We start from the raw sequence: 112,628 nt of genomic DNA, 5'->3' as shown, positions 1-112,628 counted from the left end.
TCCGGCAAAACCGGCGCCCAACAGGTTTTACGAGGGTTTCGTAAAACTCGGCTACGCTGCGGATTCAGCCGCAGTGGCTGCTACAGGAGAAAGGGCATGCCAAATATCAGAGTTACCGCACGGATTGTGAATGGAGACCAGTGGGACCCGCTTGGTGGCGAGACCACCTGCGGTGAGGTGGTTGGCTTGATATGCGGGGACGACCTGCGACCGCCGCCGACCAGCGTTACGATCGAGCTGACCACCAACAGCGGTAGGCGGGTCGAGGTGTATATCTCAAACTCAGCAGAGGCCGCCGCCATAGTCCGCATTGACGGCGAGACGGTGTAGAGGAAACGGGGGAACAAACGGGGAAGATTTTGTACCGGAAAAGACAAAGACTTACGCTGTTGGGCGTAAGCCTTTGATTTATTTGGTGGGCCCACACGGACTCGAACCGTGGACCAAAGGATTATGAGTCCTCTGCTCTAACCAACTGAGCTATAGGCCCCAGGAGGTGGCCGGATTATAACGAGGGTTTCGAGACGGTGCCATCTGAAAGATCCGATAGTGCTATGCGCAGGCAGGTAGCGGCGAACTCCTCGGGCGGTAGAGGCAGGCTGACGATGTAGCCCTGGATCTGCTCGCAGCCTTCGGCGGCGAGGAAGCGTTGTTGTGCCTGGTTCTCCACGCCCTCGGCGATGATGGTCAGCTGCATGCTGCGGCCAAGGGCGATGATGGCGCGGGTGATGGCGGCGTCGTGGGGGTCGTCGGGGAGGCCGCGGATGAAGGACTGGTCGATCTTGAGGATGTCCAGGGGCAGGCGCTTGAGGTAGCTCAGGGACGAATAGCCGGTGCCGAAGTCGTCGATGGCCAGCTGTACGCCAAGGGCCTTGAGCTGGTGAAGAATGGCCAGAGCCTCTTCGGCCTGGCTCATGATGAAGTTCTCGGTGATTTCCAACTGCAAGTCGCCCGCCTTGAGCTGGTAGGCCTTGAGCAGGTGCTCGATGCGCCTGGCCAGGTTGGGTTGGCGCAGTTGGGCGCCGGCGAGGTTGATCGACAAGGGGCCGAACGGTTGATGGGTGCGCTTCCAGGCGTGCATCTGCCGGCAGGCCTGCTCCAGTACCCAGTCGCCCAGTTGGAGAATGGTGCCGTTCTCCTCGGCGAGGTGAATGAAGTGCTCCGGCGGGACTTCGCCGAAGGTCGGGTGGCGCCAGCGGATCAGGGCTTCGGCGCCGACCAGGCTCTGGGTCTTGAGGCTGAACTTGGGCTGGTAGCACAGGCTCATCTCGTTGCGCTCGATGGCGCGGCGCAGTTCATGCTCCAGGGCGATGCGTTCGCTGGCCTGGGCGGTGAGGTCGCGGGTGTAGGCTTCGACACGGTTGCGGCCCTTGGCCTTGGAGCGGTACATGGCGGCGTCGGCGTTGCGGATCAGGCTGGCAACGTCGCTGCCATCCTGTGGATAAAGGCTGATGCCGATGCTGGCGCTGGTGAAGAACTCGTGTTCACCGGCCTGGAATGGGGCGTGGAAGCAGGCCAGCAGCTTGTTGGCGATGGCGCTGGCGTCGCTGGGCCTGTGCAGGCCGGGCAGGAGGATGATGAATTCGTCGCCGCCCAGGCGGGCCACGGTGTCGACGTCGCGCACCTGCTCCTTGAGGCGCTGGGCGATGCCTTTGAGCAGCAGGTCGCCGACCGGGTGGCCGAGGCTGTCGTTGATGTGCTTGAAGCGGTCCAGGTCAAGGAACAGCACCGCGCCCTGGCGATTGGAGATCTGTGCGCAGGTGAGGGCGGCTTGCAGGCGGTTCTCGAACAGCGCGCGATTGGGCAGGCCGGTGAGCGGGTCGTGGTGAGCCTGGTAGTCGAGCTTGGCCTGGGCGTGCTTGAGGCTGGAAATGTCGGCGAACACGGCGACGAAGTGGGTGATGCCACGCTCGCTGTTGCGCACGGTGCTGATAGTCAGCCAGCCGGGGTAGAGTTCGCCGTTCTTGCGCTTGTTGTAGATTTCGCCTTGCCAGTGGCCCTCAGCGGTCAGTTGGTGCCACATGGCGGCGTAGAAGGCGCTGTCGTGCTGGCCGGAGGCGAGCAGGCGCGGGGTCTGGCCGAGGGCCTCGATCTCGCTGTAGCCGGTGATCTCGCTGAAGGCGCGGTTGACCGCGCTGATGCGCTGGTCGGGGTCGGTGATCAGTACGCCTTCGGCGGTGTTCTCGAACACCGTGGCGGCCAGCTGCAGTTTTTCCTGCATCAGGTGGCGTTCGGTGATGTCGCGGGCGATCGTCAGCATGCAGTCGACCCCGGCGATCGGCAGTGGCCGAGCGGACAGTTCGCACAGGCGGATCTGCCCGTCGCTGCGGCGGATGTGGCAGCTGAAGTCGCGCACGAAACCGTCGCGCTTGAGTTGCTCGACCAGGCGACTGCGCTCGTTGAGGTCGACCCAGATGCCCAGGTCCAGGGAAGTCTGGTCGATGGCTGGGTTGATGTCGTAGCCGGTCAGGCGGCAGAAGCCTTCGTTAACCTCGATGAGCAGGCCATCGCTCTGGCGTGACAGCAGCAGGCCGTCGGGCGAGGCGTGGAAGGCCTTGGCGAACTTCTCCTCGGAGGTCTGCAACTGCTGTTGCGTTTCCTTGAGCTGGCTGATGTCGCGCACGGCGACCACCAGGGCCGGGATGCCGTCCAGGTCGAAGGTCTCGGCTGAGGTCAGGCCGGTGAACAGCTGGCCATTGCTGCGCCGGAAGCTCATTTCCAGGTTGCGGATGCCGCCGCTGTGCAGGCGTTCGAGCAAGGCCGGGCCGGCACCGGCGACGGCCCACAGGTCCAGCTCGGTGGCGGTGCGGCCGATCACCTGGGCCGCGCTCAGGCCGATCTGCTCCTCGAAGGCCTCGTTGACTTCCAGCAGGCAGCCGTCGCTGTGCCTGGCGATCAACAGGATGTCCGGGCATTGCTGGAACACCGAGGCGAACTTCTGCTCCGACAGGCGCAGGGCGTCTTCGGTGCGTTTGGTCTCGCTGATGTCGATCATCAGGCCGCGCATCAGCGGACGGTGGCCGTGCTCGATCATGCTGACGATATTGCGTACCCACAGGGTGTGGCCATCGGCGCGGATCACCCGGTAGTCGAGGTTGTGGTCACGCCCGGCGGCGGTTTCGCTGTCGCAGTAGGCCTGGGCCCAGAGCGCATCTTCGGGGTGCAGGATGCTGCGCCAGAAGCCTGGCTTGAGCCACTCGTTGAGCGGGTAGCCGAGCAGGTCCTCGGCATGGGGCGAGACGTAGCTGTAGGTGAAGTCGTTGGCGTCGGCTTCCCAGGCGATGGCAGACAGGCTTTCGACCAGGCTGCGGTAGTGGTACTCGCTGCTGCGCAGTTCCTGTTCGAGGGCGATGCGCCGGGATATTTCCGAGCTCAGGCGCCGGTTGATGCGGATCACCACGGCGAGAATGGCCACCAGCAGCAGGACGGCGGGCAGGCCGTAGAGCAGCATGTCTTGCCAGAAGGTTCGTTGATCCACGACGTTGCCGACCCAGCGTTGCTGGATCTGGTTGATTTCGCCACTGCTCATGTCGGCCATGACTTTGTCGAGGATGCCGACCAGCAGCTTGTTCTCCCGTGGGGCAGCCATGGCCAGTTGATAGCGGTAGGGCGTCTCGCCGCTCACGTAGAGGCCTTCGAGCTTGAGCTGGCGCAGGCTCCAGATGCTCGAGGCGAGGTCGCCGACCACGGCATCCACCTCGTCGATGGCCAGTGCCTGGAGGGCTGAGCTGACATTGGGCAGGGCCACCAGGTTGAGGTCGGGGTGGTGGCTGCGCAGTAGTTCGTGGGGGGCGTAGTTTTCCACCACGGCGATCTTGAGGCCGTACAGGTCTTTCAGTGTGCGTGGTTGCGGGCCGCCTTCGTGGGCGAGGATAACGATGGGGAAATCGAGGTAGGGGCGGGTGAAGGCCAGGTAGGTCTGGCGCTCCGGCGTCGACATGATGCCTGGCAGCAGGTCGATGCGGTTCTGCCGGGCCTGTTCCAGCACCTGGGTCCAATTGCTGGGCTCGACGGGTTTGAGCGTGACGCCCAGGCGTTCCTGGATCAGGGTGATGTAGTCGGCGGCCAATCCCTGGTAGCGGCCTTCCTGGTCGCGGAACTCGAAAGGGGGCCAGGACGCGTCGATGCCCAGGCGCAGCTGTGGATGGGCGCTGAGCCAGGCTTTCTCCTCGTCGGTCAGGGTCAGGGCGCCGGCCGTTGTGTTCCAGATGAGCAGGATCAGCAACAGAAGGGCCGGCATAAAGGGCATAGCGGCCTCTCGTTCAGGGGGTCTGAATTCGAGTGTAGACGGGCATTGGGTGGGCGGTGGGAGATTGTCCGGCCTGCCGGGGCCCGTGGGAGCGGGCTTGCCCGCGAATCGGCTGGCTCGCCGGTGCGGGCAAGAGCCTACCCCAATGCCATTGCCCCAAAAGAAAAACCCCGGCCTGGGCCGGGGTTCGTCATCACTCGTCGAGGAACGATCGCAGGTGTTCGCTGCGAGTCGGGTGGCGCAGCTTGCGCAGCGCCTTGGCTTCGATCTGACGGATCCGCTCGCGGGTCACGTCGAACTGCTTGCCCACTTCTTCGAGGGTGTGGTCGGTGTTCATGTCGATGCCGAAACGCATGCGCAGCACCTTGGCTTCGCGTGCGGTCAGGCCCGAGAGCACGTCGCGGGTGGCTTCCTTCAGGCTTTCGACCGTGGCTACGTCGATCGGGGACTGCATGGTCGAGTCCTCGATGAAGTCGCCCAGGTGCGAATCTTCGTCGTCACCGATCGGGGTCTCCATGGAGATCGGTTCCTTGGCGATCTTCAGCACCTTGCGGATCTTGTCCTCTGGCATCTCCATGCGCTCGCCGAGCTCTTCCGGCGTCGGTTCGCGACCCATCTCCTGCAGCATCTGCCGGGAAATACGGTTGAGCTTGTTGATCGTCTCGATCATGTGCACCGGAATACGGATGGTGCGCGCCTGGTCGGCGATCGAGCGGGTGATCGCCTGGCGAATCCACCAGGTGGCATAGGTCGAGAACTTGTAGCCGCGACGGTATTCGAACTTGTCCACCGCCTTCATCAGGCCGATGTTGCCTTCCTGGATCAGGTCGAGGAACTGCAGGCCGCGGTTGGTGTACTTCTTGGCGATGGAAATCACCAGACGCAGGTTCGCCTCGACCATTTCCTTCTTGGCACGGCGGGCCTTGGCCTCGCCAATGGACATGCGGCGGTTGATTTCCTTGATCTCGGCGACGGTCAGGCCGGTCTCGTTCTCGAGGTCGATCAGTTTCTGCTGGCAGGCGACGATGGCAGCGTTCTTCTCACCCAGGGCGGCAGCCCACTTGGTGTTGCGCTTGGACAGGTCGCCGCTCCAGGTCTGGTCGGTTTCGTTGCTTGGGAACAGGCGCAGGAAGTCGGCACGTGGCATGCGCGCATCACGTACGCACAGCTGCATGATGGCCCGCTCCTGGGCGCGCAGACGCTCCAGGGCGCTGCGTACGCGCTCGACCAGGACGTCGAACTGCTTGGGCACCAGCTTGATCGGCATGAACAGCTCGGCCAGGGCCTGCAGGGCGGTGATCCCCTCATCGCTGCCGCGACCGTGCTTCTTCAGCGCCTTGACGGTGACGTCCAACTGGTCGGACACCGCGCCGAAACGCTGGCGAGCGACTTCCGGATCCGGGCCGCTTTCGCCTTCGTCCTCGCTGTCGTCAGCGTTTTCTTCGCTTTCTTCGTCCTCTTCTTCCTCTTCCTTGGCGGCCGCGGCCTTGGCGCCGAGCTGAGGGGTTTCCTCGGAAGGCGTGGCGATGCTGTCATCGGGGTCGATGTAGCCGCTGAGGACGTCGGACAGGCGGCCACCTTCGGTGGTGACGCGGTCGTATTCGCCGAGGATGTAGTCGACGGTACCCGGGAAGTGGGCGATGGCGCCCATCACTTCACGAATGCCTTCCTCGATGCGCTTGGCGATTTCGATCTCGCCTTCGCGGGTCAGCAGCTCGACGGTACCCATCTCACGCATGTACATGCGCACCGGGTCGGTCGTGCGGCCGATATCGGTTTCAACCGCCGCCAACGCGGCGGCGGCTTCTTCGGCTGCGGCTTCGTCGGTGTCGGCTTCCGCCAACAGCAGGGCATCCGCATCCGGAGCACTCTCGAATACGTTGATCCCCATGTCGTTGATCATGCGGATGATGTCTTCCACCTGTTCAGGATCTGAAATATCCTCAGGCAGGTGGTCGTTGACCTCCGCGTAAGTCAGGTAGCCCTGCTCACGACCGCGGGTGATCAACTCTTTGATACGAGACTGCTGTTGCGCTTTTCCGGACATAACACCCTATCCACTGAAGGTCTTGGCGGGCAAAAAACAAGCCGAGGATTATACCCGAGCATGGACCTCACGCGCCAGATGAGGTCGGGGTTTGTGCGGGAACATTGCGGCTCAGCAGTGCGAGCAGCTGAGATTTTTCCTCGGCGCTCAACTCACTTTGACGTGCTTTCCTGAGCAGATGTTCCAGGCTGCGCTCGCGTTGGCGGGCGGACAAGCTAGTTATAGTGTCGAAAAACTGTTGTTCAAGGTTGTCGGCATCGATCAACCATTCCTTTTCCGCCAGGGCGCGCAGCAGGCGGCCTTGTTCAGTGCCGTGCCAGCGTGCGATCAACTGCATTGAGCTTAGCCCAGGATTCTTCTGTGCGGCCTCGATCAGGGCCACCAGCAGTTGGCTGTAGAGATGCTCTTCGTCGGCGAAGTGGCTGGCGTCCTCGACCTTGCCGGCCAGCAAGGGGTGGTGCAGCAGGGTGCGCAAGGCCGACAGCGTCGGCGGCTCCACCGGGGCCGGCACGCGGGGTGGCGCTTCGCCGCGCTGGCCGTCGCGCTGCCAGGGCTTGCCGCCTTTCTTGTCCCAGGGCTTGCCGTCCCATTGCTTCTTGCCGCCGCCTTTGTTTTGCGTCCAAGGGCGCTGCTCCTGGTGGGCGGGGGCGTAGTCGGGCTGGTGCGTATCGCCATAGTCGGGCGTGTAGCTGGCCATGGCGTCGTAGTCGTAGCCAGGGTCGTAGTCCGGCGTGCTGGTCGCGGGCGCGCTCTGTGCCAGTTGTTCCACCTGCTGGGGGTCCAGTCCGGTGATTTCCTTCAGGCGATTGCGCATCAGCTGACGAAGGTTGGCGCCGGGGATCTTTTCGATCAACGGCGCGGCCAGGGTCGCCATGTGCGCCTTGCCTTCCAGCGAGCGTGGATCGGCCTCGTTGCCCAGTTGCTCGAAGAAATAGTCGGCCAGGGGCTGGGCGTGCTGATTGATGCGCGCCAGGAAAGCGTCGGTGCCCTCGGCGCGGACCAGGCTGTCCGGGTCTTCGCCTTCGGGCAGGAACAGGAAGCGCGCGCGGCGGCCGTCCTGCAGGCTCGCCAACGTGGACTCCAGGGCGCGCCAGGCGGCCTTGCGGCCGGCCTGGTCGCCGTCGAAGCAGAACAGCACGCTGGGGACTACGCGGAACAGGCGCTTGAGGTGCTCCTCGCTGGTGGCCGTGCCCAGGGTCGCCACCGCATTGCGCAGGCCCTGCTGGGCCAGGGCGATGACGTCCATGTAGCCCTCGACGACGATGATCTCGTCGAGGTTGCGGTTGTGCTTGCGCGCCTCGAACAGGCCGTAGAGCTCCTGGCCCTTGTGGAACACCGGGGTTTCCGGGGAGTTCAGGTACTTGGGCTTGTCGTCGCCCAGGACTCGTCCGCCGAAGGCGATGACCCGGCCACGGCTGTCGCGGATCGGGAACATCACCCGGTCGCGGAAGCGGTCGTAGCGCTTGCCGGTCTCGGCGTTCTCGATCAGCAGGCCTGCGTCGATCATGACCTTCTGCTGCAGGGTGTCGGCGCCCAGGTGCTTGAGCAGGTTGTCCCAGCCCGGCGGGGCGAAACCCAGGCCGAAATCGCGGGCGATCTCGCCGGACAGCCCGCGGCCCTTGAGGTAGCCCACCGCCGCCTTGCGGGTCGGGTGGCTGCGCAGGGCCTGGCGGTAGAACTCGGCGGCGGTTTCGAGCAGCGGGTAGAGCGGCGAGTCGGTGGGCTGGCGGGGTTTCTGCCCGCGCCGGCCCTCCTCCCGCGGGACTTCCATGCCTGCGGCCCTGGCCAGCTCTTCGACGGCCTGGGGGAAGTCCAGGTTGTCGTGGTCCATGATGAAGCCGAGCGCGTTGCCACCGGCGCCACAGCCGAAGCAGTAGTAGAACTGCTTGTCGGGGCTGACGGTGAAGGACGGGGTCTTTTCCTTATGGAACGGGCAGCAGGCAGAGAGGTTCTTGCCGGTCTTCTTCAGCTGGACGCGCGAGCTCACCACGTCGACAATGTCGGTGCGGTTGAGAAGGTCGTCGATGAAGCTCTGGGGAATCAGCCCGGCCATGGCAGTCTCGTCATCTGGCAACTGGCAAGTCTAATCGCTACGCGCGGGTTCGGGGCGAGTGGTGCTACTTGGAGGGTGCGAGGAAAAAATGTGCTCGTCAGCCACGGAGGGCTCGTCAGTCACGACGTGCACGACTGGCCATTGACCAGCTCTGACGTGTTCAGGCGGATTGCCCGCAAGCTGCTGCAAGGGGCACCTCAGGCTTGGCGCCAAAGGTTTGAAGCTACCGCTGCCATCAGCCCGGCACAAGGCCGGGCGGGGCAGAAGCTTTGCGTAGAACGCCTGTATCAGTACAGACGAACGGCGCGGCGCTGTTCGCGCTGGACCTTCTTGGCGTGACGCTTGACAGCGGCAGCGGCCTTGCGCTTGCGCTCGGCAGTCGGCTTCTCGTAAAACTCGCGGCTACGAACTTCAGCCAGTACACCGGCTTTTTCGCAGGAGCGCTTGAAACGACGCAGAGCTACGTCGAAGGGTTCGTTCTCTTTAACTTTGACGGCTGGCATCCAGGGCTACCTTCATTCATTACCGGGGTGGACGCGCTCCTGGCAAAACAAGGGTGTGCTGGAGAACGTCGGTTTTCAAGGGCTGCGGATGTTAACCCTTAGACGGCCGGAATGCAAAGCCTCTGATCGAAAACCGCTGGTCGGCATCGGGTACGGGGACTATCATGCGCGCCTTCGAATTCAGCCTCGACAAGGCACAGACCCATGCTAGTACTGGGATTGGAAACATCCTGCGACGAAACTGGCGTCGCATTATACGACAGCGAGCGCGGCCTGCTGGCCGATGCCCTGTTCAGCCAGATCGACCTGCACCGCATCTATGGCGGGGTGGTACCGGAGCTGGCGTCGCGTGACCACGTCAAGCGCATGCTGCCGCTGATCCGCCAGGTGCTGGGCGAAGCCGGCTGCGTCGCCACCGAGATCGATGCGATCGCCTATACCGCCGGCCCCGGCCTGGTGGGGGCCCTGCTGGTCGGTGCCTCGTGCGCCCAGGCACTGGCGTTCGCCTGGGACATTCCGGCGATCGGCGTGCACCACATGGAGGGCCACCTGCTGGCGCCCATGCTCGAAGAACAGCCCCCTGAGTTTCCGTTCGTCGCCCTGCTGGTCTCCGGTGGCCATACCCAGTTGGTGCGGGTCGATGGCGTCGGCCAGTACCAGTTGCTTGGCGAGAGCCTGGACGACGCGGCGGGTGAAGCCTTCGACAAGACCGCCAAGCTGATTGGCCTGAATTATCCCGGCGGGCCTGAAATCGCCCGCCTGGCCGAGCGCGGTGTACCCGGGCGCTTCGTCTTCCCCCGGCCGATGACCGATCGGCCTGGCCTGGAGTTCAGCTTCAGCGGCCTCAAGACGTTCGCCCTGAATACCTGGCAGCAATGCCGCGATGCCGGGGACGACAGCGAGCAGACCCGGTGCGACCTGTCCCTGGCATTCCAGCAGGCGGTGGTGGAGACTTTGACCATCAAGTGCAAGCGTGCCCTCAAGCAGACCGGGCTCAAGCGCCTGGTGATCGCCGGGGGGGTGAGCGCCAACAAGGCCCTGCGGGCCTCGCTGGAGGCCATGCTGTCCAGCATCAAGGGCAATGTGTATTACGCCCGGCCCCGGTTCTGCACCGACAACGGCGCCATGATCGCCTATGCCGGCTGCCAGCGCCTGCTCGCCGGGCAGCGCCAGGACCTGGCGATCAGCGTGCAGGCACGCTGGCCGATGGAGCAGCTACCGGCGGTATGAAGGTGAATGCCGTTCAGGCTGGCGATTCAGAAATGTCGTTCGCGCCCGGCGAACAGGTCGCGTAGATTGCTGCGGTGGCGCCAGACGATCAGCAGGGTGAGCGCGGCCATCGGCAGCAGTGCCTCGGGCTCGCGCCAGGCCAGCAATGGCAGGGTCAGCGGTGTGGCGATCAGCGCCGCCAGGGAGCTGGTGCGGGTGAGGTAGAAGGTCAGCAGCCAGGCGACGATGGCCAGCAGCGCGGCCGGCAGGTACAGGCCCATGAGCATGCCGGCGGCCGTCGCCACGCCTTTGCCACCCTGGAAGCGGAAGTACAGGGGGAACATATGGCCGACCACCGCACAGAGGCCGATCCAGGCCTGCTCCTGCAGGCCGAGCCCGAGCAGTTGGGCCAGCAGCACGGGCAACAGGCCCTTGCACAGGTCGCCCAGGAGGGTCAGGATCGCCAGCTTGCGGCCCGCCAGGCGCAGCATGTTGGTGGCGCCGGCGTTGCCCGAGCCACTGGAGCGCGGGTCGGGGCTGCCGCTGAGGCGGCTGAGGACGATGGCGAAGGACAGAGAGCCAAGCAGGTAGGCGAGCAGCGCCAATAACCAAAACATGCTAACTATTCCGGGCGGGGATGCCCTGATTCTAACGGCGCCAGTCGCCCTTGTCGTGCTGTGGAGAGAAGTGCTTGGACAGAGTGTTCATCGAAGGCCTGGAAGTCGATACCGTCATCGGTGCCTATGACTGGGAGCGGGATATTCGCCAGTGCCTGCGCCTGGACCTGAGTTTCGCCTGGGACAACCGTCCGGCCGCCGCCGGTGACGATCTGCGCCTGGCGCTGGATTACGCCAGCGTTTCGGCGCGTGTCCAGGCGTTCGCCGAGCAGGCCCGCTTCGAATTGGTCGAAACCTTTGCCGAGCGCCTGGTGGCGGAGCTGATGGAGACGTTCGGCATTCCCTGGATGCGTCTGAAACTGACCAAACCGGGCGCCGTACCAGCGGCCCGTGGCGGCGTTGGCGTGGAGATCGAGCGCGGATGTCTCTGAGCACGGTATACCTGGGGCTGGGCAGCAACATCGAGCGCGAGGCGCACCTGTGCGCCGGGCTCGACGCCCTGGCCGGCTTTCTGCGCGACATGCGTTGTTCGCCGGTGTTCGAGAGCCAGGCGGTGGGCATCAAGAGCGGGCCTTTCTTCAACCTGGTGGTGACCGGGCAGACCGATCTGCCGCTGCTCGAGCTGGATCGCCGGCTGAAGTTCATCGAGGCGGACAATGGCCGTTATGCCCCTGAGCGCAAGGGGTTGCCGCTGGACATCGATGTGCTGATGTTCGATGACTTGCTGGGCACCTTCAATGGCCTGGTGCTGCCGCGGGCGGAAATCCTGAAGAATGCGTTCGTGCTCTGGCCCTTGTCGTTGCTGGCGCCGGAGCTGGTGCATCCGGGCGTGGGCAAGCGCATGGCGCAACTGTGGCAGGAGGCGGATATCGAGCAGGTGCTGGCGCCGGTGTCGTTCGAGTGGCGTGGGTTGCAGCTGACCCGGATGTGAGGCGGGAGAGCCTCGGTGCTGGTCAGTCAAGGCATTGAGCGGCCCAATGCAGGCTGGCATCGAGGCACGTCCCACAAGGCGTGCAGGGCCCTGTGGCAGCGGGCTTGCCCGTGCATGGGCAAGCATGAGTGCCTAGGGTTTCTACGCTTCGTATTGTCGTTTGTAGGCTTCCAGCGCCTTCAGTCGCTCTCCCTTGAGCGCCTCGCCCAGCGCTTGCCCGGTCAGGCCTCGCTCCACCAGGCACTTCACATCGACCTCCTTGGCCACCGCCGCGGCGCCACGCAGGTAACCGGCCTGTGGATAATCCCCGCTTTCCAGCCCCAGGCGTGCACCTGCATCCATCTCGCAGGCCGCGATGAAGTCCTCGAAGCGTTGCGGGCGGCGGTATACGTCGAACGTGTGCAGCAGTTCCAACAGCGCCCCAGCGGGTAATTCAAGGGCTCGTTGGAAAGAGGTGTGGCACTTGCCAACCAACTGCGCCAGTTCCTGGCATTCCCGGGGGGCCTTGAAGCGCTGATTCATCGCTTCGATCTGCGCCAGGCCCAGAGCGTGCAACAGGCAAGCCCAGCGTACATTCAGCGGTTGCCGGTGCCGAGCGGCCTGTTGCAGGACCGCGAGGGTATGGCTGCCGCTGTCGAGCCCGGTTGGTTGTTCGAACAGCGCATCGACCTCGGGCATCAGTTCCGCCAGGGCGTCACACGCACGCAATACCTGGATGAACACCTGTGGCTGGTCTTCCATCAGCGCTCGCTCGATTTCCTTCCAGCTACGCTCGGCGGTCAGCGCCTGCAGCTCGCCCGAGGCGCTGATCTGGCGCATCAGCTCGAGGGTTTCCTCGGCCACGCGAAAACCCAGCGAGGCATAGCGCGCGGCAAAGCGGGCCACCCGCAGAACGCGCAAGGGATCTTCGGCGAACGCCGGGGAAACGTGGCGTAATATGCGCCGTTCCAGGTCTTCCTTGCCATGGTAGGGGTCGCACAGCGTGCCCTGCTCGTCCTCGGCCATGGCGTTGATGGTCAGGTCGCGGCGGATCAGGTCCTCTTCGAGAGTCACCTCGGGGCTGGCATGGAAGGTGAATCCGCCATAGCCACGTCCGCTCTTGCGTTCGGTGCGCGCCAGGGCGTACTCCTCGCCGGTCCTGGGATGGATGAATACCGGGAAATCAGCACCGACCGGGCGAAAGCCCTGGGCCTGCATCTGTTCGACCGTGGCGCCGACCACCAGCCAGTCGATATCGCTGACCGGGCGCCCGAGCAAGCGGTCGCGCACCGCGCCACCGACTTTGTAGATCTGCATGAGAAACCTCCATTACTGCCCACAGGATACCCTGTCGACAGCAATGGAGGTGCGCCTGCTAGAGGTGATGCACCACGGCCAGGTCCATGCGGCCGTATTCGCTCGCTTCGCCTTGTTCGCCACGCGGCGGCATGTGGTGGGTCTTCATCACCTGGTCGCCCTGAACGGTTTCCAGGTGGATGTCGAAGCCCCAGAGGCGATGCAGGTGCTTGAGCACTTCCTCGGTGGAGTCGCCCAGCGGCTTGCGGTTGTGCTGTTGATGGCGCAGGGTCAGGGAGCGGTCGCCGCGACGGTCGATGCTCCAGATCTGCACGTTGGGCTCGCGGTTGCCCAGGTTGTACTGGGCGGCCAGTTGTTCGCGGATCAGCCGGTAGCCGGCCTCGTCGTGGATCGCTGGGACCAGCAGGTCGTCGCGTTGGTCGTCGTCGAGGATGCTGAACAGCTTGAGGTCGCGGATCACCTTGGGTGACAGGTATTGCAGGATGAAGCTCTCGTCCTTGAAGCTGCTCATGGCGAACTTGAGGGTAGAAAGCCAATCGCTGCCAGCAATGTCGGGGAACCAGCGGCGATCTTCCTCGGTGGGGTTCTCGCACATGCGACGGATGTCGGTGTACATGGCAAAACCCAGGGCATAAGGGTTGATACCGCTGTAGTAGGGGCTGTCGAAGCCTGGCTGGAACACCACGCTGGTGTGTGACTGCAGGAACTCCATGATGAACCCGTCGGTCACCAGCCCTTCGTCGTACAGGTCGTTCATCAGGGTGTAGTGCCAGAACGTGGCCCAGCCTTCGTTCATCACCTGGGTCTGGCGCTGTGGGTAGAAGTACTGGGCGATCTTGCGCACGATGCGCACCACTTCACGTTGCCAGGGTTCGAGCAGCGGGGCGTGCTTTTCGATGAAGTAGAGGATGTTTTCCTGTGGTTCGGCGGGGAAGCGTACGTCATCCCGTTCGCCGCCCTTTTCCGCACCCTTGGGAATGGTGCGCCACAGGTCATTGATCTGCCGTTGCAGGTGTTCCTCACGCTCTTTCTGCCGACGGCGCTCTTCCTCGGCCGAGATCGGGTAGGGGCGCTTGTAGCGGTCGACCCCGTAGTTCATCAGGGCATGGCAGGAGTCGATCAGGTCCTCGACGGCATCGATGCCGTGGCGCTCCTCGCATTGGGCGATGTACTGCTTGGCGAAGACCAGGTAATCGATGATCGAGCTGGCGTCGGTCCAGGTGCGGAACAGGTAGTTGCCCTTGAAGAAACTGTTGTGGCCATAGCAGGCATGGGCGATCACCAGCGCCTGCATGCACATGGTGTTCTCTTCCATGAGGTAGGCGATGCAGGGGTCGGAGTTGATCACGATCTCGTACGCCAGGCCCATCTGGCCGCGGCTATAGGACTTTTCCGTGCTGAGGAACTGCTTGCCATAGGACCAATGGTGATAACCGAGGGGCATGCCGACGGAGGCATAGGCGTCCATCATCTGCTCGGCGGTGATCACCTCGATCTGGTTGGGGTAGGTGTCCAGGGCGTAACGCTCGGCCAGGCGGCTGATTTCCCGGTCGTAGGCCTGGATCAACTCGAACGTCCACTCCGAGCCGGTGGAAATGGGTTGGCGTCTCTGTGCTCTGGCGGTCATGTGGCTAACCTGCGCTGGAAGAGTTCACGGAAGACCGGGTAGATGTCGCCGGCCGATACCAACTGCTGCTGGGCGAACGTGTCGGGATAGGCCTCGCCGATGCGCTCGTATTCGTACCATAGCGCCTGATGCTCGCGAGGGGTGATCTCGACATAAGTGTAGTACTGCACATGCGGCATGATCTGATTGGCGAGGATGTCGCGGCAGATCGGCGAGTCATCGTTCCAGTTATCGCCGTCCGAGGCCTGGGCGGCATAGATGTTCCATTCATTGGCCGGGTAGCGGTCGGCCATGATTTCCTGCATCAGCTTGAGCGCGCTGGAAACGATGGTGCCGCCGGTCTCCCGGGAGTAGAAGAATTCTTCCTCGTCGACCTCGCGGGCGCTGGTGTGGTGGCGGATGAATACCACCTCGATGCGATCGTAGTTTCGCTTGAGGAACAGGTAGAGCAGGATGAAGAAGCGCTTGGCGATGTCCTTGGTGGCCTGGGTCATGGAGCCGGAGACGTCCATCAGGCAGAACATCACCGCCTTGGAGCTGGGGTTGGGCTGCTTGACCAGCAGGTTGTACTTGAGGTCGAAGGTGTCGAGAAAGGGCAGGCGGTTGATGCGCGCCTTGAGGCGTTCGATTTCCGCTTCGGTTGCCTGGATATCGGTGAAGTTGTCGGGCTCCTCGACCTTCAGGCGAGCCAGCTCGGCCTGGGCCTCGCGCAACAGGGCGCGGCTGCTGCCGGTCAGGGCGATGCGCCGGGCATGGGCCGAGCGCAGGGTGCGCACGATGTTGATGCGCGACGGGTTGCCTTCGTTGGCGATGCCTGCGCGCACGGTCTTGAAGGTGTCGGCGCCGGTCAGGTGGCGCTTGACCAGGTTGGGCAGCTCCAGGTCCTCGAACATGAACTCGAGGAATTCCTCCTGGGTGATCTGGAAGACGAAGTCGTCCATGCCTTCGCCGGAGTTGCCGGCCTTGCCACGCCCGCCGCCACCTCCGCCACCCTGGGGGCGCGGGATGTGTTCGCCGGCGGTGAATTCCTTGTTGCCCGGGTGGACGATGGTCTGCTTGCCGCCACGACCATGGTGCAGCACCGGCTCGTCGATATCCCGCGCCGGGATGCTGATCTGCTCGCCATGCTCCATGTCCATGATGGAACGGCGGCTTACGGCCTCTTCGACGGCTTTCTTGATGTGCTCACGGTAACGCCGCAGGAAACGCTGGCGGTTGACCGTGCTCTTGTTCTTGCCGTTCAGGCGTCGGTCGATTACGTAGCTCATGGGCCCTCCGGTAGCTGGAAGCAGCTGCGAGCTTCAAGCGACAAGCTGCAAGACAAAGCAGCCCCCGCTGCCGCAAGCTGTCGCGCCTGTAGCAGGTTCGGCGCTGGACAGCTTGCAGCCCGCGGCTTGTAGCTTGCCGCTTTATTGCGATTTCCTGACCCGCAGATACCATTCCGACAGCAGGCGTACCTGTTTGTCGGTGTAGCCACGCTCCACCATCCGGGTGACGAAGTCGTTGTGTTTCTGTTGGTCCTCCTTGCTGGCCTTGGCGTTGAAGCTGATGACCGGCAGCAGGTCCTCGGTGTTGGAGAACATTTTCTTCTCGATCACCACCCGCAGCTTCTCATAGCTCAGCCAGCTCGGGTTCTTGCCATTGTTGTTGGCACGGGCACGCAGCACGAAGTTGACGATCTCGTTGCGGAAATCCTTCGGGTTGCTGATGCCGGCTGGTTTCTCGATCTTCTCCAGCTCCTCGTTGAGGGCGATGCGGTTGAGGATCTCGCCGGTTTCCGGGTCGCGGTATTCCTGGTCCTGGATCCAGAAGTCGGCGTACAGCACGTAGCGGTCGAAGATGTTCTGGCCGTATTCGCTGTAGGACTCCAGGTAGGCGGTCTGGATCTCCTTGCCGATGAACTCGATGTAGCGCGGTGCCAGGTATTCCTTGAGATAGCGCAGGTAGCGCTCACGCACTTCGGCAGGGAACTGCTCCTGTTCGATCTGCTGTTCCAGCACGTAGAGCAAGTGCACCGGGTTGGCTGCCACTTCGTGGGGGTCGAAGTTGAAGACCTTGGAGAGGATCTTGAAGGCGAAACGGGTCGACAGGCCGTTCATGCCTTCGTCGACGCCCGCGGCATCGCGGTATTCCTGGATCGACTTGGCCTTCGGATCGGTGTCCTTGAGGTTCTCGCCGTCGTACACGCGCATCTTCGAGTAGATGTTGGAGTTCTCCGGCTCCTTGAGGCGCGACAGCACGGTGAACTGGGCGAGCATCTTGAGGGTGTCCGGTGCGCAGTGGGCCTTGGCCAGCGAGCTGTTGACCAGCAGTTTGTCGTAGATCTTGACCTCGTCGCTGACGCGCAGGCAGTACGGCACCTTGACGATGTAGATCCGGTCGATGAATGCCTCGTTGTTCTTGTTGTTCCGGAAGGTGTGCCACTCCGACTCGTTGGAGTGGGCCAGCAGGATCCCGGAGTAGGGGATCGCGCCCAGGCCTTCGGTGCTGTTGTAGTTGCCCTCTTGCGTGGCGGTCAGCAGCGGGTGCAGGACCTTGATCGGCGCCTTGAACATCTCGACGAATTCCATCAGGCCCTGGTTGGCCCGGCACAGGGCGCCCGAATAGCTGTAGGCGTCGGCGTCGTTCTGCGGGAATTCCTCGAGCTTGCGGATATCCACCTTGCCCACCAGCGCGGAGATGTCCTGGTTGTTCTCGTCGCCTGGTTCGGTCTTGGCGATGGCGATCTGGTTAAGGATGGAAGGGTAGAGCTTGACCACCCGGAACTTGGAGATGTCGCCGCCGAACTCCTGCAGGCGCTTGGTGGCCCAAGGCGACATGATGGTATTCAGGTAGCGCCGTGGGATGCCGAACTCTTCCTCGAGAATGGCGCCGTCTTCGGCCGCATTGAACAGGCCCAGGGGGGATTCGAACACCGGCGAGCCCTTGATGGCATAGAAGGGCACCTTTTCCATCAGTTGCTTGAGCTTCTCGGCCAGGGACGATTTACCGCCACCCACCGGGCCCAGCAGGTACAGGATCTGTTTCTTCTCCTCCAGGCCCTGTGCGGCGTGGCGGAAGTAGGACACGATCTGGTCGATGCACTCTTCCATGCCATGGAAGTCGGCAAAGGCCGGATAGCGACGGATCACCTTGTTGGAGAAGATTCTCGACAGCCTGGAGTTCGTTGAGGTATCGACCAGCTCCGGTTCGCCGATGGCCAGCAACAGCCGTTCGGCCGCCGAAGCGTAGGCGCTGCGATCCTCTTTGCACAGCTCGAGGTACTCCTGCAGCGAGAGTTCTTCCTGGCGGGTTGACTCGAAACGTTGTTGGAAGTGGCTAAAAATGCTCATGACGTCACCTCGCTCGATACGTGGAGCCGACGCCGGATCAGTCAGCTGATGCTGGCATGCAACCGGGCTGGCCGATTGCTGTATACCCCCCAGAACACCCGTAGAAACGCTACCGATGACCCGCACGCCGGTGTACCGGCTCTCCCCTTTTTTGGATGGCCTGGGCTTAAGGATAGTTGGTTATACGCAAGGTCAAGGGCACGAGGTCGAGAAGATGCCCACGACCGTTCGTCAGCTGATGCCCGAGCCCGCATGGGGCGCGGGCTGCAGGAAAAATAAAAAAATTATTCGGCAGTGCCCTGGGCCGTTTCGGCCGGGTAGGTGCTGCGCCACAGCTCGAAGCCGCCATCGAGGCTGTAGACATCGGAGAAGCCCTGGCCGACCAGATAGGCGGCGGCGCTCTGGCTGGAATTGCCGTGGTAGCAGACCACCAGGGTCGGTGCATCGAGGTCGGCATTGCGAATGAACTCGGCGACCGAATGGTTATCCAGATGTGTGGCGCCGGCGATGTGCCCGGCGGCGAAAGACTGCGGGTCGCGGATGTCGACGACCACCGCACCTTGCTCACGCAGGGCCTGGGCCTGCTCGGGAGGGATGCGCTTGAATTCGCTCATGGGACGGTTTCCTTCAGGACTGGTCATTGATTCTAGCCGGTTGTGCCGGCGGGCGCGGGGTGCCGTCGTCGGCGCAGTCGCAGCGGTGGAATTCGCCGCTGTCGACGTTGTACAGGGTCATCGCGCCGCCCCACACGCAGCCGGTGTCCAGGCCGATGACGTCGGGCACGTCGACACGCCCCTCGAGGGCGGCCCAATGGCCGAAGATGATCTTCACGTGGCGTGAACGGCGATCCTTGTGGGCGAACCAGGGCTTGTAGCCCTTGGGCGCGCTGCCTGGGCCTTCCTTGCTCTTGAGGTCGAGCTTGCCTTCGGCGGTGCAGAAGCGCATGCGGGTGAAGTAGTTGGTGATGACCCGCAGGCGTTCTATGCCGGTCAGGCTCTTGCTCCACTTGTTCGGCTCGTTGCCGTACATGCCATCCAGGTACAGTTTCAGGCGGCTGTCGTCGCGCAGGACTTCCTCCACCTCGGCGGCCAGCTCCAGCGCCTTGCCCAAGGTCCACTGGGGCGGGATGCCGGCATGAACCATGGCGATGCCTCGGGGCTCGTCGTAGTGCAGCAGTTTCTGCCGGCGCAGCCAGTCGAACAATTGGTCGGCGTCCGGTGCCTCGATGATTTCGCGCAGGGTATCGCTTTTCTTCAGGCGTTCGACGTTGTGCCAGGCGGCCAGCAGGTGCAGGTCATGGTTGCCGAGCACGCAGACCAGCGAATCGCGGATGCCATAGAGAAAGCGCAAGGTTTCCAGCGACTCGGGGCCACGGTTGACCAGGTCGCCGACCAGCCAGAGACGATCGACCGTTGGGTCGAAGCGTACCCGTTCGAGCAGGCACTTCAGTGGCTGCAGGCAGCCTTGCAGGTCGCCGACCGCATACACCGCCATCAGTGCAAGGCTCCCGGTACGGCCAGGCGGAAGGGGGCGATGAGGGCATCGAAGTGCTGACCGTCCTCGGCGAGCATCTGGTAGCTGCCCTGCATGGTGCCGACGCGGGTGGTGATCACCGCGCCGCTGCTGTAGGTGTGGCTCTGGCCCGGCTCGATGAGTGGCTGCTGGCCGACCACGCCGGCGCCGCGTACTTCCTCGACCTCGCCGTCGCCGTTGGTGATCAGCCAATGGCGTGACATCAATCGGGCCTTGACCGAGCCGTTGTTCTGCACCGTGATGGTGTAGGCGAAGGCGAAACGGTCGTTGTCGGGGTCGGATTGTTCTGTGAGATAGCGGGTGACGACGCTGACGTCGATCTGGTAGCGGGGGTCGGACATGCAAAGGCCTTGGACGAACGGACGCAAATACGGCAATGGGTGCAGTCTAGGCCATTGGCGGGGGTGTAGGCCAGTTGTGCGGGCGGTCGGTGACTGCCGGGGCCCATTTGCAGGCAAGCCCGCTCTCACAGGTGGCAGCGGTGTTGACGCGTCATGTGCCGTGCAGGGCACCTGTGGGGCTTGCCGGCGATGGGCTGCAACGCAGCCCCATGATTACAAGGCGCTGCCCTGCTGCTCTGCCAGCTGGTCAGCCAGGCGCACGAAGGCGGCCAGGTCGAGTTGCTCCGGTCGCAGGCTGCCATCGACGCCCGCCGCTTCGATGGCCTGGCTGTCGAGCAGCCCCTTGAGGGTATTGCGCAGCGTCTTGCGGCGCTGGTTGAAGGCTTCGCGGACGATACGCTCGAGCAGGCGCGGGTCCTTGGCAGGATGGGGCAGGGTCTCGTGGGGGACCAGGCGCACGATGGCCGAATCCACCTTCGGCGGCGGGTTGAAGGCGCCCGGGCCGACATTGAACAGGTGCTCGACCCGGCAGTGGTACTGCACCATGATCGACAGGCGGCCCCAGTCTCCACCGCCGGGGCCCGCAGCCAGGCGCTCGACCACTTCCTTCTGCAGCATGAAATGCATGTCGCGGATCAGCTCGGCATGCTCCAGCAAGTGGAAGATCAGCGGCGTGGAGATGTTGTAGGGCAGGTTGCCCACGACCTTGAGGCTGCGTGGCGGCACGCCCAACTGGTTGAAGTCGAACTTCAGGGCGTCGCCCTGGTGCAGGCGGAAGTTGGGGTTGCCTGCGAACTTGTGCTGGAGGATCGGCACCAAGTCCTTGTCCAGCTCCACGACGTCCAGCTGTGCGCCGCTGCCCAGCAGGCCCTCGGTGAGGGCGCCCTGGCCTGGGCCGATCTCCAGCAGGTGCTCGCCGGCCTTGGCGTTGATCGCCCGCAGGATGCGGTCGATGATCCCGGCGTCATGCAGGAAGTTCTGGCCGAAGCGCTTGCGCGCCCGGTGTTGGTATTGCTCGTTCATGGTCGGTTCTCGGCCATCTGGTAGGCGGTTTCCAGGGCGACGCGCAGGCTGCCGGTGTCGACCTTGCCGGTGCCGGCCAGGTCCAGGGCGGTGCCGTGATCGACCGACGTGCGGATGATCGGCAGGCCCAGGGTTACGTTGACGGCGGCGCCGAAGCCTTTGTACTTGAGTACGGGCAGGCCCTGGTCGTGGTACATCGCCAGCACTGCGTCGCAGTGCTCCAGGTATTTGGGGGTGAACAGGGTATCGGCCGGCAGCGGGCCGCGCAGGTCCATGCCTTCGTTGCGCAGGCGCTGCAGTGTGGGCTCGATGATGTCGATTTCTTCGCGGCCCAGATGGCCGCCCTCACCGGCATGCGGGTTGAGGCCGCAGACCAGGATGCGCGGATTGGCGATGCCGAACTTGTCGCGCAGGTCGGCATGCAGGATGCGCGTGACACGCTCCAGGCGCTCGGCGCTGATGGCGTCGGCGATCTCGCGCAGGGGCAGGTGGGTGGTCACCAGGGCCACGCGCAAGCCGTGGGTGGCGAGCATCATCACCACCTGGGCGGTGTGGGTCAGGTCGGCAAGGAATTCGGTGTGGCCGGAGAAGGCGATGCCGCTTTCGTTGATCACGCCCTTGTGCACGGGGGCGGTGATCATGCCGGCGAAATGCCCGTCCAGGCAGCCTTGGCCGGCCCGGGTCAGGGTTTCCAGGACGAAGGCAGCGTTGGCCTTGTCCAGTTGCCCCGGCACCACCTTTGCGGCCAGCGGCGTATCCCAGACGTACAGGCTGCCGGCGGGAGCCGGCTGGTCGGGCCAGGCGTCTACCGAGACGGGCAGCAGGTTGACGGCCAGCCCCAGTTGAGTGGCCCGCTCGGCGAGCAGGTCACGGCTGGTGATGGCGATCAGGGGGTGGGGCTGGGCCTCGGCGGCGAGCAGCAGGCACAGGTCGGGACCTATGCCGGCCGGCTCGCCGGGCGTGACGGCGAAGCGCAGGGGCTTCACTGGGCGGCCTGGTCGGCGCCAGGCAGCTTGATTTCAACGTAGGCTTCGTCGCGGATCTGGCGCAGCCAGGTCTGCAGCTCTTCGTCGTACTTGCGGTTGCGCAGGACGTTCATGGCCTGCTGCTCGCGGGCCTGTTCGGTGCTGTCGGTGGCGCGGCGGCCCAGTACTTCGAGCACATGCCAGCCGTATTGGCTGCGGAACGGACGGGACACCTCGCCCTGGGGGGCGCTGGTCATCACTTCGCGGAACTCCGGCACCAGGCTGTTGGGGTCGACCCAGTTGAGGTCGCCGCCGTTGAGCGCCGAACCCGGGTCTTCCGAGAAGCTCTTCGCCAGCTCGGCGAAGTCTTCGCCGTTCCTGATGCGCTCGTACAGGCGTTCGGCCAGCTGTTGGGTAGCCGCTTCGCTACGGATCTCACTGGGCTTGATCAGGATGTGACGGACATGCACCTCGTCACGCAGGACGTTGCCACCGCCACGCTTCTCCTCGAGCTTGAGGATGATGAAGCCGTTGGGGATGCGGATCGGCTGGGTGATGTCACCCACGGCCATGCTGCTGAGCAGGCCGGCGAAGTCTGGCGGCAACTGGCCGGCCTTGCGCCAGCCCATCTCGCCGCCTTCCAGGGCGTTCTCGCTGGCCGAGCGGGCGATGGCCATCTGGCCGAAGTCGGCACCCTGCTTGAGCTGCTGGTAGACCTCGCCAGCCTGCTGGGCAGCCGCCTGGATGGCGCTGGAATTGGCGCTTTCCGGGGTGGGGATGAGGATGTTGGCCAGGCGGTATTCCTCGGACAGCTGCATCTTGCCCAGGTCGGAGTTGAGGAAGTTCTTCACTTCCTGCTCCGAGACCTGGATGCGCTCGGCCACGCGGCGCTGGCGCACGCGGCTGATGATCATCTCGCGCTTGACCTGGTCGCGGGCGTCGTCGAACGACAGGCCGTCCTGGGCCAGGGCGGCGCGGAACTGCTCCAGAGTCATGCCGTTGCGCTGGGCAATGGTGGCGATGGCCTGGTTGAGTTCCTCGTCGGTGATGCGGATGCCCGAGCGCTCGCCGATCTGCAGTTGCAGGTTCTCGACGATCAGGCGCTCCAGGACCTGCTGCTCCAGGGCTCCGGGCGGTGGCGTGCCACCGCCGCGCTTGGCGATGGTCTGCTGCACTTCACGGATACGCTGGTCCAGCTGGCTCTGCATGACTACGTCGTTGTCGACGATAGCCACGACCCGGTCCAGGGGTTGCACCGCGGCATGCACCGCGCCACTCAGCAATACAGCGCCCAGCATCAGCGGGCGCAGTCGATCAATAAGCTTGCTCTTCACGTGTACGGTAACCTTGAATGCCTTCGTCGAGGAACGACTCGACCTTGTTGCCCACTACGCCACCGAGGCCCTTGAGCACGATTTGCAGGAAGACGCCGTGGTCGCCTTTTTCATTCTGCGGAACGGCCTGGCTGAAGTCGTCGTAGTCGAGCCAGTAGCGGTTGATCAAGCGCAGTTTCCAGCAGCAGTTGTCGTACTCGAAGCCACCCATGGCTTCCAGGGTACGGTTGCGGTTGTAATCGTGCTGCCAGCGACCGATCACGCTCCACTGCGGCACGATTGGCCAGATGACCGAGAAGTCGTGTTGCTCGATCTTGTAGTAGTCCTTGATGTAGTTCGGGCTGCCTGGAGTGCCGTAATCGTCGCCGCCCACCTGCCAACGTCCGGTCAGCGAGTCGTAGCGGACCAGGTCGTTGCGGTAGCGGTAGCCCAGGTTGACGATCTTGTTCGGATTGTCCTCAGGCTGGTAGTGGAACATGGCGCTGCCCGAGCGAGGGCTGCGGCTGTCCGGGTCCCAGTTGTAGTCGGAGTTGAAGCGCCAGTCGCGGTTGAAGGCGTACTGGTACTCCAGGGCGTAAGGTGACACGTCCGATTGCGAGTCGTCGCGGGTACGCCAGTCGATGCCTGGCATCTGTACCTTGCGGTCCTTGAAGTAAAGCGCCTGGCCGATGCTGATGCGTTGACGTTCGAAACCGTTTTCCTCGATCCAACGACTGGTCACGCCCAGCGACAGTTTGTTCTCGTCGCCGATGCGGTCGGAACCACTGAAGCGGTTGTCGCGGAACAGTGAGGAGTAGCTGAAGTAGCTCTCGCTGGTGTCGAAGACCGGGATGTCCTTCTGGTCCTCATACGGTACATAGAGATAGAACAGCCGGGGCTCCAGGGTTTGGCGATAGTTCTTGCCGAACCATTGAGTGTTGCGGTCGAAATACAGGCCACTGTCGACGCTGAAGACTGGAACGCTGCGGTTCTGGTTACTGGAGAAATCACCGCGCAGGTCAAGTTGTGCAGGGTCTCTGACTGCAAGCGTTGCAATGTCACTTTTGCCTTTGCTGTCCAGATCCAGGTCGTAGTGAGTGTATACGTACTTAAGCTTCGGCTTGATGAAGCCGTAGCTGGCCTCCATGGGCAGGCTGATTGCCGGGGCCACGTTCAGGCGGGTGCCGTTGGCACGTGCTAGGCCGAAGACGTTTTCATCCAGTCGCCGTCCTGCTGCGCCGGCGGAAAAGTCCGGGTTGCCATCCTCGTCGCGGACGAAGTCGTCCTTCAGGTCACGATCGAAGCGAACTGCTTCGGTCTGATAGCTGAAGTCGAACCCGCCCGGATGATAAGGCAGCATGCCATTGAAGGTAATCTGCGGCAGTTTGTCGTACGGCGTGATGCGGGAAATGGTCGCCATCTCGTAGGCATGCACGTTCAGCCGTGCGGTATAACTGTCGCCACGGTAGGTCAGGGCACCCTGCTGGTCGACGACATCCTTACTCTCGACACCAATCTGATCCGACTCCAGATCCTGGAAGTAGAACGGATCGCTGATGTCGGTGTAGTCCACCTCGGTCATCAACCGCGAATCCAGGCCGCCCTTGTGCTGCCAGTTGACCATCCAGCGCTGGTCCTTGTAGTCGGTCTGGTCCTTGCGGTCATCGTCCTGGTCGTTCAGGTACGCGCCGCCGAACTGGCCTTCGCTGGACTTGGTCAGGTAGCGGAACTCGCCTTCCATCAGCAGGCCACGCTTGGTCATGTAGCGTGGGTACAACGTGGCGTCGTAGTTCGGCGCCAGGTTGAAGTAGTACGGTGTGACCAGCATGAAGCCGGTGTCGCTGCTGGTGCTGAACGACGGTGGCAGGAAGCCGGACTGGCGACGGTCGTCGATCGGGAAATAGATGTACGGTGTATAGAACACCGGGAAATCCTTGACCCGCAGGGTGACGTTGGTCGCGGTACCGAAGCCGGTGGCCGGGTTCAGGGTGATGTTGTTGCCCTTGAGCTGCCAGGCGTTGCTGTTCGGCTCACAGGTGGTGTAGGTGCCGTCCTTGAGGCGAATGATGGCATTCTCGCCACGCTTGGCGTACAGGGCATTACCGCGGATGCGCGATTTGTGCATCACGTACTCGGCGTTGTCGACCTGGGCTTCGCCGGTGTCCAGCTGGATTTCTGCCTGGTCGCCAACGACCAGCGAGCCGTTGTCGCGCAGCTTGACGTTACCCTTGAGCTCGCCCCGGTTTTCGGCCTGGTACAGGTTGGCCTCGTCGGCCTCGACCTGCATGCTGCCCTGGCGCATGACCACGTCGCCGGCGAGCGTGGCGATCTGCTGTTCCTGCTGGTAGCGGGACACCTTGGCGTTCAGGTAGGTCGGCGACTCGTCCTTGGGCGTGGTGTCGTTCATGCCCGGGCGTTCCGGCTCGATGTACGCACCGGCGCAGTACGGGCCGGTCTCGGCCAACTGGGCAGGGGTGAGCTTCTCGCGCGGGACCCAGTCCAGGTGGCTATAGTCTTCGCTGCGCGACTTCAGGCCACGGCCCTTGCTCTCGGTGACCAGGACCGGCTTGGGTTCGGCGCTGGCCTCGGCGACCTGCGCCTCGGTACCCTCGCTGCTGGAGCTGGGGGCGGCGCCTTCGTGCACCGGACGCGGTGGCAGGTTGCTGGCAGCGGTCTTGGGCTTGCAGTCCCAGCCACCGGAGGCGGACACTTGGCAGTCGAACTGCTCGGCTGCCACCACATAGGGGGTGGCCAGAGGTTGCAGGGCCAGCAAGCCGCCAGTCACCAGCAGCGGGAACTTTCTACGAAACGCGGGGGATTTCAATGCCATCTTATTAGTCCGGGCTTCCTTCGTGCCATCTGCCCGCGTGTGGGGCCGCACGCCTCTCGATGGTCTGGAAAAGATGCTGGATAATAAAGCATGACCCGCTTGACGGCTAGGGCCGTCGGAGACCCTTGTAATGCCCGATCACGATGTACGCCTGCAGCAACTGACCGCCTGGCTCGATGAGCAGCTCCACCCTCTTTTCCATGACAACGCCTGGGGCGAAGTGCCCGAAGGCACCTTGACCGCTGCCAGTAGCGATGCGAGTTTCCGTCGCTATTTCCGCTGGCAGGGCGGCGATCATAGCTTCGTGATCATGGACGCGCCTCCACCTCAGGAGAACTGCCGCCCCTTCGTCGATATCGACCACCTGCTGGCCAGCGCCGGTGTGCACGTGCCGATCATCCATGCCCAGGACCTGGAGCGTGGCTTCCTGCTGCTGGGGGATCTTGGCCGCCAGACCTACCTGGATATCATCGACGCCGACAACGCCAATGCACTGTTCGCCGATGCCATCGACGCCTTGCTGGCATTCCAGCGCCTGCCGATGACAGCACCGCTGCCGAGCTACGATGTTGCCTTGCTGCGTCGCGAACTGGAGCTGTTCCCGCAGTGGTACGTCGGCCATGCCCTGGGCCTGGCGCTTTCCGAGGCCCAGCAGGCGGCCTGGGAGCGGGTCAGCCAACTGCTGATCGACAGCGCCCTGGCCCAGCCCAAGGTGTTGGTGCACCGCGACTATATGCCGCGCAACCTGATGCGCAGCGAGCCCAACCCAGGCGTGCTGGACTTCCAGGACGCGGTCTACGGCCCGGTGACCTATGACATCACCTGCCTGTTCAAGGATGCCTTCGTCAGTTGGCCCCAAACCCGTGTCGAGGGCTGGCTGCGCGACTACTGGCAGAAGGCGCGCGAGGCGGGTATCCCGGTGCAGGACGACTTCGAGGCATTCCACTGCGCCAGCGATCTGATGGGCGTGCAGCGCCACCTCAAGGTGATCGGCATCTTCGCCCGTATCTGCCACCGTGATGGCAAGCCCCGCTACCTTGCCGACGTGCCACGCTTCTTCGCCTACATCGTAGAGGTCATCGGTCGTCGGCCCGAGCTGGCCGAGTTGGGCCAACTGATCGCTGAGCTGCAGACCGGGGCGCGCCCATGAAGGCGATGATCCTGGCGGCGGGCAAGGGCGAGCGCATGCGCCCCCTGACCCTGCACACCCCCAAGCCACTGGTGCCTGTCGCTGGCCAGCCCTTGATCGAGTACCACCTGCGCGCACTGGCCAGGGCAGGTTTCACCGAGGTGGTGATCAACCATGCCTGGCTCGGCCAGCAGATCGAGGACCACCTGGGCGATGGTTCACGCTTCGGCCTGAGCATCCGTTATTCGCCCGAGGGCGAGCCGCTCGAGACCGGTGGCGGGATCTTCAAGGCGCTGCCGTTGCTGGGCACGGCGCCGTTCCTGCTGGTCAATGGCGATATCTGGACCGACTACGACTTCACCCGCCTGCGCACTCCGCTGGAGGGGCTCGCGCACCTGGTGCTGGTGGACAACCCCGGGCATCACGGGCGCGGTGACTTCCGCCTGGAAGGCGAGCGAGTCCTCGACGGTGACGAGGCCGCCGATACCCTGACGTTCAGCGGCATCTCGGTGCTCGCCCCGGCACTGTTCGAAGGCTGCCAGCCCGGTGCCTTCAAGCTGGCGCCACTGCTGCGCAAGGCCATCGGCGAGGGGCGGGTGAGCGGCGAGCACTACCGTGGCCGCTGGGTCGATGTCGGGACCCTGGAGCGCCTGGCCGAGGCCGAGCGCCTGATCGTCGGGTGCGACTGACATGTGGTGGCCGAGCACGGTGATAGGCGCCGGCGCCGGCTTTGCCCTGGCCAGCATCCCAGGTGCCCTGCTGGGTGCCCTGCTAGGCCAGGCCATGGACCGTCGCCTGCGCCTGCAGGGCTGGGAGGATGTGCGAGAGCGCCTGGGCGGGCGCCCGGCGCTGCGGGACGAAGAACTGCTGTTCGTGTTGCTCGGGCGCTTGGCCAAGAGCGATGGCCGGGTTGGCGAAGGGCATATCCAGCAGGCGCGTCAAGAGATGGCGCGCCTGCACATGGCCGAGCCTGCGCGGCTCCGGGCGATTGCCGCCTTCAACCGTGGCAAGTCGGGCAAGGATTCTCTGGCGCGTCACCTGCAACGGATCAGCCAGCAGCCCCATGCCGCGGAAGGGACGGTGCGCGCCTGTTGGCGGATGGTCTGGGCCGACGGCAAGGCAGGCCTGCGCGAGCGTGAGCTGTTGCTGGAGTGGGGGCGGGCGATGGGCCTGACGCGACCCCAGGTGCAGGCCCTGTCCCTTGAATACGAACCCCGTAGGGGCGCACCGGAAGGTGGCGCGATGACCTATGCGGCGGCCTTGCGCCTGCTTGGCGTCGAGGTCGACACCGATGTCGACGCGGTGAAGCAGGCCTACCGCCGTCTGCTCAGCCGGCATCACCCGGACAAGCTGGTCGGTAGTGGCGCGAGCGAAGCGCGGGTGCGTGAGGCGACCGAGCGTACTCGTGAGTTGCACCAAGCCTATGCCCTGGTGCGCAAGCGGCGGGGGTTTTGAGCAGCTGCAAGCTTTAGCGGCAAGCTGCAAGATGAGCCGGGTAGATAGCTCCACTCCATACGACTGAAAAGCCGCAAGTAGGCGCCTTTACACAGGACCTGCTTGCGGCTTATTGACGGGACAAGCGCCATGAGCCTGCTGGTCGACTCGAAACGGCAATCACTCCTGCGGCATCAACCACCCTCGAACCCGGCGGAACAGTTGCTCTTGCTCCGCCGCCGCGTTACCCGGCATGGCGATCAGCGACAGTTGCCGGTACTGGCTGTCCTTCTGCCGCTTGCTGGCCTGCAGGCGCAGCTCGGCGGCCTGGCGGTCGCGGGGGCGCGTGGCGTAGTAGAGGTCGGCGGTGGGCAGCTTGAGGGTCGGCGCCAGGCTCTGCAGGTCGTGCTCCACCCGTGCTGGCGTCTGCGCCGCGATCATCACCAGCTTCTGTACCTGGGGCGGTTGCCGCTCACCCAGGTAGCGCGCTGCCCAGTAGGCGCCGCTGCCATGGCCGAGCAGGACGATGCTGCGAGGGTTGTGCCGCTGGGCATAGGCCAGCGCTGCGTCGAGGCGGGCGAAGATGCGCTCGGCATCGGCTTGGTCGCCTTGCTCTCCGGCTTCACTGGCGTCAGTGCCTTGTGCACTGTCGGCCTCGGCAGCGGTGGCTTGGGCGACGTTGGCGTTGGCGTCGGCCGGGGTGTCCTGGGCTGGCGCGGTCTCGCCCTGGTTGTCTGTCGGCTCTGCTTCCGGCGTGCGCTCGGCGCGTGCCTGCGGGCTGTCGACGACCAGGTCGGGAAGGCTGACGCTCAGGCTATGCCAGCCGACATCGGGAAACTTGTGGCGCAGCGGGCCGACCACCTTGGGCCAGTCAGCATTTTCTCCCGCACCCGGGACGATGATTACCGCCCCCTTCGGGTCACTGTCGTTGGCCGGTTTCCACAAGGCCAGGAAGCTCTCGCCGCCGGCCTGCAAGGTCTGCTGTTCGGCTTTGGGCACCAGGCGCTCGAGCGCCTGGGCGTCTTCTTCGCTGCGTTCGGCCAGGGGCGGGCGTGGCGCGGGGGCGGTTGCTGTCTTGGCGGCAGCTTGTGGTTGCTCGGCCTCGGCGGCCTGTGCGCCGAGCGGTAGGATCGAAGCCAGGCAGAACAGGGCCAGCGTCGTGCGATAAAGTGTGAACATGAATCAACCCAAGGCCAGAATGATACCGGCAGCCTAATAGTATTTGTCCGTGACGACCAAGCAGATGGCCGCCCTTGCCAAGACGAGCGTATAGATGAAGCGAGTGCGTCGCCTGTTGGTTATCGGCTGTTTGTGGCTGCCCTTGATCGCCTTGGCCAGGCCTGAGCCTGCGCCGTCGGTAGTGCTGGAGCCGGCCCAGCAGCAATGGCTGGACAACCACCGCAGCCTGCGGGTCGGTGTGGTGCTGCAGGCGCCCTATGCCCAGTTCGATCGCCGCCTGCAGCAGTTGTATGGCGCTAACGTCGAGTTGGTGAACTGGCTGGCGAGGGCGCTCCGGCTGGACCTCACCTGGCGCAACTTCAGCGACCAGGCGGCCCTCGAGCATGCCTTGCAGGCCGGCGAGATCGATTTCGCGCCAGGGCTGATGCAAACGCCGGCCAGCCTGCGCCTGTGGCTGTTCAGCGACCCCTACATGCGCATACCACAGCTGGTGGTCGGTGCCCGCACCGGCGCGGTGGCGGTCGAGTTGGAGAAACTGGGTGCCAATGACCGGGTCGCGGTGCGCATGCCCAGTGCCCTGGCCGATTACCTGCGAAGCAACTATGGCAACCTGAACCTGCAAGGCGTTCCCGATGAGCGCGAGGCCTTGCAGCTGGTGTTGGGTGCGCAGGCAAGCTACGCAGTGCTCGACGAAGCCCAGCTCAGCCGGCTGTCCCGGGAGGGGGAGTTCGGTGACCTGGCGGTGGTCGGCGACATTGGCCTGCCACAGTTGCTGCGGGTCGGCTCGCGGCGCGACTGGCCCTTGCTGGCCGATGTCCTGGAGCGCGGCCTGCAGGCGATGCCGGCCAAGGAGTTGGAGCAGCTGCACCAGCGCTGGCTGCAACCCAAGTACCCGCGCCTGAGCGAGACCACTGGTTTTTGGCAGAACCTCGCCCTGCTGTTCGGTCTGTTGTTGCTCTGTGCCATGGCCACGCTGGTCTGGCAGCGCCGCCAGCAGCGTCAGCTGGAGCGCAACCTGCTGGCGGCACGGGAAAACCTGGCCGAACGGCAGATGCGCGAAGAGGCGCTGCGCCTGAGCCAGTTCTCCATCGACCAGAGCACCGTGGGTATCCTCTGGGTCAACTGGGATAGCCATATCCGCTACGCCAACCATGCCGCCGAACGCATGCTCGGCTGTGGCGAGGGCGAGCTGCTGGAGCGGCCGCTGATCGACTTCGAGCCGGCCTTGCACATGGACCGCTGGCTGGAGCTGTGGAGGCGCGTGCGCACCGGCGAGGGTGGCGTCGAACAGTTCGAGACCCATTGCCTGCGTGCCGATGGCAACCTGCTGCCGGTGGACCTGTCGCTGAGTTTCCTGCGCTTTCGTGATGCCGAATACCTGGTGGTGTTCATCACCGATGTCACCGAGCGCCGCCGCGCCCTGGCTGCTCTGCGCGAGAGCGAGGCGCGGCTCAAGGGGATCGCCGGCAACGTGCCGGGGCTGGTGTTCCGCCTGGAGCGCGACCCCGCCGAGGGCGACCTGGAGTTCCCCTACATCAGCGAAGGCAGCGAGGCGTTGGTCGGCTACGCGCCCGCCGACATCCAGCACCCCGACATGGGGTTGCGCAATCTGGTCCACCCGCAGGACCGCGTCGACTACCATCGCGTCCAGGACTTGGCCCTGGCCAGCGACCAGGACTGGTCCTGGCAAGGGCGCATCCTCACGCGCCAGGGCGAGGAGCGCTGGGCCGACATCAAGGCCAGTACCCGACGCCTGCCCGATGGCCGAGTGGTGTGGGATGGCATTGTCTGGGACATTACCCAGAGCAAGCGGGTCGAGCATGCGCTGGCGCGCTCGCAGGAACAGTTGCGCGAGCTGTCGGCGCACCTGGAAAGCGTGCGCGAGGAAGAGAAGGCGCGTATCGCCCGGGAGGTGCATGACGAACTGGGGCAGATGCTCACGGTGCTCAAGCTCGAAGTCTCCATGTGCGAACTGGCCTACGCCGAACTCGACCCAGGCCTGAACGAACGCCTGGCCAGCATGAAACGCCTGATCGCCCAGTTGTTCCAGCTGGTGCGCGATGTGGCGAGCGCCTTGCGTCCGCCGATTCTCGATGCGGGCATTGCCTCGGCCGTCGAATGGCAGGCCCGGCGTTTCGAGGCACGCACGCAGATCCCCTGCCTGGTACAGGTGCCGGAGAATCTGCCACCATTGAGCGATGCCAAGGCCACCGGGCTGTTTCGCATCCTGCAGGAGGCGCTGACCAACGTCATGCGCCATGCCCAGGCGCATACCGTGCAGATCGAGCTGGCGCGCGAAAACGGCTCGCTGCGGATGACCGTCATCGATGATGGCGTGGGGTTTCGCACCGACCAGTCCCGGCCGGCGTCGTTCGGCCTGGTGGGCGTACGCGAGCGGGTGCTGATGCTGGGCGGCAGCATGACCCTGGACAGCGAGCCGGGCGAGGGCAGCAGCCTGAGCGTGGCCATACCATTGGATTAGGAGAGCGACCGTGATTCGAGTGCTGGTGGCCGAAGACCACACCATCGTCCGCGAGGGCATCAAGCAGTTGATCGGCCTGGCCAAGGACATGCAGGTGGTGGGGGAGGCCGGCAACGGTGAGCAATTGCTCGAGACCCTGCGCCATACGCCCTGCGAGGTGGTGTTGCTGGATATCTCCATGCCGGGGGTGAACGGCCTGGAGGCGATTGCGCGGATCCGGGCGCAGGGCAATCCGCCGGCAATCCTGGTGCTGTCGATGCACGACGAGGCGCAGATGGCCGCTCGTGCCCTGAAGGCTGGCGCCGCTGGCTACGCCACCAAGGACAGCGATCCTGCCCTGCTGCTGACGGCCATCCGCCGCGTGGCAGGCGGTGGGCGCTACATCGACCCGGCGCTGGCCGACCGCATGGTCTTCGAGGTCGGCCTGACCGAGACCCGCCCCCTGCATACCCTGCTCTCGGAGCGTGAGTTCTCGGTGTTCGAGCGCCTGGCCCAGGGCGCCAACGTCAACGACATCGCCCAGCAACTGGCGCTCTCCAGCAAGACCATCAGCACCCACAAGGCGCGCCTGATGCAGAAGCTCAAGGTCAACTCACTGGCGGAACTGGTGAAGTACGCCATGGAGCACAAGCTGGTGTGAGTGTCCCGTTTGCGACATGGGGTGAGCCCGGGGGGCTCCCGGCCTGTGCGAGCAAGCCCGGCCTTCGATTGGGGCTGGGCTGCGGCGCAGAGCACCTTCGGTTGGCGCAAGCCCTATGGGGGCGGGCCGCTGGAATGTCTGAAACCGTCACGCTTGTAGGGCAATCCCTACAGCAAATCTTCCATCCGGATGATGGCATTCTCTCAGCACCCCCGATTTCCGGGGGCTTGCCGCTTCTCTAGTCTTGGCTCACGCAGTCATTCCAAGAAGAAGGTGCAGGCATGAGCGAGGTGAATTCGAACGCTGCCGGTGGCGAGACGCTGGTAGCTTTCCGGGGTGTGCAGAAGAGCTACGACGGCGAATCGCTGATCGTCAAGGACCTCAACCTGGACATCCGCAAGGGCGAGTTCCTCACCTTGCTCGGCCCGTCCGGCTCGGGCAAGACCACCAGCCTGATGATGCTGGCCGGCTTCGAGACCCCCACCGCCGGCGAGATCCAGCTGGCCGGGCGTTCGATCAACAACGTGCCGCCGCACAAACGCGACATCGGCATGGTGTTCCAGAACTACGCGCTGTTCCCGCACATGACCGTGGAAGAGAACCTGGCCTTCCCCTTGAGCGTGCGCAACCTGAGCAAGACCGACATCAGCGAGCGGGTCAAGCGGGTACTGGCCATGGTCCAGCTCGATGCCTTCGCCAAGCGCTACCCGGGCCAGCTCTCCGGTGGCCAGCAGCAGCGGGTGGCCCTGGCCCGCGCCCTGGTGTTCGAGCCGCAGCTGGTGCTGATGGACGAGCCGCTCGGCGCGCTCGACAAGCAGTTGCGCGAGCACATGCAGATGGAGATCAAGCACATCCACCAGCGCCTGGGCGTGACCGTGGTCTATGTGACCCACGACCAGGGCGAGGCGCTGACCATGTCCGACCGGGTGGCGGTGTTCCACCAGGGCGAGATCCAGCAGATCGCCGACCCGCGCACCCTCTATGAAGAGCCGCGCAACACCTTCGTCGCCAACTTCATCGGCGAGAACAACCGCCTCAACGGCACCTTGCTGTCGCACGATGGCGACCGCTGTCAGGTGCAGCTGCCCCGCGGCGAGCGGGTCGAGGCGCTGGCGGTGAACGTGGGGGCGGCGGGCGAGCCGGTGACCCTGTCGATCCGCCCGGAGCGGGTGCGCCTCAACGGCCACAGCGAGCGCTGCGTCAACCGTTTCTCCGGCCGGGTGGCCGAGTTCATCTACCTGGGCGACCACGTGCGGGTGCGCCTGGAAGTCTGCGGCAAGGCCGACTTCTTCGTGAAGCAGCCGATTGCCGAGCTCGACCCGGCCCTGGCCGTGGGCGATGTGGTACCGCTTGGCTGGGAGGTGGAGCACGCCCGCGCGCTCGATCCGATTGCCGAAGCCCACTGATGGTTTGCTTCACCAACCCTGTACTGTGGAGAGAATAATAATGCGCAAGCAGTTGAAACTGACCGCCCTGGCCCTTGGCCTGTTCGCCGCCGGCCAGGCCCTGGCCGCCGACCTGACCGTGGTGTCTTTCGGCGGTGCGAACAAGGCCGCCCAGGTCAAGGCGTTCTACGAGCCATGGGAGAAGGCGGGCAAGGGCAAGATCATCGCCGGTGAGTACAACGGCGAAATGGCCAAGGTCAAGGCCATGGTCGACACCAAGAGCGTGTCCTGGAACCTGGTGGAGGTGGAGTCGCCAGAGCTGGCCCGTGGTTGCGACGAGGGCATGTTCGAGGAGCTCGACCCAGCCCTGTTCGGCGATGAGGCCGACTACGTGCCTGGCGCCATCCAACCCTGTGGCGTGGGCTTCTTCGTCTGGTCCACCGTGCTGGCCTACAACGCCGACAAGCTCAAGACCGCGCCCACCAGCTGGGCGGATTTCTGGGACACCAAGCAGTTCCCGGGCAAGCGCGGCCTGCGCAAGGGGGCCAAGTACACCCTGGAGTTCGCCCTGATGGCCGACGGTGTGGCGCCGAAGGATGTGTACAAGGTGCTGGCCACCAAGGAAGGCCAGGACCGTGCCTTCAAGAAGCTCGACGAGATCAAGCCGAGCATCCAGTGGTGGGAGGCCGGTGCCCAGCCGCCCCAGTACCTGGCCTCGGGTGACGTGGTCATGAGCTCGGCCTACAACGGCCGCATCGCCGCGGTGCAGAAGGAGAGCAACCTCAAGGTGGTGTGGAACGGCGGTATCTACGACTTCGACGCCTGGGCCATTCCGAGGGGCGCCAAGGATACCGACGAAGCGAAGAAGTTCATCGCCTTCAGCGTGCAGCCCGAGCAGCAGAAGATCTACTCCGAGAACATCGCCTATGGCCCGGCCAACGCCAAGGCGGTCAGCCTGCTCTCGGACGAGGTGAAGAAGGACATGCCGACCACGCCTGAGAACATCGCCAACCAGGTGCAGATCGACGTGGCCTTCTGGGCCGACAACAGCGAGCAGCTGGAACAACGCTTCAACGCTTGGGCGGCGAGGAAGTAAGCCGCACCGAAGGAGCGCCGGGGAACGGCCCGGCGCTCCTCGTTCCCCAGATTTTTCGGAGTTCGCCATGGCCATTGCAGTGCCCCTGAACGAAGGCGCAGGTAAAAGCCTCAAGCAGCGTCTCAAGCATGCCGAACGGGTCAACCGCTGGAAAGCGCAGGCGTTGATCGCGCCGCTGGCGCTGTTCCTGTTGCTGGTGTTCCTGGTGCCGATCGCGGCACTGCTGTACAAGAGCGTCGGCAACCCGGAGGTGGTCGCCGGCCTGCCACGTACCGTCGAGGCCGTGTCGCAGTGGGACGGCAAGGGCCTGCCGGGCGAAGAAGTGTACAAGGCGCTCAGTCAGGACCTGGCCGAATCGCGTCGCAACCAGACCTTGGGCGACCTTTCCAAGCGCCTGAACATGGAACTGGCCGGCTACCGCAGCCTGCTGGCCAAGACCGCCAGGGCGCTGCCGTTCAAGACTGAGCCGAGCGCCTACAAGGATGCCTTGCAGACGCTCGACGAGCGTTGGGGCGATCCGGCCTATTGGCAGGCGATCCGCCGCAACACCAGCACGGTCACGCCGTTCTACCTGCTGGCCGCACTGGACCACCGCATCGACGACCTGGGCGAGCTGGCCAAGGCCACGCCCGACCAGGCGATCTACCTGGACATCTTCGCCCGCACCCTGTGGATGGGCGTGGTGATCACCGTGATCTGCCTGCTGCTGGCCTATCCGCTGGCCTACCTGCTGGCCAACCTGCCGACCCGGCAGAGCAACCTGCTGATGATCCTGGTGCTGCTGCCGTTCTGGACCTCGATCCTGGTGCGGGTGGCGGCCTGGATCGTGCTGTTGCAGTCGGGCGGCCTGATCAACAGTGCGCTGATGGCGGTGGGCATCATCGATGAGCCGCTGGAGTTGGTGTTCAACCGCACCGGCGTGTACATCTCGATGGTCCATATCCTCCTGCCGTTCATGATCTTGCCGCTGTACAGCGTGATGAAGGGCATCTCGCCCAGCTACATGCGCGCGGCGATCTCCCTGGGTTGCCATCCGTTCGCCAGTTTCTGGCGGGTGTACTTCCCGCAGACCTATGCCGGTGTCGGCGCCGGTTGCCTGCTGGTGTTCATCATCTCCATCGGCTACTACATCACCCCGGCGCTGCTCGGCAGCCCCAACGACCAGATGGTCAGCTACTTCGTCGCCTTCTACACCAACACCAGCATCAACTGGGGCATGGCCACCGCGCTGGGCGGGTTGCTGCTGCTGGCCACCGTGTTGCTGTACCTGATCTATAGCTGGCTGGTCGGCGCCAGCCGCCTGCGCCTGAGCTGAGGAGCCTTGCCATGCTGAGCCCTTACATGTCGCCCGTGGAGCGGGTCTGGTTCTACAGCCTGCGAATCCTCTGCGGCCTGATCCTGCTGTTCCTGGTATTGCCGGTGCTGGTGATCGTGCCGTTGTCGTTCAACAGCGGCAGTTTCCTGGTCTACCCGCTGCAGGGTTTTTCGCTGCAGTGGTACGAGGACTTCTTTTCGTCCGCTGAATGGATGCGTTCGTTGAAGAACAGCATCATCGTCGCCCCGGCGGCCACCGTGCTGGCCATGGTGTTCGGCACCCTGGCCGCCATCGGCCTGACCCGCAGCGACTTTCCTGGCAAGTCGCTGGTGATGGCCTTGGTGATTTCGCCGATGGTGGTGCCAGTGGTGATCATCGGCGTGGCCAGCTATCTGTTCTTCGCCCCGCTGGGCCTGGGCAACAGCTTCATCTCGCTGATCCTGGTGCATGCGGTACTGGGCGTGCCGTTCGTCATCATCACCGTGTCGGCGACCTTGCAGGGCTTCAACTACAACCTGGTGCGAGCGGCGGCCAGCCTGGGAGCCTCGCCGCTGCTGGCCTTCCGCCGGGTGACCTTGCCGCTGATCGCGCCCGGGGTGATCTCCGGGGCGTTGTTCGCCTTCGCCACGTCGTTCGACGAGGTGGTGGTGACCCTGTTCCTCGCCGGGCCCGAGCAGGCGACGTTGCCACGACAGATGTTCAGCGGCATCCGCGAGAACCTGAGCCCGACCATTGCCGCGGCGGCGACGTTGCTGATCGCCTTTTCGGTGGTTCTGCTGCTGACCCTGGAGTGGTTGCGCGGGCGGAGCGAGAAGATGCGAACCCAGCAGCCGACCTGATTGGCAGGTTGTGCCGGCCCTTTCAAGGGGTATTTGGGGCTGCAAGGCAGCCCCAAAGATGACAAAGCGCTGCCAACCGAATGATTTTGTGTCGCCATCGGCACCGCTTGACGCCAATCAGCCCCGATTCGCTCGCCTGGGTTACAATGCGCGCCACCGTGATTCTGCCAACAGGTGCGCCATGCAGCCCTACGCTATTGCCCCCTCCATCCTCTCCGCCGATTTCGCCCGCCTGGGCGAGGACGTCGACAAGGTGCTCGCCGCTGGCGCCGATATCGTCCACTTCGATGTGATGGACAACCACTACGTACCCAACCTGACCATCGGCCCGATGGTCTGCAGCGCCCTGCGCAAGTATGGCGTGACCGCGCCGATCGACGTGCACCTGATGGTCAGCCCGGTCGACCGCATCATCGGCGACTTCATCGAAGCCGGCGCCACCTACATCACGTTCCATCCGGAAGCCTCCCAGCACATCGACCGCTCCCTGCAACTGATCCGCGACGGTGGCTGCAAGGCTGGCCTGGTGTTCAACCCGGCCACCGGCCTGGACGTGCTGAAGTACGTGATGGACAAGGTCGACATGGTCCTGCTGATGAGCGTCAACCCAGGCTTCGGTGGCCAGAAGTTCATCCCTGGCACCCTCGACAAGCTGCGCGAGGCGCGCGCCTTGATCGATGCCAGCGGCCGTGACATCCGCCTGGAGATCGATGGCGGCGTCAACGTCGGCAATATCCGCGAGATCGCGGCCGCAGGTGCCGACACCTTCGTGGCGGGCTCGGCGATCTTCAATGCGCCGGATTACCAGGACGTCATCGCCAGCATGCGCGCCGAACTGGCCCAGGCCCACCCATGAGCGGCTTCGAGCAGCTGTTCCCAGGGACGCTGCCCAGGCTGGTGATGTTCGATCTGGATGGCACCCTGATCGATTCGGTCCCCGACCTGGCTGCCGCCGTGGATCGCATGCTGCTCCAGATGGGGCGCCCGCCCGCTGGCCTGGAGGCCGTGCGCCAATGGGTCGGCAATGGTGCCCAGGTCCTCGTGCGCCGCGCCCTGGCCGGCGGCCTGGATCACGCAGGCGTCGACGATGCACTGGCCGAGCAGGGCCTGGCCCTGTTCATGGAGGCCTACGCCGAAAGCCACGACCTGACGGTGATCTACCCCGGGGTGCGCGACACCCTGCGCTGGCTGCGCAAGCAAGGCGTGGAGATGGCGCTGATCACCAACAAGCCTGAGCGTTTCGTCGGCCCGCTGCTCGATCAGATGAAGATCGGTCGTTACTTCCGCTGGATCATTGGCGGCGACACCCTGGCGCAGAAGAAGCCTGACCCGGCGGCCTTGCTGTTCGTCATGAAGATGGCCGGCGTCGCCCCCGCCGAGTCGCTGTTCGTCGGCGATTCGCGCAGCGATGTGCTGGCGGCCAGGGCGGCGGGTGTGCAATGCGTCGGCCTGACCTATGGCTACAACCATGGGCGGCCCATCGATGAGGAATCCCCCAGCCTGGTCATCGACGACCTGCGCGCCCTGCTGCCCGGTTGCTTAGTCCCGGCCACTGGGATAACGTTGGCGGACCTTCAAGCCTCACAAGACAGAGAGTCCACCGTGGCGGTTACCGGCAAATTCTGGATGAAAGTCATCAAGGCCCTGGCCCGTTGGCGCTGGCGCGCCTGACTTCCGCCCGCCGGCGCCTGCCGGCCCGTCCGCTTGCCCGACCCCATTGCTGCTTGCCACGAGGCTACCCATGACCCGCGAAGAATTCCTGCGCCTGGCCGCTGCCGGCTACAACCGCATTCCCCTGGCCTGTGAAACCCTGGCCGACTTCGACACGCCGCTGTCGATCTACCTGAAGCTCGCCGACCAACCCAACTCCTACCTGCTCGAGTCCGTACAGGGCGGCGAGAAGTGGGGGCGCTACTCGATGATCGGCTTGCCCTCGCGCACTGTGCTGCGGGTACATGGCTACCACGTGAGCATCTTGCAGGACGGCGAAGAAGTGGAAAGCCATGACGTCGAGGACCCGCTGGCGTTCGTCGAGACCTTCAAGGATCGCTACAAGGTCGCCGACATTCCGGGTTTGCCGCGCTTCAATGGCGGCCTGGTCGGCTACTTCGGCTATGACTGCGTCCGTTATGTGGAAAAGCGCCTGGGCGCCTGCCCGAACCCGGATCCGCTGGGTGTGCCGGACATCCTGTTGATGGTCTCCGATGCCGTGGTGGTGTTCGACAACTTGGCGGGCAAGATGCACGCGATCGTGCTGGTCGACCCGGCCCAGGAGCAGGCCTACGAAGAAGGGCAGGCACGGCTCGAGGGCCTGCTGGACACGCTGCGCCAGCCGATCACCCCGCGCCGCGGCCTGGATCTGAGCGGCCCGCTCGCCGCCGAGCCGGAATTCCGCTCCAGCTACACCCGCGAGGACTACGAGAACGCGGTGGCCCGCATCAAGGAGTACATCCTGGCCGGGGATTGCATGCAGGTGGTGCCGTCCCAGCGCATGTCCATCGACTTCAAGGCCGCGCCCATCGACCTGTACCGGGCGCTGCGCTGCTTCAACCCGACGCCGTACATGTACTTCTTCAACTTCGGCGATTTCCATGTGGTCGGCAGTTCGCCCGAGGTGCTGGTGCGGGTCGAAGACAACCTGGTGACCGTGCGCCCGATCGCCGGCACCCGCCCGCGTGGCGTCACCGAGGAGGCCGACCGGGCACTGGAGGACGACCTGCTGTCCGACGAGAAGGAAATCGCCGAGCACCTGATGCTCATCGACCTGGGGCGCAACGACGTGGGCCGGGTGTCCTCGACGGGCAGCGTACGCCTGACCGAGAAGATGGTGATCGAGCGCTATTCCAACGTGATGCACATCGTCTCCAACGTCACCGGGCAGTTGCGCCAGGGCCTGACTGCCATGGATGCGCTGCGTGCCATCCTGCCGGCTGGCACCCTGTCGGGGGCGCCGAAGATCCGCGCGATGGAGATCATCGACGAGCTGGAGCCGGTCAAGCGCGGTGTCTATGGGGGGGCGGTGGGCTACTTCGCCTGGAACGGCAACATGGACACGGCCATTGCCATCCGTACTGCGGTGATCAAGGATGGCGAGCTGCATGTCCAGGCCGGTGGCGGTATCGTCGCCGACTCGGTGCCGGCGCTGGAGTGGGAAGAGACCATCAACAAGCGCCGCGCCATGTTCCGTGCGGTGGGCCTGGCGGAGCAGACGCCCAAGGCCTGATGGCTGGCATGAAGAAACGGCGCCCCTGGTGGGCGCCGTTTTTGTATCGGTTGGGGACGCAAAGCGACCCCAGGGGCTTCAAAAGTCCAGGCTCAGGGCCAGGCTCACTCCCTGCTGGGTCAGCTCATCGCTCTTGCGCCAGTTGTAGTTGCCACGCACGTGCAGCCCCGGCGTCAGTTCATGGGTAAGCCCCAGGCTGGCACGGGTCAGGTTGCTGTGAGGGGTATAGCCGGTGAGTGTGAAATCATTGGCTGGCAGGGTGGTCAGGCGCATCGTCAGGTCCTGGCGATCATCCTCGAACTCATGCTCGCGGGCGACCTCGGCGAACAGCCGGGTGCCCGGGGCGAATTGATAGCTGCCCTGCAGCCCCACTCCCAGGCGTCGCGAGGTACGGTCCTGATCGTCGAAGCCCAGCGCAGTGGAGCGCCCGCTCTTCTCGTCATAGCCATCCACCTTGACCCGGGCATAGTCGGCGCTGACGAATGGTGACAACTGCCAGTCGCTGCCCTCTGTCGCTAGGTTGTAACCCAGGCGACCCGACAGTGCCCAGGTTTCGCCGTCCGTGTCGCCTTTCTCGCTGCGCTCGCCCACGCCCAGGGCGAAGGTGCGCTCGAGGTCGTGGTAATCCAGGTGCCCCGCGGTCAAGGCGGCGTCCGCCCACCAGCGCTGCTGGCGGAACTGGGCGAACAGCGTGGCCAGGTAACTGTCGAGCTTGTAGTCCGAGTCCTGTTCGCCGGCCTCCAGTTTCTGCCGATAGACGCCTGCGGCCAGGCCGATGCGCCAGGCCTCGTCGAGCCGGTAGCTGCCGCCGAGGGTCAGGTTGTAGCCCCGCCCGTCGCCACTGGCGGCGCTGCGCTGGTCGTCGAAGTCCAGGTCCTGGGCGCCAGTGGCGAGAATGGTCTGCCATTGGCCGACGGCTTGCCAGGGTGTCTGCCACTGGTTGCGCAGTTCGTCCTGGTGGGCGCGCAGGCTGGCGTGGGCCATTTCTGGAAGCAAGGTCAGCTCCCAGGGAGCGGCGATGATCGAGTAGGCGTAGTCGGCGATCAGCCGCTGGCCGGCGATGGTCGGGTGCACCGAGTCGTTGAACAGCAGCCGGCTCGGGTCCGGTGTGGGGCCATTGATGCCGTAAACCGGGTTCTCCACGCAACTGCCGCCGCTGTAGCAGGTGCCGACCAGGTCCTGGTCGGCCGCAAGGCCGAACTGCGCCGGGCTGGCGAGGGCCTCCTGGAGCAGGACGGGGATGTTCAGCGGGATGATCTCGGCGTCGACGCGGTCCAGTTGTTCCACCAAGGACTGGTTGAATACGCCGGACAACTGGGAGAGCGGGCCTTGCTGCGGTGTACCGCTGAAGTTCGGCGTCTGGCCCAGGTCGGGCAGTAGCCAGACCATGATGTAGCGGGCGCCGCCCTGCTGCAGCGCCTGGGCACTGGCCGCCAGGCGCGCGCCAGCGGCTGCGGCATCGGCGGGGCTGTTGACCAGGCCCTGGAGGAAATCGTTGCCACCACCGGTCAGGTAGTAGAGCGCGTTCGGGTCGGCGCCCAGGCCGCTGGCCAGGTAGCCGGGGCGCTCGCGCAGTACGGCGCCGGCCCCAGGGTTGCCCGGCGGAATGACCGTCCGCGAGGTATCGGTGATCGAATCGAGGATCTGCTGGGTGGTGTAGCCGCCGACCGCCCAGTTGTTGCCGTCGGGGCGGACAGCCAGCGAGGTGGACGGGTTGAGGTCGGCCGGTGCCACGCCCAGGCGGCCGCCGAGCAGCATCGGCGAGACGGGCGCATAGTTGCCGTCGGTGTCACGGTTGGTGAAGCGCATGGCGGCGGTGCCACCGGCCAGGTCGGGGAACTGGCCGGCATCGCTGAGGCTGTCACCGAAGACGATGAGCGTCGAGTAGGGCGAGGGCGCCGCCATGGCCTGGCTGCAGGCCAGGGCCAGCAGGCCGAGCAGGGAACGCAGGAAGGGCGGTTTGCGCATGTCTGAATATCCTTTTCGTTGTTTTTATGAGGACAAGCCGACTGACCTTAGCAAATCGCAGGTCATGCTTTCCAAGTCCATTCGTTTCCCGGTATTTACGGGCATATTGCACCTGCCGCCCCGGTAGGCTACTGTGCCGTGACGTATGAACGAGACCTACCCCGTGTTGATCGTCAGCAGACTCCTGATGCGCGTTATCAAGGCCCACGCCCGTTGGCGTTGGCGCGCCTGACTTTATCTCCTGCCGGCTTGCCCGGCCCGTCCCCGTTTGCCTTCCATTCGCTGCACCTGCCGCCCCTTGCGGGATCGTCCGCACCCGTGGCTGGCATGGGAAGGTTCGAATCCAAAGTCAGTATTCAAGAGGTTCGCTCCAGATGTTACTGATGATCGACAACTACGACTCCTTCACCTACAACGTCGTTCAATACCTCGGCGAGCTGGGTGCCGAGGTCAAGGTCATTCGCAACGACGAAATGACCATCGCCCAGATCGAAGCCCTCGAGCCGGAGCGCATCGTCGTCTCCCCGGGCCCTTGCACGCCGAGCGAGGCGGGCGTGTCCATCGAAGCCATCCTGCACTTTGCCGGCAAGTTGCCGATCCTGGGCGTGTGCCTGGGCCACCAGTCCATCGGCCAGGCCTTCGGCGGTGACGTGGTGCGGGCCCGCCAGGTGATGCATGGCAAGACCAGCCCGGTGCATCACCGCGACCTGGGCGTGTTCGCCGGCCTCAACAACCCGCTCACCGTGACCCGCTACCATTCCCTGGTGGTCAAGCGCGAAACCCTGCCGGATTGCCTGGAGGTCACCGCCTGGACCGCGCATGACGATGGTTCGGTCGACGAGATCATGGGCCTGCGCCACAAGGCCCTGAACATCGAAGGAGTGCAGTTCCACCCCGAGTCGATCCTCACCGAGCAAGGGCATGAGTTGTTCGCCAATTTCCTCAAGCAGACCGGCGGCCGCCGCTAAGGAACGAACATGGATATCAAGAGCGCGTTGAGCCGTATCGTCGGCCATCTGGACCTGTCCACCGAGGAAATGCGCGGCGTCATGCGCCAGATCATGACCGGCCAGTGCACGGAGGCGCAGATCGGTGCCTTCCTGATGGGCATGCGCATGAAGAGCGAGAGCATCGACGAGATCGTCGGCGCCGTGTCGGTGATGCGCGAGCTGGCCGACAAGGTCGAGCTGCAGAGCCTGGATGGTGTCGTCGACATCGTCGGCACCGGTGGTGATGGCGCCAACATCTTCAACGTGTCCACCGCCTCGGCCTTCGTTCTCGCCGCGGCCGGTTGCACCGTGGCCAAGCATGGCAACCGGGCGGTGTCCGGCAAGAGCGGCAGCGCCGACCTGCTGGAGGCCGCCGGCATCTACCTGAACCTGACTCCGGTGCAGGTCGCTCGCTGCATCGACAGCCTGGGGATCGGTTTCATGTTCGCCCAGACCCACCACAGCGCCATGAAGCACGCCGCCGGGCCTCGCCGCGAGCTGGGGCTGCGCACCCTGTTCAACATGCTCGGCCCGCTTACGAATCCGGCCGGTGTGAAACACCAGGTGGTCGGGGTCTTCACCCAGGCCCTGTGCCGCCCACTGGCTCAGGTGCTGCAGCGTCTGGGCAGCAAGCATGTGTTGGTGGTGCACTCGAAGGATGGCCTGGACGAGTTCAGTCTGGCCGCGCCGACCTTCGTCGCCGAGCTGAAGAATGACCAGATCAGCGAGTACTGGGTCGAGCCGGAAGACCTCGGCATGAAGAGCCAGAGCCTGCATGGTCTGGCGGTCGAGGGCCCGCAGGCCTCGCTGGAGCTGATCCGCGATGCCCTGGGCCGGCGCAAGACCGAGAACGGCCAGAAGGCTGCCGAGATGATCGTGCTCAACGCCGGTGCCGCGCTGTATGCCGCCGATCACGCGATGAGCCTCAAAGCAGGGGTGGAGCTGGCCCATGACGTGCTGCACACCGGCCTTGCCTGGGAGAAGTTGCAGGAGCTGGGTGCCTTCACCGCGGTATTCAAGCAGGAGAACGAAGCATGAGCGTACCGACGGTGCTGGAGAAAATCCTCGCCCGCAAGGTCGAGGAAGTGGCCGAGCGCAGTGCCCGGGTCAGCCTGGCCGAGCTGGAGCGCCTGGCCAAGGCAGCCGATGCCCCGCGTGGCTTTGCCAATGCGTTGATCGAGCAGGCCGGGCGCAAGCAGCCGGCGGTGATCGCCGAAATCAAGAAGGCCTCGCCGAGCAAGGGGGTGATCCGCGAACACTTCGTGCCAGCGGAGATCGCCGCCAGCTACGAGAAGGGTGGGGCGACCTGCCTGTCGGTACTGACCGATGTGGACTACTTCCAGGGCGGCGATGCCTACCTGCAGCAGGCCCGCGCGGCCTGTGCGCTGCCGGTGATCCGCAAGGACTTCCTGATCGACCCTTACCAGGTCGTCGAGGCCCGTGCCCTGGGCGCCGACTGCGTATTGCTGATCGTCGCCGCGCTGGATGACGTGCGCATGGCCGAGCTGGCTGCCACCGCCAAGGACGTCGGGCTCGACGTGCTGGTGGAGGTGCACGACGGCGATGAACTGGAGCGTGCCCTGCAGACCCTCGACACCCCGCTGGTCGGCGTCAACAACCGCAACCTGCACACCTTCGAGGTCAGCCTGGAAACCACTCTCGACCTGCTGCCGCGCATCCCGCGCGATCGTCTGGCCATCACCGAGAGCGGCATCCTCAACCGTGCCGACGTGGAACTGATGGAAATCAACGAGGTGTATTCCTTCCTGGTCGGCGAGGCGTTCATGCGCGCCGAGCAGCCGGGGCTGGAGCTGCAGCGTCTGTTCTTCCCCGAGCGGCCCGTGCACAACGTGGTCCAGCAACTGGACTGAGCGACCCTGAAGCCGGCACATGCCGGCTTCTTTGCATGGACAAGGTGGAAAACTGATGAGCGATCAACCTCTGGCCCTTACCGTCGAACAGGGCCTGCACGCCGAACAGGAGCTGCTGGCCGCAGTCTGCCGTGGCGAGCGCGAAGCTGGTGTGCTGTTCTGGCGCCCGACCGACCGCGCCCTGGTGATGCCACGGCGCATGAGCCGCCTGGAGAACTTCGAGGCTGCCTGCACGGAACTGGCGATCAGTGGCTGGCCGGTGTTGTTGCGCGAGACCGGCGGGGAGCCGGTGCCGCAGTCGCATGCCACGGTGAACGTGGCACTGGTCTATGTGGCGCCGCGTAGCGAAGGGGACCAGGGGCGCATCGAGAATGCCTACGAGCGCCTGTGCCTGCCCTTGTGCGATGTGCTGCGCGAATGGGGCGGTGTGGCATCGGTCGGCGAGATCGATGGCGCTTTCTGCGATGGCCGGTACAACGTCAATCTCGATGGCCGCAAACTGGTCGGCACGGCCCAGCGCTGGCGCCAGGGGCTGGGCGGCAAACGCCCGGTGGTGCTGGTGCATGGCGCGCTGTTGCTGGACAACGAGCGTGAGTCGATGGTCGCGGCGGTCAACCGCTTCAACGAATGTTGTGAGCTGGAGCAACGCTGCCGGGCCGATGCCCATGTCGCCCTGCATGAGGTCGTGCCCGAGGCGCCCTGGTTCGAGCGCCTGAGCCAGGCTTACGACGAGGTGATCGCGGCGCTTCCCCGGGACTAGCGGGTGCCGTAGACCACCATGGTCTTGCCCTTGACCTGGACCAGGCTGCGTTCCTCGAGGTCCTTGAGCACACGACCGACCATTTCCCGTGAGCACCCGACGATACGGCCGATCTCCTGGCGGGTGATCTTGATCTGCATACCGTCCGGGTGGGTCATCGCGTCGGGCTGCTTGCACAGGTCCAGCAGGCAGCGGGCCACGCGGCCGGTGACGTCGAAGAAGGCGAGGTCGCCGACCTTGCGGGTGGTGTTGCGCAGACGCTGGGCCATCTGGCTGCCGAGCGCATAGAGGATTTCCGGATCCTGGCGAGCCAGTTCGCGGAACTTGTCGTAGCCGATCTCGGCCACTTCGCATTCGGTCTTGGCGCGGACCCAGGCACTACGTTGCTGTTCCTGGCCGCTAGGTTCGAACAGGCCCAACTCGCCGAAAAAATCGCCGCTGTTGAGGTAGGCGATGATCATCTCATGACCGTCGTCGTCCTCGATCAGGATGGTCACCGAGCCTTTGACGATGAACGACAGCGTGTCTGCCCGGTCGCCCGCACAGATGATATTGCTCTTGGCGGCATAGCGGCGGCGCTGGCAGTGGGTGAGCAGCTTGTCGATGTTCTTGATCTTGGCGGGTAGGGCTGAGGCAACCATCACGAAATCCTGTTCGATATGACGCATAGGCTTTTTATAGGGGTTTGGCGGAAAGTGCCAGTCATTTGGCGCCAGCTTATCAGACACTGCCTCTGGTATTGGTATGAAAGCGACTCGTCTTGAGCTTTTCCGACAGCTCCACAAGGTCTAAGCTGACGGCCTTTTCCGAACATTAGGGAGTCCAGATACATGAAGGCACGCATCCAGTGGGCCGGTGAAGCGATGTTCCTCGGCGAATCGGGGAGCGGCCACGTCGTGGTGATGGATGGCCCGCCCGAGGCTGGCGGTCGCAACCTGGGCGTGCGCCCGATGGAGATGCTCCTGCTCGGCCTGGGCGGTTGCAGCAGCTTCGATGTCGTGAGCATCCTGAAGAAGTCGCGCCAGGCCGTGGAAAGCTGCGAGGCCTTCCTGGAGGCCGAGCGCGCCGACGAGGATCCCAAGGTGTTCACCAAGATCCACTTGAAGTTCGTGGTCAAGGGGCGTGGCCTGAAGGAGGCCCAGGTCAAGCGTGCGGTGGAGCTGTCGGCGGAGAAGTACTGCTCGGCCTCGATCATGCTCGATCGCGCCGGTGTCGAGATTACCCACGGCTACGAGATCGTCGAGCTGGGCTGAGGCAGGTATTCGACTTGATAGGGCCGCTTGCCCGGCCCATCAATCGCGCAGCGCTGGCAGTGCTTGTTGCAACCAACTCGGCAGACGGGCGCGCAGCGACTGGCTGAGCTGCTCGCGGCGCTTCTGGTAAAGCAGCCCCAGGCCGATCACGCCAAGGCCGATCAAGGTCAGCACCAGCGGGAACAGCAGCGAGTCGGCGAACACCTCGTAGGAGAGGTAGCCGAGGTAAGCCGCCACGCCCATGGCGCCGAACACCATGAACACCGGCCGGCGCAGTAGCACCGCCAGCCCCATCAAGCCAAGGTTGACCAGGCAGTAGAGGGCCTTGCCCAGCTCGCTGTCGCTGTTCATCAGCGTCAGGCCTCCCCAGAATGCCGCCAGCCCGGCCAGGTAGCCCCAGAAGGCATAGTCCCTACGGGTGCGGCCATCCACCACGACGAACACCAGCAGCAGGGCCAGGCTGAACCATAGCGATACCGTGCGCCGCTGCTCCCAACTGAATGGCGAGCCAAAGAACCATTCGCTCAGGTCCATGGACATGAACCACAGGGCCACGGCGATCGGCATCACGATGAACGGGAAGGGCACCAGGCGCAGCATCAGCAGCCCGGCGAGCACCGTGGCCGCTTCCATCAGCAACCAGCCACCTTGGACGTAGGTGTAGTACTGGTGGTAGTCGGCTTGGGTGTCGTCCAGCGGCCACCAGCCCAACATGCGCTCGATGGCGAACACTGCCAGTGGCACGATGCTTACCGCGACCGCAGCCAGCACCCCGGCAGCGATGGGTTGCTGGCGCCGCAGCAATGCCATGGCGAAGCCTGTCAGCAGGACGATATACAACAGTGCAATGGCCAGCAGGGCCGAGTCGCCGATGCGCATCCAGGCTTCGGTAAGCAGCCAGCCCATGGCGCCCATGATCAGCAGCGCGCCGAAATAGAAGGCCACATGGGCCAATTGAAAGGTGCCACGGTTTTCCGGCTGCTGGCGCAAGAACGCCAGCAGCGCCTGCTCCTGGCCCGGCTGGAGAATGCCGGCGTCCACGGCACGCGCCAGGTCCTTGGCGTCGAAACGTTCCGTCATGGCCGTGCCCCTAGATGCGATAGGTGCTCTTGGTCATCACCTTGGCCATCAGGCTCATGCCCAGGCGCACCGGTGCGGGGAAGCGGTAGCCGCCGGCCTCGAGGGCGGATTCGGCGTGCTGCTCCTCGTCCACGCGCATCTGCTCGAGGATGGCGCGGGATTTCTCGTCTTGCGGGGGGATCTGCTCCAGGTGTTCGTCCAGGTGCTTGCAGACTTGGTGCTCGGTGGCCGCGACGAAGCCCAGGCTGACCTTGTCGCTGACCAGGCCGGCGAGGGCGCCGATGCCGAACGACATACCGTAGAACAGCGGGTTGAGCACGCTCGGGTGGCTGCCCAGCTGGCGGATGCGCTGCTCGCACCAGGCCAGGTGGTCGACCTCTTCCTCGGCGGCATGCTCCATGGCCTTGCGTACCTGCGGCAGCTTGGCGGTCAACGCCTGGCCCTGGTAGAGCGCCTGGGCACATACCTCGCCGGTATGGTTGATGCGCATCAGGCCGGCGATATGGCGGGTCTGGGCTTCGTCCAGCTCGGCGTCCGGTTGCACGATGGCCGGGGAGGGACGAGAAGGTTGGCCGCTGAAGGGCAGCAAGGTGCGCATGGCGGTATCGGCCTGCAGCAACAAGCGGTCGAGCGGCGAGTAGTGACGTTCGGTAGCCATCGGGCACCTCCGCTAGAGTGTGCCCGACAGTTTACCGCAATCGGCGGGGAGGGGGTTGCCCTGGATCAGCCCGGCGGCCAGTGCATCTGGCGTTGGCCGAGCACATGCATGTGGATGTGGTAGACGGTCTGGCCGCCCAGCTCGTTGCAGTTCATGACCACCCGGAAGCCTTCCTCGCAACCTAGCTCCTTGGCCAGGCGCTGGGCAGTGAACAGGATGTGGCCGGCCAGGCCCTTGTCCTCTTCGGTCAGGTCGTTGAGGGTGCGGATGGGCTTTTTCGGGATGACCAGAAAATGCACAGGCGCCTGGGGGGCGATATCGTGGAAGGCCAGAACCTGGTCGTCCTCGTAGATGATCTTCGCCGGGATCTCCCGGTTGATGATCTTGGTGAAGAGAGTCTCCACAGCACTTGCTCCATGGTGAGGGTCCGGGCCGAGTGTAACCAGCGCGGCGCCGCTCGCCCAGTGGCTATTCGGCGCCGAGCGGGCAGTAGCGACGATGGATCATCCCGGCCAGCTTGCGCGTCAGCCAGTGCGGCAGCAGGCGTGGCAGGAAGGCCAGCCAGCGGTTGCGCCGTCCGGGTACGATCAGGGCACGGTTCTTGTCCAGGGCGCGCACGGCATGCAGCGCCACCTCTTCCGGGCTCAGGCAGCGGCTGGAGCCTTCCAGTCTGGGGATGCGTCGCCGTGGCGAACGCACCGGGCCAGGGCACAGCACCGACACCTTGATCCCGGTGCGCCCGAGCTCTTCGCGCAGGGCTTGGGAGAAACTCACCACGTAGGCCTTGCTCGCCGCATAGCTGGCCATCCAGGGGCCGGGGGCGAAGCTGGCGAGGGATGCGACATTGAGGATCTGTCCGCCGCCCTGCACGGCCATCAGGTTGCCGATGGCGTGGCACAGGCGGGTCAGGGCGAGAATGTTGACCTCCAGCAGGTCCTGCTCATCCGCCCATTCGTGGGCCAGGAACGGCCCGTAGGCGCGTTGGCCGGCGCAGTTGACCAACAGGTCGATGCGCCGTTCACCTTCTTCCAGTTCGAGCACGAAGCCGGACAAGCGCAAAGGCTGGCTCAGGTCGCAGGCGCGGAACAGCACCTCGACACCGAAACGCTGGGTCAGCTCCATGGCCACCGGCTCGAGGGTCTCGCGATGGCGTGCCACCAGGATCAGGTTGCGCCCGCGCCGCGCCAGGGCTTCCGCCAGGGCCAGGCCCAGGCCGCTGGAAGCACCGGTGATCATGGCGTAACGGGTCATGCAAGGCTCCTGGAGCGGCGGACGGGGCGCCTAGTGTACAGCGTGGCCCGGCAAGGTGTTGCCTTTTGCTACAGGGCCCGGTCGTGCAGTCGATGGCTGTGTGCCAGGGCCTCGCGGTATTCGCCCTGCAGGCGTTCGATCAGTGCGCCAGCGCTGGGCAGGTCGTGGATATCGCCGACCCCCTGGCCAGCGGACCAGACCGTTTTCCAGGCTTTCGCCTCATCATCCAGCGGTTTGAGACGGGCCTGCTCATGGCTGGCCTTCAGCGCGTCCATGTCGTAGCCGGCCTGCTCCAGGCTCTGGCGCAGGAAGCTGGCGGGCACGCCGGACACGGCAGGGGTATGGATGATGTCGGCAGCGCGGGCCTCCAACAGCATCTGCTTGTAGGCATCTTGGGCCTGGCTCTCGGTGGTGGCGATGAAACGGGTGCCCATGTACGCCAGGTCGGCTCCCAGCAGTTGGGCGGCGAGGACCTGGTGGCCATGGTTGATGCAGCCCGCCAGCAGCAGCGTCTTGTCGAAGAACTGGCGGATCTCGGCCACCAGGGCGAGCGGGCTCCAGGTCCCGGCGTGCCCCCCGGCACCTGCTGCCACGGCGATCAGGCCGTCTACCCCGGCCTCGGCGGCTTTCTCCGCATGGCGGCGGGTCGTGACGTCATGGAATACCAGGCCGCCATAGCCATGCACCGCATCCACCACCTCCTTCACGGCGCCCAGGCTGGTGATGACGATGGGCACGCGGTGTTCGACGCACAGGGCCAGGTCGGCCTGCAGGCGCGGGTTGCTGGGGTGGACGATCAGGTTGACCGCGTAGGGTGCCGCTGTCGGCAAGCTGGCGAGGCCGTCCTCGATCTCTTCCAGCCACGCCTTGAAGCCGCTACTGTCGCGCTGGTTCAAGGCAGGAAAGCTGCCCACCACGCCACTGCCGCAGCAGGCCAGTACCAGCCGGGGATTGGAAATCAGGAACATCGGTGCGGCGACCACCGGCAGGCGCAGGCGTTGTTCGAGCGAGGCGGGCAAGGGCATGGCGGGGCTCCTGTCAGGGGATGGTTGGGCTCAGAACGGTTTGACCACCACGAGAGTCACGATGCCCAGCAGCAACAGCACCGGCACTTCGTTGAACCAGCGGTAGTACACATGGCTGCGGGTGTTGTTGCCGGCGGCGAAGCGCTTGCGCTGGGCGCCGCACATGTGATGGTAGACGGTCAGCAGGATGACCAGGGTGAGCTTGGCATGCAGCCAGCCCTGGCTGAGCCAGCCCGGGGTGAGGTAGAGCATCCAGATGCCGAAGACATAGGTGGCGATCATCGCGGGGTTCATGATGCCGCGAAAGAGCTTGCGCTCCATCGTGACGAAGCGCTCCTGGCTGATGTTGTCCTGGCTTTGCGCGTGGTAGACGAACAGCCGGGGCAGGTAGAACAGTCCGGCGAACCAGCAGACCACGCTGACGATGTGCAGCGCCTTGATCCATAGATAGAGCATGGAGGGAGTTCCTTCAGGTTTTCACGGTCGTCAGATAGTAGAGGCCAAGCGCCCGAAGGGTCACCCCAAGAGTTGTTACAGGCGGCTCGCACCCCTATTATCGTGCGTTTTCCAGTCGGCTCGTTGATAAGGGGCAAGCGTTATGATCAAGGTCGGTATCGTCGGCGGCACGGGTTACACCGGCGTCGAACTGTTGCGTCTGCTGGCACAGCATCCACAGGCCGAGGTGGCGGTCATCACGTCGCGCTCCGAGGCCGGTGTGGCGGTAGCCGACATGTACCCGAACCTGCGTGGCCACTATGACGGCCTGGCCTTCAGCGTGCCGGACAGCAAGGCCCTGGGCGCCTGCGACGTGGTGTTCTTCGCCACGCCCCACGGTGTTGCCCACGCCTTGGCCGGCGAGCTGCTGGCGGCCGGGACCAAGGTCATCGACCTGTCCGCCGACTTCCGCCTGCAGGACGCCGTGGAGTGGGGCAAGTGGTACGGCCAGCCCCACGGTGCGCCGGAGCTGCTCAAGGATGCGGTATACGGCCTGCCCGAGGTCAATCGCGAGAAGATCCGCCAGGCCCGTCTGATCGCCGTGCCTGGCTGCTATCCGACGGCCGCCCAGCTGGGCTTCCTGCCGCTGCTCGAAGCCGGCCTGGCTGACCCGTCACGCCTGATCGCCGACTGCAAGTCGGGTGTCAGCGGCGCCGGCCGGGGTGCTTCGGTGGGCTCGCTGTTCTGCGAGGCGGGCGAGAGCATGAAGGCCTACGCGGTCAAGGGCCACCGCCACCTGCCGGAAATCAGCCAGGGCCTGCGCCAAGCCGCGGGCAAGGACGTCGGCCTGACCTTCGTGCCGCACCTGACCCCGATGATCCGTGGCATTCACGCCACGCTCTATGCGACCGTCGCCGACACCTCGGTCGACCTGCAGGCCCTGTTCGAGAAGCGCTACGCGGACGAGCCGTTCGTCGACGTGATGCCGGCCGGTAGCCACCCAGAGACCCGTAGCGTGCGTGGTGCCAATGTCTGCCGCATCGCCGTGCATCGTCCCCAGGGCAGTGACTTGGTGGTGGTGTTGTCGGTGATCGACAACCTGGTCAAGGGCGCTTCCGGCCAGGCGGTGCAGAACCTGAACATCCTGTTCGGCCTGGACGAACGCATGGGCCTGTCGCACGCCGGTCTGCTGCCCTGACAGCAGCCGCAAGCTGCAAGTGAGTGTTCCGCGTTCAGCTTGAAGCTTGCGGCTTACGTATTGTTGACCGATTTTCTCGGAGAAGCGGATAATGCGCGTCATCGAGTTTTATGGCGGCACTGCGCCGGGAGAATCAACATGAGCGTCGAAACCTTCACCCCCACCGCTTTGGAATTCACCCAAGGGGCTGCGCAAAAGGTGAAGACCCTGGTCACCGAAGAGGGCAATGATCGTCTGAAGTTGCGCGTGTTCGTGACGGGCGGTGGTTGCTCCGGTTTCCAGTACGGCTTCACCTTCGATGAGGAAGTGGCCGAGGACGACACCGTGGTCGAGCGCGAAGGCGTGTCCCTGGTGGTCGATCCGATGAGCTTCCAGTACCTGGCAGGCGCCGAAGTGGACTACCAGGAAGGCCTGGAAGGTTCGCGCTTCGTGATCAAGAACCCCAACGCCGCCACCACCTGCGGCTGTGGTTCCTCGTTCTCGATCTGAGCCTTGCCGTTGGCATGAAAACGCCGCGCGATTGCGCGGCGTTTTGCTTTGTGGGGTGGGTCAGGCCGGATAGATGGCGCCGAGTATGCGCAGGCCCTGGGCGCCGGTGACACTGGGGCGGTTGCCGGGGATTCGCTCGAGGCAGCAATGGGCCAGCCAGGCGAAGGCCATGGCCTCGACCCAGTCGGGATCGACCCCATGGGCGGCGGTGCTGTCGACCTTGGCGGCCGGCAGCAGCTCGGCCAGGCGGCGCATCAACGCGCCATTGCGAGCCCCGCCACCGCAGACCAGCAGTGCTTCGGTGTTCGCCTGGGCGCCGTTCAGCGAGTTGACGATGCTGCGTGCAGTGAGTTCCAGCAGGGTGGCCTGGACATCTTCGTCCCGACAAGGCGGCAGTGCCGACAGATGGGCATCCAGCCACGGCAGGTTGAAGACTTCGCGGCCGGTGCTCTTGGGGCCGGTGCCGGCAAAGAACGGGTCCGCCAGCAGGCTGGCGAGCAGGCCAGGGTTCGGCGTGCCGCTGGCCGCCCAGGCGCCATCGGCGTCATAGGCCTGGCCACGCTTGCGTTCGATCCAGGCATCGAGCAGCACATTGCCCGGCCCGCAGTCGAAGCCGCGGACCGGTTTGTCATGCTCGATCAGGCTGAGGTTGCTGAAACCGCCCACGTTGAGTATCGCCACGCGCTGGCCCAGATGAGCGAACAGTGCCTCATGGTAGGCAGGCACCAGCGGCGCGCCCTGGCCACCGGCGGCAACGTCGCGGCGGCGGAAGTCGCCGACCACGCAGATCCCGGTGAGCTCGGCCAGCAGGGCGGGGTTGCCGATCTGCACGGTGAAGCCGCGTATCGGTTCATGACGGATGGTCTGCCCATGGCTGCCGATCGCACGGATGGCATCGGCCTGCAGGCCCTGGCTGAGCAAGAGATGGCGCACGCCTTCGGCTGCCAGCCTGGCCCAGCGGTTTTCTGCCAGTGCGGCGCGGGCGATCTCGTCGGGGCCGCTGGCGCAAAGGGCCAGCAGGTCCTGGCGCAGGTCCGAGGGCATGGGGGTGTAGTGGGTGGCGAGCAGTTGGTGCTGCTCGCCCTGTTCGATCAGGGCGATGTCCAGGCCGTCGAGGCTGGTACCGGACATCACCCCCAGGTAGAGCGCCATGGGCTCAGCGCTTGTTCGCGGCGAGCAGGGTGGCCTTTTCCTGGTCCATGCGGGCGATCAGGGGTTGGCTCTGTTGCAGGAAACGCTGGCGCTCGGACTTGGCGATCGGGTCGGCCATGGGCACTTTCTGGCTCAGAGGATCGACGTGCACGCCATTGACCTGGAACTCATAGTGCAGGTGCGGCCCGGTGGACAGGCCGGTGGTGCCGATGTAGCCGATGACCTGGCCTTGCTTGACCGAACTGCCGGTCCTGATGCCCTTGGCGAAGCCCTGCATGTGACCGTAGAGGGTCTTGTAGGTATTGCCATGGGCGATGATCACGGTGTTGCCGTAGCCGCCGCGGCGCCCCGCCAGGAGCACCTTGCCGTCGCCGGCGGCCTTGATCGGCGTGCCTCGCGGTGCGGCGTAGTCGACGCCTTTGTGGGCGCGGATCTTGTTCAGGATCGGGTGCTTGCGCCCATTGGAGAAGCGCGAGCTGATGCGGGCGAAGTCCACCGGGGTGCGGATGAAGGCCTTGCGCAGGCTCTTGCCGTCGGCGGTGTAGTAGCTGGTGTTGCCCTGCTTGTTGGTGTAGCGCACGGCGGTGTAGGTCTTGCCGCGGTTGGTGAAGCGGGCGGACAGGATGTTGCCGGTGCCGATCACCTTGCCGTCCATGATCTTCTGCTCGTAGACCACGTCGAATTCGTCGCCCTGGCGGATGTCCTGGGCGAAGTCGATGTCGTAGCCGAGGATGCGTGCCATGTCCATGGTCATGCTGTGGGACAGGCCCGCGCGTTGCGCGGAAGCCGACAGGGAACTCTTGATGACCCCGTGGGCGTAGGCGGTGCGTACCACTGGTTTGCTGACTTCGCGAGCGAAGCTGTAGCCCTTGGCGGTGCGGGTCAGGCGAATGCTCTCGAGGCTGCTGACCTTGCTGTGCAGGCTGGCCAGCTGGCCGTCCTTGTCGAACTCGAACTGCAGCACCTGACCATGCTTGAGCTGGCTGAACTGCTTGGCCTGCTTGCTGCTGGCCAGTACGTCATGGACCACGTTGGCGGGCAGGCCGACCTTGGCGAACAGGGTGGACAGGGTATCGCCACGGGCGACCGTGACTTCACGGTGGCCGGGGTCCTTCTCCTCGACCGCAGGGGCCTGCTCGGCGGTCTGCTCGGCCGGTGGTTCGGCGGTGTCGATCTGGGCGAAGGGCGAATCCTGGCTGCCCTTGGCCTGTACCAGTGGGGCTGCCTTGGACGCGTCCTGCAGCTGCTCGGCCGGGCTTTCCAGCTCCAGGCTCAGCGTGGTTTTCTTGGCTTCGACCTCGCTGGAGGGGAATACCAGCAAGGCCAGGCTGAGGAGGGCGGCGATGCCGCTGGCGGCCAACAAATGGCTTTTCGGATAAAGCGGGGGCGCTTTAGGCGTTTCGTTGGTCATAGGTGAAGTGACTTTGAAAAAGGTGAAAAGGAAAAGATGAATGACATGATGAAGATGAAATAACTGTATAAAATATAACCAAATCCATTTTCACGCAAGGGCGCGTAGACGCCGCGACACGCCGTTCGGGTCACATTCCTTTGCAAAACTTGTATTTGATGGCCGATCTTGTATGGTTGGCTCCCCTTGAATCTGAGCCTTGCGGGTCTGTCATATGAAGTCGGTTGAAGAGCAGCTGGCGCTTATCAAGCGCGGTGCGGAAGAGGTGTTGGTCGAGTCGGAACTGGCGGAGAAGCTCAAGCGCGGCCAGCCTCTGCGTATCAAGGCGGGCTTCGATCCGACCGCTCCAGACTTGCACCTGGGCCACACGGTGCTGATCAACAAGCTGCGCCAGTTCCAGGACCTTGGCCATCAGGTCATCTTCCTGATCGGTGACTTCACCGGCATGATCGGTGACCCGAGCGGCAAGAGCGCCACCCGCCCACCGCTGACCCGCGAGCAGGTCCTGGAGAATGCCGAGACCTACAAGCAGCAGGTGTTCAAGATCCTCGACCCGGCCAAGACCGAGGTCGCGTTCAATTCCACCTGGATGGACAAGCTGACGCCGGCCGACTTCATTCGCCTGGCTTCGCAGTACACGGTTGCCCGCATGCTCGAGCGCGACGACTTCGACAAGCGCTACAGCAGCAATCAGCCCATCGCGATCCACGAGTTCCTCTACCCGCTGGTGCAAGGCTATGACTCGGTCGCGCTCAAGGCCGACGTCGAGCTGGGTGGCACCGACCAGAAGTTCAACCTGCTGATGGGACGAGAGCTGCAGCGGGCTTATGGCCAGGAAGCGCAGAACATCGTGACCATGCCGCTGCTCGAGGGGCTCGACGGCGTGAAGAAGATGTCCAAGTCGCTGGGTAACTATGTGGGTATCCAGGAGGCGCCTGGGGTGATGTACAGCAAGCTGGTGTCGATCCCGGACACGCTGATGTGGCGTTACTTCGAGCTGCTGAGCTTCCGTTCGATGGAAGAGATCGACCAGTTCCGCGCCGATGTCGAGAACGGCGCCAACCCGCGCGATATCAAGATCAAGCTGGCGGAGGAGATCGTCGCCCGCTTCCATGGTGAAGAGGCAGCAGCCAGCGCTCATCGTGCGGCAGGCAACCGTATGAAGGATGGCGAACTGCCTGAGGATCTGCCGCAGGTCGAGGTGGCGGCGGCCGAAGACATGCCGATCGCTGCGGTCCTGAACAAGGCAGGGCTGGTGAAGAACTCGGCTGCTGCTCGTGACCTGCTTAATGCAGGGAGTGTGAAGGTCGATGGCGCTGTGGTCGATCGTGGCTTCGTCTTTGCCCTGGGGACGACCCATGTGTGCCAGGCGGGCAAGAAGGCTTTTGCGCGCATTACCTTGAAGGCAGAGTAAGGGTAGCTTTATCTCTGAAGACGGGGAGGCCAGTAGGCCTCCCCGTTTTGTCTGTGCTGTGCTCTTTATTTAAAGATTTATGAAAATAACGGTTGACGGGGTTTCGAATCCCCTTATAATGCGCCCCACTTCCGACGTAGTCGAAACGAAAAACTCCTTGATATTCAACGAGTTGAACGCTTCAGGTCGTGTCGGAAGGGCTTCGGTCCCTAGATCGGCAGCGGTGCAAAAGGCAGTTGACAGCAGGCGGTAACGCTGTATGATTCGCCTCCCGCTACGAGCGATCGCAGCGAGTCAAGTGGTTGAAGTGAAACGAAAAACTTCAAAACAAACGCTTGACAGACTCTGAGGAAAGCGTAGAATGCGCGCCTCGGTTGAGACGAAACGCTCTTGACCAAACGCTCTTTAACAATCGAATCAAGCAATTCGTGTGGGTGCTTGTGAGTACGGACTGATAGTCGCCAAGATTATCAGCATCACAAGTGGCCATATGAGAAATCACATAGTCATTTGAGATTGCTGAGCCAAGTTTAGGGTTACTTAAAAACCCAAGCAGTATTGAACTGAAGAGTTTGATCATGGCTCAGATTGAACGCTGGCGGCAGGCCTAACACATGCAAGTCGAGCGGATGAAGTGAGCTTGCTCATGGATTCAGCGGCGGACGGGTGAGTAATGCCTAGGAATCTGCCTGGTAGTGGGGGACAACGTTCCGAAAGGGGCGCTAATACCGCATACGTCCTACGGGAGAAAGTGGGGGATCTTCGGACCTCACGCTATCAGATGAGCCTAGGTCGGATTAGCTAGTTGGTGGGGTAATGGCTCACCAAGGCGACGATCCGTAACTGGTCTGAGAGGATGATCAGTCACACTGGAACTGAGACACGGTCCAGACTCCTACGGGAGGCAGCAGTGGGGAATATTGGACAATGGGCGAAAGCCTGATCCAGCCATGCCGCGTGTGTGAAGAAGGTCTTCGGATTGTAAAGCACTTTAAGTTGGGAGGAAGGGCAGTAAGCGAATACCTTGCTGTTTTGACGTTACCAACAGAATAAGCACCGGCTAACTCTGTGCCAGCAGCCGCGGTAATACAGAGGGTGCGAGCGTTAATCGGAATTACTGGGCGTAAAGCGCGCGTAGGTGGTTCGTTAAGTTGGATGTGAAAGCCCCGGGCTCAACCTGGGAACTGCATCCAAAACTGGCGAGCTAGAGTACGGTAGAGGGTGGTGGAATTTCCTGTGTAGCGGTGAAATGCGTAGATATAGGAAGGAACACCAGTGGCGAAGGCGACCACCTGGACTGATACTGACACTGAGGTGCGAAAGCGTGGGGAGCAAACAGGATTAGATACCCTGGTAGTCCACGCCGTAAACGATGTCAACTAGCCGTTGGAATCCTTGAGATTTTAGTGGCGCAGCTAACGCATTAAGTTGACCGCCTGGGGAGTACGGCCGCAAGGTTAAAACTCAAATGAATTGACGGGGGCCCGCACAAGCGGTGGAGCATGTGGTTTAATTCGAAGCAACGCGAAGAACCTTACCAGGCCTTGACATGCAGAGAACTTTCCAGAGATGGAGAGGTGCCTTCGGGAACTCTGACACAGGTGCTGCATGGCTGTCGTCAGCTCGTGTCGTGAGATGTTGGGTTAAGTCCCGTAACGAGCGCAACCCTTGTCCTTAGTTACCAGCACGTCATGGTGGGCACTCTAAGGAGACTGCCGGTGACAAACCGGAGGAAGGTGGGGATGACGTCAAGTCATCATGGCCCTTACGGCCTGGGCTACACACGTGCTACAATGGTCGGTACAGAGGGTTGCCAAGCCGCGAGGTGGAGCTAATCTCACAAAACCGATCGTAGTCCGGATCGCAGTCTGCAACTCGACTGCGTGAAGTCGGAATCGCTAGTAATCGCGAATCAGAATGTCGCGGTGAATACGTTCCCGGGCCTTGTACACACCGCCCGTCACACCATGGGAGTGGGTTGCACCAGAAGTAGCTAGTCTAACCTTCGGGAGGACGGTTACCACGGTGTGATTCATGACTGGGGTGAAGTCGTAACAAGGTAGCCGTAGGGGAACCTGCGGCTGGATCACCTCCTTAATCGAAGACATCAGCCTGCTGATGAGCACCCACACGAATTGCTTGATTCCTTGAAGAAGACGATGTGACGCGACCCTGTGATAGGTCTGTAGCTCAGTTGGTTAGAGCGCACCCCTGATAAGGGTGAGGTCGGCAGTTCAAATCTGCCCAGACCTACCAATTTGTTGTGGTGCAGCCTGTATACGGGGCCATAGCTCAGCTGGGAGAGCGCCTGCTTTGCACGCAGGAGGTCAGCGGTTCGATCCCGCTTGGCTCCACCATGTTGCCGTTACCTGCAGAACTTAGAAATGAGCATTCGTGAATGAATGTTGATTTCTGACTTTTGTCAGATCGTTCTTTAAAAATTCGGATATGTGATAGAAAGACTGATGACGCACTTTCACTGGTGTGGCATCAGGCTAAGGTAAAATTTGTGAGTTCCGCTCGAAAGAGCGACATGCGAATTTTCGGCGAATGTCGTCTTCACAGTATAACCAGATTGCTTGGGGTTATATGGTCAAGTGAAGAAGCGCATACGGTGGATGCCTTGGCAGTCAGAGGCGATGAAAGACGTGGTAGCCTGCGATAAGCTTCGGGGAGTCGGCAAACAGACTGTGATCCGGAGATCTCTGAATGGGGGAACCCACCTAGGATAACCTAGGTATCTTGTACTGAATCCATAGGTGCAAGAGGCGAACCAGGGGAACTGAAACATCTAAGTACCCTGAGGAATAGAAATCAACCGAGATTCCCTTAGTAGTGGCGAGCGAACGGGGACCAGCCCTTAAGCTGGCTTGAGATTAGTGGAACGCTCTGGAAAGTGCGGCCATAGTGGGTGATAGCCCCGTACACGAAAATCTCTTGTCAGTGAAATCGAGTAGGACGGAGCACGAGAAACTTTGTCTGAACATGGGGGGACCATCCTCCAAGGCTAAATACTACTGACTGACCGATAGTGAACCAGTACCGTGAGGGAAAGGCGAAAAGAACCCCGGAGAGGGGAGTGAAATAGAACCTGAAACCGTATGCGTACAAGCAGTGGGAGCCTACTTTGTTAGGTGACTGCGTACCTTTTGTATAATGGGTCAGCGACTTATATTCAGTGGCGAGCTTAACCGAATAGGGGAGGCGTAGCGAAAGCGAGTCTTAATAGGGCGTTTAGTCGCTGGGTATAGACCCGAAACCGGGCGATCTATCCATGGGCAGGTTGAAGGTTAGGTAACACTGACTGGAGGACCGAACCGACTACCGTTGAAAAGTTAGCGGATGACCTGTGGATCGGAGTGAAAGGCTAATCAAGCTCGGAGATAGCTGGTTCTCCTCGAAAGCTATTTAGGTAGCGCCTCATGTATCACTGCTGGGGGTAGAGCACTGTTTCGGCTAGGGGGTCATCCCGACTTACCAAACCGATGCAAACTCCGAATACCAGCAAGTGCCGAGCATGGGAGACACACGGCGGGTGCTAACGTCCGTCGTGAAAAGGGAAACAACCCAGACCGTCAGCTAAGGTCCCAAAGTCATGGTTAAGTGGGAAACGATGTGGGAAGGCTTAGACAGCTAGGAGGTTGGCTTAGAAGCAGCCATCCTTTAAAGAAAGCGTAATAGCTCACTAGTCGAGTCGGCCTGCGCGGAAGATGTAACGGGGCTCAAACCATGCACCGAAGCTACGGGTGTCACTTAGGTGACGCGGTAGAGGAGCGTTCTGTAAGCCTGTGAAGGTGAGTTGAGAAGCTTGCTGGAGGTATCAGAAGTGCGAATGCTGACATGAGTAACGACAATGGGTGTGAAAAACATCCACGCCGAAAGACCAAGGTTTCCTGCGCAACGTTAATCGACGCAGGGTTAGTCGGTCCCTAAGGCGAGGCTGAAAAGCGTAGTCGATGGAAAACAGGTTAATATTCCTGTACTTCCGGTTATTGCGATGGAGGGACGGAGAAGGCTAGGCCAGCTTGGCGTTGGTTGTCCAAGTTTAAGGTGGTAGGCCGAGATCTTAGGCAAATCCGGGATCTCAAGGCCGAGAGCTGATGACGAGTGCTCTTTAGAGCGCGAAGTGGTTGATGCCATGCTTCCAAGAAAAGCTCCTAAGCTTCAGATAACCGGGAACCGTACCCCAAACCGACACAGGTGGTCGGGTAGAGAATACCAAGGCGCTTGAGAGAACTCGGGTGAAGGAACTAGGCAAAATGGCACCGTAACTTCGGGAGAAGGTGCGCCGGCGAGGGTGAAGGACTTGCTCCGTAAGCCCATGTCGGTCGAAGATACCAGGCCGCTGCGACTGTTTATTAAAAACACAGCACTCTGCAAACACGAAAGTGGACGTATAGGGTGTGACGCCTGCCCGGTGCCGGAAGGTTAATTGATGGGGTTAGCGCAAGCGAAGCTCTTGATCGAAGCCCCGGTAAACGGCGGCCGTAACTATAACGGTCCTAAGGTAGCGAAATTCCTTGTCGGGTAAGTTCCGACCTGCACGAATGGCGTAACGATGGCGGCGCTGTCTCCACCCGAGACTCAGTGAAATTGAAATCGCTGTGAAGATGCAGTGTATCCGCGGCTAGACGGAAAGACCCCGTGAACCTTTACTATAGCTTTGCACTGGACTTTGAGCTTGCTTGTGTAGGATAGGTGGGAGGCTTTGAAGTGGGGACGCCAGTTCCCATGGAGCCATCCTTGAAATACCACCCTGGCAACCTTGAGGTTCTAACTCAGGTCCGTGATCCGGATCGAGGACAGTGTATGGTGGGTAGTTTGACTGGGGCGGTCTCCTCCCAAAGAGTAACGGAGGAGTACGAAGGTGCGCTCAGACCGGTCGGAAATCGGTCGCAGAGTATAAAGGCAAAAGCGCGCTTGACTGCGAGACCCACACGTCGAGCAGGTACGAAAGTAGGTCTTAGTGATCCGGTGGTTCTGTATGGAAGGGCCATCGCTCAACGGATAAAAGGTACTCCGGGGATAACAGGCTGATACCGCCCAAGAGTTCATATCGACGGCGGTGTTTGGCACCTCGATGTCGGCTCATCACATCCTGGGGCTGAAGCCGGTCCCAAGGGTATGGCTGTTCGCCATTTAAAGTGGTACGCGAGCTGGGTTTAGAACGTCGTGAGACAGTTCGGTCCCTATCTGCCGTGGACGTTTGAGATTTGAGAGGGGCTGCTCCTAGTACGAGAGGACCGGAGTGGACGAACCTCTGGTGTTCCGGTTGTCACGCCAGTGGCACTGCCGGGTAGCTATGTTCGGAAGAGATAACCGCTGAAAGCATCTAAGCGGGAAACTCGCCTCAAGATGAGATCTCACTGGGGTCTTGAACCCCCTGAAGGGCCGTCGAAGACTACGACGTTGATAGGTCGGGTGTGTAAGCGCTGTGAGGCGTTGAGCTAACCGATACTAATTGCCCGTGAGGCTTGACCATATAACACCCAAGCAATTTGCGTGCAGCGGATTGCGGTGGTGAAGACGCAAGGCCGAAAGTTCGCAACCACAAAGATCACATATCCGAATTGGCTGGAGTGTCCATCTGGATGTTCTGGCAACAGAATTTCTTGACGACCATAGAGCATTGGCACCACCTGATCCCATCCCGAACTCAGCAGTGAAACGATGCATCGCCGATGGTAGTGTGGGGTTTCCCCATGTGAGAGTAGGTCATCGTCAAGATTCATTTCGCAAAACCCCTATCTGCGCGAGCAGGTAGGGGTTTTGTCTTTCTGGCGTCTGGCTGGGGATTGGCGGTGGCCCCATCGCTGGCAAGCCAGCTCCCACAGGTACAGCGCAGACCTGCAAGCCAGCGCCATCCCTGTGGGAGCCGGCTTGCCGGCGATTGGGCGCGAAGCGGCCCCGAAACCCCGGGCGGTCGTCTGCTAACACCCTTTACCTATGCAAGCCTTCAGGCCGTGGCTATCATGCCAGCCTTATTCCTGGTCGAGACTGGCATGCTGAAGTTGTTGAATCTCCTCAAGGATGGCCGGTTTCATTCCGGGCAGGCCCTGGGGGAAGCCTTGGGGGTGAGTCGCAGCGCTGTCTGGAAGCAGCTGCAGCACCTGGAAAGCGAATTGAACCTTGTCATTCATAAGGTGCGTGGGCGCGGCTATCAATTGGCCGTGCCCTTGACCCTGCTCGAGTCGCAGCTGATCGCCAACTATTCCGAGGGCGAGCATTGGCCGCTGTTCATCCATGAGACGATCGATTCGACCAACGCCGAGGCGCTGCGTTGCATTGCGCAGGGCCAGCCAGCCCCCTTCGTGGTGTTGGCCGAGCGGCAAAGTGCCGGTCGTGGACGACGTGGTCGACAGTGGGTGAGCCCTTTCGCCGAGAATCTCTACTACAGCCTGGTGTTGCGAGTCGAAGGCGGCATGCGCCAGCTCGAGGGCCTGAGCCTGGTGGTGGGCCTTGCTGTAATGCGCACCCTGCAGGCGTTCGGGGTGGGTGGTGTCGGCCTGAAGTGGCCAAACGACCTGTTGGTCGGAGAGTGCAAGATCGCCGGCATCCTCCTGGAACTTGTGGGAGACCCGGCAGACGTCTGCCATGTGGTACTGGGCATCGGTATCAATGTGAATATGCAGGCCAACGACCAGGTCGACCAGGTATGGACGTCGATGAAGCGTGAGACTGGCATGGCGGTCGATCGCAATCGTCTTGTCGCGTTGCTCAACCAGCAGTTGCAGCATGAGTTGGCGCGTCATCGGCGCTATGGCTTTGCAGCCTTCCAGGAAGAATGGGAGCAGGCCAACCTGTGGCAAGGTCGTAAGGTGTCTCTGATCGCCGGGAATAACCGGGTCGACGGCGTCGTGCTGGGTGTAGATGGGCAAGGCGGCTTGCGCCTTGATGTCGAGGGTGTGGAAAAGAGCTTCAGCGGTGGTGAGCTCAGTTTGAGGTTGCGGGATGATTCTTGAGCTCGATTGCGGTAACAGCTTCATCAAGTGGCGCGTGATCCATGCTTGCGATGCGACGATCGTAGGTGGAGGGATCGTTGATTCCGACCAGGCTCTCCTGGTCGCGGTGTCGGCGCTGCCTTCCCTGCGCTTGGTGGGATGCCGGATGGTGAGTGTGCGCAGCGAGGAAGAAACCGACGCACTCTGTGCGCTGCTCGGGCGAAACTTCGCCGTCCAGTCGCAGGTCGCTCAACCAGCGAGGGAGATGGCCGGCGTGCGCAATGGCTACGAAGACTACGAGCGCCTGGGGATGGACCGCTGGCTGGCCGCCCTGGGGGCCTATCACCTCGCGAAGGGCGCCTGCCTGGTCATCGACCTGGGAACGGCTGCAAAGGCTGACTTCGTGGCTGCCGACGGCTTGCACCTGGGTGGCTACATCTGTCCGGGCATGCCGCTGATGCGCAGCCAGCTACGCACTCACACCCGACGGATCCGCTATGACGACGCATCGGCGGAGCGTGCGCTGGCCAGCCTTGCCCCTGGACGCTCCACCGTCGAGGCGGTCGAGCGCGGCTGTGTGCTCATGCTCCAGGGCTTTGCGCGTACGCAGATCGAGCAGGCGCATGCGTTATGGGGTGATGATTTCGCGGTGTTCCTGACCGGGGGGGATGCGCCACTGGTGCGTGAGTCGGCTCCGCAGGCGCGCGTGGTTCCTGACTTGGTCTTCGTCGGCCTGGCAATGGCCTGCCCCTTGGATTGAGGTGTCTATGCGCTGGTTGTTTCTGCTGTTGGTGGTGCTCAACGTTGTCTATTACATCTGGCACCAGCAGGAAGCCCCCTTGAAGGTCAAGGAAGTCGCTCCGTTGTCGTTGTACAAAGGTAACCAGCAGGAAATTCGCCTGCTTCGCGAAACCGGTGTGGCGTCGCCGGCCAGGCGTCGCGACGAATGCCTGGTGATTGGTGGTCTGGCGGCCCAGGAGCAGATCGATGCGTTGCGTCAGCGCTTGTTGAGTCTGGACATTGCGACTGTTCCTGTGTCTGGCCAACTGCCAGGGGCGGACGGTCGCTGGTTGAAGGTCGCGGCGCAAAGCGAGCGTTTGCTGGAGCAAGCCGTGCTCGATAGTCTTTCCAAGGATTTCAAAGACTTAAAACATAAAATTATTTTGTGCGAGGGTATTGCAACTGGCGAATAGCTTGATAGAATGGCGCCCGCTTCGCAGGGAACACCACTGAGGTGATGGAACCGGAAGCTGCTGTCAACGTAGCTAACCTCAAGATTTTAAATGAGAAAAAGCTTGACAGCAGGACGGCAAGAGTTGAAAATGCCGCCCACACTTAGGAGGGGTTCCCGAGTGGCCAAAGGGATCAGACTGTAAATCTGACGTCTACGACTTCGAAGGTTCGAATCCTTCCCCCTCCACCAGTTTAGCGAGAGTCGTAAGCTCCGCGGGTATAGTTTAGTGGTAGAACCTCAGCCTTCCAAGCTGATGATGCGGGTTCGATTCCCGCTACCCGCTCCAGGCTTGCTGTTTTCGAAAGAGTTTCGCTCTTGTAGCTCAGTTGGTAGAGCACACCCTTGGTAAGGGTGAGGTCAGCGGTTCAAGTCCGCTCAAGAGCTCCATATAGACAAGGCAGATATGAAAATATCTGCCTTTGTTTTAATGGCGATAGTGACTTGCTTATTTCTTCCGCGGAGGATTGCCTCGATGGCCAAGGAAAAGTTCGAACGTAACAAGCCGCACGTCAACGTCGGCACCATCGGTCACGTTGACCATGGCAAGACGACCCTGACTGCTGCTCTGACCCGCGTCTGCTCCGAGGTCTTCGGTTCGGCCAAGGTCGACTTCGACAAGATCGACTCCGCTCCGGAAGAGAAAGCTCGCGGTATCACCATCAACACCGCTCACGTAGAGTACGACTCCAACATTCGTCACTACGCGCACGTTGACTGCCCGGGCCACGCCGACTACGTCAAGAACATGATCACCGGTGCTGCCCAGATGGACGGCGCTATCCTGGTCTGCTCGGCTGCCGATGGTCCGATGCCTCAGACTCGTGAGCACATCCTGCTGTCCCGTCAGGTTGGCGTTCCGTACATCGTTGTCTTCCTGAACAAGGCTGACATGGTTGACGACGCCGAGCTGCTGGAACTGGTCGAGATGGAAGTTCGCGACCTGCTGTCCACCTACGACTTCCCGGGTGACGACACCCCGATCATCATCGGTTCGGCCCTGATGGCGCTGAACGGCGAAGATACCAACGAAATGGGTACCACCGCCGTCAAGAAGCTGGTCGAAACCCTGGACAGCTACATTCCTGAGCCGGTTCGTGCCATCGACCTGCCGTTCCTGATGCCGATCGAAGACGTGTTCTCGATCTCGGGTCGCGGTACCGTTGTAACTGGCCGTGTTGAGCGTGGCATCGTCCGCATCCAGGAAGAAGTCGAGATCGTCGGCCTGCGTCCGACCACCAAGACTACCTGCACCGGCGTTGAAATGTTCCGCAAGCTGCTGGACGAAGGCCGTGCTGGCGAGAACTGCGGCGTTCTGCTGCGTGGCACCAAGCGTGACGAAGTCGAGCGTGGTCAGGTTCTGGCCAAGCCGGGTTCGGTCAAGCCGCACACCAAGTTCACCGCAGAAGTCTACGTCCTGTCGAAGGAAGAAGGCGGCCGTCACACTCCGTTCTTCAAAGGCTACCGTCCTCAGTTCTACTTCCGTACCACTGACGTGACCGGTTCCTGCGAACTGCCGGAAGGCGTCGAGATGGTAATGCCAGGTGACAACATCCAGATGGAAGTCACCCTGATCAAGACCATCGCGATGGAAGAAGGTCTGCGTTTCGCCATCCGTGAAGGCGGTCGTACCGTCGGCGCCGGCGTCGTAGCGAAAATTATTGAATAAGTAGTTGATTTCTCTCGATCAGGCCGGCATAATGGCCGGCCTGATACAGCGTTAAAGGTCAGTAGCTCAATTGGCAGAGCGACGGTCTCCAAAACCGTAGGTTGGGGGTTCGATTCCCTCCTGACCTGCCATTCACCTCGGTGTGATTGGCTTTCTTCTCACAGGATCCTCCCCGATGACTCCCAAGACTGAAGCCCAAGAATCGCGTTTTGATCTGTTCAAGTGGCTGGCTGTTGTTGCATTGGTAGTTGTTGGCGTAGTGGGTAATCAATATTACTCCGCTTCTCCGATTCTGTACCGCGTTCTCGCACTGCTCGCTCTAGCTGCTGTCGCAGGCTTCGTTGCCCTGCAGACTGCAAAGGGCAAGTCGTTCTTTGCGCTGGCGAAGGAAGCTCGTACCGAGATCCGTAAAGTCGTGTGGCCGACCCGCCAGGAAACCACTCAAACCACGCTGATCGTCGTGGTTGTCGTGTTGGTCATGGCGCTGCTGCTGTGGGGGCTCGACTCCCTGCTCGGCTGGTTGGTCTCCTTGATTGTTGGCTAAGGGTGTCCCGTGGCTAAGCGTTGGTACGTTGTGCATGCTTACTCGGGTTACGAGAAGCATGTCATGCGCTCCCTGATCGAGCGCGTCAAGCTGGCTGGCATGGAAGATGAATTCGGCGAGATTCTGGTTCCGACCGAAGAAGTCGTAGAAATGCGTAACGGCCAGAAGCGCAAGAGCGAGCGTAAGTTCTTCCCTGGCTATGTATTGGTCCAGATGGAAATGAACGAAGGGACTTGGCACCTTGTCAAGGATACCCCTCGTGTCATGGGTTTCATTGGTGGTACCGCAGACAAGCCTGCGCCGATCACCGATAAAGAGGCCGAGGCCATCCTGCGTCGCGTAGCCGACGGCAGCGACAAGCCGAAGCCGAAGACGCTGTTCGAGCCGGGTGAAGTGGTTCGCGTCATTGACGGTCCCTTCGCTGACTTCAACGGCAGTGTCGAAGAAGTTAACTACGAAAAGAGCCGGCTCCAGGTGGCAGTGCTCATTTTCGGTCGCTCTACTCCGGTGGAGCTCGAGTTCAGCCAGGTCGAGAAGGTCTAGGCGAACGACGCATCCCATACCCCGCAGCTCCATGTGCTGCGGGGTTTTGTCGTCACTGGGATAAAACGCAAGTCATCCGGGGAGCCATCTGGCGTTCGTACCCGATTTTGGAGTAGCTCATGGCTAAGAAGATTCAGGCTTACATCAAGCTGCAAGTTAAGGCCGGCCAGGCCAACCCAAGCCCACCCGTTGGTCCAGCACTGGGTCAACACGGTGTGAACATCATGGAATTCTGCAAGGCCTTCAACGCCCGTACCCAGGGTCAAGAGCCAGGCCTGCCGACTCCGGTGATCATCACTGTATACAGTGACCGTAGCTTCACTTTCGAAACCAAGAGCACCCCTGCCTCGGTTCTGCTGAAGAAAGCAGCTGGCCTGACCAGCGGTTCGGCTCGCCCGAACACTGTCAAGGTCGGTACCGTGACCCGTGCCCAGCTCGAAGAGATCGCCAAGACCAAGCAGGCTGATCTGACTGCAGCTGACCTGGACGCTGCCGTGCGCACCATCGCCGGCTCCGCCCGCAGCATGGGCCTGAACGTGGAGGGTGTGTAATGGCTAAGCTGACCAAGCGCCAAAAGGCCATTGCTTCGAAAGTCGAAGCTGGCAAGAGCTACAACATCGAAGAGGCCGCTGCCCTGCTGGCTGAACTGTCCGCCGTGAAGTTCACCGAGTCCTTCGACGTCGCTGTCAACCTCGGCGTTGACCCGCGTAAGTCCGACCAGGTCGTTCGCAGCGCCACCGTGCTGCCGCATGGCACTGGCAAGACCGTCCGCGTCGCTGTCTTCACCCAGGGTCCAGCTGCCGAAGCCGCTCTGGCTGCCGGTGCTGACCGTGTAGGTATGGACGACCTGGCTGCCGAAATGAAAGGCGGCGACCTGAACTACGACGTCGTCATCGCTTCCCCGGATGCCATGCGCGTTGTCGGCCAACTGGGCCAGGTTCTGGGTCCTCGTGGCCTGATGCCGAACCCGAAAGTCGGTACCGTGACCCCAGACGTGGCCGGCGCCGTCAAAAACGCCAAGGCCGGTCAGGTTCGCTACCGTACCGACAAGAACGGTATCATCCACACCTCCGTCGGCAAGGTCGGCTTCGAGCCTGTCAAGCTGAAGGAAAACGTTGAAGCCCTGATCGCCGACCTGAAGCGTATCAAGCCGGCTTCCGCGAAAGGTATCTACGTCAAGCGCGTCACCCTGAGCACCACCATGGGCCCAGGTCTGGTCATCGATCAGAGCTCGCTGAACGTGTAACACCATGCCGGCGCGACAGGTTCGCGCCGGCAGCAAGAGATTGGGGTCCCTGCCTGGCGGGGGCTGTCCAAGACCGTAGGCGGCGCAAGCCTTAAACCTCAAGCCTACGCAGATGGTGCTCCCGATTCGTTACCGAATCAGACACCAAAACGACATCCGGCCTCGGTCGGATGAAACGGTAAAAACCAGGAGTAAACCCGTGGCAATTAAACTCGAAGACAAGAAGGCCATCGTCGCTGAAGTCAACGAGGCTGCCAAAGTCGCTCTGTCCGCTGTCGTGGCCGATGCCCGTGGTGTGACTGTAGGCGCAATGACCGGACTCCGTAAAGAGGCCCGCGAAGCTGGCGTTTACGTACGTGTCGTACGTAACACCCTGCTCAAGCGCGCTGTTGAAGGCACCGACTACTCGGTCCTGAACGACGCGTTCAAAGGCCCGACCCTGATCGCTTTCTCCAACGAACACCCGGGCGCTGCCGCTCGTCTGTTCAAGGAGTTCGCCAAGGGTCAGGACAAGTTCGAGATCAAGGCAGCTGCGTTCGAGGGCAAGTTCCTCGCAGCAAACGAGATCGACGTACTGGCAACCCTGCCGACCCGCGACGAGGCCATCGCGCAGCTGATGAGCGTTATTCAAGGCGCTACCAGCAAGCTGGCTCGTACCCTGGCAGCTATTCGCGACCAGAAAGAAGCTGCTGCTGCCTAAGGCGGCGTGAGTACTTTCGAAATCACATGTTTAATTTGATGGCTGCGTAGGCTGTCACCCCAATACAGGAATTCATAGTCATGTCTCTGACTAACGAGCAAATCATCGAAGCGATCGGCCAGAAATCCGTTATGGAAATCGTCGAGCTGATCAAGGCGATGGAAGAAACCTTCGGTGTTACCGCTGCTGCTGCCGTTGCTGCTGCTCCTGCCGCTGGCGGCGCTGCTGCTGCTGAAGAGCAAACCGAGTTCAACGTTGTCCTGGCTTCCGCTGGCGAGAAGAAAGTCAACGTGATCAAGGTCGTTCGTGAAATCACCGGCCTGGGCCTGAAGGAAGCCAAAGAGAAAGTCGACGGCGCTCCGCAGGTTCTGCTGGAAGGCGTTTCGAAAGAAGCCGCTGAAGACGCGAAGAAGAAGCTGGAAGAAGCTGGCGCTGGCGTCGAGCTGAAGTAATCGCGACTTTGCGATCCCAGCCCGAGCGTTGAGCAAACGGCTGATGGCTGGTGGCTTATGCCACCGGCCTTTTTCCGTTATTGGTGGCCGATCAGATCGGCCCCGATAACGAGCTGCAAACACCCACGAGGGTGGCGCAAACCATGGGGTTTGCACGATTTTCTGGCTGCTCCCGCCGGGAGAAGCCAAACAAGCAGGTGACCAAGCTGGGGAACGCTGATGGCTTACTCATACACTGAGAAAAAACGTATCCGCAAGGACTTTAGCAAGTTGCCGGACGTCATGGATGTGCCTTACCTCCTGGCCATCCAGCTGGATTCGTACCGCGAATTCCTGCAGGCGGGAGCATCCAAGGATCAGTTCCGCGACGTCGGCCTGCACGCGGCCTTCAAATCGGTATTCCCGATCATCAGCTACTCCGGCAATGCTGCCCTGGAGTACGTCGGCTATCGCCTGGGCGAGCCGGCCTTCGATGTGAAGGAATGTGTCCTTCGTGGCGTGACGTTCGCCGTCCCGCTGCGGGTGAAGGTGCGCCTGATCATCTTCGACAAGGAGTCGTCGAACAAAGCGATCAAGGACATCAAAGAGCAAGAAGTCTACATGGGTGAAATCCCCCTGATGACTGAGAACGGTACCTTCGTTATCAACGGTACCGAGCGTGTGATCGTTTCCCAGCTGCACCGTTCGCCTGGTGTGTTCTTCGACCACGACCGTGGCAAGACCCACAGCTCCGGCAAGCTGCTGTACTCCGCTCGCATCATTCCTTACCGCGGTTCCTGGCTGGACTTCGAGTTCGATCCGAAGGACTGCGTGTTCGTGCGTATCGACCGTCGCCGCAAGCTGCCGGCCTCGGTACTGCTGCGCGCCCTGGGCTACAGCACCGAAGAAATCCTGAACACCTTCTACACCACCAACGTGTTCCACGTTTCCGGTGAGAAGTTGAGCCTGGAGCTGGTGCCGCAGCGTCTGCGTGGCGAAGTCGCGGTCATGGACATCCATGACGGCAACGGCAAGATCATCGTCGAGCAAGGCCGCCGTATCACCGCGCGCCACATCAACCAGTTGGAGAAAGCTGGCGTCAAGGAGCTGGACGTCCCGCTGGAATACGTACTGGGCCGCACCACCGCCAAGGCCATCGTGCATCCGGCCACCGGCGAGATCCTGGCCGAGTGCAACACCGAGATGACCACCGAGCTGATGATCAAGATCGCCAAGGCTCAGGTCGTCCGCATCGAAACCCTGTACACCAACGACATCGATTGCGGTCCGTTCATTTCGGATACCCTGAAGATCGACACCACCAGCAACCAACTGGAAGCCCTGGTCGAGATCTACCGCATGATGCGTCCGGGCGAGCCGCCAACCAAGGATGCCGCCGAGACCCTGTTCAACAACCTGTTCTTCAGCGCCGAGCGTTACGACCTGTCCGCCGTTGGCCGCATGAAGTTCAACCGTCGTATCGGTCGCACCGAGATCGAAGGTTCTGGCGTGCTGAGCCGGGAAGACATCGTCGACGTGCTCAAGACCCTGGTCGACATCCGTAACGGCAAGGGTATCGTCGATGACATCGACCACCTGGGCAACCGTCGCGTCCGTTGCGTCGGCGAAATGGCCGAGAACCAGTTCCGTGTTGGCCTGGTGCGCGTCGAGCGCGCGGTCAAGGAACGCCTGTCGATGGCCGAAAGCGAAGGCCTGATGCCACAGGACCTGATCAACGCCAAGCCGGTTGCGGCGGCGGTGAAAGAGTTCTTCGGTTCCAGCCAGCTGTCCCAGTTCATGGACCAGAACAACCCGCTTTCCGAGATCACCCACAAGCGCCGCGTCTCCGCGCTCGGCCCAGGTGGTCTGACCCGTGAGCGCGCTGGCTTCGAAGTCCGTGACGTACACCCGACCCACTACGGCCGCGTGTGCCCGATCGAAACGCCTGAAGGTCCGAACATCGGTCTGATCAACTCCCTGGCGGCCTATGCCCGCACCAACCAGTACGGCTTCCTGGAAAGCCCGTACCGCGTGGTGAAGGAAGGCGTCGTCACCGACGAGATCGTGTTCCTGTCGGCGATCGAAGAGGCTGACCACGTCATTGCCCAGGCTTCGGCCGCGATGAACGAGCAGAAGCAACTGATCGACGAACTGGTTGCCGTCCGTCACCTGAACGAATTCACCGTCAAGGCGCCGGAAGACGTCACCCTGATGGACGTTTCGCCGAAGCAGGTCGTTTCCGTCGCTGCCTCGCTGATCCCGTTCCTCGAGCACGACGACGCCAACCGTGCACTGATGGGTTCGAACATGCAGCGTCAGGCCGTGCCGACTCTGCGTGCTGACAAGCCGCTGGTCGGTACCGGCATGGAGCGCAACGTCGCCCGTGACTCCGGTGTCTGCGTCGTGGCCCGCCGTGGTGGCGTGATCGACTCGGTCGACGCCAGCCGTATCGTCGTGCGCGTTGCCGATGACGAGGTCGAGACCGGCGAAGCGGGTGTCGACATCTACAACCTGACCAAGTACACCCGTTCGAACCAGAACACCTGCATCAACCAGCGTCCGCTGGTCAGCAAGGGTGATGTGGTCCAGCGCGGCGACATCATGGCCGACGGTCCGTCCACCGACATGGGTGAGCTGGCCCTGGGCCAGAACATGCGCATCGCGTTCATGGCGTGGAACGGCTTCAACTTCGAGGACTCCATCTGCCTGTCGGAACGTGTGGTCCAGGAAGATCGCTTCACCACCATCCACATCCAGGAACTGACCTGTGTGGCCCGCGACACCAAGCTCGGCCCAGAGGAAATCACTGCGGATATCCCGAATGTCGGTGAAGCGGCGCTGAACAAGCTGGACGAAGCCGGTATCGTCTACGTGGGTGCCGAAGTCGGCGCTGGCGACATCCTGGTCGGCAAGGTCACGCCAAAAGGCGAGACCCAGCTGACGCCGGAAGAGAAACTGCTGCGCGCGATCTTCGGTGAGAAGGCCAGCGACGTGAAGGACACCTCCCTGCGTGTGCCGACCGGCACCAAGGGTACCGTCATCGACGTCCAGGTCTTCACTCGCGATGGCGTCGAGCGTGACAGTCGCGCCCTGGCCATCGAGAAGATGCAGTTGGACGAGATCCGCAAGGACCTCAACGAAGAGTTCCGCATCGTCGAAGGCGCAACCTTCGAGCGTCTGCGTGCAGCCCTGAACGGCCAGGTGGTCGACGGTGGCGCGGGCCTGAAGAAGGGCACCGTGATCACTGACGAAGTGCTGGACGGCCTGGAGCACGGCCAGTGGTTCAAGCTGCGCATGGCCGAAGACGCCCTGAACGAGCAGCTGGAGAAGGCCCAGGCCTACATCGTCGACCGTCGTCGTCTGCTGGACGACAAGTTCGAGGACAAGAAGCGCAAGCTGCAGCAGGGCGATGACCTGGCACCGGGCGTCCTGAAGATCGTCAAGGTCTACCTGGCTATCCGCCGTCGCATCCAGCCGGGTGACAAGATGGCTGGTCGTCACGGTAACAAGGGTGTGGTCTCGGTGATCATGCCGGTCGAGGACATGCCGCATGATGCCAATGGCACTCCGGTCGACGTGGTCCTCAACCCGCTGGGCGTACCTTCGCGTATGAACGTCGGTCAGATCCTCGAAACCCACCTGGGCCTCGCGGCCAAGGGCCTGGGCGAGAAGATCAACCGCATGCTCGAAGAGCAGCGCAAGGCCGCGGAGCTGCGTGGCTTCCTGACCGAGATCTACAACGAGATCGGTGGCCGCCAGGAAAACCTGGACGAGTTCAGCGACCAGGAGATCCTGGAACTGGCGAACAACCTGAAGAAGGGCGTGCCGATGGCTACCCCGGTCTTCGATGGTGCCAAGGAGCGCGAGATCAAGGCCATGCTGAAGCTGGCCGACATGCCTGAGAGCGGCCAGATGGAGCTGTTCGACGGTCGCACCGGCAACAAGTTCGAGCGTCCTGTGACCGTGGGTTACATGTACATGCTCAAGCTGAACCACTTGGTGGACGACAAGATGCACGCGCGTTCCACTGGTTCCTACAGCCTGGTTACCCAGCAACCGCTGGGTGGTAAGGCGCAGTTCGGTGGTCAGCGTTTCGGGGAGATGGAAGTGTGGGCGCTGGAAGCATATGGCGCGGCATACACCCTGCAAGAAATGCTCACAGTGAAGTCGGACGACGTGAACGGCCGTACCAAGATGTACAAGAACATCGTGGATGGCGATCACCGTATGGAGCCGGGCATGCCCGAGTCCTTCAACGTGTTGATCAAAGAGATCCGTTCGCTCGGTATCGATATCGATCTGGAAACCGAATAACACGTGACGCGAAGGGGGGCGGGGCTGCTAGAGCCCGCTCCCTGCTCCGCCAGGAGGAAAGGCCTTGAAAGACCTACTGAATTTGCTGAAAAACCAGGGTCAAGTCGAAGAGTTCGACGCTATCCGCATCGGTCTGGCGTCGCCTGAGATGATCCGTTCGTGGTCGTTCGGTGAAGTTAAGAAGCCGGAAACCATCAACTACCGTACGTTCAAACCTGAGCGCGACGGCCTGTTCTGCGCCAAGATCTTTGGCCCAGTCAAGGACTACGAGTGCCTGTGCGGCAAGTACAAGCGCCTCAAGCACCGCGGCGTGATCTGCGAGAAGTGCGGCGTCGAAGTCGCCCTGGCCAAGGTTCGTCGTGAGCGCATGGCGCACATCGAGCTGGCCTCGCCGGTTGCCCACATCTGGTTCCTGAAGTCGCTGCCGTCCCGTATCGGCCTGCTGATGGACATGACCCTGCGTGACATCGAACGCGTGCTCTACTTCGAGAGCTACGTCGTGATCGATCCGGGCATGACCACCCTGGAGAAGGGCCAGCTGCTGAACGACGAGCAGTACTTCGAAGCGCTGGAAGAGTTCGGTGACGACTTCGACGCCCGCATGGGTGCCGAGGCTGTCCGCGAGCTGCTGCACGCCATCGACCTGGAGCACGAGATCGGCCGCCTGCGCGAAGAGATTCCGCAGACCAACTCGGAAACCAAGATCAAGAAGCTGTCCAAGCGCCTGAAGCTGATGGAAGCGTTCCAGGGTTCGGGCAACCTGCCCGAGTGGATGGTCCTGACCGTCCTGCCGGTGCTGCCGCCGGACCTGCGCCCGCTGGTGCCGCTGGATGGCGGTCGTTTCGCGACCTCCGACCTGAACGACCTGTATCGTCGGGTGATCAACCGTAACAACCGTCTGAAGCGCCTGCTCGACCTGTCGGCGCCGGACATCATCGTGCGCAACGAAAAGCGCATGCTGCAGGAAGCGGTCGACGCCCTGCTGGACAACGGCCGTCGCGGTCGCGCCATCACCGGCTCGAACAAGCGTCCGCTGAAGTCCCTGGCCGACATGATCAAAGGTAAGCAGGGTCGTTTCCGTCAGAACCTGCTCGGTAAGCGTGTGGACTACTCCGGCCGTTCGGTAATTACCGTAGGCCCGACCCTGCGCCTGCATCAGTGCGGCCTGCCGAAGAAGATGGCTCTGGAGCTGTTCAAGCCGTTCATTTTCGGCAAGCTGGAAATGCGTGGCCTGGCGACCACCATCAAGGCCGCCAAGAAGATGGTCGAGCGCGAGCTGCCGGAGGTCTGGGACGTTCTCGCCGAGGTGATCCGCGAACACCCCGTCCTGCTCAACCGTGCACCGACCCTGCACCGTCTGGGTATCCAGGCGTTCGAGCCGGTGCTCATCGAAGGCAAGGCGATCCAGCTGCACCCGCTGGTCTGTGCCGCGTACAACGCCGACTTCGACGGTGACCAGATGGCCGTTCACGTGCCGCTGACCCTGGAAGCCCAGCTCGAAGCGCGTGCGCTGATGATGTCGACCAACAACATCCTGTCGCCTGCCAACGGTGAGCCGATCATCGTGCCGTCCCAGGACGTGGTCCTGGGTCTGTACTACATGACCCGTGAAGCCGTGAATGCAAAAGGCGAAGGCCGTGTGTTCGCCGACCTGCAGGAAGTCGACCGCGTATTCCGCGCCGGCGAGGCCGCCCTGCACGCCAAGATCAAGGTCCGTATCAACGAGACCGTGAAAGAGCGTGATGGCAGTGTTGTCCATAACACCCGCATCGTCGACACCACTGTCGGCCGTGCGCTGCTGTTCCAGGTTGTCCCGGCGGGCCTGCCGTTCGACGTGGTCAACCAGCCGATGAAGAAGAAGGCGATCTCCAAGCTGATCAACCAGTGCTATCGCGTGGTGGGTCTGAAGGAAACCGTCATCTTCGCTGACCAACTGATGTACACCGGTTTTGCCTACTCGACCATTTCCGGCGTGTCCATCGGTGTGAACGACTTCGTCATCCCGGATGAGAAGGCGCGCATCATCGGTACCGCCACCGAGGAAGTGAAGGAGATCGAGAGCCAGTACGCTTCCGGCCTGGTAACCCAGGGCGAGAAGTACAACAAGGTGATCGACCTGTGGTCCAAGGCCAACGACGAAGTGTCCAAGGCGATGATGGCCAACCTCTCGAAAGAGAAGGTCATCGACCGCGAGGGCAAGGAAGTCGAGCAGGAGTCCTTCAACTCCATGTACATGATGGCGGACTCCGGTGCGCGGGGTTCCGCGGCCCAGATCCGTCAGCTGGCCGGTATGCGTGGCCTGATGGCCAAGCCGGACGGCTCGATCATCGAGACCCCGATCACCGCGAACTTCCGTGAAGGCCTGAGCGTTCTGCAGTACTTCATCTCGACCCACGGTGCTCGTAAGGGGCTGGCGGATACCGCGCTGAAGACCGCGAACTCCGGTTACCTGACCCGTCGTCTGGTCGACGTGGCCCAGGACCTGGTGGTGACCGAGATCGACTGCGGCACCGACCAAGGCCTGGTCATGACCCCGCACATCGAAGGCGGCGACGTGGTCGAGCCGCTGGGCGAGCGCGTACTGGGCCGTGTGGTTGCCCGCGACGTGTTCAAGCCTGGCACCGACGATGTCATCGTTCCGGCCGGTACCCTGGTCGACGAGAAGTGGGTCGAGTTCATCGAGCTGAACAGCATCGACGAAGTGGTCGTGCGTTCGCCGATCAGCTGCGAAACCCGCTACGGCATCTGCGCCAAGTGCTACGGTCGCGACCTGGCTCGCGGTCACCAGGTGAACATCGGTGAGGCTGTCGGCGTCATCGCCGCCCAGTCGATCGGTGAGCCGGGTACCCAGCTGACCATGCGTACCTTCCACATCGGTGGTGCCGCGAGCCGTACCTCGGCCGCTGACAGCGTCCAGGTGAAGAACGGCGGTATGGTCCGTCTGCACAACCTCAAGCAGGTCGAGCGCGCCGATGGCAACCTGGTTGCCGTATCGCGTTCCGGCGAGCTGGCCATTGCCGACGAATTCGGCCGCGAGCGCGAGCGCTACAAGCTGCCATACGGTGCGGTGATTTCGGTCAAGGAAGGCGAGAAGGTCGAAGCTGGCGCCATCGTCGCCAAGTGGGACCCGCACACCCACCCGATCGTCACCGAGCTGAAAGGTACCGTGACCTTCGTGGGCATGGAGGAAGGCATCACCATCAAGCGTCAGACCGACGAACTGACCGGCCTGACCAACATCGAGGTGATGGACGTCAAGGATCGTCCGGCCGCAGGCAAGGAAATCCGTCCTGCGATCAAGATGGTCGACGCCAATGGCAAGGACCTGTACCTGCCAGGCACCGACGTGCCTGCCCAGTACTTCCTGCCGGCCAACGCGCTGGTGGGCGTGGCTGACGGTGCGCAGATCGGTGTCGGCGACGTCATCGCGCGTATCCCGCAGGAAACCTCGAAGACCCGCGACATCACCGGTGGTCTGCCACGCGTTGCCGACCTGTTCGAAGCGCGCCGTCCGAAGGAGGCTTCGATCCTGGCGGAGGTCAGCGGCACCATCGCGTTCGGCAAGGAGACCAAGGGCAAGCGTCGTCTGGTCATCACCCCGAACGATGGCAGCGATCCGTACGAGGAGCTGATTCCGAAGTGGCGCCACCTGAACGTCTTCGAAGGCGAACAGGTCAACCGCGGCGAAGTCATCTCCGACGGTCCGAGCGATCCGCACGACATCCTGCGCCTGCTGGGTGTGAGCGCGCTGGCCAAGTACATCGTCAACGAGATCCAGGACGTCTACCGCCTGCAAGGCGTGAAGATCAACGACAAGCACATCGAGACCATCCTGCGTCAGATGCTGCGTAAGGTCGAAGTCACCGAGGCCGGCGACTCGAGCTTCATCAAGGGCGACCAGGTCGAGCTGACCCAGGTGCTGGTGGAGAACGAGCGCCTGGCTACCGAGGACAAGTTCCCGGCCAAGTTCGGTCGCGTCCTGCTGGGTATCACCAAGGCCTCGTTGTCGACCGAGTCGTTCATCTCCGCGGCGTCCTTCCAGGAAACCACCCGCGTGCTGACCGAAGCGGCGGTAACCGGCAAGCGCGACTACCTGCGCGGCCTGAAGGAGAACGTGGTCGTGGGTCGTCTGATCCCGGCCGGTACCGGCCTGGCCTATCACAGCGAGCGCAAGCGTCGCCGTGATGCCGACAAGCCGCTGCGCGTGAGTGCCAGTGAGGTGGAAGCCGCACTGACCGAAGCGCTGAACTCCAGCGGCAACTGAGTACAGGGCAGGGCCCCGGCACATCCTCGTGGTCATCGGTGACATGAATTGTTGCCGATGACCGGGCGGGGAGGGCCGGGGCCTCGTCTTGACTGGGTGCAAGATCCTCTTTAGACTTTTGTACCCTTAAATTTGGTGAGGCTCTGTCTCGCCAATTTTTGGCTTTTCTTGCAAGACAATAGCGTCGCAAGACAATCAGTGGAGCTAGTAGATGGCAACTATCAACCAGCTGGTACGTCAGCCGCGTAAGCGTATCGTCGATAAATCCGACGTTCCTGCGCTGCAGAACTGCCCGCAACGTCGTGGTGTGTGCACTCGCGTGTACACCACTACGCCGAAAAAACCTAACTCGGCACTGCGTAAAGTATGCCGTGTGCGTCTGACCAACGGTTTCGAGGTTTCCTCGTACATCGGCGGTGAAGGCCACAACCTGCAAGAGCACAGCGTTGTTCTGATCCGTGGCGGTCGTGTAAAGGACTTGCCAGGTGTTCGTTACCACACCGTGCGCGGTTCGCTGGATACCTCCGGCGTCAAAGACCGTAAGCAGGGCCGTTCGAAGTACGGTACCAAGCGTCCGAAGTAAGGCCGCTTGCACCTTTTTATCTATTTGAGTCGATAAGAGTAAGGTCGGGTGCGGCATCGCCGTCAGTCCCGAGCTAACCTGAAGACCGTTTGAGGGCTTATCAATGCCAAGACGTCGTGTAGCAGCCAAGCGTGAGATCCTGGACGATCCGAAATACGGAAGCCAGATCCTCGCCAAGTTCATGAACCACGTGATGGAAAGCGGCAAGAAGGCCGTAGCCGAGCGCATCGTTTACGGTGCCCTGGATACCGTCAAAGCACGCAAGAACAGCGATCCCCTGGAAATCTTCGAGAAAGCTCTCGACGCCATCGCTCCGCTGGTCGAAGTAAAGTCCCGCCGTGTCGGCGGTGCCACTTACCAGGTTCCGGTCGAAGTTCGCCCATCCCGTCGTAACGCGCTGGCAATGCGCTGGCTGGTAGATTACGCCCGCAAGCGCGGCGAGAAGTCCATGGCGCTGCGCCTGGCTGGCGAGCTGCTGGATGCCGCTGAAGGCAAAGGTGCTGCAGTCAAGAAGCGTGAAGACGTACACCGTATGGCCGAAGCCAACAAGGCTTTCTCGCACTACCGCTTCTAATTCAGGCATCAATCTTTTTGCGAGGGCTTTATGGCTCGTACTACAGCAATTAACCGCTACCGTAACATCGGTATCTGTGCCCACGTTGACGCGGGCAAGACTACCACTACCGAGCGGATCCTGTTCTACACAGGCCTGAGCCACAAGATGGGCGAGGTGCATGACGGCGCCGCGACCACCGACTGGATGGTTCAGGAGCAGGAGCGCGGTATCACCATTACCTCCGCTGCTGTCACCACCTTCTGGAAAGGTTCTCGTGGTCAGTACGACAACTACCGCGTAAACGTCATCGATACCCCCGGCCACGTTGACTTCACCATCGAAGTAGAGCGTTCGCTGCGCGTACTCGACGGCGCGGTCGTCGTGTTCTGCGGTACCTCCGGCGTTGAGCCGCAGTCCGAAACCGTATGGCGTCAGGCCAACAAGTACGGCGTTCCACGTGTTGTCTACGTGAACAAGATGGACCGCGCCGGCGCCAACTTCCTGCGCGTTGTCGGTCAGATCAAGAACCGCCTGGGTCACACCCCGGTCCCGATCCAGCTGGCTATCGGTGCCGAGGACAACTTCCAGGGTCAGGTCGACCTGATCAAGATGAAAGCCATCTACTGGAACGATGACGACAAGGGCACCACCTATCGCGAGGAAGAAATTCCTGCCGATATGCTGGAGCTGGCTGAAGAGTGGCGTGCCAACATGGTCGAGTCCGCTGCCGAGGCCAACGAAGAGCTGATGAACAAGTACCTTGAAGAAGGTGACCTGTCCGTCGAAGACATCAAGGCTGGTCTGCGCGCCCGTACCCTGGCAAGCGAGATCGTTCCTGCCGTCTGCGGCTCCTCGTTCAAGAACAAGGGTGTTCCCCTGGTTCTCGACGCCGTCATCGACTTCCTGCCTGCTCCGACCGAGATCCCTGCAATCCAGGGTATCCACCCGGACCACATCGAAGACGAGAACGCTCCGAAAGACGAGCGTCGTGCCGACGACAACGAGCCGTTCTCGGCTCTGGCGTTCAAGATTGCTACCGACCCGTTCGTCGGTACCCTGACCTTCGTTCGCGTCTACTCGGGCGTCCTGAACTCCGGTGACTCCGTCATCAACTCGGTCAAGGGCAAGAAAGAGCGCGTTGGTCGTATGGTGCAGATGCACGCCAACCAGCGTGAAGAGATCAAGGAAGTGCGCGCTGGCGACATCGCGGCCCTGATCGGCATGAAGGACGTCACCACCGGTGAAACCCTGTGCGACGCCGACAAGCCAATCATCCTCGAGCGCATGGACTTCCCGGAGCCGGTCATCTCGGTAGCCGTTGAGCCGAAGACCAAGGCTGACCAGGAGAAGATGGGCATCGCCCTGAGCAAGCTGGCCCAGGAAGACCCGTCGTTCCGCGTCAAGACTGACGAAGAAACCGGTCAGACCATCATCTCCGGTATGGGTGAGCTGCACCTGGACATCATCGTCGACCGCATGAAGCGCGAGTTCAACGTTGAGGCCAACATCGGCAAGCCGCAGGTTTCCTACCGTGAAACCATCACCAAGGACAACGTCGAGATCGAAGGCAAGTTCGTTCGTCAGTCCGGTGGTCGCGGTCAGTTCGGTCACTGCTGGGTTCGCTTCTCGCAGCCTGATGCCGACGAAAAGGGCAACATCACCGAAGGTCTGGTCTTCACCAACGAAGTCGTGGGTGGTGTGGTTCCGAAGGAATACATCCCAGCGATCCAGAAGGGTATCGAAGAGCAGATGAAGAACGGCGTTGTCGCCGGCTATCCGCTGATCGGTCTGAAGGCTACCGTGTTTGACGGTTCCTACCACGACGTCGACTCCAACGAGATGGCGTTCAAGATCGCTGCCTCCATGGCGACCAAGCAACTGGCCCAGAAGGGCGGTGGTAAGGTGCTTGAGCCGATCATGAAGGTGGAAGTGGTGACCCCTGAAGACTACATGGGTGACGTGATGGGTGACCTGAACCGTCGTCGTGGTCTGATCCAGGGTATGGAAGACTCGGTCTCCGGCAAGGTTATCCGTGCTGAAGTTCCGCTCGGAGAGATGTTCGGTTATGCAACCGACGTTCGTTCCATGTCTCAGGGTCGCGCGAGCTACTCCATGGAATTCTCCAAATACGCCGAAGCTCCGTCGAACATCGTCGAAGCGCTCGTTAAAAAACAAGGCTAATCCAGCCCTTTAGGCAAGAGGTTCACTGTCGTGGCTAAAGAAAAATTTGAACGTAACAAACCGCACGTCAACGTTGGCACCATCGGTCACGTTGACCACGGTAAAACCACTCTGACCGCAGCTCTGACCCGCGTCTGCTCCGAAGTCTTCGGTTCGGCCAAGGTCGACTTCGACAAGATCGACTCCGCTCCGGAAGAGAAAGCTCGCGGTATCACCATCAACACCGCTCACGTAGAGTACGACTCCAACATTCGTCACTACGCGCACGTTGACTGCCCGGGCCACGCCGACTACGTCAAGAACATGATCACCGGTGCTGCCCAGATGGACGGCGCTATCCTGGTCTGCTCGGCTGCCGATGGTCCGATGCCTCAGACTCGTGAGCACATCCTGCTGTCCCGTCAGGTTGGCGTTCCGTACATCGTTGTCTTCCTGAACAAGGCTGACATGGTTGACGACGCCGAGCTGCTGGAACTGGTCGAGATGGAAGTTCGCGACCTGCTGTCCACCTACGACTTCCCGGGTGACGACACCCCGATCATCATCGGTTCGGCCCTGATGGCGCTGAACGGCGAAGATACCAACGAAATGGGTACCACCGCCGTCAAGAAGCTGGTCGAAACCCTGGACAGCTACATTCCTGAGCCGGTTCGTGCCATCGACCTGCCGTTCCTGATGCCGATCGAAGACGTGTTCTCGATCTCGGGTCGCGGTACCGTTGTAACTGGCCGTGTTGAGCGTGGCATCGTCCGCATCCAGGAAGAAGTCGAGATCGTCGGCCTGCGTCCGACCACCAAGACTACCTGCACCGGCGTTGAAATGTTCCGCAAGCTGCTGGACGAAGGCCGTGCTGGCGAGAACTGCGGCGTTCTGCTGCGTGGCACCAAGCGTGACGAAGTCGAGCGTGGTCAGGTTCTGGCCAAGCCGGGTTCGGTCAAGCCGCACACCAAGTTCACCGCAGAAGTCTACGTCCTGTCGAAGGAAGAAGGCGGCCGTCACACTCCGTTCTTCAAAGGCTACCGTCCTCAGTTCTACTTCCGTACCACTGACGTGACCGGTTCCTGCGAACTGCCGGAAGGCGTCGAGATGGTAATGCCAGGTGACAACATCCAGATGGAAGTCACCCTGATCAAGACCATCGCGATGGAAGAAGGTCTGCGTTTCGCCATCCGTGAAGGCGGTCGTACCGTCGGCGCCGGCGTCGTAGCCAAAATCATCGAGTAATCACTCGATCGGTTGAAAAAGCCCCCGCTCAGCGGGGGCTTTTTTTATTGGGTTGACACTATATAGGGGCGTCTATAGAATCACGCCTCCTTTTAACGGGCGTAGTGCGCCCGGTGGGAACAGCCTGGAGTCTGAAATCCAATGCAAAATCAGCAAATCCGCATCAGGTTGAAGGCATTCGACCATCGCCTGATCGACCAATCCACCCAGGAAATCGTGGAAACCGCGAAACGTACTGGTGCACAAGTGCGTGGTCCTATTCCACTGCCTACCCGCAAAGAGCGGTTCACCGTTCTGGTCTCCCCGCACGTCAACAAAGACGCGCGTGACCAGTACGAGATCCGTACTCACAAGCGTGTTCTGGACATCGTCCAGCCGACGGATAAAACCGTTGACGCGCTGATGAAGCTCGATCTCGCGGCCGGCGTGGAAGTACAGATCAGCCTCGGCTAAGACTTCGGTCTGGTCGTGTAACGCTCTGAAATGGGCGGCCATAGCGGGTGAAAGCCCCGTACACTCATGAGGTTTACAACATGACTATTGGTGTAGTCGGTCGTAAGTGCGGCATGACCCGCATTTTCACCGAAGAAGGTGTCTCCATTCCGGTCACGGTCATCGAGATCGAGCCGAATCGCGTCACCCAGTTCAAAACTGAAGAAACCGATGGCTACCGTGCAGTGCAAGTCACTGTCGGCGAGCGTCGTGCTTCGCGCGTGACTGCCGCTCAGGCTGGTCACTTCGCCAAAGCGAACGTTGCCGCTGGTCGCGGTGTCTGGGAGTTCCGTCTTGAAGAAGGCGAGTTCCAGGCTGGCGACTTGATCAAAGCTGAACTCTTCACTGCAGGCCAGCTGGTAGACGTTACGGGTCAGTCCAAGGGTAAAGGCTTCGCCGGTACCATCAAGCGCTGGAACTTCCGCGGCCAGGACAACACCCACGGTAACTCCGTATCGCACCGCGTCCCAGGCTCCATCGGCCAGTGCCAGACTCCTGGTCGTGTATTCAAGGGCAAGAAAATGTCCGGTCACATGGGCGCCGAGCGCGTGACTGTTCAGTCCCTGGAAGTGGTACGCGTAGACGCTGAGCGCAACCTGCTGCTGATCAAGGGTGCCGTTCCAGGCGCTACTGGCGGCGACGTGGTCGTGCGTCCGGCTGTCAAGGCTCGCGGTTAAGGGGAAACTGACATGCAACTTAATGTAAATGACGCTCAGGCGATCGAAGTTTCCGAACTGACTTTCGGTGGCGAATTCAACGAGACGCTGGTACACCAAGCAGTCGTGGCCTACATGGCCGGCGGCCGTCAGGGCACCAAGCAGCAGAAGACCCGTTCCGACGTGACCGGTGGCGGCAAGCGCCCGTGGCGTCAGAAAGGCACCGGCCGCGCTCGTGCCGGTACCACCCGTGGCCCGATCTGGCGCGGCGGTGGTGTCACCTTCGCAGCTCGTCCCCAGGATCACTCGCAGAAGCTCAACAAGAAGATGTACCGCGCAGCCCTGCGCTCCATCCTCTCCGAGCTGGTACGTAGCGAGCGTCTGGTCGTTGTCCAGGACTTCGCTGTCGAAGCGCCGAAGACCAAGGACCTGCTGAACAAGCTGAACGGCATGGGTCTGAACGACGTACTGATCGTTTCCGACGCCGTTGATCAGAACCTGTACCTGGCTGCTCGTAACCTGCCGCACGTCGACGTACGTGACGTCCAGGGTTCCGACCCGGTCAGTCTGATCGCATACGAGAAAGTGTTGATCACTGTCTCGGCCGTGAAGAAATTCGAGGAGCTGCTGGGATGAACCAGGAACGCGTATTTAAAGTCCTCCTTGGCCCGCACGTTTCCGAGAAGGCTACCGTTCTGGCTGAGAAAAAAGGCCAGTTCGTATTCAAGGTTGCTACCGACGCAACCAAGCTGGAAATCAAGAAAGCTGTCGAAGGCCTGTTCGGCGTCAAGGTCGAGAACGTGACCACCGTCAACGTTCTGGGCAAGACCAAGCGCACTGTACGTGGTCTGGGCAAGCGTAATGACTGGAAGAAGGCGATCGTCTCCCTTCAGCCAGGCCAAGATCTCGATTTCAGCAGCAGTGCTGAGTAAGGAAGGGGTGCATCATGGCAATCGTTAAATGCAAACCGACTTCCCCTGGCCGCCGTTTCGTGGTCAAGGTGGTCAACCAGGAGCTGCACAAAGGCGCTCCTCACGCACCGCTGATCGAGAAGAAATCGAAGTCTGGTGGTCGTAACAACAATGGCCGCATCACCACTCGTCACGTTGGTGGTGGTCATAAGCAGCACTACCGTCTGGTCGACTTCCGTCGCAACGACAAGGATGGCATCCCAGCCACCGTCGAGCGTATCGAATACGACCCGAACCGTACTGCTCACATCGCCCTGCTGTGCTACGCAGACGGCGAGCGTCGCTACATCATCGCGCCGAAGGGCGTGAGCGCTGGCGACCAGCTGATCGCAGGCGCCCTGGCTCCAATCAAGCCGGGCAACTCCCTGCAGCTGCGCAACATCCCAGTAGGTAGCACCGTTCACGGCATCGAACTGAAGCCGGGTAAAGGTGCTCAAATCGCTCGTTCCGCTGGTGCTTCGGCTCAGCTGATCGCTCGCGAAGGCGTCTACGTGACTCTGCGTCTGCGCTCTGGTGAGATGCGTAAAGTGCTGGCCGAGTGCCGTGCGACCCTGGGCGAAGTCTCGAACTCCGAGCACAGCCTGCGCTCGCTGGGTAAAGCTGGTGCCAAACGCTGGCGCGGCGTTCGCCCAACCGTTCGTGGCGTTGCCATGAACCCGGTTGACCACCCGCACGGTGGTGGTGAAGGTCGTACCTCCGGTGGTCGTCATCCGGTATCGCCATGGGGCTTCCCAACCAAGGGTGCGAAGACCCGTGGTAATAAGCGTACCGACAACATGATCGTCCGTCGTCGCAAGTAACTAGAGGGATACGACAGTGCCACGTTCTCTGAAAAAAGGTCCTTTTATCGATCTTCACCTTCTGAAGAAGATCGAAGTGGCGGTGGAGAAGAACGATCGCAAGCCAGTCAAAACCTGGTCGCGCCGTTCCATGATCCTGCCACAAATGGTCGGTCTGACCATCGCGGTACACAACGGTCGTCAGCATGTCCCCGTTCTCGTGAACGAAGACATGGTCGGCCACAAACTGGGCGAGTTCGCCGGTACCCGCACCTATCGCGGGCACGTGGCTGACAAGAAAGCCAAGCGTTAAGGGGTAAGGAAATGGAAGTAGCCGCTAAGTTGTCGGGCGCTCGAATCTCCGCCCAGAAAGCCCGCTTGGTCGCCGACCAGATCCGCGGGAAGAAGGTGGGCGACGCGCTCAACCTGTTGGCCTTCAGCAGCAAAAAAGCCGCTGAAATCATGAAGAAAGTCCTCGAGTCGGCCGTTGCCAACGCCGAGCATAACGAAGGCGCAGACGTTGATGACCTGAAGGTCAGCACCGTTTTCGTCAACGAAGGGCGTTCGCTGAAGCGCATCATGCCGCGTGCCAAAGGCCGCGCTGATCGCATCGTCAAGCGGTCTTGCCATATCACTGTCAAGGTTGCGGACAAGTAACGGAGTCGATCAGATGGGTCAGAAAGTACATCCCACTGGCATTCGCCTGGGAATCGTCAAGGAGCACACCTCCGTCTGGTATGCAGACGGCGCTACTTACGCAGATTACCTGCTCAAGGATCTGAAAACGCGTGAGTACCTCCAGGACAAACTAAAAAGCGCGTCCGTAAGCCGTATCGATATTCATCGTCCGGCTCAAACTGCACGCATCACCATCCACACCGCTCGTCCCGGTATCGTTATCGGCAAGAAAGGTGAGGACGTTGAGAAGCTGCGTCAGGACCTGACCAAGCAGATGGGTGTGCCTGTGCACATCAACATCGAAGAGATCCGCAAGCCGGAACTCGACGCCATGCTGGTTGCCCAGAGCGTAGCCCAGCAGCTGGAGCGCCGCGTAATGTTCCGTCGCGCCATGAAGCGCGCCGTGCAGAACGCCATGCGTATTGGTGCAAAGGGCATCAAGATCCAGGTGAGCGGTCGTCTCGGCGGTGCCGAGATTGCACGTACTGAATGGTATCGCGAAGGTCGTGTGCCACTGCACACCCTGCGTGCCGATATCGACTATGCCACCTACGAAGCCCACACCACCTACGGTGTGATCGGTGTCAAGGTTTGGATCTTCAAAGGCGAAGTTATTGGTGGTCGCCAGGAAGAGCTGAAGCCTCAAGCACCAGCGCCTCGTAAAAAAGCTGCTAAGTAAGGGGTACGCCAAATGTTGCAACCAAAGCGTACAAAATTCCGCAAGCAGATGACCGGCCACAACCGTGGTCTGGCCCTGCGCGGTAGCAAGGTCAGCTTCGGCGAATTCGCCCTGAAAGCTGTATCCCGCGGTCGTCTCACCGCCCGCCAGATCGAGTCGGCACGTCGTGCCCTGACCCGTCACGTAAAACGTGGCGGCAAGATCTGGATCCGTGTATTCCCGGACAAGCCGGTTACCAAGAAGCCTCTCGAAGTGCGTATGGGTAAAGGTAAGGGTTCCGTGGAGTACTGGGTTGCCCAGATCCAGCCAGGCAAAGTCCTGTACGAGATCGAGGGTGTTTCTGAAGAGCTGGCGCGCGAGGCTTTCGCCCTGGCTGCTGCAAAGCTGCCTCTCGCCACCTCCTTTGTTAAGCGGACGGTGATGTGATGAAAGCGAATGAACTTCGTGAAAAATCGGCACAGCAACTGAATGAGCAACTGCTCGGCTTGCTGCGCGACCAGTTCAATCTGCGCATGCAGAAGGCAACTGGCCAGTTGGGGCAGTCGCACCTGCTCTCGCAAGTTAAGCGTGACATCGCTCGCGTGAAAACTGTGCTCAACCAGCAGGCAGGTAAGTGATCATGGCTGAAGCTGAAAAAACCGTCCGTACGCTGACTGGCCGTGTCGTCAGCGACAAAATGGACAAGACCATCACCGTTCTGATCGAGCGTCGCGTCAAGCACCCGATCTACGGTAAATACGTTAAGCGTTCGACTAAGCTGCACGCGCACGACGAAAACAACCAGTGCCACATCGGCGACAAGGTTTCCATCCGTGAAACCCGTCCGCTGGCCAAGACCAAGTCCTGGGCACTGGTTGAAGTTCTCGAACGCGCTGTTGAAGTCTAAGGGCGAAGGGTCGGAGATATTTTATGATTCAGACTCAATCCATGCTCGATGTGGCCGATAACAGCGGCGCTCGTCGCGTCATGTGCATCAAGGTGCTCGGCGGTTCCCACCGCCGTTACGCCGGCATCGGTGACATCATCAAGGTGACCGTGAAGGAAGCGATTCCGCGCGGCAAGGTCAAGAAAGGCCAGGTGATGACCGCTGTCGTCGTCCGCACCAAGCACGGTGTTCGCCGCGCTGACGGTTCCATCATTCGTTTCGACGGCAACGCTGCTGTTCTGCTGAACAACAAGCAAGAGCCGATCGGCACTCGCATCTTCGGGCCAGTGACCCGTGAGCTTCGTTCCGAGAAGTTCATGAAGATCGTCTCGCTCGCCCCTGAAGTGCTGTAAGGAGATCCGACATGCAAAAGATTCGTCGTGACGACGAGATCATCGTGATCGCCGGCAAAGACAAGGGCAAGCGCGGTAAGGTGCTGAAGGTCCTCGCTGACGACCGTCTGGTCGTTGGCGGTGTCAACCTGGTCAAGCGTCATACCAAGCCTAACCCGATGGCAGGCGTCCAGGGCGGTATCGTCGAGAAAGAAGCGCCTCTGCACGCTTCCAACGTTGCCATCTTCAACAGTGAAACCAACAAGGCTGACCGCGTTGGCTTCAAAGTCGAAGACGGCAAGAAAATTCGTGTCTTCAAGTCGACCCAGAAAGCGGTTGATGCTTGAACACTGCTAGGTAGAAGACAATGGCACGACTGAAAGAGATTTACCGGAACGAAATCGCTCCCAAGCTTAAGGAAGAACTTAAGCTCGCGAACGTGATGGAAGTTCCGCGCGTTACCAAGATCACCCTGAACATGGGTCTGGGCGAAGCGATCGGTGACAAGAAAGTCATCGAGAACGCTGTTGCCGACCTGGAAAAGATCACCGGTCAGAAGCCGGTCGTGACTTTCGCTCGCAAGTCCATTGCGGGTTTCAAGGTTCGTGAAGGTTGGCCGATCGGCGTCAAGGTAACCCTGCGCCGCGACCGTATGTACGAATTCCTGGATCGTCTGCTGTCGATCTCCCTGCCTCGGGTCCGCGACTTCCGCGGCCTGAATGCCAAGTCCTTCGATGGTCGTGGCAACTACAGCATGGGTGTGAAAGAGCAGATCATCTTCCCGGAAATCGACTACGACAAGATCGATGCTCTGCGCGGTCTGGACATCACCCTGACCACCACTGCTCGTACGGATGAAGAAGGCCGCGCCCTGCTGCGTGCTTTCAAATTCCCGTTCCGCAACTGATTGGAGTAGGAAAATGGCCAAGAAGAGCATGAAAAACCGCGAGCTGAAGCGTCAGCTCACGGTAGCCAAGTACGCCAAGAAGCGTGCCGAGCTGAAAGCGATCATCGTCAACCAGGACGTCTCCCCCGAGGAGCGTTTCGCCGCCGTAGTCGCCCTGCAGAAGCAGCCGCGTGACGCCAGCGCCTCGCGCCTGCGCAACCGCTGCCGCCTGACCGGTCGTCCGCACGGTGTCTACCGTAAGTTCGGCCTGGGCCGTAACATGCTGCGCCAGGCTGCAATGCGCGGTGATGTTCCAGGTCTGGTCAAGGCCAGCTGGTAATCGCGGTTGGTGTGATCCCGGCGCAAGGGGAGCAATCTTCCGACCGCCGGTGACCTCGCAACGAAACAAGCCCCTATATGGGGCTTGTTTCGTTTCTGTCTTGTGTCTAGAATGACCGGCTCACCTGAGCCCGGGTTTTTTGCCCTGCCTGCTCGGGTGGTTGTGATAGCCGCAAGGCTAATATTTCTTGTATCAGGAGCATCTAGCCCATGAGTATGCAGGACCCGTTAGCGGACATGCTAACTCGCATCCGTAATGCCCAGATGGCTGAAAAGTCCGTCGTAAGCATGCCTTCCTCGAACCTGAAGGTAGCGGTAGCCAAAGTTCTGAAAGACGAAGGTTACATCGCTGGCTACCAGGTCAGCAGCGAAGTCAAACCCTCCCTGTCGATCGAGCTGAAGTACTTCGAAGGCCGTCCGGTCATCGAGGAACTGAAGCGCGCCAGCCGTCCAGGCCTGCGCCAGTACAAGTCCGTTGCAGACCTGCCGAAAGTTCGTGGCGGCCTGGGCGTGTCCATCGTCTCCACCAACAAGGGTGTGATGACTGATCGTGCTGCGCGTGCTGCCGGTGTTGGCGGCGAAGTTCTCTGCACAGTGTTCTAAGGGGGGATAAGCATGTCTCGCGTCGCTAAGAACCCCGTTAAGCTGCCAGCAGGCGTCGAAATCAAATTCGCCGGCCAGCAGCTTTCGGTGAAGGGTGCCAAGGGCACTCTCGAACTGAACGTTCACTCGTCTGTTGAAGTTATCGAAGAGTCTGGCGAACTGCGTTTCGCTGCTCGCAATGGTGACCAGCAAGCTCGCGCCATGGCCGGTACCACCCGTGCCCTGGTCAACAACATGGTCCAGGGCGTAAGCCAAGGCTTCGAGCGCAAGCTCCAGCTGGTCGGTGTTGGTTACAAGGCGCAGGCCAAGGGCAATGTCCTGAACCTGGCTCTGGGCTTCTCGCACCCCGTGGACTACGAACTGCCAGCCGGCATCACCGCTGAAACCCCCAGCCAGACCGACATCCTGATCAAGGGTATCGACAAGCAGCTGGTTGGTCAGGTGGCCGCTGAAATCCGCGACTTCCGTCCGCCAGAGCCTTACAAAGGCAAGGGTGTGCGTTACGCGGACGAAGTAGTCCGTCGTAAAGAAGCCAAGAAGAAGTAGGGCCTAGCAAATGACCGACAAAAAAGTTACTCGACTGCGTCGCGCTCGCAAAGCACGCCTGAAGATGCACGAACTCGAAGTCGTGCGTCTGTGCGTGTTCCGCTCCTCGCAGCACATCTACGCCCAGGTCATTTCGGCCGACGGCAGCAAGGTTCTGGCAAGCGCCTCTACCTTGGACAAAGAACTGCGTGATGGCGCCACCGGCAACATCGACGCGGCCACTAAGGTTGGCAAGCTGGTAGCTGAGCGCGCGAAAGCCGCCGGCATCTCTCAAGTTGCTTTCGACCGTTCTGGCTTCAAGTACCACGGCCGCGTCAAGGCGCTGGCCGATGCTGCTCGTGAAGGCGGGCTGGAGTTCTAAGTTATGGCAAATAACGACCAAAAGCGCGACGAAGGCTACATCGAGAAGCTGGTTCAAGTTAACCGCGTTGCAAAAACCGTCAAAGGCGGCCGTATCTTCACCTTCACCGCGTTGACCGTGGTAGGTGATGGCAAGGGCCGTGTCGGCTTCGGCCGTGGCAAGTCGCGCGAAGTACCTGCCGCGATCCAGAAAGCCATGGAAGCTGCCCGTCGCAACATGATCCAGGTCGACCTGAAGGGCACCACCCTGCAGTACGCCACCAAGGCCGCCCATGGCGCCTCGAAGGTCTACATGCAGCCTGCCTCCGAAGGTACCGGTATCATCGCCGGCGGCGCAATGCGTGCTGTCCTGGAAGTTGCTGGCGTCCAGAACGTCCTGGCCAAGTGCTACGGTTCGACCAACCCAGTGAACGTGGTCTATGCCACCTTCAAGGGTCTGAAAGCCATGCAATCTCCTGAGTCCATTGCTGCCAAGCGCGGCAAGAGCGTTGAGGAGATCATCTGATCATGGCAACCGTAAAAGTAACGCTGATCAAAAGCACCGCCGGCCGCCTGCCCAACCACAAGCTGTGCGTTAAGGGCCTGGGTCTGCGCCGCATCGGTCACACTGTAGAAGTCCAGGATACTCCCGAGAACCGCGGGATGATCAACAAGGCTTACTACATGCTGCGCGTCGAGGGTTAATCGATGAAACTCAATGATCTGAGTCCAGCGCCGGGTTCCCGTCGCGAGAAGCATCGTCCGGGTCGTGGTATCGGTAGCGGTTTGGGCAAGACCGGTGGCCGCGGCCACAAGGGTCAGACCTCCCGTTCCGGTGGTTCGATCGCTCCGGGCTTCGAAGGCGGTCAACAGCCGCTGCACCGTCGCCTGCCGAAGTTCGGCTTCGTTTCCCTGAAAGCCATGGACCGCGCCGAAGTGCGTCTGTCCGAGCTGGCCAAGGTGGAAGGCGACGTGATTTCCGTGCAATCCCTGAAGGATGCCAACGTGATCGGCCAGAACGTACAGCGTGTGAAAATCATGCTGTCGGGCGAAGTCACTCGTGCAGTCACCATCAAGGGTATCGCAGCCACCAAGGGTGCGCGTGCGGCTATCGAAGCAGCTGGCGGCAAGTTCGAGGAATAAATGGCTAAGCAAGGTGCTCTCTCTTCGCTCGGTAAGGGCGGGATGTCGGAACTCTGGGCTCGTCTGCGCTTCCTGTTCATGGCGATCATCGTCTATCGGATAGGTGCGCATATCCCGGTGCCCGGCATCAACCCGGACCGTCTGGCGGATCTGTTTCGACAGAATGAGGGGACCATTCTTAGCTTGTTCAACATGTTTTCCGGTGGCGCGCTGGAGCGCATGAGCATTTTCGCACTGGGGATCATGCCGTACATCTCGGCGTCGATCATCATGCAGCTCATGACCGCGGTCAGCCCGCAACTGGAGCAGTTGAAGAAGGAAGGTGAAGCTGGCCGTCGCAAGATCAGCCAGTACACCCGCTACGGCACCGTTATCCTGGCGCTGGTCCAGGCCATTGGCATGTCCATTGGCCTGGCCAACCAGGGCGTGGCGTTTTCTGCGGGCCTGGGCTTCCATGTGGTCGCCGTCTCCACGTTCGTGGCGGGCGCGATGTTCATGATGTGGCTGGGCGAGCAGATCACCGAGCGCGGTGTGGGCAACGGTATCTCGATGTTGATCTTCGCGGGTATCGTTGCCGGTCTTCCGAGAGCAATCGGGCAGTCTTTCGAGTCTGCACGCACAGGCGATATCAACATTTTCGCCCTGGTCGCTATCGGTTTGCTGGCAGTAGCGATTATCGGCTTCGTGGTGTTCATCGAGCGTGGTCAGCGTCGTATCGCCGTTCATTACGCCAAGCGTCAGCAGGGCCGCAAGGTCTTCGCTGCGCAGACCAGCCACTTGCCGCTCAAGGTGAACATGGCAGGGGTCATCCCGGCCATTTTCGCCAGCAGCATTCTGCTGTTTCCGGCTTCGCTGGGTGCCTGGTTCGGTCAGTCCGAAGGTATGGGCTGGCTGCAGGACATCTCGCAGTCGATCGCTCCTGGTCAGCCGTTGAACATTCTGCTGTTTAGTGCAGGGATCATTTTCTTCTGCTTCTTCTACACGGCGCTGATGTTCAATCCGAAAGACGTAGCGGAAAACCTGAAGAAGTCCGGTGCCTTTATTCCGGGTATCCGTCCTGGTGAGCAGTCGGCGCGCTACATTGATGGCGTTCTGACCCGTCTGACCATGTTCGGTGCTCTTTACATGACGGCCGTGTGCCTCCTGCCCCAGTTCCTGGTGGTGGCGGCAAACGTTCCGTTCTACCTTGGCGGGACCTCGTTGCTGATTGTGGTAGTGGTTGTGATGGACTTCATGTCCCAAGTACAATCGCACCTCGTTTCGCACCAGTACGAATCCCTGATGAAGAAAGCCAACCTGAAAGGCTACGGCGGCAGCGGTCTGCTGCGCTGATAGGCCCCTAAGGTTCGAGGAGTCGGTAATGAAAGTTCGTGCATCGGTGAAAAAGCTGTGCCGTAACTGCAAGATTATTCGCCGCGAAGGTATCGTGCGAGTGATTTGCAGCGCGGAACCGCGTCACAAGCAGCGCCAAGGCTGAGTGTGATTCGCGCTTCAAACCCAGCAGCTAGTGCGCTGCTGGGTTGATTATTCGTTTCTACAGCGATATTATCTCGCGCCCTATTTCTTGGCTTCCGGGGCGTAGGTAGCTGTCAATTGGAGTCCCACTGAATGGCCCGTATTGCAGGCGTCAACATTCCAGATAACAAGCACACTGTTATCTCGCTGACCTACATCTATGGTGTCGGTCGCACCACTGCGCAGAAGATCTGTGCAGACGCTGGGGTCAACCCAGCCGCTAAGATCAAGGATCTGAGCGACGAGCAAATCGAAACCCTGCGTGGCGAAGTCGCGAAGTTCACCACCGAAGGTGACCTGCGTCGTGACATCAACATGAAGATCAAGCGCTTGATGGACCTGGGTTGCTACCGCGGCCTGCGTCATCGTAAAGGTCTGCCGGTTCGCGGTCAGCGCACCAAGACCAACGCACGCACCCGTAAGGGCCCGCGTAAGCCGATCCGCAAGTAATCGCCCAGGAATATAGACATGGCAAAACCTGCTGCTCGTCCTCGTAAGAAAGTCAAAAAGACAGTGGTTGATGGCATCGCCCACATCCATGCGTCTTTCAACAACACCATCGTGACCATCACCGACCGTCAGGGCAACGCACTGTCCTGGGCGACCTCCGGTGGTTCGGGTTTCCGTGGTTCGCGCAAATCCACCCCGTTCGCAGCCCAGATCGCTGCCGAGCGCGCTGGTCAAGCTGCGCTGGAATACGGCCTGAAGAACCTCGACGTCAACGTCAAGGGCCCAGGTCCAGGTCGTGAGTCCGCTGTTCGTGCTCTGAACAGCTGCGGCTACAAGATCGCCAGCATCACCGACGTGACGCCAATCCCGCACAACGGGTGCCGTCCGCCGAAGAAGCGTCGCGTGTAATCAGGAGACAGATAAATGGCACGTTACATTGGTCCAAAATGCAAACTGTCTCGTCGTGAAGGCACCGATCTGTTCCTGAAGAGCGGCGTTCGCGCTCTGGAATCGAAGTGCAACATCGAAGCAGCCCCGGGTATCCACGGTCAGCGCCGTGGCCGTCAGTCCGACTACGGCACCCAGCTGCGCGAGAAGCAGAAAGTCCGTCGTATCTACGGTGTTCTGGAACGTCAGTTCCGCGGTTACTACCAGCTGGCAGCCTCGAAGAAAGGCGCTACCGGTGAGAACCTGCTGCAACTGCTCGAATGCCGTCTGGACAACGTCGTTTACCGCATGGGCTTCGGTTCGACTCGTTCCGAATCCCGTCAGCTGGTTTCGCACAAGGCAATCAGCGTTAACGGCAAGACCGTAAACATTCCATCCTACCAAGTTCGTCCGGGTGACGTGGTCGCGGTTCGCGAGAAGTCGCAGAACCAGCTGCGCATTGTTCAAGCCCTTGAACTGTGCGCCCAGCGTGGCCGCGTTGAGTGGGTTGACGTGGATGCTGCCAAGAAGTCGGGCGTTTTCAAGAACGTTCCTGCTCGCAGCGACCTGTCCGCCGACATCAACGAAAACCTGATTGTCGAGCTCTACTCCAAGTAAGGGCTAGAAAATAGGTGCATCCATGCAGATTTCGGTAAATGAGTTCCTGACGCCCCGCCACATCGATGTGCAGGTCGTCAGTCCAACCCGCGCCAAGATCACGCTCGAGCCTCTCGAGCGTGGTTTCGGCCATACCCTGGGCAACGCGCTGCGCCGCATCCTGTTGTCCTCCATGCCTGGCTGTGCAGTAGTCGAGGCCGAGATCGACGGCGTACTCCACGAGTACTCCGCGATCGAAGGTGTACAGGAAGACGTCATTGAAATCCTGTTGAACCTCAAAGGCCTGGCTATCAAGCTGCACGGTCGTGACGAAGTTACGCTGACCTTGTCGAAAAAGGGTTCGGGGGTGGTTACCGCTGCCGATATTCAGCTGGATCACGATGTCGAGATCGTCAACCCCGATCACGTAATCGCGAACCTGGCGTCCAACGGCGCCCTGAACATGAAGCTCACCGTAGCTCGTGGTCGTGGTTACGAGCCGGCCGACTCGCGTCAGACCGACGAAGACGAAAGCCGCAGCATTGGCCGCTTGCAGCTGGACGCCTCGTTCAGCCCGGTGCGTCGTATCGCCTACGTGGTCGAGAACGCCCGTGTTGAACAGCGTACCAACCTGGACAAGCTGGTCATCGATCTGGAAACCAACGGCACCCTGGACCCTGAAGAGGCTATCCGCCGCGCCGCGACCATCCTGCAGCAGCAGCTGGCCGCGTTCGTCGACCTCAAGGGTGACAGCGAGCCTGTCGTAGTCGAGCAGGAAGACGAGATCGATCCGATCCTGCTGCGTCCGGTTGACGATCTGGAACTGACCGTACGTTCGGCCAACTGCCTGAAGGCGGAGAACATCTACTACATCGGCGACCTGATTCAGCGTACCGAAGTAGAACTGTTGAAAACTCCGAACCTGGGCAAGAAGTCCCTGACCGAAATCAAGGACGTCCTGGCCTCTCGTGGTCTGTCTCTCGGCATGCGCCTCGACAACTGGCCGCCTGCAAGTCTTAAGAAAGACGACAAGGCGACTGCCTGATCGTCGTAATCACCGAACGTAGTGTTTGGTAAGGAATGAATCATGCGTCATCGTAAAAGTGGACGTCACCTGAGCCGTACCAGCTCTCACCGCAAGGCCATGTTCCAGAACATGGCAGTGTCGCTGATCGAGCACGAGCTGATCAAAACCACCCTGCCGAAAGCCAAGGAACTGCGCCGCGTTGCCGAGCCGCTGATCACCCTGGCCAAGGAAGACAGCGTCGCCAACCGTCGTCTGGCTTTCGACCGTACCCGTTCGAAAGCTGCCGTTGGCAAGCTGTTCAACGACCTGGGCAAGCGTTACGCCACTCGTCAGGGCGGCTACCTGCGCATCCTGAAGTGCGGTTTCCGCGCTGGCGACAACGCGCCTATGGCGTACGTCGAGCTGGTTGATCGTCCGGTCGGTGGTGCTGTAGAAGCTGCCGAGTAAGACGTCTGTCTGCTGCAAGAAGCCGGGCCTCGTGCCCGGTTTTTTGTGCGCGTATGAATTGTTATTTTCTATCGAAGCGAATGGATCAATGAATTAGTTCTTGTAATACAGCTCGCGGATACTTATCACCAAGCCGATTAGCCGGCAGTTCAAGACCGATAAGGAGAGCCCATGAGCAAGATTCTCACCACCGCCAGCGGTGCACCTGTAGCCGACAACCAGAATTCCCGTTCGGCAGGCCGACGCGGCCCGCTGCTGCTCGATGACATTCATCTGATCGAGAAGCTCGCCCACTTCAACCGTGAGAACATCCCCGAGCGCCGTGTGCACGCCAAAGGGTCGGGCGCCTACGGCACCTTCACCGTCACACGTGACATCACCCGCTACACCAGCGCCAAGCTGTTCGAGCAGGTCGGCAAGCAGACCGAGACTTTCCTGCGTTTCTCTACCGTCGGTGGCGAGCGTGGCTCGGCCGACACCGAGCGGGATCCACGCGGTTTCGCGGTCAAGTTCTATACCGAGGAAGGCAACTGGGACATCGTCGGCAACAATACGCCAGTGTTCTTCATCCGTGACCCGCTGAAGTTCCCGGACTTCATCCACACGCAGAAGCGCCATCCGCAGACCAACCTGAAGAATGCCCAGATGATGTGGGACTTCTGGTCGCATTCGCCCGAGGCGCTGCACCAGGTCACCATCCTCTTCTCCGACCGGGGCATCCCGGATGGCTACCGCCACATGCACGGCTTCGGTAGCCACACCTATAGCCTGATCAGCGCCACCGGCGAGCGTACCTGGGTCAAGTGGCACTTCAAGACCCAGCAGGGCATCAAGAACCTGGCACCGGCCGAGGCAGCGCGCCTGGCGGGCAGCGACCCGGATTACGCCCAGCGTGACCTGTTCGAGGCCATCGAGCGTGGTGACTACCCGCGCTGGACCGTCTGCATCCAGGTAATGAGCGAAGAGGAAGCCGCCAATCGCCAGGAAAACCCCTTCGACGTGACCAAGACCTGGTCGCAGAAGGACTACCCGCTGATCGAGGTTGGCGTGCTGGAGCTGAATCGTAACCCGCTCAACTACTTCGCCGAGGTCGAGCAGGCCGCCTTCGGTCCAAGCAACATGGTGCCGGGGGTCGGCCTCTCGCCGGACCGCATGCTGCAAGGCCGGGTGTTCGCCTATGCCGACGCCCACCGCTACCGTATCGGTACCAACCATCAGCAGCTGCCGGTCAATGCCCCGCGTTGCCCGGTGCACAGCTACCAGCGTGACGGTTCGATGGCCCTGGGCAGCTACGGCAGCGCGCCGAACTACGAGCCTAACAGCTATGGCGATGCGCCGAAGCAGTCGCCTCGTCACGCGGAGCCTGCATTGGCCCTGCAAGGTGTGGCCGACCGCTACGATCACCGCGAGGACGACGACTACTACAGCCATGCCGGGGCGTTGTTCCGCCTGATGGATGCCGAACAGAAGGCATTGCTCATCAACAACATCGCCGGTGCGATGGCAGGCGTCAGCGAGGATGTGGTGCAGCGTCAACTGCAGCATTTCTTCAAGGCCGACCCGGCCTACGGCGAGGGTGTCGCCAAAGCGTTGGGCGTGAATCTCGCCTAACTCGAAGTGATAAGAAGAACCGCCCTCATTTGGGCGGTTTTTCAATGAATATCACTACTGTTTGCCGGTTTTTTTGCATGTTATTGCGCGCTTTTCAGTGACCTTCGGCCAATCCTGGTTCACACTATGTGCTAATAAGGTTCCACTAGGAGAAGCAGGGCGATGCAAGGTCACCCGGACGTAATCGACTACCTCAACACGTTGCTGACGGGCGAACTGGCAGCACGCGACCAGTATTTCATTCACTCGCGGATGTACGAAGACTGGGGCCTGACCAAGCTCTATGAGCGCATCAACCACGAGATGGAAGAAGAGACGCAACACGCCGACGCCTTGATGCGCCGCATCCTGATGCTCGAGGGCACGCCACGCATGCGCCCGGACGACCTGGACGTGGGCACCACCGTGCCGGACATGATCGCTGCCGACCTGCGCCTGGAGTACAAGGTGCGTGCTGCGCTGTGCAAGGGCATCGAGTTGTGCGAGCTGCACAAGGACTACATCAGCCGCGACATCCTGCGCGCGCAACTGGCCGATACCGAGGAAGACCACACCTACTGGCTGGAAAAGCAGCAGGGCCTGATCAAGTCCATCGGCCTGGAGAACTACCTGCAGTCGCAGATGTAAGCCCGGCTGGGATTCCGAGCAGCCTTCCGACCAAGGCCGCTCCCACGAGTATCGCGCCCTCATGATGGGGTGCGCGTTACTCGTGGGAGCGGCCTTGTCGCGAGAGGAGCGCGAAGGCGCCCCTAGGGATCAGGCCCGATCCCGCTCCAGCAGCGGTTTCAGATAGTGCCCTGTATGGGACTGTTTCATCTTGGCCAGCTCTTCGGGCGTACCGCAGGCGATGATCTGGCCGCCTTTCGAACCGCCTTCTGGCCCCAGGTCCACCAGCCAGTCGGCGGTCTTGATCACGTCCAGGTTGTGTTCGATCACTACCACGGTGTTGCCGTGGTCGCGCAGGCGGTGCAGCACGTCCAGCAACTGCTGGATATCGGCGAAGTGCAGGCCGGTGGTCGGCTCGTCGAGAATGTACAGAGTCTTGCCCGTGTCACGCTTGGACAACTCGCGCGACAACTTGACCCGCTGCGCCTCGCCGCCTGAGAGCGTCGTGGCCGACTGCCCCAGCTTGATGTAGGAAAGCCCCACGTCCATCAGCGTTTGCAGCTTGCGCGCCAGGGCCGGCACCGCATCGAAGAAGGCGCGGGCGTCCTCGATGGTCATTTCCAGGACCTCGTGGATATTCTTGCCCTTGTACTTGATCTCCAGGGTCTCGCGGTTGTAGCGCTTGCTCTTGCACACATCGCACGGTACGTAGATGTCCGGCAGGAAGTGCATCTCCACCTTGATCAGGCCATCGCCCTGGCAGGCCTCGCAGCGGCCACCCTTGACGTTGAACGAGAAACGCCCCGGGCCGTAGCCGCGGGCACGGGACTCCGGCACGCCGGCGAACAGCTCGCGGATCGGGGTGAAGATGCCGGTGTAGGTCGCCGGGTTGGAACGTGGCGTGCGGCCGATCGGGCTCTGGTCGATGTCGACCACCTTGTCGAGGTGCTGCAGCCCGTCCAGGCTGTTGTGCGGTGCCGCCTCCAGGCTGGTGGCGCCATTGAGCGCGGTGGCTGCCAAGGGGAACAGGGTATTGTTGATCAGCGTCGACTTGCCCGAGCCGGAAACCCCGGTGACGCAGGTCAGCAGGCCGATCGGGATTTCCAGGTCGACGTTCTGCAGGTTGTTGCCACGCGCGCCCTTGAGTTTCAGCGACAGCTTCTTGTTGCGTGGTGTGCGCTTGGCCGGGACGATGATCTTCTTGCGCCCGGACAGGTACTTGCCGGTGAGGGAGTCGGGGTGCGCCATGACTTCCTCGGGCGAGCCTTCGGCAACGATCCGCCCACCATGCACACCCGCGCCCGGGCCGATGTCCACCACGTAGTCGGCCAGGCGGATGGCGTCCTCGTCATGCTCCACCACGATCACCGTGTTGCCCAGGTCGCGCAGGTGGTTGAGGGTTGCCAGCAAGCGGTCGTTGTCGCGCTGGTGCAGGCCGATGGACGGTTCGTCGAGGATGTACATCACGCCCACCAGGCCCGCGCCGATCTGGCTGGCCAGGCGGATGCGCTGGGCCTCGCCGCCGGACAGGGTCTCGGCGCTGCGGTCCAGGGTCAGGTAGTCGAGGCCGACGTTGACCAGGAACTGCAGGCGCTCGCAGATTTCCTTGAGGATCTTCGCCGCGATCTCGCCGCGCCGGCCGGTCAGGCTCAAGCTGTCGAAATAGTCGCTGGCCTCGCCGATCGGCAGGTTGGTGACCGCCGGCAGGGTCTTCTCGCCCACCCACACATGACGCGCTTCACGACGCAGGCGGGTGCCGCGGCAGTCCGGGCAGGGCTGTGTGCCGAGGTACTTGGCCAGCTCCTCGCGCACGGTGGCCGACTCGGTTTCCCGATAGCGTCGCTCCAGGTTCGGCACGATGCCTTCGAACGGGTGCGAGCGCTTGACGATGTCGCCACGGTCGTTGAGGTACTTGAAGTCGACGCTCTGCTTGCCGCTGCCGTGCAGGATGACCTTCTGGTGCTCGGCCGACAGCTCGCCGAAGGGCTCTTCGAGGCTGAAGCCATAGTGCGCGGCCAAGGAGCCGAGCATCTGGAAGTAATAGACGTTGCGCCGGTCCCATCCGCGGATGGCACCCTCGGCCAGGGTCAGTTCATTGTTGACCAGGCGTTTGGTGTCGAAGAACTGCTTGACCCCCAGGCCGTCGCAGGTCGGGCAGGCGCCGGCCGGGTTATTGAAGGAGAACAGCTTCGGCTCCAGTTCGCTGATCGCATGGCCGCACACGGGGCAGGCGAAGCGCGCGGAGAAGATCATCTCTTCGCCTGCTTCGTCGTCCATCGGCGCTACCAAGGCGATGCCGTCCGCCAGCTTGAGCGCCGTCTCGAACGACTCGGCCAGGCGCTGCTGCAAGTCTTCGCGGACCTTGAAACGGTCCACCACCACATCGATGCTGTGCTTTTTCTGCTTGTCCAGCTTGGGCAACTCGTCGAGCTCGTAGAGCTTGCCATTGACCCGGGCGCGGACGAACCCCTGCGCACGCAGCTCGTCGAACACCGCCAGGTGCTCGCCCTTGCGCTCGCGCACCACCGGTGCCAGCAGCATCAACTTGCTGCCCTCGGGCTTTTCCAGCACCAGGTCGACCATCTGGCTGATCGTTTGCGCCTCCAACGGAATGTCGTGGTCCGGGCAGCGCGGCGTGCCGACCCGTGCATAGAGCAGGCGCAGGTAGTCGTAGATCTCGGTGATGGTGCCGACCGTCGAGCGCGGGTTGTGCGAAGTCGACTTCTGCTCGATGGAGATGGCCGGCGACAATCCTTCGATGGTGTCGACATCGGGCTTTTCCATCATCGACAGGAACTGCCGGGCGTAGGCCGACAGCGACTCGACGTAACGGCGCTGGCCTTCGGCGTACAGGGTGTCGAAGGCCAGGGACGACTTGCCGGATCCGGACAGGCCGGTGATCACGATCAGCTTGTCACGCGGCAGGGTCAGGTCGATGTTCTTCAGGTTGTGGGTACGTGCCCCACGGATCAGGATCTTGTCCACTAAGGCCTCGCTCGGCGGGCATAAACAAGGAAGTATAAGGCGCGCGGCCAGTACGCGGCAAAGCGTCGCGCAGATGCCGTCAAGCCGTCGGACTGATAGAATCGCCGCCGGTTCACACGAGGTTAATCCATGCACGACACTCACAACGAACGCATGAGTGGCAGCGAAACCCGCGCCGCAGGCGGCCTGGCCCTGGTCTTTGCCTTTCGTATGCTGGGCATGTTCATGGTCTTGCCGGTGCTGGCGACCTACGGCATGGACCTGGCTGGCGCGACGCCCGCGCTGATCGGCCTGGCCATCGGTGCCTACGGGCTGACCCAGGCCGTGCTGCAGATACCGTTCGGGGTGATTTCCGACCGCATCGGGCGCCGCCCGGTGATCTACCTGGGGCTGGTGATCTTCGCCCTGGGCAGTGTGCTGGCAGCCCAGGCCGACTCGATCTGGGGTGTGATCGCCGGGCGTATTATGCAAGGTGCCGGGGCCATTTCCGCGGCGGTGATGGCACTGCTTTCCGACCTCACCCGCGAGCAGCACCGGACCAAGGCCATGGCCATGATCGGCATGAGCATCGGCCTGTCGTTCGCCGTGGCCATGGTCGCCGGCCCATTGCTGACACGTGCCTTCGGCCTGTCAGGATTGTTCCTCGTCACCGCCGGGCTCGCTCTGGTCGGCATCGGCCTGATCGCCTTCGTCGTACCCCATGCCCATGGTGCCTTGCAGCACCGGGAGTCGGGGGTAGCGCGCCAGGCACTGGGCCCGACACTGCGTCATCCGGACCTGTTGCGCCTGAACGTGGGCATTTTTGTCCTCCATGCCATCCTCATGGCCAGCTTTGTCGCGCTGCCCCTGGCGTTCGTCGAGCGCGGAGGCCTGCCCAAGGAGCAGCACTGGTGGGTCTACCTGACCGCTTTGCTCGTCTCATTTTTTGCAATGGTCCCGTTCATTATCTACGGCGAAAAAAAGCGCAAGATGAAACGCGTGTTGCTTGGCGCGGTCAGTGTATTGCTGGTGGTCGAGCTGTTCTTCTGGCAATGGGCTGACAACTTGCGCGGACTGGTGATTGGCACCGTGGTATTCTTTACTGCCTTCAACCTGCTGGAGGCATCCTTGCCTTCGCTGGTCAGCAAGGTGTCGCCCGCCGGCGGCAAGGGGACGGCCATGGGGGTCTATTCCACCAGCCAGTTCCTTGGTGCTGCCCTGGGAGGAATCATCGGTGGCTGGTTGTTCCAGCACGGTGGCCTGGGCATGGTGTTCCTCGGTTGTGCAGGCCTGTGTGCCGTGTGGCTGGTCACTGCGTTGCGCATGAACGAGCCGCCCTACGTGACCAGCCTGCGCATGTCGCTGACGCCAGAGGCGGTCCGGGCAGCCGGGCTGACCGAACGCCTGATGGCCGTGCCGGGTGTGACCGACGCCGTGGTGGTGGCGGAAGAAGCCGCCATCTACATCAAACTGGATACGAAAATTTTGGACCGTGCGACCCTGGAGCGTCTGGTGAATCCGGCCTCTTCGGCGTGCGAAGCCTAGGAGAACGTTATGGCCCGTGGGGTTAACAAAGTCATTCTGGTCGGCACCTGTGGCCAGGATCCCGAAGTCCGCTACCTGCCCAACGGTAACGCCGTGACCAACCTGAGCCTGGCCACCAGCGAGCAGTGGACCGACAAGCAGACCGGCCAGAAGGTCGAGCGCACCGAGTGGCACCGCGTGGCCATGTTTGGCAAGGTCGCGGAAATTGCCGGTGAGTACCTGCGCAAAGGCTCGCAGGTGTACATCGAGGGCAAGCTGCAGACCCGCGAGTGGGAAAAGGACGGCATCAAGCGTTACACCACCGAGATCATCGTCGACATGCAGGGCACCATGCAGCTGCTCGGCGGCCGCCCGCAGAACCAGCAGCAGGGTGGCGATCCGTACAACCAGGGTGGTGGCAACTACAATCAGGGCGGCCAGCAGCAGTACAACCAAGCGCCACGCCAGCAGGCCCCGCGCCCGCAGCAGGCGCCACAACGTCCTGCGCCGCAGCAGCCGGCTCCGCAGCCTGCCGCTGACTTCGACAGCTTCGATGACGATATTCCGTTCTAGAGAGCACCTTAGCGAAAACTGTAAAGTTTTCCTTGGAGAGCCCCGCACTTGCGGGGTTTTCTTCGTTTTGGGTATGTAAAAAATATGTAAAAAATAACGTGCTCAGATCTATTCGCATTGCAAAGAGTTGCTTGAGTCTTCGGCAAATGTATTTCGACTCAAAGAACGCTTTCTTGAAAGCCCGCAAGGGCTTATTCGCATCGTGGTACCCCGCTCATGTCATCAACTGGTTTCCGAGCTTCTCGAACGTTATCCTGGTGTTAGTTCTCAACTCATTGCGAATGAAGAGGGCTGTACTTCATTGCTGAAAACATCGATATCGGTATAAGAGTTACCGATACCCCGTCTTTAGGGATTTTTCGATCAAGTCAGTACAGACTGTCCGGCCTGTACTGAAAGAGCCCTCCGTTCAACTGCCTCCAGCAAGCCCTCCATTCCATGAGTCAGATGAGCTTTTCCGATTTCGAGTACGCCGGTAAGCGCAAGCAAAACCGCCGCAAGCGTTTCCTGGCCGAGATGGAGCAAGTCGTGCGGTGGAGCAGATTGGTTGCGTTGATCGAGCCGTATTACCCCAAGGCAGGTGGCGGCGGGAATTCTGGAGACCATCAACGACTACCAGCGAGACAAGGGCCTGTCGTTGCGCTAGGGCACGATTGTCGATGCCACGATCATTGACGCGCCCATAACGCCAGTCATTGCCGGTTGCTGAGTGGCTTGTTCGGAGTTTCCCTATTACCGGCAAGCCGGCTCTCATGATGACAACCTCCCAGCAGCGCTGCCCCGCATGGACTTCATGAGGGAAGGCTTGCTGGTACGGGGCTCCATACTCCGTCTCAACCCTCGCTATCGAGCGCGGCCTGGGCAAACTGCGTATCCAGTTCTGGTGTTGCGCCGCTGATCCCGATGCCACCAACATGCTCGCCGTTTGCGTCCATGATCGGCAACCCGCCCTCCAGTAAGGTGAATCCCGGCAGTGATGCATATGGGCTCGCCGGCAGCGCGGCGCTGCGTTCTGCGAGTGACCTGGAAGATAAAGGGAAGCGGGCAGACGTCGATGCCTTGAGCTGGGCGACCTTGATGCTGCCACTGCTGGTACCGTCCATGCGGTGGAAGTGCTTGAGGTTGCCATGGTTGTCGACGATGCTGATGACGATGGCGAAGCCTTCGGCGCGGGCAGCGCGCTCAGCGGCCTTGGCCATGCTGCGGGCGCGTTCTGCGGTAATGGGGGAAGGTTGTCCTGCGCGGGTTCGATCGACTGGTTGTGGATCGGCCACGGCGGGCATCGCCAGCAGTGAAGCGCCTATCATGAGCCCAGCCAGTGTGCATATTTTGTTCATATTTATCGTCCATGGAGGTTTGGGACAACCTTTCAGGAGATTTATGCGTAAGGATGTAGTCTCTTTCCTTGATGGATGTAGGGCTTATCGGTGAATGCGGCAAGGCGCATTCGTGATCCAGGTCAGCGCACTTTCCTGATTCTTGACTAATCTTAACGATTGGCGGCCATCAGTTTGCCGCCACCGTGATTGTCCTAGAGGCACCGGCAACGTCCCGGGGCCCAGAACCTGATCAGGAGTGCACGATGGACCTCAACCGTCGGCAGTTCTTCAAGGTCGCCGCCGTCGGCCTTGGAGGCTCGAGCCTCGCGGCGTTGGGCATGGCCCCGACACCCGCGTTCGCCGAGCAGGTGCGTCACTTCAAGCTGGCCCACACCAAAGAAACCCGCAATACCTGCCCCTACTGCTCGGTCGGCTGCGGCCTGATCCTGTACAGCCAGGGGGACGCGGGCAAGAACGTCAAGCAGAACATCATCCACATCGAGGGCGACGCGGACCACCCGGTCAACCGCGGCACCCTGTGCCCGAAGGGCGCCGGCCTGCTGGACTTCATCCACAGCCCCAACCGCCTGCAGTACCCCCAGGTACGCAAGGCGGGCAGCAAGGAGTGGACCCGGGTCAGCTGGGACGAGGCGCTCGACCGCGTCGCCGAGCTGATGAAACAGGACCGCGACGCCAATTTCATCGAGAAGAACGACCAGGGCCAAACGGTCAACCGCTGGCTCTCCACCGGTTTTCTCGCCGCATCCGCCGCCTCCAGCGAAGCCGGCTATCTGACCCACAAGGTCATCCGTTCGCTGGGCATGCTGGGGTTCGATAACCAAGCGCGTGTCTGACACGGCCCGACGGTGGCAAGTCTTGCCCCGACGTATGGCCGTGGTGCCATGACCAACCACTGGTCCGATATCGCCAACGCGAATCTGGTCCTGGTGATGGGTGGCAACGCAGCAGAAGCGCACCCTTGCGGCTTCAAGTGGGTGACCGAGGCCAAGGCGCACAACAAGGCGCGGCTGATCGTGGTCGACCCGCGGTTTACCCGTACCGCTTCGGTAGCGGACTACTACGCGCCGATCCGTACCGGTACCGACATCGCCTTCATGGGCGGGTTGATCAACTACCTGCTGAGCAACGACAAGATCCAGCACGAGTACGTGCGCAACTACACCGACGTGTCGTTCATCGTCAAAGAGAACTATGGCTTCGAGGATGGGCTGTTCAGCGGCTATGACGCGGACAAGCGCATCTATGCCGACAAGTCCGGCTGGGGCTACGAGCTCGGTGAGGATGGCTACGCCAAGGTCGATCCGACCTTGCAGCACCCGCGTTGCGTGTACCAGCTGATGAAGCAGCACTACAGCCGCTACACGCCGGAACTGGCGAGCATGACCTGCGGCATGCCCCAGGACCAGATGATGAAGATCTGGGAAGAGATCGCCACCTGCTCGCAACCGGGCAAGACCATGACGATCCTCTATGCCCTGGGCTGGACGCAGCATTCGATCGGTGCGCAGATCATCCGCAGCGCGGCCATGGTCCAGCTGCTGTTGGGCAACGTCGGCATGCCGGGTGGCGGGGTCAACGCCCTACGTGGTCACTCCAACATCCAGGGCCTGACCGACCTGGGGCTGCTGTCCAACTCGCTGCCGGGCTACCTGACCCTGGCCGGCGATGCCGAGCAGGACTACGCCGCGTTCATCGACAAACGTGCATCGAAGCCGTTGCGCCCGGGCCAGCTGTCGTACTGGCAGAACTACGGCAAGTTCCACGTCAGCCTGATGAAGGCCTGGTATGGCGACAACGCCACTGCCGAGAACAACTGGGGCTACGACTGGCTGCCCAAGCTCGACGTACCGGCCTACGACGTGCTGCGCATGTTCGAGATGATGGGCCAGGGCAAGGTCAACGGCTACATGTGCCAAGGCTTCAACCCGATCGCCGCGCTGCCGGACAAGAACCGCGTCACTGCGGCGCTGGGCAAGCTCAAGTGGCTGGTCATCATGGACCCGCTGGCTACCGAGACCTCGGAGTTCTGGCGCAACGCAGGCCCGTACAACGATGTCGACACGGCCAACATCCAGACCGAGGTGATCCGCCTGCCCACCACCTGCTTCGCCGAGGAGGACGGCTCGCTGGTCAACAGCAGCCGCTGGCTGCAGTGGCACTGGAAAGGCGCCGACGGCCCGGGCGAGGCCCGTACCGACGTGCACATCATGAGCGAGCTGTTCCTGCGCCTGCGCGCGCGCTACACGGCCGAGGGCGGCGCCTATCCCGACCCGCTGCTCAACATCAGCTGGCCGTACAAGGTCCCCGAGGAGCCTTCGCCTGAGGAGTTGGCCAAGGAGATGAACGGCTGGGCGGTGACCGACCAGGCCGACGCCACCGGCGCCGTGATCAAGGGCGGCCAGCAGTTGGCCAGTTTCGCCCAGCTCAAGGACGACGGCAGCACCGCGGCGGGCTGCTGGATCTTCACCGGCTGCTGGACCGAGCAGGGCAACCAGATGGCCCGGCGCGACAACAGCGACCCGTACGGCATGCACCAGGTGCAGAACTGGGCCTGGGCCTGGCCGGCTAACCGGCGGATCCTCTACAACCGCGCTTCCAGCGACCCCCAAGGCAAGCCTTGGGACCCGGAGAAGAAGCGCCTGGTGTGGTGGAACGGCAAGGCCTGGACCGGTACCGACGTGCCGGACTACAAGGTCGACTCGCCACCTGAAGCGGGGATGAACCCGTTCATCATGAACCCCGAGGGGGTCGCGCGTTTCTTCGCCATCGACAAGATGGCCGAGGGGCCGTTCCCCGAACACTACGAGCCGTTCGAGACGCCGATCGGCATCAACCCGCTGCACCCGCAGAACAAGAAGGCGACCAGCAACCCGGCCGGCCGCATCTTCGACTCGGTGTGGGACACCCTGGGCAATCACCAGGAATTCCCCTACGCGGCGACCACCTACCGGCTGACCGAGCACTTCCACTTCTGGACCAAGCACTGCCCGATCAATGCCGTCTTGCAACCCGAGCAGTTCGTCGAGATCGGCGAGGTGCTGGCCAACGAGAAAGGCATCAAGGCCGGCGACCGCGTGCGTGTCACCTGCAAGCGTGGGCATATCGAGGCGGTGGCGGTGGTGACCAAGCGGATCCGTCCGCTGCAGGTCAACAACCAGACCGTGCACCAGATCGGCATCCCGCTGCACTGGGGCTTCACCGGGACGACCCGGCATGGCTACTTGACCAACACCTTGGTGCCGTTCCTCGGTGATGGCAACACCCAGACGCCGGAGTCCAAGTCGTTCCTCGTCAACGTGGAGAAAATCTGATGGCCCAGCAAGATATCATCGCCCGCTCGGCCACCACGACCGTACCGCCCTCGGTACGCCAGCAGCAGGAAGTGGCCAAGCTGATCGACACCACCAAGTGCATCGGTTGCAAGGCCTGCCAGGTGGCGTGCTCGGAGTGGAACGAACTGCGTGACGAGGTCGGCCACAACCATGGCACCTACGACAACCCCCAGGACCTCACCGCCGAAACCTGGACCCTGATGCGCTTCACCGAGCACGAGCGCGACGATGGCAACCTGGAGTGGCTGATCCGCAAGGACGGCTGCATGCACTGCGCCGACCCTGGCTGCCTGAAGGCCTGCCCGAGCCCGGGCGCGATCATCAAGCACGTCAACGGCATCGTCGACTTCAACCAGGACCACTGCATCGGTTGCGGCTACTGCATCACCGGCTGCCCGTTCAACATCCCGCGGATCTCGCAGAAGGACCACAAGGCCTACAAGTGCAGCCTGTGTTCCGACCGCGTGGCCGTGGGCCTGGAGCCGGCCTGCGTGAAGACCTGCCCGACCGGGGCGATCGTCTTCGGCAGCAAGCAGGACATGAAGGATCATGCCGCCGAGCGCATCACTGATCTCAAGTCCCGTGGCTACGACAATGCCGGGCTGTACGACCCGGACGGCGTCGGCGGCACCCATGTGATGTACGTGTTGCACCACGCCGATACGCCCAGGATCTATGCCGGCCTGCCGGACCAGCCGGTGATCAGCCCGCTGGTCGGGCTGTGGAAAGGCATCAGCAAGCCACTGGCGCTGCTGGCCATGGGCGCGGCGGTGCTGGCCGGGTTCTTCCACTATGTGCGGGTCGGGCCGCAGCGGGTCGAGGAGGACGAACACCCGCTGCCCGCCGACGACAGCGTGCACCAGGTGGACCCGTCGGTCCATGTCTATGATCCGACCAAGCCCGGCGGGCAAGGGGAGCAGCGGCCATGAACGACAACAAACCGATCCTGCGCTACAACGCCAACGAACGGACCAACCACTGGATCGTCGCGATCCTGTTCGTCCTGGCCGGGCTGTCGGGGCTGGCGCTGTTCCACCCGGCCTTGTTCTGGCTCAGCCACCTGTTCGGCGGCGGGCCCTGGACGCGTATCCTGCACCCATTCCTGGGCGTGGCGATGTTCGTGTTCTTCCTCGGCCTGGTGCTGCGCTTCTGGCGTGCCAACTTCATCACCGCCAACGACCGTCAGTGGCTGCGCCGCATCGACCGGGTGATGCGCAACCAGGAGGAGGGCGTGCCGCCGATCGGCAAGTACAACGCCGGGCAGAAGCTGCTGTTCTGGACCCTGCTGTTGTGCATGCTGGTGCTGCTGGTCAGTGGCGTGGTGATCTGGCGTGCCTATTTCAGCCACTACTTCGATATCGGCGCCATTCGCCTGGCCACCTTGCTGCATGCGCTGGCGGCCTTCGTGCTGATCCTCAGCATCATCGTGCACATCTACGCCGGCATCTGGATCAAGGGCTCGGTCGGCGCCATGCTGCATGGCTGGGTCAGTCGAGCCTGGGCGCGCAAGCACCATGAACTGTGGTACCGGGACGTGACCGGCGACAAGACGCCCCACGGCCCGGGTAGCAAAGAAGGATGACCGCTTGAGCACATTACTCGAACCCGGGCAGATCGAAGCGGCGGCGAGCGCGCCGCCGTTCCTCCACCTGCCACCTGCCACGCTTTTCGACGTGCGCGCCGCGCGCCTGGAACAACTGGCCGAAGGGCATGTCCTGGGCGATTACCTACGGTTGGTCGCCCGGTTGTGCCGGATCCAGCAGCAGTTGCTGGCGCAGCCACCGAGTGAGCTGCCGGTGGCCGAGGAGCGTCAACGCCTGTGCCTGAGCCACGGCCTGCCGCCCCTGGCTGCCGACAGCCTGGTGCGTGAGGGGCCGTGGCTGGCATGGTTGCAGGCGCTGCTCGAACGTTTCGACGACGCACCCACCGGGCCGCTTGGCCAGGCACTGGAGCAACTGCGTCAGAGCGACGAAAGCCAGCGCAAAGGCTGGGGTATCGCCTTGCTCGGCGGCCAGTACGATGCCGTGCCGGCAGCCCTGGTGCCGTTCATCGGCGCAGCCCTGCAGGCGGCCTGGAGCCATTGGCTGCTGAGCTTGCCCGGGCCTGAGCTCAAGCCCACGGGCAGCCTGGCCCAGTGCCCGGCCTGTGGCGCTCCGGCGATGGCCGGGGTGGTGCGCAACCGCGGCCGGCACAACGGCCTGCGCTACCTGGCTTGCTCGCTGTGTGCCTGCGAATGGCATGTGGTGCGGGTCAAGTGCGTGTACTGCGAGTCGAGCAAGGACCTGCGCTACACCAACCTGCAGGACGATCGCCACGCCGCCGGCAAGGCGCCGCTGAGGGCCGAGTGTTGCCCCGGCTGCGACAGCTATCTCAAGCAGTGCTACCTGGAAAACGACAGCGCGGCGGAGCCGCTGGCCGACGACCTCGCCAGCCTGGCCCTGGACATGCGCCTGGACGAGGAGGGCTTCCATCGGCTGGCGCCGAACCTGATGCTCGCACCGGGAGGTGGCTGAGGCACTACACTGGAACAGCGAACGGCCCATACGCGCCAAACCGCGTATGGGCCAGAACAGACAACGGACCCGTTTGAGCAAGGTAGTACCGCATGCCCTCGAGCCTCGCCAGCGACACCCCGCGCCTCCCCTCCATCGATACCCTGCTGCGACACCCGAACGGCCACCCGCTGATCGAGCGCCACGGCCGTGACGCCGTGCTGGCCGCGCTGCGCCAGTTGCTCGACGACCTGCGCGAACCGGCCCGGCTTGGCCAGCTCGATGCATTGGAGCTGGCCCCGCAAGTCTTGCTCGGCCGCGCCGGCGAGCGCCTGGCCATCCAGCAACGCAGCCAGGTGCGCAGGGTCTTCAACCTTACCGGCA

Annotated in this window: 106 protein-coding genes, 7 tRNA genes, 3 rRNA genes and 1 pseudogene (1 of these 117 cut by a window edge); 87 read left to right on the top strand and 30 right to left on the bottom strand. The window is 62.0% G+C overall.

From position 1 onward, the window contains the following. Positions 1 to 96: 96 nt before the first annotated feature. Positions 97 to 330: a hypothetical protein gene (locus tag ACDI39_RS14755; RefSeq protein WP_253080194.1), complete on the top strand. Its 234-nt coding sequence runs from the start codon at positions 97 to 99 to the stop codon at positions 328 to 330. Between the two features lie 83 nt (positions 331 to 413). Here the strand turns inward: ACDI39_RS14755 and ACDI39_RS14750 are convergent. The 5 genes from ACDI39_RS14750 to rpsU form a co-directional block, all read right to left on the bottom strand. After that, positions 414 to 490, bottom strand: a tRNA-Ile gene (locus tag ACDI39_RS14750). A gap of 15 nt (positions 491 to 505) precedes the next feature. Continuing rightward, a complete protein-coding gene (locus ACDI39_RS14745) occupies positions 506 to 4,249 on the bottom strand; it encodes an EAL domain-containing protein (RefSeq protein WP_486536884.1) in 3,744 nt (1,247 codons plus the stop codon). A 193-nt stretch (positions 4,250 to 4,442) separates the two neighbouring features. After that, positions 4,443 to 6,296 carry an RNA polymerase sigma factor RpoD gene (rpoD, locus tag ACDI39_RS14740; RefSeq protein ID WP_253080185.1) on the bottom strand — a complete coding sequence of 618 codons (1,854 nt, stop codon included), beginning with the start codon at positions 6,294 to 6,296 and terminating at the stop codon, positions 4,443 to 4,445. A 67-nt stretch (positions 6,297 to 6,363) separates the two neighbouring features. Beyond that, positions 6,364 to 8,349, bottom strand: coding sequence for a DNA primase (gene dnaG, locus ACDI39_RS14735; RefSeq protein ID WP_486536883.1), 1,986 nt, complete (start codon positions 8,347 to 8,349; stop codon positions 6,364 to 6,366). A gap of 287 nt (positions 8,350 to 8,636) precedes the next feature. Continuing rightward, positions 8,637 to 8,852, bottom strand: coding sequence for a 30S ribosomal protein S21 (gene rpsU / locus ACDI39_RS14730; RefSeq protein ID WP_003255575.1), 216 nt, complete (start codon positions 8,850 to 8,852; stop codon positions 8,637 to 8,639). Between the two features lie 204 nt (positions 8,853 to 9,056). On the opposite strand from rpsU, the gene tsaD reads away from it, so the two are divergent. Next, entirely contained in the window at positions 9,057 to 10,082 is a 1,026-nt protein-coding gene (gene tsaD, locus ACDI39_RS14725) for a tRNA (adenosine(37)-N6)-threonylcarbamoyltransferase complex transferase subunit TsaD (protein ID WP_225786447.1), read from the top strand. 26 nt (positions 10,083 to 10,108) lie between these two features. Here the strand turns inward: tsaD and plsY are convergent, their stop codons facing one another. Continuing rightward, on the bottom strand, positions 10,109 to 10,678 hold the full coding sequence (plsY, locus tag ACDI39_RS14720) for a glycerol-3-phosphate 1-O-acyltransferase PlsY (RefSeq protein WP_225786446.1): 570 nt from the start codon (positions 10,676 to 10,678) through the stop codon (positions 10,109 to 10,111). A 74-nt stretch (positions 10,679 to 10,752) separates the two neighbouring features. Here plsY and folB point away from each other — a divergent pair, with 74 nt between their 5' ends. Both folB and folK read left to right on the top strand, forming a co-directional pair. Continuing rightward, a complete protein-coding gene (folB, locus tag ACDI39_RS14715) occupies positions 10,753 to 11,109 on the top strand; it encodes a dihydroneopterin aldolase (RefSeq protein WP_225786445.1) in 357 nt (118 codons plus the stop codon). Next, positions 11,100 to 11,609 carry a 2-amino-4-hydroxy-6-hydroxymethyldihydropteridine diphosphokinase gene (folK, locus tag ACDI39_RS14710; protein ID WP_225786444.1) on the top strand — a complete coding sequence of 170 codons (510 nt, stop codon included), beginning with the start codon at positions 11,100 to 11,102 and terminating at the stop codon, positions 11,607 to 11,609. The genes folB and folK overlap by 10 nt, the downstream gene beginning before the upstream one ends. A 141-nt stretch (positions 11,610 to 11,750) precedes the next feature. Here folK and ACDI39_RS14705 read toward each other — a convergent pair whose 3' ends face one another. The 11 genes from ACDI39_RS14705 to ACDI39_RS14655 form a co-directional block, all read right to left on the bottom strand. Continuing rightward, positions 11,751 to 12,905, bottom strand: a complete 1,155-nt coding sequence (locus tag ACDI39_RS14705; protein ID WP_253167859.1) for a multifunctional CCA addition/repair protein — start codon at positions 12,903 to 12,905, stop codon at positions 11,751 to 11,753. A gap of 58 nt (positions 12,906 to 12,963) precedes the next feature. Continuing rightward, a complete protein-coding gene (locus tag ACDI39_RS14700; RefSeq protein WP_225786442.1) occupies positions 12,964 to 14,532 on the bottom strand; it encodes a SpoVR family protein in 1,569 nt (522 codons plus the stop codon). After that, entirely contained in the window at positions 14,529 to 15,800 is a 1,272-nt protein-coding gene (locus ACDI39_RS14695) for a YeaH/YhbH family protein (RefSeq protein WP_225786441.1), read from the bottom strand. Before ACDI39_RS14695 ends, ACDI39_RS14700 begins: the two co-directional genes overlap by 4 nt. Positions 15,801 to 15,941: 141 nt before the next feature. After that, positions 15,942 to 17,864 (bottom strand): PrkA family serine protein kinase, encoded by a 1,923-nt coding sequence (locus ACDI39_RS14690; protein ID WP_225786440.1) that lies wholly within the window; start codon positions 17,862 to 17,864, stop codon positions 15,942 to 15,944. A gap of 284 nt (positions 17,865 to 18,148) precedes the next feature. Continuing rightward, entirely contained in the window at positions 18,149 to 18,478 is a 330-nt protein-coding gene (gene glpE / locus ACDI39_RS14685; RefSeq protein WP_225786439.1) for a thiosulfate sulfurtransferase GlpE, read from the bottom strand. 13 nt (positions 18,479 to 18,491) lie between these two features. Then, on the bottom strand, positions 18,492 to 19,358 hold the full coding sequence (locus ACDI39_RS14680; RefSeq protein WP_225786438.1) for a symmetrical bis(5'-nucleosyl)-tetraphosphatase: 867 nt from the start codon (positions 19,356 to 19,358) through the stop codon (positions 18,492 to 18,494). Beyond that, on the bottom strand, positions 19,358 to 19,738 hold the full coding sequence (gene apaG, locus ACDI39_RS14675) for a Co2+/Mg2+ efflux protein ApaG (protein WP_225786437.1): 381 nt from the start codon (positions 19,736 to 19,738) through the stop codon (positions 19,358 to 19,360). The genes ACDI39_RS14680 and apaG overlap by 1 nt, the downstream gene beginning before the upstream one ends. 213 nt (positions 19,739 to 19,951) lie before the next feature. Further along, positions 19,952 to 20,761 (bottom strand): 16S rRNA (adenine(1518)-N(6)/adenine(1519)-N(6))-dimethyltransferase RsmA, encoded by an 810-nt coding sequence (rsmA, locus tag ACDI39_RS14670; RefSeq protein WP_253167860.1) that lies wholly within the window; start codon positions 20,759 to 20,761, stop codon positions 19,952 to 19,954. Further along, entirely contained in the window at positions 20,758 to 21,747 is a 990-nt protein-coding gene (gene pdxA / locus ACDI39_RS14665) for a 4-hydroxythreonine-4-phosphate dehydrogenase PdxA (RefSeq protein WP_225786435.1), read from the bottom strand. Before pdxA ends, rsmA begins: the two co-directional genes overlap by 4 nt. Further along, entirely contained in the window at positions 21,744 to 23,060 is a 1,317-nt protein-coding gene (surA, locus tag ACDI39_RS14660; RefSeq protein WP_225786434.1) for a peptidylprolyl isomerase SurA, read from the bottom strand. Before surA ends, pdxA begins: the two co-directional genes overlap by 4 nt. Next, positions 23,041 to 25,869, bottom strand: coding sequence for an LPS-assembly protein LptD (locus ACDI39_RS14655; RefSeq protein WP_486536882.1), 2,829 nt, complete (start codon positions 25,867 to 25,869; stop codon positions 23,041 to 23,043). Before ACDI39_RS14655 ends, surA begins: the two co-directional genes overlap by 20 nt. Positions 25,870 to 25,999: 130 nt before the next feature. On the opposite strand from ACDI39_RS14655, the gene ACDI39_RS14650 reads away from it, so the two are divergent. From ACDI39_RS14650 to ACDI39_RS14640, 3 genes are read left to right on the top strand one after another with little or no spacing between them, the layout of a single operon-like run. Beyond that, a complete protein-coding gene (locus ACDI39_RS14650; protein ID WP_253091241.1) occupies positions 26,000 to 27,019 on the top strand; it encodes an aminoglycoside phosphotransferase family protein in 1,020 nt (339 codons plus the stop codon). Next, positions 27,016 to 27,687: an N-acetylmuramate alpha-1-phosphate uridylyltransferase MurU gene (murU, locus tag ACDI39_RS14645; protein WP_253091242.1), complete on the top strand. Its 672-nt coding sequence runs from the start codon at positions 27,016 to 27,018 to the stop codon at positions 27,685 to 27,687. Before ACDI39_RS14650 ends, murU begins: the two co-directional genes overlap by 4 nt. Before the next feature lies 1 nt (position 27,688). After that, positions 27,689 to 28,453, top strand: coding sequence for a TerB family tellurite resistance protein (locus ACDI39_RS14640; RefSeq protein WP_486536881.1), 765 nt, complete (start codon positions 27,689 to 27,691; stop codon positions 28,451 to 28,453). Positions 28,454 to 28,612: 159 nt separating this feature from the next. On the opposite strand, the gene ACDI39_RS14635 is transcribed toward ACDI39_RS14640, so the two are convergent. Then, positions 28,613 to 29,611: an alpha/beta hydrolase family protein gene (locus ACDI39_RS14635; RefSeq protein WP_253091243.1), complete on the bottom strand. Its 999-nt coding sequence runs from the start codon at positions 29,609 to 29,611 to the stop codon at positions 28,613 to 28,615. A 94-nt stretch (positions 29,612 to 29,705) separates the two neighbouring features. On the opposite strand from ACDI39_RS14635, the gene ACDI39_RS14630 reads away from it, so the two are divergent. From ACDI39_RS14630 to trpE, 9 genes are all read left to right on the top strand, one after another. Then, positions 29,706 to 32,093: a PAS domain-containing sensor histidine kinase gene (locus ACDI39_RS14630; RefSeq protein ID WP_486536880.1), complete on the top strand. Its 2,388-nt coding sequence runs from the start codon at positions 29,706 to 29,708 to the stop codon at positions 32,091 to 32,093. A gap of 10 nt (positions 32,094 to 32,103) precedes the next feature. After that, positions 32,104 to 32,733 (top strand): response regulator, encoded by a 630-nt coding sequence (locus ACDI39_RS14625; RefSeq protein ID WP_225786427.1) that lies wholly within the window; start codon positions 32,104 to 32,106, stop codon positions 32,731 to 32,733. A 281-nt stretch (positions 32,734 to 33,014) separates the two neighbouring features. After that, positions 33,015 to 34,139 carry an ABC transporter ATP-binding protein gene (locus tag ACDI39_RS14620; protein ID WP_225786426.1) on the top strand — a complete coding sequence of 375 codons (1,125 nt, stop codon included), beginning with the start codon at positions 33,015 to 33,017 and terminating at the stop codon, positions 34,137 to 34,139. A 40-nt stretch (positions 34,140 to 34,179) separates the two neighbouring features. Continuing rightward, on the top strand, positions 34,180 to 35,214 hold the full coding sequence (locus tag ACDI39_RS14615; protein ID WP_225786425.1) for an ABC transporter substrate-binding protein: 1,035 nt from the start codon (positions 34,180 to 34,182) through the stop codon (positions 35,212 to 35,214). A 67-nt stretch (positions 35,215 to 35,281) separates the two neighbouring features. After that, positions 35,282 to 36,529, top strand: coding sequence for an ABC transporter permease (locus ACDI39_RS14610; protein WP_253080175.1), 1,248 nt, complete (start codon positions 35,282 to 35,284; stop codon positions 36,527 to 36,529). A gap of 11 nt (positions 36,530 to 36,540) precedes the next feature. Beyond that, positions 36,541 to 37,368, top strand: coding sequence for an ABC transporter permease (locus ACDI39_RS14605; RefSeq protein WP_225786423.1), 828 nt, complete (start codon positions 36,541 to 36,543; stop codon positions 37,366 to 37,368). Between the two features lie 181 nt (positions 37,369 to 37,549). After that, positions 37,550 to 38,224: a ribulose-phosphate 3-epimerase gene (gene rpe, locus ACDI39_RS14600; protein WP_225786422.1), complete on the top strand. Its 675-nt coding sequence runs from the start codon at positions 37,550 to 37,552 to the stop codon at positions 38,222 to 38,224. Next, on the top strand, positions 38,221 to 39,039 hold the full coding sequence (locus ACDI39_RS14595; protein ID WP_225786421.1) for a phosphoglycolate phosphatase: 819 nt from the start codon (positions 38,221 to 38,223) through the stop codon (positions 39,037 to 39,039). Before rpe ends, ACDI39_RS14595 begins: the two co-directional genes overlap by 4 nt. Before the next feature lie 70 nt (positions 39,040 to 39,109). Then, on the top strand, positions 39,110 to 40,591 hold the full coding sequence (gene trpE / locus ACDI39_RS14590) for an anthranilate synthase component I (RefSeq protein ID WP_486536879.1): 1,482 nt from the start codon (positions 39,110 to 39,112) through the stop codon (positions 40,589 to 40,591). Between the two features lie 78 nt (positions 40,592 to 40,669). On the opposite strand, the gene estP is transcribed toward trpE, so the two are convergent. Beyond that, complete coding sequence (gene estP / locus ACDI39_RS14585) at positions 40,670 to 42,559, bottom strand: esterase EstP (protein ID WP_486536878.1); 1,890 nt, start codon at positions 42,557 to 42,559, stop codon at positions 40,670 to 40,672. 374 nt (positions 42,560 to 42,933) lie between these two features. On the opposite strand from estP, the gene ACDI39_RS14580 reads away from it, so the two are divergent. Genes ACDI39_RS14580 through ACDI39_RS14565 form a run of 4 tightly spaced genes read left to right on the top strand, consistent with a single transcriptional unit; the run spans position 42,934 to position 46,179 of the window. After that, a complete protein-coding gene (locus ACDI39_RS14580; RefSeq protein ID WP_225786418.1) occupies positions 42,934 to 43,527 on the top strand; it encodes an aminodeoxychorismate/anthranilate synthase component II in 594 nt (197 codons plus the stop codon). Between the two features lie 9 nt (positions 43,528 to 43,536). Beyond that, positions 43,537 to 44,586, top strand: a complete 1,050-nt coding sequence (trpD, locus tag ACDI39_RS14575) for an anthranilate phosphoribosyltransferase (protein WP_225786417.1) — start codon at positions 43,537 to 43,539, stop codon at positions 44,584 to 44,586. Beyond that, positions 44,583 to 45,419 (top strand): indole-3-glycerol phosphate synthase TrpC, encoded by an 837-nt coding sequence (gene trpC / locus ACDI39_RS14570; protein ID WP_225786416.1) that lies wholly within the window; start codon positions 44,583 to 44,585, stop codon positions 45,417 to 45,419. The genes trpD and trpC overlap by 4 nt, the downstream gene beginning before the upstream one ends. A 55-nt stretch (positions 45,420 to 45,474) precedes the next feature. Next, positions 45,475 to 46,179 carry a lipoate--protein ligase family protein gene (locus ACDI39_RS14565; RefSeq protein ID WP_225786415.1) on the top strand — a complete coding sequence of 235 codons (705 nt, stop codon included), beginning with the start codon at positions 45,475 to 45,477 and terminating at the stop codon, positions 46,177 to 46,179. On the opposite strand, the gene crp is transcribed toward ACDI39_RS14565, so the two are convergent. Continuing rightward, positions 46,176 to 46,820 (bottom strand): cAMP-activated global transcriptional regulator CRP, encoded by a 645-nt coding sequence (gene crp / locus ACDI39_RS14560; protein WP_225786414.1) that lies wholly within the window; start codon positions 46,818 to 46,820, stop codon positions 46,176 to 46,178. The genes ACDI39_RS14565 and crp overlap by 4 nt on opposite strands. Before the next feature lie 189 nt (positions 46,821 to 47,009). On the opposite strand from crp, the gene ACDI39_RS14555 reads away from it, so the two are divergent. Next, positions 47,010 to 47,432, top strand: coding sequence for an OsmC family protein (locus tag ACDI39_RS14555; protein ID WP_225786413.1), 423 nt, complete (start codon positions 47,010 to 47,012; stop codon positions 47,430 to 47,432). Between the two features lie 39 nt (positions 47,433 to 47,471). On the opposite strand, the gene ACDI39_RS14550 is transcribed toward ACDI39_RS14555, so the two are convergent. The 6 genes from ACDI39_RS14550 to hemJ all read right to left on the bottom strand — a co-directional run bounded on the left by ACDI39_RS14550 (position 47,472) and on the right by hemJ (position 51,902). Next, a complete protein-coding gene (locus tag ACDI39_RS14550) occupies positions 47,472 to 48,512 on the bottom strand; it encodes a DUF2157 domain-containing protein (protein ID WP_486536877.1) in 1,041 nt (346 codons plus the stop codon). Positions 48,513 to 48,522: 10 nt separating this feature from the next. Further along, positions 48,523 to 49,170, bottom strand: a complete 648-nt coding sequence (coq7, locus tag ACDI39_RS14545) for a 2-polyprenyl-3-methyl-6-methoxy-1,4-benzoquinone monooxygenase (protein ID WP_225786411.1) — start codon at positions 49,168 to 49,170, stop codon at positions 48,523 to 48,525. A 65-nt stretch (positions 49,171 to 49,235) separates the two neighbouring features. Next, positions 49,236 to 49,574 (bottom strand): histidine triad nucleotide-binding protein, encoded by a 339-nt coding sequence (locus tag ACDI39_RS14540; protein WP_045180357.1) that lies wholly within the window; start codon positions 49,572 to 49,574, stop codon positions 49,236 to 49,238. A 64-nt stretch (positions 49,575 to 49,638) separates the two neighbouring features. Further along, positions 49,639 to 50,421 (bottom strand): SDR family NAD(P)-dependent oxidoreductase, encoded by a 783-nt coding sequence (locus ACDI39_RS14535; protein WP_225786410.1) that lies wholly within the window; start codon positions 50,419 to 50,421, stop codon positions 49,639 to 49,641. 68 nt (positions 50,422 to 50,489) lie between these two features. Next, positions 50,490 to 51,446: an NAD(P)H-dependent flavin oxidoreductase gene (locus tag ACDI39_RS14530; protein ID WP_225786409.1), complete on the bottom strand. Its 957-nt coding sequence runs from the start codon at positions 51,444 to 51,446 to the stop codon at positions 50,490 to 50,492. Between the two features lie 30 nt (positions 51,447 to 51,476). Then, positions 51,477 to 51,902, bottom strand: a complete 426-nt coding sequence (gene hemJ / locus ACDI39_RS14525; protein ID WP_225786408.1) for a protoporphyrinogen oxidase HemJ — start codon at positions 51,900 to 51,902, stop codon at positions 51,477 to 51,479. 142 nt (positions 51,903 to 52,044) lie between these two features. On the opposite strand from hemJ, the gene argC reads away from it, so the two are divergent. Together argC and erpA are read left to right on the top strand one after the other, a co-directional pair. Then, positions 52,045 to 53,079 carry an N-acetyl-gamma-glutamyl-phosphate reductase gene (gene argC / locus ACDI39_RS14520; RefSeq protein ID WP_225786407.1) on the top strand — a complete coding sequence of 345 codons (1,035 nt, stop codon included), beginning with the start codon at positions 52,045 to 52,047 and terminating at the stop codon, positions 53,077 to 53,079. A gap of 138 nt (positions 53,080 to 53,217) precedes the next feature. Then, on the top strand, positions 53,218 to 53,568 hold the full coding sequence (erpA, locus tag ACDI39_RS14515) for an iron-sulfur cluster insertion protein ErpA (protein ID WP_225786406.1): 351 nt from the start codon (positions 53,218 to 53,220) through the stop codon (positions 53,566 to 53,568). A gap of 60 nt (positions 53,569 to 53,628) precedes the next feature. On the opposite strand, the gene ACDI39_RS14510 is transcribed toward erpA, so the two are convergent. After that, a complete protein-coding gene (locus ACDI39_RS14510) occupies positions 53,629 to 54,720 on the bottom strand; it encodes an anhydro-N-acetylmuramic acid kinase (RefSeq protein ID WP_225786405.1) in 1,092 nt (363 codons plus the stop codon). A 4-nt stretch (positions 54,721 to 54,724) separates the two neighbouring features. Beyond that, complete coding sequence (locus ACDI39_RS14505; protein WP_225786404.1) at positions 54,725 to 56,131, bottom strand: peptidoglycan DD-metalloendopeptidase family protein; 1,407 nt, start codon at positions 56,129 to 56,131, stop codon at positions 54,725 to 54,727. Between the two features lie 214 nt (positions 56,132 to 56,345). Here ACDI39_RS14505 and tyrS point away from each other — a divergent pair, with 214 nt between their 5' ends. From tyrS to bfr, 56 genes are all read left to right on the top strand, one after another. Further along, positions 56,346 to 57,545, top strand: a complete 1,200-nt coding sequence (gene tyrS / locus ACDI39_RS14500; protein ID WP_225786403.1) for a tyrosine--tRNA ligase — start codon at positions 56,346 to 56,348, stop codon at positions 57,543 to 57,545. A 560-nt stretch (positions 57,546 to 58,105) separates the two neighbouring features. Beyond that, positions 58,106 to 59,642: ribosomal RNA gene (locus ACDI39_RS14495) — 16S ribosomal RNA — on the top strand. An 82-nt stretch (positions 59,643 to 59,724) separates the two neighbouring features. Beyond that, positions 59,725 to 59,801: transfer RNA gene (locus ACDI39_RS14490), tRNA-Ile, on the top strand. A 25-nt stretch (positions 59,802 to 59,826) separates the two neighbouring features. After that, positions 59,827 to 59,902: transfer RNA gene (locus tag ACDI39_RS14485), tRNA-Ala, on the top strand. A 234-nt stretch (positions 59,903 to 60,136) separates the two neighbouring features. Further along, a 23S ribosomal RNA gene (locus ACDI39_RS14480) occupies positions 60,137 to 63,027 on the top strand. A 129-nt stretch (positions 63,028 to 63,156) separates the two neighbouring features. After that, positions 63,157 to 63,272 (top strand): 5S ribosomal RNA (gene rrf / locus ACDI39_RS14475). Together the 16S, 23S and 5S rRNA genes with 2 tRNA genes alongside form the textbook arrangement of a ribosomal RNA operon. Positions 63,273 to 63,547: 275 nt before the next feature. Then, entirely contained in the window at positions 63,548 to 64,507 is a 960-nt protein-coding gene (birA, locus tag ACDI39_RS14470; RefSeq protein ID WP_225790952.1) for a bifunctional biotin--[acetyl-CoA-carboxylase] ligase/biotin operon repressor BirA, read from the top strand. Further along, on the top strand, positions 64,497 to 65,246 hold the full coding sequence (locus tag ACDI39_RS14465) for a pantothenate kinase (protein WP_225790951.1): 750 nt from the start codon (positions 64,497 to 64,499) through the stop codon (positions 65,244 to 65,246). The genes birA and ACDI39_RS14465 overlap by 11 nt, the downstream gene beginning before the upstream one ends. A gap of 7 nt (positions 65,247 to 65,253) precedes the next feature. Continuing rightward, on the top strand, positions 65,254 to 65,679 hold the full coding sequence (locus ACDI39_RS14460; RefSeq protein WP_486536876.1) for a hypothetical protein: 426 nt from the start codon (positions 65,254 to 65,256) through the stop codon (positions 65,677 to 65,679). Positions 65,680 to 65,824: 145 nt separating this feature from the next. Next, positions 65,825 to 65,909: transfer RNA gene (locus tag ACDI39_RS14455), tRNA-Tyr, on the top strand. Positions 65,910 to 65,932: 23 nt separating this feature from the next. Beyond that, positions 65,933 to 66,006: transfer RNA gene (locus ACDI39_RS14450), tRNA-Gly, on the top strand. A 25-nt stretch (positions 66,007 to 66,031) separates the two neighbouring features. Further along, positions 66,032 to 66,107: transfer RNA gene (locus ACDI39_RS14445), tRNA-Thr, on the top strand. A gap of 85 nt (positions 66,108 to 66,192) precedes the next feature. Continuing rightward, positions 66,193 to 67,386, top strand: a complete 1,194-nt coding sequence (gene tuf / locus ACDI39_RS14440; RefSeq protein WP_253079911.1) for an elongation factor Tu — start codon at positions 66,193 to 66,195, stop codon at positions 67,384 to 67,386. Positions 67,387 to 67,441: 55 nt separating this feature from the next. Next, positions 67,442 to 67,517, top strand: a tRNA-Trp gene (locus ACDI39_RS14435). A 44-nt stretch (positions 67,518 to 67,561) separates the two neighbouring features. Then, positions 67,562 to 67,930 (top strand): preprotein translocase subunit SecE, encoded by a 369-nt coding sequence (gene secE, locus ACDI39_RS14430; RefSeq protein ID WP_225790915.1) that lies wholly within the window; start codon positions 67,562 to 67,564, stop codon positions 67,928 to 67,930. A 9-nt stretch (positions 67,931 to 67,939) separates the two neighbouring features. Next, positions 67,940 to 68,473 (top strand): transcription termination/antitermination protein NusG, encoded by a 534-nt coding sequence (gene nusG / locus ACDI39_RS14425; protein WP_011531880.1) that lies wholly within the window; start codon positions 67,940 to 67,942, stop codon positions 68,471 to 68,473. Between the two features lie 119 nt (positions 68,474 to 68,592). Then, positions 68,593 to 69,024 carry a 50S ribosomal protein L11 gene (gene rplK / locus ACDI39_RS14420; RefSeq protein ID WP_070094635.1) on the top strand — a complete coding sequence of 144 codons (432 nt, stop codon included), beginning with the start codon at positions 68,593 to 68,595 and terminating at the stop codon, positions 69,022 to 69,024. Beyond that, on the top strand, positions 69,024 to 69,719 hold the full coding sequence (gene rplA / locus ACDI39_RS14415) for a 50S ribosomal protein L1 (protein WP_225790916.1): 696 nt from the start codon (positions 69,024 to 69,026) through the stop codon (positions 69,717 to 69,719). Before rplK ends, rplA begins: the two co-directional genes overlap by 1 nt. A gap of 199 nt (positions 69,720 to 69,918) precedes the next feature. After that, complete coding sequence (gene rplJ / locus ACDI39_RS14410; RefSeq protein WP_225790917.1) at positions 69,919 to 70,419, top strand: 50S ribosomal protein L10; 501 nt, start codon at positions 69,919 to 69,921, stop codon at positions 70,417 to 70,419. A gap of 80 nt (positions 70,420 to 70,499) precedes the next feature. Continuing rightward, complete coding sequence (gene rplL, locus ACDI39_RS14405; protein WP_225790918.1) at positions 70,500 to 70,871, top strand: 50S ribosomal protein L7/L12; 372 nt, start codon at positions 70,500 to 70,502, stop codon at positions 70,869 to 70,871. Positions 70,872 to 71,090: 219 nt separating this feature from the next. Further along, a complete protein-coding gene (rpoB, locus tag ACDI39_RS14400) occupies positions 71,091 to 75,164 on the top strand; it encodes a DNA-directed RNA polymerase subunit beta (protein WP_225790919.1) in 4,074 nt (1,357 codons plus the stop codon). A 64-nt stretch (positions 75,165 to 75,228) separates the two neighbouring features. Further along, a complete protein-coding gene (gene rpoC / locus ACDI39_RS14395; protein WP_225790920.1) occupies positions 75,229 to 79,428 on the top strand; it encodes a DNA-directed RNA polymerase subunit beta' in 4,200 nt (1,399 codons plus the stop codon). A gap of 211 nt (positions 79,429 to 79,639) precedes the next feature. Next, positions 79,640 to 80,011 (top strand): 30S ribosomal protein S12, encoded by a 372-nt coding sequence (gene rpsL, locus ACDI39_RS14390; RefSeq protein ID WP_058070022.1) that lies wholly within the window; start codon positions 79,640 to 79,642, stop codon positions 80,009 to 80,011. A gap of 103 nt (positions 80,012 to 80,114) precedes the next feature. After that, complete coding sequence (gene rpsG, locus ACDI39_RS14385) at positions 80,115 to 80,585, top strand: 30S ribosomal protein S7 (RefSeq protein WP_003246741.1); 471 nt, start codon at positions 80,115 to 80,117, stop codon at positions 80,583 to 80,585. A 30-nt stretch (positions 80,586 to 80,615) separates the two neighbouring features. Further along, the gene (gene fusA, locus ACDI39_RS14380) at positions 80,616 to 82,748 is read left to right on the top strand and encodes an elongation factor G (RefSeq protein WP_225790921.1); all 2,133 of its coding nucleotides are present in this window, start codon (positions 80,616 to 80,618) and stop codon (positions 82,746 to 82,748) included. A 30-nt stretch (positions 82,749 to 82,778) separates the two neighbouring features. Then, a complete protein-coding gene (tuf, locus tag ACDI39_RS14375) occupies positions 82,779 to 83,972 on the top strand; it encodes an elongation factor Tu (RefSeq protein WP_253079911.1) in 1,194 nt (397 codons plus the stop codon). A gap of 141 nt (positions 83,973 to 84,113) precedes the next feature. Further along, the gene (gene rpsJ / locus ACDI39_RS14370; RefSeq protein WP_003186070.1) at positions 84,114 to 84,425 is read left to right on the top strand and encodes a 30S ribosomal protein S10; all 312 of its coding nucleotides are present in this window, start codon (positions 84,114 to 84,116) and stop codon (positions 84,423 to 84,425) included. An 80-nt stretch (positions 84,426 to 84,505) separates the two neighbouring features. Beyond that, a complete protein-coding gene (rplC, locus tag ACDI39_RS14365; protein WP_225788820.1) occupies positions 84,506 to 85,141 on the top strand; it encodes a 50S ribosomal protein L3 in 636 nt (211 codons plus the stop codon). A gap of 12 nt (positions 85,142 to 85,153) precedes the next feature. Then, positions 85,154 to 85,756: a 50S ribosomal protein L4 gene (rplD, locus tag ACDI39_RS14360; RefSeq protein ID WP_225788819.1), complete on the top strand. Its 603-nt coding sequence runs from the start codon at positions 85,154 to 85,156 to the stop codon at positions 85,754 to 85,756. Next, positions 85,753 to 86,052 (top strand): 50S ribosomal protein L23, encoded by a 300-nt coding sequence (rplW, locus tag ACDI39_RS14355; RefSeq protein WP_225788818.1) that lies wholly within the window; start codon positions 85,753 to 85,755, stop codon positions 86,050 to 86,052. Before rplD ends, rplW begins: the two co-directional genes overlap by 4 nt. A gap of 14 nt (positions 86,053 to 86,066) precedes the next feature. Continuing rightward, positions 86,067 to 86,891, top strand: a complete 825-nt coding sequence (gene rplB / locus ACDI39_RS14350) for a 50S ribosomal protein L2 (protein WP_225788817.1) — start codon at positions 86,067 to 86,069, stop codon at positions 86,889 to 86,891. A gap of 16 nt (positions 86,892 to 86,907) precedes the next feature. Continuing rightward, a complete protein-coding gene (gene rpsS, locus ACDI39_RS14345) occupies positions 86,908 to 87,183 on the top strand; it encodes a 30S ribosomal protein S19 (protein WP_010486981.1) in 276 nt (91 codons plus the stop codon). A gap of 11 nt (positions 87,184 to 87,194) precedes the next feature. After that, on the top strand, positions 87,195 to 87,527 hold the full coding sequence (rplV, locus tag ACDI39_RS14340; RefSeq protein ID WP_003304070.1) for a 50S ribosomal protein L22: 333 nt from the start codon (positions 87,195 to 87,197) through the stop codon (positions 87,525 to 87,527). A gap of 13 nt (positions 87,528 to 87,540) precedes the next feature. Then, positions 87,541 to 88,227: a 30S ribosomal protein S3 gene (gene rpsC / locus ACDI39_RS14335; RefSeq protein WP_060392311.1), complete on the top strand. Its 687-nt coding sequence runs from the start codon at positions 87,541 to 87,543 to the stop codon at positions 88,225 to 88,227. A 12-nt stretch (positions 88,228 to 88,239) separates the two neighbouring features. Continuing rightward, the gene (gene rplP / locus ACDI39_RS14330) at positions 88,240 to 88,653 is read left to right on the top strand and encodes a 50S ribosomal protein L16 (RefSeq protein ID WP_225788816.1); all 414 of its coding nucleotides are present in this window, start codon (positions 88,240 to 88,242) and stop codon (positions 88,651 to 88,653) included. After that, complete coding sequence (gene rpmC, locus ACDI39_RS14325; RefSeq protein WP_002555481.1) at positions 88,653 to 88,844, top strand: 50S ribosomal protein L29; 192 nt, start codon at positions 88,653 to 88,655, stop codon at positions 88,842 to 88,844. Before rplP ends, rpmC begins: the two co-directional genes overlap by 1 nt. A 2-nt stretch (positions 88,845 to 88,846) precedes the next feature. Beyond that, on the top strand, positions 88,847 to 89,113 hold the full coding sequence (gene rpsQ / locus ACDI39_RS14320) for a 30S ribosomal protein S17 (protein WP_031303185.1): 267 nt from the start codon (positions 88,847 to 88,849) through the stop codon (positions 89,111 to 89,113). 23 nt (positions 89,114 to 89,136) lie between these two features. Beyond that, complete coding sequence (gene rplN / locus ACDI39_RS14315) at positions 89,137 to 89,505, top strand: 50S ribosomal protein L14 (RefSeq protein ID WP_225788815.1); 369 nt, start codon at positions 89,137 to 89,139, stop codon at positions 89,503 to 89,505. Between the two features lie 11 nt (positions 89,506 to 89,516). Beyond that, a complete protein-coding gene (gene rplX, locus ACDI39_RS14310; protein WP_023382629.1) occupies positions 89,517 to 89,831 on the top strand; it encodes a 50S ribosomal protein L24 in 315 nt (104 codons plus the stop codon). Positions 89,832 to 89,851: 20 nt separating this feature from the next. Then, entirely contained in the window at positions 89,852 to 90,391 is a 540-nt protein-coding gene (rplE, locus tag ACDI39_RS14305) for a 50S ribosomal protein L5 (protein WP_225788814.1), read from the top strand. Positions 90,392 to 90,404: 13 nt separating this feature from the next. Continuing rightward, positions 90,405 to 90,710, top strand: coding sequence for a 30S ribosomal protein S14 (gene rpsN, locus ACDI39_RS14300; protein ID WP_225788813.1), 306 nt, complete (start codon positions 90,405 to 90,407; stop codon positions 90,708 to 90,710). A 209-nt stretch (positions 90,711 to 90,919) separates the two neighbouring features. Then, positions 90,920 to 91,312: a 30S ribosomal protein S8 gene (gene rpsH, locus ACDI39_RS14295; protein WP_225788812.1), complete on the top strand. Its 393-nt coding sequence runs from the start codon at positions 90,920 to 90,922 to the stop codon at positions 91,310 to 91,312. Between the two features lie 12 nt (positions 91,313 to 91,324). Then, positions 91,325 to 91,858 carry a 50S ribosomal protein L6 gene (rplF, locus tag ACDI39_RS14290; protein WP_225788811.1) on the top strand — a complete coding sequence of 178 codons (534 nt, stop codon included), beginning with the start codon at positions 91,325 to 91,327 and terminating at the stop codon, positions 91,856 to 91,858. A 10-nt stretch (positions 91,859 to 91,868) separates the two neighbouring features. Then, positions 91,869 to 92,219 (top strand): 50S ribosomal protein L18, encoded by a 351-nt coding sequence (gene rplR / locus ACDI39_RS14285; protein ID WP_225788810.1) that lies wholly within the window; start codon positions 91,869 to 91,871, stop codon positions 92,217 to 92,219. 3 nt (positions 92,220 to 92,222) lie between these two features. Beyond that, entirely contained in the window at positions 92,223 to 92,723 is a 501-nt protein-coding gene (rpsE, locus tag ACDI39_RS14280; protein WP_023382626.1) for a 30S ribosomal protein S5, read from the top strand. A gap of 2 nt (positions 92,724 to 92,725) precedes the next feature. After that, positions 92,726 to 92,902, top strand: coding sequence for a 50S ribosomal protein L30 (gene rpmD, locus ACDI39_RS14275; RefSeq protein ID WP_009397493.1), 177 nt, complete (start codon positions 92,726 to 92,728; stop codon positions 92,900 to 92,902). A gap of 3 nt (positions 92,903 to 92,905) precedes the next feature. Continuing rightward, complete coding sequence (gene rplO / locus ACDI39_RS14270) at positions 92,906 to 93,340, top strand: 50S ribosomal protein L15 (protein ID WP_003257107.1); 435 nt, start codon at positions 92,906 to 92,908, stop codon at positions 93,338 to 93,340. Next, entirely contained in the window at positions 93,341 to 94,672 is a 1,332-nt protein-coding gene (secY, locus tag ACDI39_RS14265; RefSeq protein WP_225788809.1) for a preprotein translocase subunit SecY, read from the top strand. A gap of 28 nt (positions 94,673 to 94,700) precedes the next feature. Next, on the top strand, positions 94,701 to 94,817 hold the full coding sequence (gene rpmJ, locus ACDI39_RS14260; protein WP_011531897.1) for a 50S ribosomal protein L36: 117 nt from the start codon (positions 94,701 to 94,703) through the stop codon (positions 94,815 to 94,817). 131 nt (positions 94,818 to 94,948) lie between these two features. Continuing rightward, positions 94,949 to 95,305, top strand: a complete 357-nt coding sequence (rpsM, locus tag ACDI39_RS14255) for a 30S ribosomal protein S13 (RefSeq protein WP_003255457.1) — start codon at positions 94,949 to 94,951, stop codon at positions 95,303 to 95,305. Between the two features lie 18 nt (positions 95,306 to 95,323). Beyond that, positions 95,324 to 95,713, top strand: coding sequence for a 30S ribosomal protein S11 (rpsK, locus tag ACDI39_RS14250; protein WP_003255454.1), 390 nt, complete (start codon positions 95,324 to 95,326; stop codon positions 95,711 to 95,713). A gap of 15 nt (positions 95,714 to 95,728) precedes the next feature. Beyond that, a complete protein-coding gene (gene rpsD, locus ACDI39_RS14245; RefSeq protein ID WP_084857327.1) occupies positions 95,729 to 96,349 on the top strand; it encodes a 30S ribosomal protein S4 in 621 nt (206 codons plus the stop codon). Positions 96,350 to 96,371: 22 nt separating this feature from the next. Then, positions 96,372 to 97,373, top strand: coding sequence for a DNA-directed RNA polymerase subunit alpha (locus ACDI39_RS14240; RefSeq protein ID WP_003255452.1), 1,002 nt, complete (start codon positions 96,372 to 96,374; stop codon positions 97,371 to 97,373). Between the two features lie 42 nt (positions 97,374 to 97,415). Then, positions 97,416 to 97,802, top strand: coding sequence for a 50S ribosomal protein L17 (gene rplQ, locus ACDI39_RS14235; protein WP_043210290.1), 387 nt, complete (start codon positions 97,416 to 97,418; stop codon positions 97,800 to 97,802). Between the two features lie 171 nt (positions 97,803 to 97,973). Then, complete coding sequence (locus tag ACDI39_RS14230) at positions 97,974 to 99,413, top strand: catalase (RefSeq protein ID WP_225788808.1); 1,440 nt, start codon at positions 97,974 to 97,976, stop codon at positions 99,411 to 99,413. 162 nt (positions 99,414 to 99,575) lie between these two features. Continuing rightward, a complete protein-coding gene (bfr, locus tag ACDI39_RS14225) occupies positions 99,576 to 100,040 on the top strand; it encodes a bacterioferritin (protein ID WP_225788807.1) in 465 nt (154 codons plus the stop codon). Between the two features lie 129 nt (positions 100,041 to 100,169). Here the strand turns inward: bfr and uvrA are convergent, their stop codons facing one another. Then, on the bottom strand, positions 100,170 to 103,004 hold the full coding sequence (gene uvrA / locus ACDI39_RS14220) for an excinuclease ABC subunit UvrA (RefSeq protein ID WP_225788806.1): 2,835 nt from the start codon (positions 103,002 to 103,004) through the stop codon (positions 100,170 to 100,172). Between the two features lie 129 nt (positions 103,005 to 103,133). On the opposite strand from uvrA, the gene ACDI39_RS14215 reads away from it, so the two are divergent. From ACDI39_RS14215 to ACDI39_RS14205, 3 genes and pseudogenes are all read left to right on the top strand, one after another. Continuing rightward, positions 103,134 to 104,528 carry an MFS transporter gene (locus ACDI39_RS14215; protein WP_486536875.1) on the top strand — a complete coding sequence of 465 codons (1,395 nt, stop codon included), beginning with the start codon at positions 103,134 to 103,136 and terminating at the stop codon, positions 104,526 to 104,528. Positions 104,529 to 104,537: 9 nt separating this feature from the next. Then, a complete protein-coding gene (locus ACDI39_RS14210; RefSeq protein WP_225788804.1) occupies positions 104,538 to 105,080 on the top strand; it encodes a single-stranded DNA-binding protein in 543 nt (180 codons plus the stop codon). A gap of 438 nt (positions 105,081 to 105,518) precedes the next feature. Further along, positions 105,519 to 105,723 (top strand): annotated as a pseudogene (locus tag ACDI39_RS14205) (hypothetical protein); the annotation flags it as partial. A gap of 190 nt (positions 105,724 to 105,913) precedes the next feature. On the opposite strand, the gene ACDI39_RS14200 reads toward ACDI39_RS14205, so the two are convergent. After that, the gene (locus tag ACDI39_RS14200) at positions 105,914 to 106,417 is read right to left on the bottom strand and encodes a GlcG/HbpS family heme-binding protein (RefSeq protein WP_225788803.1); all 504 of its coding nucleotides are present in this window, start codon (positions 106,415 to 106,417) and stop codon (positions 105,914 to 105,916) included. A gap of 245 nt (positions 106,418 to 106,662) precedes the next feature. Between ACDI39_RS14200 and fdnG the strand changes: the two genes are divergently transcribed. The 5 genes from fdnG to selA form a co-directional block, all read left to right on the top strand. Further along, on the top strand, positions 106,663 to 109,731 hold the full coding sequence (gene fdnG, locus ACDI39_RS14195) for a formate dehydrogenase-N subunit alpha (RefSeq protein WP_253091369.1): 3,069 nt from the start codon (positions 106,663 to 106,665) through the stop codon (positions 109,729 to 109,731). Beyond that, positions 109,731 to 110,681, top strand: a complete 951-nt coding sequence (gene fdxH / locus ACDI39_RS14190; RefSeq protein ID WP_225788801.1) for a formate dehydrogenase subunit beta — start codon at positions 109,731 to 109,733, stop codon at positions 110,679 to 110,681. Before fdnG ends, fdxH begins: the two co-directional genes overlap by 1 nt. Continuing rightward, entirely contained in the window at positions 110,678 to 111,334 is a 657-nt protein-coding gene (locus ACDI39_RS14185) for a formate dehydrogenase subunit gamma (RefSeq protein WP_253079908.1), read from the top strand. Before fdxH ends, ACDI39_RS14185 begins: the two co-directional genes overlap by 4 nt. 4 nt (positions 111,335 to 111,338) lie before the next feature. Further along, positions 111,339 to 112,265, top strand: coding sequence for a formate dehydrogenase accessory protein FdhE (gene fdhE, locus ACDI39_RS14180; protein ID WP_253079907.1), 927 nt, complete (start codon positions 111,339 to 111,341; stop codon positions 112,263 to 112,265). 92 nt (positions 112,266 to 112,357) lie between these two features. Beyond that, a protein-coding gene (selA, locus tag ACDI39_RS14175; protein ID WP_225788798.1) for an L-seryl-tRNA(Sec) selenium transferase crosses the window boundary here: on the top strand, positions 112,358 to 112,628 show its 5' end (the start). Its footprint extends 1,157 nt past the window's final position; only the first 271 of its 1,428 coding nucleotides appear in the window; the start codon lies at positions 112,358 to 112,360; its stop codon lies beyond the right edge, outside the window.

The organism is Pseudomonas sp. Tun-23181, assembly GCF_057415455.1.
This window is presented reverse-complemented; position numbering and strand designations above follow the sequence as displayed.

Excerpts from the sequence above, each read along its gene's own strand:
- rpmJ (WP_011531897.1), top strand. The coding sequence starts at position 94,701 with ATGAAAGTTCGTGCATCGGTGAAAAAGCTGTGCCGTAACTGCAAGATT.
- rplK (WP_070094635.1), top strand. The coding sequence starts at position 68,593 with ATGGCTAAGAAGATTCAGGCTTACATCAAGCTGCAAGTTAAGGCCGGC.
- rplW (WP_225788818.1), top strand. The coding sequence starts at position 85,753 with ATGAACCAGGAACGCGTATTTAAAGTCCTCCTTGGCCCGCACGTTTCC.
- folK (WP_225786444.1), top strand. The coding sequence starts at position 11,100 with ATGTCTCTGAGCACGGTATACCTGGGGCTGGGCAGCAACATCGAGCGC.
- ACDI39_RS14695 (WP_225786441.1), bottom strand. The coding sequence starts at position 15,800 with ATGAGCTACGTAATCGACCGACGCCTGAACGGCAAGAACAAGAGCACG.
- rpoD (WP_253080185.1), bottom strand. The coding sequence starts at position 6,296 with ATGTCCGGAAAAGCGCAACAGCAGTCTCGTATCAAAGAGTTGATCACC.
- rplL (WP_225790918.1), top strand. The coding sequence starts at position 70,500 with ATGTCTCTGACTAACGAGCAAATCATCGAAGCGATCGGCCAGAAATCC.
- ACDI39_RS14705 (WP_253167859.1), bottom strand. The coding sequence starts at position 12,905 with ATGCAGATCTACAAAGTCGGTGGCGCGGTGCGCGACCGCTTGCTCGGG.
- ACDI39_RS14530 (WP_225786409.1), bottom strand. The coding sequence starts at position 51,446 with ATGCCCTTGCCCGCCTCGCTCGAACAACGCCTGCGCCTGCCGGTGGTC.
- ACDI39_RS14215 (WP_486536875.1), top strand. The coding sequence starts at position 103,134 with ATGCACGACACTCACAACGAACGCATGAGTGGCAGCGAAACCCGCGCC.
- rpsM (WP_003255457.1), top strand. The coding sequence starts at position 94,949 with ATGGCCCGTATTGCAGGCGTCAACATTCCAGATAACAAGCACACTGTT.
- ACDI39_RS14605 (WP_225786423.1), top strand. The coding sequence starts at position 36,541 with ATGCTGAGCCCTTACATGTCGCCCGTGGAGCGGGTCTGGTTCTACAGC.
- rplX (WP_023382629.1), top strand. The coding sequence starts at position 89,517 with ATGCAAAAGATTCGTCGTGACGACGAGATCATCGTGATCGCCGGCAAA.
- rplB (WP_225788817.1), top strand. The coding sequence starts at position 86,067 with ATGGCAATCGTTAAATGCAAACCGACTTCCCCTGGCCGCCGTTTCGTG.
- tsaD (WP_225786447.1), top strand. The coding sequence starts at position 9,057 with ATGCTAGTACTGGGATTGGAAACATCCTGCGACGAAACTGGCGTCGCA.
- plsY (WP_225786446.1), bottom strand. The coding sequence starts at position 10,678 with ATGTTTTGGTTATTGGCGCTGCTCGCCTACCTGCTTGGCTCTCTGTCC.
- ACDI39_RS14210 (WP_225788804.1), top strand. The coding sequence starts at position 104,538 with ATGGCCCGTGGGGTTAACAAAGTCATTCTGGTCGGCACCTGTGGCCAG.
- ACDI39_RS14535 (WP_225786410.1), bottom strand. The coding sequence starts at position 50,421 with ATGACCCGTTACGCCATGATCACCGGTGCTTCCAGCGGCCTGGGCCTG.
- rpsE (WP_023382626.1), top strand. The coding sequence starts at position 92,223 with ATGGCAAATAACGACCAAAAGCGCGACGAAGGCTACATCGAGAAGCTG.
- ACDI39_RS14465 (WP_225790951.1), top strand. The coding sequence starts at position 64,497 with ATGATTCTTGAGCTCGATTGCGGTAACAGCTTCATCAAGTGGCGCGTG.
- ACDI39_RS14680 (WP_225786438.1), bottom strand. The coding sequence starts at position 19,358 with ATGGCGGTGTATGCGGTCGGCGACCTGCAAGGCTGCCTGCAGCCACTG.
- ACDI39_RS14555 (WP_225786413.1), top strand. The coding sequence starts at position 47,010 with ATGAAGGCACGCATCCAGTGGGCCGGTGAAGCGATGTTCCTCGGCGAA.
- argC (WP_225786407.1), top strand. The coding sequence starts at position 52,045 with ATGATCAAGGTCGGTATCGTCGGCGGCACGGGTTACACCGGCGTCGAA.
- ACDI39_RS14565 (WP_225786415.1), top strand. The coding sequence starts at position 45,475 with ATGAGCGATCAACCTCTGGCCCTTACCGTCGAACAGGGCCTGCACGCC.
- erpA (WP_225786406.1), top strand. The coding sequence starts at position 53,218 with ATGAGCGTCGAAACCTTCACCCCCACCGCTTTGGAATTCACCCAAGGG.
- rplD (WP_225788819.1), top strand. The coding sequence starts at position 85,154 with ATGCAACTTAATGTAAATGACGCTCAGGCGATCGAAGTTTCCGAACTG.
- estP (WP_486536878.1), bottom strand. The coding sequence starts at position 42,559 with ATGCGCAAACCGCCCTTCCTGCGTTCCCTGCTCGGCCTGCTGGCCCTG.
- birA (WP_225790952.1), top strand. The coding sequence starts at position 63,548 with ATGCTGAAGTTGTTGAATCTCCTCAAGGATGGCCGGTTTCATTCCGGG.
- coq7 (WP_225786411.1), bottom strand. The coding sequence starts at position 49,170 with ATGGCTACCGAACGTCACTACTCGCCGCTCGACCGCTTGTTGCTGCAG.
- apaG (WP_225786437.1), bottom strand. The coding sequence starts at position 19,738 with ATGTCCGACCCCCGCTACCAGATCGACGTCAGCGTCGTCACCCGCTAT.
- ACDI39_RS14230 (WP_225788808.1), top strand. The coding sequence starts at position 97,974 with ATGAGCAAGATTCTCACCACCGCCAGCGGTGCACCTGTAGCCGACAAC.
- rplO (WP_003257107.1), top strand. The coding sequence starts at position 92,906 with ATGAAACTCAATGATCTGAGTCCAGCGCCGGGTTCCCGTCGCGAGAAG.
- rpe (WP_225786422.1), top strand. The coding sequence starts at position 37,550 with ATGCAGCCCTACGCTATTGCCCCCTCCATCCTCTCCGCCGATTTCGCC.
- fdxH (WP_225788801.1), top strand. The coding sequence starts at position 109,731 with ATGGCCCAGCAAGATATCATCGCCCGCTCGGCCACCACGACCGTACCG.
- trpE (WP_486536879.1), top strand. The coding sequence starts at position 39,110 with ATGACCCGCGAAGAATTCCTGCGCCTGGCCGCTGCCGGCTACAACCGC.
- dnaG (WP_486536883.1), bottom strand. The coding sequence starts at position 8,349 with ATGGCCGGGCTGATTCCCCAGAGCTTCATCGACGACCTTCTCAACCGC.
- rplC (WP_225788820.1), top strand. The coding sequence starts at position 84,506 with ATGACTATTGGTGTAGTCGGTCGTAAGTGCGGCATGACCCGCATTTTC.
- rplN (WP_225788815.1), top strand. The coding sequence starts at position 89,137 with ATGATTCAGACTCAATCCATGCTCGATGTGGCCGATAACAGCGGCGCT.
- ACDI39_RS14615 (WP_225786425.1), top strand. The coding sequence starts at position 34,180 with ATGCGCAAGCAGTTGAAACTGACCGCCCTGGCCCTTGGCCTGTTCGCC.
- ACDI39_RS14240 (WP_003255452.1), top strand. The coding sequence starts at position 96,372 with ATGCAGATTTCGGTAAATGAGTTCCTGACGCCCCGCCACATCGATGTG.
- ACDI39_RS14755 (WP_253080194.1), top strand. The coding sequence starts at position 97 with ATGCCAAATATCAGAGTTACCGCACGGATTGTGAATGGAGACCAGTGG.
- rplF (WP_225788811.1), top strand. The coding sequence starts at position 91,325 with ATGTCTCGCGTCGCTAAGAACCCCGTTAAGCTGCCAGCAGGCGTCGAA.
- rpmD (WP_009397493.1), top strand. The coding sequence starts at position 92,726 with ATGGCAACCGTAAAAGTAACGCTGATCAAAAGCACCGCCGGCCGCCTG.
- rpsU (WP_003255575.1), bottom strand. The coding sequence starts at position 8,852 with ATGCCAGCCGTCAAAGTTAAAGAGAACGAACCCTTCGACGTAGCTCTG.
- trpD (WP_225786417.1), top strand. The coding sequence starts at position 43,537 with ATGGATATCAAGAGCGCGTTGAGCCGTATCGTCGGCCATCTGGACCTG.
- rplV (WP_003304070.1), top strand. The coding sequence starts at position 87,195 with ATGGAAGTAGCCGCTAAGTTGTCGGGCGCTCGAATCTCCGCCCAGAAA.
- ACDI39_RS14650 (WP_253091241.1), top strand. The coding sequence starts at position 26,000 with ATGCCCGATCACGATGTACGCCTGCAGCAACTGACCGCCTGGCTCGAT.
- rpsK (WP_003255454.1), top strand. The coding sequence starts at position 95,324 with ATGGCAAAACCTGCTGCTCGTCCTCGTAAGAAAGTCAAAAAGACAGTG.
- hemJ (WP_225786408.1), bottom strand. The coding sequence starts at position 51,902 with ATGCTCTATCTATGGATCAAGGCGCTGCACATCGTCAGCGTGGTCTGC.
- rpsL (WP_058070022.1), top strand. The coding sequence starts at position 79,640 with ATGGCAACTATCAACCAGCTGGTACGTCAGCCGCGTAAGCGTATCGTC.
- crp (WP_225786414.1), bottom strand. The coding sequence starts at position 46,820 with ATGGTTGCCTCAGCCCTACCCGCCAAGATCAAGAACATCGACAAGCTG.
- trpC (WP_225786416.1), top strand. The coding sequence starts at position 44,583 with ATGAGCGTACCGACGGTGCTGGAGAAAATCCTCGCCCGCAAGGTCGAG.
- ACDI39_RS14690 (WP_225786440.1), bottom strand. The coding sequence starts at position 17,864 with ATGAGCATTTTTAGCCACTTCCAACAACGTTTCGAGTCAACCCGCCAG.
- ACDI39_RS14185 (WP_253079908.1), top strand. The coding sequence starts at position 110,678 with ATGAACGACAACAAACCGATCCTGCGCTACAACGCCAACGAACGGACC.
- rplP (WP_225788816.1), top strand. The coding sequence starts at position 88,240 with ATGTTGCAACCAAAGCGTACAAAATTCCGCAAGCAGATGACCGGCCAC.
- rpsQ (WP_031303185.1), top strand. The coding sequence starts at position 88,847 with ATGGCTGAAGCTGAAAAAACCGTCCGTACGCTGACTGGCCGTGTCGTC.
- ACDI39_RS14635 (WP_253091243.1), bottom strand. The coding sequence starts at position 29,611 with ATGTTCACACTTTATCGCACGACGCTGGCCCTGTTCTGCCTGGCTTCG.
- ACDI39_RS14655 (WP_486536882.1), bottom strand. The coding sequence starts at position 25,869 with ATGGCATTGAAATCCCCCGCGTTTCGTAGAAAGTTCCCGCTGCTGGTG.
- ACDI39_RS14510 (WP_225786405.1), bottom strand. The coding sequence starts at position 54,720 with ATGGCGCTCTACCTGGGGGTGATGTCCGGTACCAGCCTCGACGGCCTG.
- rpsN (WP_225788813.1), top strand. The coding sequence starts at position 90,405 with ATGGCCAAGAAGAGCATGAAAAACCGCGAGCTGAAGCGTCAGCTCACG.
- ACDI39_RS14640 (WP_486536881.1), top strand. The coding sequence starts at position 27,689 with ATGTGGTGGCCGAGCACGGTGATAGGCGCCGGCGCCGGCTTTGCCCTG.
- ACDI39_RS14620 (WP_225786426.1), top strand. The coding sequence starts at position 33,015 with ATGAGCGAGGTGAATTCGAACGCTGCCGGTGGCGAGACGCTGGTAGCT.
- rpoB (WP_225790919.1), top strand. The coding sequence starts at position 71,091 with ATGGCTTACTCATACACTGAGAAAAAACGTATCCGCAAGGACTTTAGC.
- glpE (WP_225786439.1), bottom strand. The coding sequence starts at position 18,478 with ATGAGCGAATTCAAGCGCATCCCTCCCGAGCAGGCCCAGGCCCTGCGT.
- rplQ (WP_043210290.1), top strand. The coding sequence starts at position 97,416 with ATGCGTCATCGTAAAAGTGGACGTCACCTGAGCCGTACCAGCTCTCAC.
- rpsC (WP_060392311.1), top strand. The coding sequence starts at position 87,541 with ATGGGTCAGAAAGTACATCCCACTGGCATTCGCCTGGGAATCGTCAAG.
- ACDI39_RS14580 (WP_225786418.1), top strand. The coding sequence starts at position 42,934 with ATGTTACTGATGATCGACAACTACGACTCCTTCACCTACAACGTCGTT.
- rpsG (WP_003246741.1), top strand. The coding sequence starts at position 80,115 with ATGCCAAGACGTCGTGTAGCAGCCAAGCGTGAGATCCTGGACGATCCG.
- ACDI39_RS14630 (WP_486536880.1), top strand. The coding sequence starts at position 29,706 with ATGAAGCGAGTGCGTCGCCTGTTGGTTATCGGCTGTTTGTGGCTGCCC.
- ACDI39_RS14505 (WP_225786404.1), bottom strand. The coding sequence starts at position 56,131 with ATGACCAACGAAACGCCTAAAGCGCCCCCGCTTTATCCGAAAAGCCAT.
- rplE (WP_225788814.1), top strand. The coding sequence starts at position 89,852 with ATGGCACGACTGAAAGAGATTTACCGGAACGAAATCGCTCCCAAGCTT.
- murU (WP_253091242.1), top strand. The coding sequence starts at position 27,016 with ATGAAGGCGATGATCCTGGCGGCGGGCAAGGGCGAGCGCATGCGCCCC.
- ACDI39_RS14745 (WP_486536884.1), bottom strand. The coding sequence starts at position 4,249 with ATGCCCTTTATGCCGGCCCTTCTGTTGCTGATCCTGCTCATCTGGAAC.
- rpmC (WP_002555481.1), top strand. The coding sequence starts at position 88,653 with ATGAAAGCGAATGAACTTCGTGAAAAATCGGCACAGCAACTGAATGAG.
- rpsH (WP_225788812.1), top strand. The coding sequence starts at position 90,920 with ATGAGTATGCAGGACCCGTTAGCGGACATGCTAACTCGCATCCGTAAT.
- secY (WP_225788809.1), top strand. The coding sequence starts at position 93,341 with ATGGCTAAGCAAGGTGCTCTCTCTTCGCTCGGTAAGGGCGGGATGTCG.
- rplR (WP_225788810.1), top strand. The coding sequence starts at position 91,869 with ATGACCGACAAAAAAGTTACTCGACTGCGTCGCGCTCGCAAAGCACGC.
- rplA (WP_225790916.1), top strand. The coding sequence starts at position 69,024 with ATGGCTAAGCTGACCAAGCGCCAAAAGGCCATTGCTTCGAAAGTCGAA.
- ACDI39_RS14550 (WP_486536877.1), bottom strand. The coding sequence starts at position 48,512 with ATGACGGAACGTTTCGACGCCAAGGACCTGGCGCGTGCCGTGGACGCC.
- tuf (WP_253079911.1), top strand. The coding sequence starts at position 66,193 with ATGGCCAAGGAAAAGTTCGAACGTAACAAGCCGCACGTCAACGTCGGC.
- rpsD (WP_084857327.1), top strand. The coding sequence starts at position 95,729 with ATGGCACGTTACATTGGTCCAAAATGCAAACTGTCTCGTCGTGAAGGC.
- tyrS (WP_225786403.1), top strand. The coding sequence starts at position 56,346 with ATGAAGTCGGTTGAAGAGCAGCTGGCGCTTATCAAGCGCGGTGCGGAA.
- ACDI39_RS14200 (WP_225788803.1), bottom strand. The coding sequence starts at position 106,417 with ATGAACAAAATATGCACACTGGCTGGGCTCATGATAGGCGCTTCACTG.
- ACDI39_RS14460 (WP_486536876.1), top strand. The coding sequence starts at position 65,254 with ATGCGCTGGTTGTTTCTGCTGTTGGTGGTGCTCAACGTTGTCTATTAC.
- rpsJ (WP_003186070.1), top strand. The coding sequence starts at position 84,114 with ATGCAAAATCAGCAAATCCGCATCAGGTTGAAGGCATTCGACCATCGC.
- ACDI39_RS14595 (WP_225786421.1), top strand. The coding sequence starts at position 38,221 with ATGAGCGGCTTCGAGCAGCTGTTCCCAGGGACGCTGCCCAGGCTGGTG.
- bfr (WP_225788807.1), top strand. The coding sequence starts at position 99,576 with ATGCAAGGTCACCCGGACGTAATCGACTACCTCAACACGTTGCTGACG.
- rsmA (WP_253167860.1), bottom strand. The coding sequence starts at position 20,761 with ATGAACGAGCAATACCAACACCGGGCGCGCAAGCGCTTCGGCCAGAAC.
- ACDI39_RS14700 (WP_225786442.1), bottom strand. The coding sequence starts at position 14,532 with ATGACCGCCAGAGCACAGAGACGCCAACCCATTTCCACCGGCTCGGAG.
- fusA (WP_225790921.1), top strand. The coding sequence starts at position 80,616 with ATGGCTCGTACTACAGCAATTAACCGCTACCGTAACATCGGTATCTGT.
- secE (WP_225790915.1), top strand. The coding sequence starts at position 67,562 with ATGACTCCCAAGACTGAAGCCCAAGAATCGCGTTTTGATCTGTTCAAG.
- ACDI39_RS14610 (WP_253080175.1), top strand. The coding sequence starts at position 35,282 with ATGGCCATTGCAGTGCCCCTGAACGAAGGCGCAGGTAAAAGCCTCAAG.